The following is a 114,744-nucleotide window of genomic DNA, read 5'->3' as shown; positions in this document are numbered from 1 at the left end:
CGCCCGCACAGGAGCCAGCATGTCCAGCATCGACATCCGCCACGACCACGCCATGTCCCCCGCGCAGGCCCGCAAGGCCATCGAAACCGCCGCCAGGAAACTGGCCGAGCGCTTCGACCTGGAATCGCACTGGGACGGCGACGCCCTGCTGTTCTCGCGCTCGGGCGTGGACGGCCGCATCGAACTGCTGCCCAAGCAGGTGCATGTCACCGCCGAGCTGGGGTTCCTGCTGTCGGCGATGAAGGGCACGGTGGAGAGCGAGATCCGCCGCGTGCTGGCGGAAAAGCTGGGCTGATGCGCGATCGAGCCCCTCTCCCACCGGGAGAGGGGTTGGGGTGAGGGTACGGCGCCAAGCGCTGGTGGAACTGACTACACGAGGCGCGCCCGTCCCCTCATCCGCCCCTCCGGGGCACCTTCTCCCGAGGGGAGAAGGAACAGTTCAAGCCCCTCTCCCCCCGGGAGAGGGGTTGGGGTGAGGGTGCGGCGCGAAGCGCTGGTGGAACTGGCTAAACGAGGCTGCGCCCGTCCCCTCATCCGCCCCTGCAGGGCATCTTCTCCCGAGGGGAGAAGGAACGACCAAAGCCGCTCTCCCCCCGGGAGAGGGGTTGGGATGAGGGCGCGGCCCCCGACTCACTCCAACGCAAACGGATCCGGATCGCCCGCGAACAACCGCCGCGACACGGCGCGCTCGGTGGTCTCGATATCGCCGATGAAGCCTTCCGCGTCGCCCAGCTTGGAGAACGCGTCGAAGCCGCGCTCCAGGAAGCCCTGCAGTTCCGACAACCCGGCCGCCTTGGCCGGGCCGCGCGCGAAGCGCAGCAACATGCGCACGCCGGGCGTGTGCACCGCGTTGGCCAGGCCCAGGCCGACGCGGGCGATCAGATCGATCTGGCGCTGGCGCAGCCGCGGCAGTCCGGTCTGCCGATAGGCCTGGGCATACAGCGCCTCGTCCAGGCGCTTGCGCCGTGGCGCCAGGGCCTGCAGCGCCGCGGCCATGCGCAGGTCCAGGGCGTGGGTCAGCGCGCCCAGCTCGATGCCGTCGGCGACCGTGTCCAGCAACGCCGCCGGCATCAGCCGCTGCATCATCGGCAACACCTTGACGATGTCGGCGTCGCGGCGGCTGAAGTCGCGGTCGCCATAAACGTCGGTAAGGAAGAACATCGCCGCCGGGCGCCGCTGCGGATCCTCCAGGAAATGCTCGAAGCTGCGCTCCAGCCGCTGCGACTGCCAGCGCCGCAGTTCCTGCAGCCAGCGCAGCGCGTTGCGCGGTTCGCGCACGGGGTCGTGCAGCGCCTGGTGCCACGCCAGGCGGCGGCCGAGTCGTTCCAGGACGGGATTGCTGCGCGCCATGGCCGCCGATGATGGTCGCAGCCCGGCACGACCGCAAGCGTCGCCGCGCTCGGCTACACTCGCGCCACTGCCTCCTGCGGACCGCGCATGCTTTCCCTCCATAGCGCCTCGCCCCGTCCCCATTCCAACGGCCGCATCGGTCTGGCCATCGCCGGCGGCGGCCCGATCGGCGGCATGTACGGCCTCGGCGCGCTGCGTGCCCTGGACGAGGCGCTGGACGGACTGGACCTGACCCGCCTGGATTGCTATGTCGGGGTCAGCTCCGGGGCCTTCCTCACCGCCGGCCTGGCCAACCGGGTCAGCAGCGCCGAGATCTGCCGGATCTTCGTCACCGGCAACAGCGACGATGCGCACTTCCGCCCGGAAGACTTCCTGCGGCCCAACGTCTACGAGTACCTGCGCCGCGCCGCGACGCTGCCGCGGCTGGCCTACGGCTGGTGGCACGACCTGCTCACCGAGCCGCGCAAGACCCGCTGGTCCGACCTGATCACCCGCTTCGGCGGGCTGGTGCCCAGCGGCCTGTTCGACAACGCCGGGGTCGAGCGCTTCCTGCAGGACGTGTTCAGCCGCCGCGGCCGCAGCAACGATTTCCGCGACCTGGATACCAGCCTGTTCGTGGTCGCGGTGGACCTGGACAGCGGCCGCACGGTGCGCTTCGGCGAGCCGGGCATGGACCACGTGCCGATCTCGCTGGCGATCCAGGCCAGCGCCGCGCTGCCGGGACTGTACCCGCCGGTGCAGATCGACGGGCACCATTACGTGGACGGCGCGCTGCGCCGCACCATGCACGCCTCCACCCTGCTGGAGCGCGGTATCGACCTGATGATCGGAATCAACCCGCTGGTGCCCTACGACGCCACCCATGCGCCGCGCCGCAATGGCCACATCGACCGCGCGCGGCTGCTCGCCGGCGGCCTGCCGGCGGTGCTGTCGCAGACCTTCCGCACCCTGCTGCAATCGCGCATGCAGGTGGGGCTGGAGAAATACGCGCAGCAGTACCCGCAGGTGGACCAACTGGTGTTCGAGCCCAACGCCAACAACAGCGAACTGTTCTTCACCAATCTCTTCAGCTACGCCGCGCGCCACCGCGTGTGCCAGCTCGCCTACCGCAACACCCTGGCCGACCTGCGCCGCAACGCGCAGACACTGGAGCCGCTGCTGGCCGCGCACGGCATCGCGCTGCGCCACGCGATCCTGAACGACCGCCACCGCACCTTCCTCGATGGCGTGGACGTGCAACCGCGGCGCATGACCGAGACCACCGCGCGGCTGCGCCGTGCGCTGGACGACGTCGACCAGGTCATCGCCAACCGCCGCGCCAGGCGCCGCACCCACCGTTCGCCGGAGGCGTAGCGCCGACGTCGCCCGCGTACGCCGCTTGCCCGCTGCGCACGCTGGTGTGATTACTCTAGTCACAGTCCCGAGTCTCAAACTCCGCCACTCATCCGCCGAAGGAACCGCACCGTCATGGCCACTCTGAAGAAATCCGCGCGCAAGAAGCGCAGCACCGCCACTGCCGCCGACGACACCCTGCAGGCGCAGGCGGAGAAGCTGTCCAAGCGCCTGGGCGAATCGGCGCAGCAGGTCTGGCTGGCCGGGGTCGGCGCCTTCGGCCGCGCCCAGGCCGAAGGCGGCAAGCTGTTCGAGACCCTGGTGAAGGAAGGCCTGAGCCTGGAGCAGAGCACGCGCAAGCTGGCCGGCGGCGGCGTCGACGCGGTGCGCGATGCGGTGGAGAACCGGGTCGGCCAGGCCCGCGAGCGCGCTGCCGACACCTGGGACCGCCTGGAAAAGGTGTTCGAGGACCGCGTGCAGCGCGCTCTGCGTCGCCTGGAAGTGCCCAGCCGCGAGGACCTGGGCGCGCTGATCGAACGCGTGGACGCGCTCAATGGCGAACTGCGGCATCTGCGCGGCGGCCGTGCGTCGCAGGCCTCGGGCAAGGCGCCGGCAACGAAGAAGGCCACCAAGAAGACCGCCGCATCGCACGCCGGCACCGCCAAGCGCGCGGCACCGGCGCGCCGACGCGCCGGCCCGGTGGTCGCCAAGGTCGCGCCAGCCAGGAACGCAACCGCGCCCAAGCGCCGCAGCCGCACGCAAAGCGCGACGCCGACCCCGGCCGAGTAACCGGATTGTTGCAAAGCAACACGTTTTTCCAGACAATCGAAGCGGACCCGCCAGTCCATCAGAAGACCGTTTGCTCCCCTCCCCTCTCGGCTTCGGACTGGCGGGTCTTCTCTTGTCCGCCTTCCACCGCCGTCGCCTTGCCGGCGCCGTGACACGCTGGCGATACACTGACTTCTTTCGGCGCGTGTGCGGGTGCGAGCATGTTTTCCTGGATAGCGGCCGCGATCTTGGCGATCGCGGCATGGCTGGCGGCCAGTCTCTACCTGTGGCTGGTGCGGCGCCGCGAGAATGAGACCACCGCCGGACTGCATGCGCTGGCCGGCCTGCACTGGCGCGATTTCTCCTACATGGTGCGGCGTGCGATGCGCGAACAGCGCGACCTGCACGATGCGGCCGTGGACGACGCCGCGTCCAAGGAACCGCAGAGCGACTTCGTGATGACCCGCGGCGATGCGCGCTGGCTGCTGTCGTGCAAGCACGGCCGCGCGTACCGCATCGGCTCGGCCGCGGTCAACGAACTGGGCGCGGCGGCGCGGCTGATGGGCGCGCAGGGCGGCATCCTGATCACCGAGGGCAAGGTGCAGCGCGACGGCATCGCCGCGGCCGAGAAGCAGGCGGTGGAAATCCTCGACGGCCGGCGCATCTGGCCGATGCTCAAGCGCTACCTGCCCAGCGAGCTGGAAGACGGCGTGATCGGCGCCAGCCGCCGCCGCGCGCAGCGCCACATCGCCATCGCCGGCCTGGCCTCGCTCGCGTTGGGCGTGGTGACCGGGGTCGGTGCGTTGGCGCTGCAGCAACCCGAAGCGACACCCGCATCCGTGGCCGCGCCCGCGCCTGCGCCCGCCGCTGCTGCGGCCCACACGCAGGCGCCAGCCACGTCGACGACTGCCAGCGAGGCTGCGCCCCAGCAGGCGCTCGATGCCGGCGGCGATCTGGCCGAGCCCGACCCCGCCACCGAACAGCGCAATCGCCAGAACCTGTCCAAGGCCCTGGCCACCACGCCGGGCGTGATCCGTGGCATCTGGCAGACGCAGATGACCCTGGTGGTCGACCGCAGCGGCGACGATGCCCAGGTGTGGCCGCGCATCTGCCGCGAAGTGGAACGCTACCCGACCCTGCGCACGGTCCGCATCCAGCTCAATCCCCGCCCCGGCCGTGCGGAACCGGTGCGTTGGCGGCAATGTAGGACGTTTTGAGCCGGGATTGGGGAATCGGGAATGGGGAATCGGTAGAGCGGGCTATCGGCATGCCGTGCACATGCGCGCGCACCTGTCTGACAAGACAGCAGTGGCACCGCGTGCAGCCAGCGCTTTTGCGATTCCCGATTCTCCATTCCCGATTCCCCGCCCCGCTACCAATGCACGCCCCGCATCAACGCAGCAAACGCGATCTGCTCCTGGCTCGGTTTGGCCTCGCGTAGCGCCTTGCGGTCGCCCTTGGCCGCGGCCGAATCGGGGAACAGTTCGAAGGCGGTGTTCATCACCACCTCGTAGGCTTTCGGCGCCACCGCGTTGACCAGGGCGGCGAAGATGCCCAGGCGCGTGGCCACGCGGCTGGGGCGTTCGATGATCGCCTTGACCATCAGGTCGGCGGCTTCGTCCACGCTCAGCGTCGGCACGCTGTCGTACATCTTGGTCGGGGCGATCATCGGCGTCTTCACCAGCGGCATGTTGACCGTGGTGAAGCTGATGCCCTTGCCCGACAGCTCGCCCTGCGCGCAGCGGCTCCAGGCGTCCAGCGCCGCCTTGGAGGCGACGTAGGCGGAGAAGCGCGGCGAGTTGGCCAGCACGCCGATCGAGCTGACGTTGATGATATGGCCCTTGCGCCGCGCGGTCATGCCCGGCAGCACGCCCATGATCAGGCGCAGGCTGCCGAAGTAGTTCAACTGCATGGTCCGCTCGAAATCGTGGAAGCGGTCGTAGCTCAGTTCGATCGAGCGGCGGATCGAGCGGCCGGCGTTGTTGATCAGCACATCGACATGGCCGTGCGCCTCCAGCACGGTCTTGAGCAGGCGGTCGCAGTCGGCCAGGTCCGACAGGTCGGCGGTGTAGGCGAACACCTTGCCGCCCTTGGCGTTCATCGCGTCGCGTGCGGCATGCAGTTCCTGCTCGCCGCGCGCCACGATGATGGTGATGGCGCCGGCCTCGGCGACGCGCTGCGCGGTGGCCAGGCCGATGCCCGAGGAACCGCCGGTGATCAGCACCACCTTGCCGCGGACCTTGCCCTTGAGCGAGCGGTCGACGAACAGGTCCGGATCCAGGTGCCGCTCCCAGTGATCCCACAGGCGCCAGGCATAGTCCTCCAGCCGCGGCACGGCGATGCCGCTGCCCTTGAGCGCGCGCTCGGTCTCGCGGCTGTCGAAGCGCGTGGGATAGGTGATGAACTTCAGCACCTCGCGCGGGATGCGGAAGTCGCGCAGCAGCATGCCGGTGAAGCGGCGGATCGGCGGCAGGCTGCCGACCGCGGCGCGAATGCTGGAGGGCACGAACGCGAACATGCGCGCGTCCACCCGCAAGGTCATTTCCGGGGCGTGGCCGGCACGGCAGAACACGTTGAGCACCTCGCCCACCCGCAGCGGCTCGGGGTCGGTGAGGTGGAAGGTGTGGCCGTCGAGCTTGGGCTTGTGCGCGATGTGGTCCATCGCATCGGCGACGAAATCCACCGGCACCAGGTTGATCCGGCCGCCCTCGATGCCGAGCATCGGCGCCCACGGCGGCAGCAGCTGGCGCAGCTTCTTGATCAACGGGAAGAAGTAGTACGGGCCGTCGATCTTGTCGATGGCGCCGGTGCGCGAATCGCCGACCACCATCGCCGGGCGGTAGATGCACCACTTGATCCGGGTCTCGGCGCGCACCAGCGCCTCGGCGTCGTGCTTGGTGCGCAGATAGGGATCGTCCAGCCCTTCGGCTTCCTCGAACATGTCCTCGCGGAAGATGCCCGGGTACAGCCCGGCCACCGCGATCGAACTGGTGTGGTGGAAGATGCCGGCGCCGAGGTGCGCGGCCAGTTCCAGCGCGTTGCGGGTGCCGTCGAGGTTGGCGACGCGCTGTTCCTCGGCCTTGGCGGTGAGGTCGTACAGCGCGGCCAGATGGAAGAAATGCTTGACCTTGCCGTGCAGCGCCTTGCGCTGCGCCGCAGACAGCCCGCAATACTCGGCGCCGACGTCGCCATGCAGCACCACCAGGCGCTTGGGATCCCAGCCCTGCTCGCGCACCAGCGCATCGAACTTGCGCTGCGACTCCTTGCGCAGCAGGACATGCACGACGCCCTTGCGCCGCATCAGCCTGGCCATCAGATAGCGGCCGATGAAGCCGGTGGCGCCTGTCACGAAATACGTCATGCCGAACCATCCCTCGTTCCGCGGCCACGGCCCCTCGCCCAGCCTCGGCGCTAACTTGCCAGAGTGCGGCAGGCAGGACAAACGCACGCCGGCGTATGGCGCGCATGCGGCGCCGCAGCATCGTGCACCGCCGAGGCGACTGCGGGCACCTCGCCCTCCAGTTTCGCCACCATCCAGCCGATGTAGTTCGCCCTTTGCGAGCGGCGCTTGCTCCCCGCTTGTGGGATCGGCCGAGACGCACGCGTTTTTGGTAACGCCCGTCGGGCACATCCACTCCCCCCCGGGCAGGTACGCGTAGAAGCGGCTGTTGCCCCCTTTTCGGGACCAGCCGCGATGCAGCGTTCCGTGGCATGCCGTCGCGGCTGGAGCCGCCGCTGCGCGATGCGGTGATGCAGGCGAAAGCAGGCGTTCAGCGCTGCAAGTCAGGCACTCCCGGACGATGCGTGCATCGTATGAGCGCCGCCGCGCGCCGGACTCAGCGCGCGCCGGGCGAGAACCGCGCGACCAGGTCGTAGGTGTCGCCGAGGAACACCTGGCGCACAAAGGTCACCGCCTGCTCGCCGCGCCAGGTGCGGCGGTCGATCAGCAGGCAGGCGGTGCCGGCCGGTACCTGCAGCCGTGCCGCCTGCGCGGCACTGGCGCCGACCGCGCTGATGCGGTGTTCGGCGCGGGTCCACGGCACATGCTGCAACAGCCAGCTGCCGGGCACGGTGACCGCGAAGTCCATCTGCAAGGCCTCCGGCACCGCCACCGGATTGATCACCCGCTCCTCCAGCGCGAACGGGCGGCCGTCGGCGTAGTGCAGGCACTGCAACGCCAGCAGGCTGCCGCCCGCGGCGACCTCGGCCTCCTGCGGCAACGCCGCGCGCGGCGCGCGCTGCCGGCGTTCCAGCAGTTCGAAGCGATAGGCATGGCCACGCGCGGCGACCTCGACCGGGATGTCCGGGATCTCCAGCGCGACCTGCTCCATGTGCGGATGCGGGCGCGCCACGAACGAGCCGGCGCGGCGCCGGCGTTCGATCATGCCGGCGTCGGCGAGCAGCGCCAGCACCTTGTTGACGGTCATGCGCGAGCAGCCGTACTGCGCCATCAATTCGTGCTCGAACGGGATGCGATGGCCGGGCGGCCATTCGCCGCTGCGGATGCGCGCCTCGATGTCGCGGCGGATGCGCTGGTTGAGCGGCAGCGCCGGTGTGGCCGGCGTCATCGGCGGCCCGCGCCACGGCGCGTAGACCATCTCGTATACGTTGCGCGCCTCATGCGTCCAGCAACCGGGCCAGCGCACGCGCGTAGCGGGCGGCGACCGCCTCGCGCTGCAGGTGGCGGCCCTCGCGGACCAGCTCGCGGCCGTGGCGCCACACCGAACGCACCGCACCGCCGCGCGCGGCGAACACCCAGCTATCCAGCCAGGCGTCGCCATGGCGCGCCTGCATTGCCGGATGCGCGGCGTCCAGTTCGACCAGGTCGGCCGGCGCGCCCTCGCGCAGGCCCTGGGCGACGCCGAGCGCCTGCGCCGCGCCCTGCGCGGCGGACTGGAACAGGAAACGGCCGCTGGACAACGCGGTGTCGCCGGTGAGCACGTTGCGCCCGCGCAGGCCCAGGCGCTGGCCGTATTCGAGCAGGCGCAGCTCTTCGGCCGCGTCGATCAGCACGTTGGAGTCCGAGCCCACGCCGAAACGGCCGCCGGCGCGCAGGAACGCCGGCATCGGGAACAGGCCGTCGCCGAGATTGGCCTCGGTGATCGGGCACAGCCCGACCACCGCGCCGCTGGCGGCGATGCCCTGCACTTCGGCGGCATCGACATGGGTGGCGTGCACCAGGCACCAGCGCGCATCCACCGGCGCGTGCGCCAGCAGCCACTGCACCGGCCGCTGCCCGCTCCAGGCCAGGCAGGCGTCGACTTCGCGGGTCTGCTCGGCGATGTGGATGTGCACCGGGCCGTCGCACAGCGGCAGCAGCGCCGCCAGTTCGTCCGGGGTGACCGCGCGCAGGCTGTGCGGGGCCAGGCCCAGCACCGCGTCGTCCAACCCCTGCAGGGCGCGGCGGCTGCCGTCCAGCAGCGCGGCGAAGCCGTCCACGTCATGCAGCAAACGCTGCTGCGCCGGGTTCGGCGCGGCGCCGCCGAAATCGGCGTGCGCGTAGAACACCGGCAGCAGGGTCAGGCCGATGCCGCTGGTGTGCGCCGCGGCGGCCAGGCGCTGCGCCATCTCGGCACGGTCGGCGTAGGGCCGGCCGTCGGCGGCGTGATGCACGTAGTGGAACTCGCCGACCCGGGTAAAGCCGGCCTCGAGCATTTCCACGTAGGCCTGCTCGGCGATGGCCTGCAGATCGTCGGGGTCCAGCCGCTGCAGGAAGCGGTACATCAGCTCGCGCCAGCTCCAGAAGCTGTCGCCGCTGCGGCCGCCGATCTCGGTCAGCCCGGCCATGCCGCGCTGGAAGGCGTGGCTGTGCAGGTTGCCCAGCCCCGGCACCACGATGCCCAACTGGCGATCGCCCAGGACGGCAGCCACGCCGCTGTCCACCGTAACGATGCGGCCGCCGCGCACGCCGATGCGCACGTCGCGCGCCCAGCCCTGCGGCAGCAACGCGTGCGCGCACCAGAATTCGCCCGATCCCGCGTTGCCGCTGGCCTGCTGCTGCACCTGGGTCTGCACTGGACACCCTCCATCGACCGCAATATTGTATATACAAAATAACCGACGAGCCCGCCCGTGACCATGCCCTGCGACACGCTCTGGCACAACGCGCACCTGATGACGCTGGACGCCGAGGATGGCGGACTGGGCCTGGTCCGCGACGGCGTGGTGGCCTGCCGCGACGGCCGCATCGTCTATGCCGGCGCGGCCGCGCAGTTGCCCGGCCCGCTGTCGGCGCAGCGCAGCGTCGACTGCGGCGGGCGCTGGATCGGCCCCGGCCTGATCGACTGCCACACCCACCTGGTCTATGCCGGCAACCGCGCCGGCGAGTTCGAGCAGCGCCTGCTCGGCGCCAGCTATGCCGACATCGCCCGTGCCGGCGGCGGCATCGTCTCCACCGTGCGCGCCACCCGCGCCGCCGACGAGGACGCCCTGCTCGCCGCCAGCCTGCCGCGGCTGGACGCGCTGCTGGCCGAAGGCGTGACCACGGTGGAGATCAAGTCCGGCTACGGCCTGACCCTGGAGGACGAACTGCGCCTGCTGCGCGTGGCGCGGCGCCTGGGCGAACTGCGCCCGGTGGCGGTGTCGCCGACCTTCCTCGGCGCGCACGCGGTGCCGCCCGGCGCCGAGGCGCAGGCCTACATCGACGAGGTCTGCGAGCGCATGATCCCGGCGGTCGCCGCGCAGGGCCTGGCCGAGGCGGTGGACGTGTTCTGCGAGCACCTGGCGTTCACCCCGGCGCAGACCGAGCAGGTGTTCCAGGCCGCGCAACGGCATGGCCTGGCGCTGAAGATCCACGCCGAACAGCTGTCCAACCAGGGCGGCGCGGCGCTGGCCGCGCGCTACGGCGCGCGCTCGGCCGACCATGTCGAATACCTGGACGACGCCGGCGTCGCCGCGATGGCCGCCGCCGGCACCGTGGCGGTGCTGCTGCCGGGCGCGTTCTATTTCACCCGCGATACCCAGCTGCCGCCGATCGCCGCGCTGCGCGCCGCCGGCGTGCCGCGCGCGCTGGCCACCGACTGCAACCCCGGCACCTCGCCGCTGACCAGCCCGCTGCTGGCGATGAATCTGGCGGCGACGCTGTTCCGGCTGACCGTGGCCGAGTGCATCGCCGGCTTCACCCGCGAGGCGGCCCGCGCGCTCGGGCGCCAGGATCAGGTCGGCCGGCTGCGCGCCGGGCTGGCCTGCGACCTGGCGATCTGGGACATCGCCGAACCGGCCGAATTGGTCTATCGCATGGGCTTCAACCCACTGCATGCGCGTATCTGGAGAGGACAATGAGCGACGACGAGATCCTGCTGCGCCCCGGCGCGGTCAGCCTGGCGCAGTGGCGCGCCGTGTACCGCGGCGCCGGCGTGCGCCTGGACCCGGCCTGCACCGACGCGGTGCTGCGCAGCGCGCAGGCGGTGGAGGCGATCGTCGCCACCGGCGCGCCGGTGTACGGCATCAACACCGGCTTCGGCAAGCTGGCCAGCGTGCGCATCGAACGCGACGACCTGGAAGCCCTGCAGCGCAACATCGTGCTGTCGCACGCGGCCGGGGTCGGCGCGCCGATGCCGGTGCCGGTGGTGCGGCTGATGATGGCGCTGAAGCTGGCCAGCCTGGCCCAGGGCGCCTCCGGCGTGCGGCCGCAGACGCTGGCGCTGCTGGAAGCGCTGCTGCGCCATGAGGTGATCCCGGTGGTGCCGTGCCAGGGCTCGGTCGGCGCCTCCGGCGACCTGGCGCCGCTGGCGCACCTGGCCACGGTGATGCTGGGTGTCGGCGAGGCCTTCGTCGGCGACGCGCGCCTGCCGGCGGCGCAGGCGCTGGCGCGGGCCGGGCTGCAGCCGCTGACGCTGGGCGCCAAGGAAGGCCTGGCGCTGCTCAACGGCACCCAGTACTCCACCGCGTATGCGCTGGCCGGCTTGTTCGAGATCGAGCGCGTGTTCCAGGCCGCGCTGGTCGCCGGCGCGCTGTCCACCGAAGCCGCCAAAGGCTCGGACACCCCGTTCGATCCGCGCATCCACGCGCTGCGCGGCCAGCCCGGGCAGATCGCCACCGCCGCCGCGCTGCGCGCCCTCATGCACGACTCGGCGATCCGCGATTCGCACCGCGACAACGACGTGCGCGTGCAGGACCCGTACTGTCTGCGCTGCCAGCCGCAGGTGATGGGCGCGGCGCTGGACGTGATGCGCCAGGCCGCCACCACCCTGGCCACCGAGGCCAACGGCGTGTCGGACAACCCGCTGGTGTTCAGCGACACCGGCGAGGCGCTGTCCGGCGGCAACTTCCATGCCGAGCCGGTGGCCTTCGCCGCCGACATGCTGGCGCTGGCGGTGTGCGAGATCGGCTCGATCAGCGAGCGCCGCGTCGCCATGCTGGTGGATCCGGCGCTGTCCGGGCTGCCGGCGTTCCTGACGCCCAAGCCCGGCCTCAACTCCGGTTTCATGATCCCGCAGGTCACCGCCGCAGCGCTGGTCTCGGAGAACAAGCAGCGCGCCTATCCGGCCAGCGTCGATTCGATCCCGACCTCGGCCAACCAGGAAGACCACGTGTCGATGGCCGCGCACGGCGCGCGGCGCCTGCTGGCGATGGCCGAGAACGCGGCCAACGTGGTCGGCATCGAGTTGCTGGCGGCCGCGCAGGGCTGCGACTTCCACGCGCCGTTGCGCTCCAGCGCCGCGCTGGAGGCGGCGCGCGCGCTGCTGCGCGCCCGCGTGCCGGCACTGCAGGACGACCGCTACTTCCACCCGGACATGCTGGCCGCCACCGCGCTGGTGCGCGACGGCACGCTGGCAGCCGCTGTGGAGATGGCGTTGCCTGAAGTCATGTCCTGATCCAAAGAACCCGTCGTAGGAGCGGCTTCAGCCGCGACAGGGCTTTACCGGGTAATGCCCCGTCGCGGCTGAAGCCGCTCCTACAGAACAGCACAACGCGCGAGGCCGTATGACATCCCTGCCCGACTGGCTCAGTGTGCACCGCGGCGATGCGCCGCTGATCCTCAGCTTCCCGCATACCGGCACCGCGCTGCCGGAACCGCTGGCCGACGGCTTCGTCTCGCCGTGGCTGGCGCAACGCGATGCCGACTGGTGGGTGCACCTGCTGTACGACTTCGCCACGGCAATGGGCGCGACCACCGTGCGCACGGCGATCTCGCGCTCGGTGATCGACGTCAACCGCGACCCGGCCGGGGTGTCGCTGTATCCCGGGCAGAACACCACCGGGCTGTGTCCGCTGACCACCTTCGACGCGCAACCGCTGTACCGGCCCGGCGCCGAGCCGGATGCGGCCGAGATCGACGCGCGCCGCACGCGCTGGTTCGTGCCCTACCACGCCGCCCTGGACGCGGAGATCGCGCGCCTGCGCGCGCTGCACCCGGCGATCGTGGTGTACGACGCGCATTCGATCCGTTCGCGCATCCCGCACCTGTTCGACGGCGAGCTGCCGCAGTTCAACATCGGCAGCGCCGGCGCCACCGGCGCGGTGGATACCAGTTGCGCGGCGGCGCTGACCGATGCGGTCGAACGCGTCTGCGCCGGCAGCGGCTTCAGCCACGTGCGCAACGGCCGCTTCAAGGGCGGCTGGAGCACCCGCCACCACGGCGCGCCGGCCGACGGCGTGCACGCGATCCAGATGGAGCTGGCCTGCCGCGGCTACATGCACGAGCCGGACACGGTCGACCCCGCCAGCTGGCCTTCGCCCTGGCAACCCGACGCCGCCGCGCCGCTGCGCGCGGTACTGCAGCAGGTGCTGCAGGCATGCCTGGACTTCGCTCGCCACCCCACCGCGTCCGGTCGCGCTGCCGACTGACGCGCGCACCGCGTTCCGCCTTCCGCGCATCCACCTGAGGATTCCCGCATGACCCGCCTCGACGCCACCCGCCGCATCCACGCCCCCACCGGCAGCACCCTCACCGCCAAGAGCTGGCTGACCGAAGCGCCGCTGCGCATGCTGATGAACAACCTGCACCCGGACGTGGCCGAGCGCCCGCAGGAACTGGTGGTGTACGGCGGCATCGGCCGCGCCGCGCGCGACTGGGAGAGCTTCGACGCCATCGTCGAAACCCTCATCCGCCTGGACGACGACCAGACCCTGCTGGTGCAGTCGGGCAAGCCGGTCGGCGTGTTCCGCACCCATGCCGACGCGCCGCGGGTGCTGATCGCCAACTCCAACCTGGTGCCGCGCTGGGCCAACTGGGACCACTTCAACGAGCTGGATCAAAAGGGCCTGGCCATGTACGGCCAGATGACCGCCGGCAGCTGGATCTACATCGGCGCCCAGGGCATCGTGCAAGGCACCTACGAGACCTTCGTGGAAATGGGCCGGCAGCACTACGGCGGCGACCTGTCCGGCAAGTGGCTGTTCACCGGCGGCCTCGGCGGCATGGGCGGCGCGCAGCCGCTGGCCGCAGTGATGGCCGGCGCCTCGTGCCTGGCGGTGGAATGCCGCAAGAGCAGCATCGACATGCGCCTGCGCACCGGCTACCTGGACACCTGGACCGATTCGCTGGACGAGGCGCTGCGCCTGATCGCCGAAGCCTGCGCGGCGAAGACGCCGCGCTCGGTCGGCCTGCTCGGCAACGTCGCCGACGTGCTCGCCGAGCTGCTGGCGCGCGGCGTCAGGCCGGACCTGCTGACCGACCAGACCTCCGCGCACGACCCGGTCAACGGCTACCTGCCGCAGGGCTGGACCGTCGCGCAATGGGACGAAAAGCGCGTCTCCGCGCCGAAGGAAGTCGAACAGGCCGCGCGTGCCTCGATGGCCAACCACATCCGCGCCATGCTCGGCTTCCATGCCCTCGGCGTGCCCACCGTGGACTATGGCAACAACCTGCGGCAGATGGCGCTGGAAGAAGGCGTGGCCAACGCCTTCGACTTCCCCGGCTTCGTCCCCGCCTACATCCGGCCGCTGTTCTGCCGCGGCATCGGCCCGTTCCGCTGGGCCGCGCTGAGCGGCGACCCGGAGGACATCGCCAGGACCGACGCCAAGGTCAAGGAACTGATTCCCGACAACCCGCACCTGCACCGCTGGCTGGACATGGCCGCCGAGAAGATCCAGTTCCAGGGCCTGCCGGCGCGGATCTGCTGGGTCGGCCTGGGCGATCGCGACCGCCTGGGGCTGGCGTTCAACGAGATGGTCGCCAAGGGCGAACTGAAGGCGCCGGTGGTGATCGGCCGCGACCACCTGGACAGCGGCAGCGTCGCCTCGCCGAACCGCGAGACCGAGGCCATGGCCGACGGCTCGGACGCGGTGTCCGACTGGCCGTTGCTCAACGCCCTGCTCAACACCGCCAGCGGCGCCACCTGGGTGTCCTTGCACCACGGCGGCGGCGTCGGCATGGGCTTCTCGCAGCACGCCGGCATGGTCATCGTCTGCGACGGCACCGAGGCGGCGGCCAAGCGCATCGCCCGGGTGCTGTGGAACGACCCGGCCACCGGGGTGATGCGGCATGCCGACGCCGGCTATCCCATCGCCCTGGAGTGCGCCCGCGACAAGCACCTGGACCTGCCCGGCATCCTGCGCTGAGGCCGGCGCGGCGTCCGTCGCCTGGCGGCGGCGGACGGCCGGCGCGGCGCGGCGCCAAACCGGAACTGCGTCACCGCTTGGACGATACGCCCTCAAGATCGGCCGCAACACGCCGACAAGGGATGCAACGTTTCAAGGAGCCTGCATGGGCATCCTGATCTATCTCACTCCTGCCGTGGCGCTGTGGGCTGCCGTTGCCACAGCGTTCGCGCATGGCTTGTTCCAGCGTCTGGGGCATGCCTATCAGCGCGACGCGACTGCGAAGGAGACGATCGCGCGGTATCAGGCGGCGCTGAGCCAGCTGAAGGCGCAGGCCGCCGCCAGCGCGCAGGAACTGGAAACGCTGCGCCAGGACCACGAGCGCCTGCGTGCGACCTACGAGTACGAGTCGGCACCCGCGGCGGCCGCGGCCGCGCCTGCAGGCGCGCCTGCCACGGCACCACCGAAGGCGGCGCCGGTGTCGCCCCCTGCAGCGCCGCCGTCGACCATCGCCCTGGCGCAGATCGACATCGCCGACGAGGTCGGCACCCTGCTCGCGCACGTCGCGCGGGTGGCGCGCAGCATCCGCCGCTACAGCGCGTTCAGCCGCGGCCACAACGGGCCGGAGCCGGCCAGCGCGCGCTACGACCTGCACTGGCTCTCGGACTGCCTGCACAACCTCGACCAGGTCGGCCACGCGCTGGCCCGCAACAACATGGAAACCCTGACCGCGGCCTGCACCGAACTGCTGACCATGTACGAGCAGTACCTGCGCGACGGCTCCGGCTACAACAGCCGCGACACCTTCCAGCGGCTCGGCAGCCAGGTGCCGCTGGCCGAAGTGACCGATGCGATTCGTTCCATCGCCGCCAAGGCCTCGCTGGCACGGCAGGCACAGGCCGCGCAGGAACAGGCCGCGCATGCGCACGAACGCATCGCCGACAGCCGCCAGACCGACGCCTTGCCGATGCTGTAACGGCGGCAGCCGTGCCGGCGACCGCGGCCGCCACCGGCCGCGGCCCGCGTTGACCGGGCCGGTCGCCCGTGCTGTGATGCCTGCCGGTCAGGGCGGAGCGGGATCATGGCGGACAGCAAGGCGGCCTTCGAGAAAGCGGTCCAGGACATCAAGCAGCGCGCGGAGCGTCCCGACAACGACACCCTGCTGCGGCTGTACGCGCTGTACAAGCAAGGCTCGGAGGGCGACGTGAGCGGCACCAAGCCCGGCTTCTTCGACTTCGTCGGCACCGCCAAGTACGAGGCCTGGGCCAAGCTCAAGGGCATGCCCCAGGCCGAAGCGCAGAAGAAGTACGTGGACCTGGTGAAGAAGCTGCTGGCCTGATGGCCCGCGACACCCGACGGCGCATCCTCGAGACCGCCCTGGCGATGTTCAACGCGCAGGGCGAGCCGCACGTCACCACCAACCACATCGCCGACGAGCTGGAGATCAGCCCCGGCAACCTGTACTACCACTTCCGCAACAAGGACGACATCATCGAGCACCTGTTCGCGCGCTACGAGGAGCGCATGGACGCGGCGCTGGCGCTGCCGAGCGCGCGGCTGCCGGGGCTGGAGGACATCTGGCTGCAGTTGCACCTGGTGTTCGAGTGCATCTGGGACTACCGCTTCCTGTACCGCGACCTGGTCGAGATCCTCAGCCGCAGCCGGCGCCTGCGCCTGCGCTTCGCACGCATCCTGCGCCGCGCCGACGCCAGCGTGCAGGCGGTGTTCGAGGGGTTGGCGCAGACCGGGGCGATGCGCGCCAGCGTCCAGGAAAGAAGCGGCGTGGCCACCAATGCGCTGGTGGTGGCCACGTTCTGGCTCAACTACGCGGCCGCGCGCGGCGAAAAGGACGAGCAAGTGGCGATCCGCCACGGCATCGTGCAGGTGATGCAGCTGATCGCACCGTTCCTGCGCGAGGCCGAGCGCGCGCACCTGGCCACGCTGATGGAAGCCTATCTGGATTGAGGCGCCCTGCCCCGCGCGCCATCGCGCGCGGCATCGCGCCGCTCAGCCGGCAGCGGCTGGGCCGTCGAGCCGGTAGACCTTGCAGACCAGACCCGGCGGCGTGCGATAGGTACGAAAGCCGATGGCCTCGTAGTACGCCTGCCCGAGCGCATTGTCGGCGGCGATGCTAGCGTCGATCTGCGTCAGCCCGGCGCTGCGCGCCGCCGCACAGGTGGCCCGGAACAGCGCACTGCCGACCCCGCGCCGCGCCGCACGCGGATCGACATGGGTACCGATGATGCCCCAGCCCTCGGCGACATCGTAGGCATTGCCGACGCGCGCGATGCGCAGCGACTGGAAGCCGAGGACGCCTCCGTCGGCGCCCTCGGCCAGCACGCACTGGAGGCGGTCGGCATGCTGCAGGTAGGTCGCGCGCACCGTCGCCGGATCGGTCGGCGCCTTGCGCCGCCCGGCGGCGAAGATGGCGTTCTGCACGGCGGCCATCGCCTCGGCATCCTCAAGTGTCGCAGGCCGGATCCGCATGGTCTCGCCGTCTCGGGTCGGGTGGGGACGGCGAGTATGCCCGAGCGCGGCCGGCCACCGCGCGTGCGCGGCGCCGGGTCAGGCGCCAGCAGTTCGCCTGCGGGTGGCGCGCTTGGCCGGGCTGCGCTTGGCCGCAGCCGGCTTGGCGCCGCGCTTGCTGACGCTGTGTTTGCTCGTCGCGGCGCGCTTGCGCGGCTGCGGACGCGCCTGCAATCCCAGCTTCACCAACACCGGCTGCAGGCGCGCCTCGACCTCGGCGCTCAACGGCTGCACCTGCTCGCGCAGCGCCGCAGCGCCTTCGCGCACGCTGGTCTCGGCGTCGCCGGCCAGTTGCGTGGCCAGCGCCTTCAGCGTCGCCGCGCCCTGCGCGGCATCGGCCGCGGCGGCGAGCGCACGCTTGCGGGTCAGCGCGACCACGCCCAGCCCGGCCAGCCACAGGTGCCGTGGGTTCAGCCGATCCGAGCGCAGCGCGGGGGTGGAACGCTTCTTGGTCGCCATCGCACGATCTCCAGACGGGCCGGCAGTGGCCCCGATGCGCGCCATGCTCGCGCCGGCGGCTTGAGCAAACACACTATCGGCCACCACCCTTGCCACGCGCCGGCGCCCGCGCCATGCTCGGCGCGGACGCCGTGGCCCGGCGCCGCACAGGGAGATCCGCATGGCAGCAACATCGGGCGCGTGGGCGCCGTTTCCATACGACGCCAAGGCCTACGCCTACGCCGGCGATGCGTTGAAGAAGGCCTGGCCCAAGCTGCACGCCGGCGACCGCGAACCCTATCCGGATCCGGCGCGCGCGCAGGCGCTGCTGGACGCCGCCGGCAAGGCCGGCAAGGGCCACGACGCGCAGACCCTGTCGGCGGCGCTGATCGAGGCCTGGCGGGCCTTCCACCACGGGCAGTTCCAGCAGGCCTACGCGGCCGGCAAGGCGCTGGGGGTGTTCGGCGCCTCGGTCGCGGTCAAGGCGATCGGCATCCACGCCGGCTACCTGGTCGAGGACGACAAGGAGCAGTTGCAGCGACTGCAGCAGGCCGCGGCGCTGGCCGAAGCGGCGATCGCCGCCCTGCCGGACGAGGCCAACAGCCACTACCGCCACGCGTTCGCGCTGGGCCGCTACAGCCAGGGCCTGAGCATCGTCAAGGCGCTCAAGCAGGGCATCGCCGGCAAGGTCCGCGCGTCGCTGGAAGCGGCGCTGGAGCTGGAGCCCAAGCATGCCGAGGCGCACATGGCGCTGGCCCTGTACCACGCCGAGATCATCGGCAAGGTCGGCGCGATGATCGGCGGCCTGACCTACGGGGCCAAGGCCGCCAGCGCCGAACAGCACATCCAGCAAGCGCTGAAGCTGGTCCCGGACGCGCCGATCGCCCACGTCGAGCACGCCAACGTGTTGCTGTTGCTGCACGGCGACAAGCGCGAGGACGCCGCCGCCGCGGCGTTCGAGAAGGCCGCCAAGCTCAAGCCGCGCGATGCGATGGAAGCACTGGACGCGGCGTTCGCGCGCGACCAGCTGGAATAAGCGCCGCGCTCCCTCTCGCGGCAGGCTTCGCCAAGCGGATCAGGGCGACGACAGGCGTCGAAGCGCACCGTTGTCGGCGCAAGCGCGCCGGTCGGCGAACCTTGCCGGCGGACGTCGCCACGCGCGTCGAGGAGCCAGCCGCCGCCCCTCGGCAATGCACGAGGCGTACGCGCTAGGCGATGCAATGCTCGGGCGCCGCACGCAGCAGACGCAGCCGGGCAGCGATCGGGAACAGCCACGGCGGCTGCGATCAACATGTTCGGGAATGCGCGCCTTGCCAGATGTCTACTGACCGATGCACACGGCCGACTAGGATGCCGGCATCGGCCGGAGCCGGCTGCCCCATTCGGGGAAATGCACGGAATCGCATTGGTATGGCGCTCACGCATTTCTTCGAATAGCACCCGCGGTGCGGGATGCTTCCCTCGACGAAGGAGTCGTTATGAGCAGCAAAAAGGATCTTCCATCGCGTCGTCATGCACTGGCCGTCGCCACCCTCGCCGCCTTGTCCCTCGGTATCGGCACCCCCGCCCTTGCAGGTCGCGTCGAACTCAGCGCGTTGTCCTCGGAGACCTCGTTCGATCAATTCATCGTCAAGTATCGCGACGACACGGCGACCGTTACCGGCAAGGCAGCCCTGAAATCCTCGCTCGACCAGGCCGCGCAAAGCCTGCCTGCGGTCGCTGGCCGCCCCCTGGTCATAACACCCTCGCGCCGCCTGGCCATCGGCGCCGAGGTGTTCAGGACCGATCGCAGGCTCGATCGCAAGGAAGCCGAACTGTTGATGCGCCGGCTGGCAGCGGATCCAAGCGTCGAATACGTCGAGATCGATGCCCGCATGCAGGCCTTCCTGAGTCCGGACGACCCCAATTTCGCTCAGCAATGGGGCTATACCGACGCGGATGCCGGGATCAAGGCGGACCAGGCCTGGGACCGGTCCAGCGGCCAAGGCGTCGTCGTCGCCGTCCTGGACACCGGCATCACCAACCACAGCGACCTCAACGCCAACCTTCTGCCGGGTTACGACTTCATCAGCAACGCCACCACGGCCCGGGACGGCAACGGCCGCGATTCCAACCCGAACGACGAGGGCGATTGGGCGACCGCCAACGGGTGCTACACCGGCTCGCCGGCGACCAATTCCAGCTGGCATGGCACCCATGTCGCCGGCACCGTCGCCGCCGTCACCAACAACGCAAAAGGCGTAGCCGGCACGGCCTTCAATGCCAAGGTCGTGCCGATACGCGTACTCGGCACCTGCGGCGGCACGCTGTCCGACATCGCCGACGCCATCGTCTGGGCATCGGGGGGCAGCGTCAGCGGAGTTCCTGCCAACCCGCATCCCGCCGAGGTCATCAACATGAGCCTTGGCGGCAGCGGCGCCTGCGGCAGCACCTACCAGAACGCGATCAACAGCGCGATCAGCCGCGGTACCACGGTGATCGTCGCCGCCGGCAACGGCAATATCGATGCAAGCAATGCGCGTCCCGCCAACTGCGGCAACGTGATCGCCGTCGCCGCGGTGGATCGGAACGGAGCGCGCTCGGTATGGAACGCAAGCCAGCAATCCAACTACGGCAGTACCGTCGACGTGGCCGCTCCCGGATCGGACATCCTCTCCACCCTCAACACCGGCACCACCACGCCCGGCAACGAAAGCTACGCCTACTACAACGGCACCTCGATGGCGACGCCGCACGTCGCAGGCGTGGTGGCGCTGATCCAGGCGGCGGCAGCGGCGCCCAAGTCGCCGGCCGACATAGAAGCCATCCTGAAGAACACCGCCAGTCCGTTCCCCGCCACGCCGGACCGTGCCATCGGCAGCGGCATCGTCAACGCCAAGGCCGCGGTCGACGCGGTCGCTCAGGCGACGCCCAATCTCTACGCCATTTCGCGACTGGGCGGCTCCGCCACCACCGAGGTGCATCGCCTCAATGGCAGCGATGGCTACCAGACATTCCTGTCGCAGCAAGCCACCGCGTTGGAGCAAACCGGAAACACTCCGTCTTGGGCATTCGCGGTCGCCGACGACAACGGCGACGGCAAGAACGACCTGTACGCGATCAAAAAACAGGCCGCGACGACCGAGATCCATGTGCTGAACGGCGCCAACGGCTACCAAAGTTTCATTGAACAGCAGACCAGCGCGCTGGAACCCACCGGAGCCGACGCCCGCTGGGTGTTCCTTGTTGGCGACTACAACCACGATGGTCGCCCGGACGTTTACGCGATCAAAAAACAGGCGACCGGCTCGGCAACGACCGAGGTGCACGTCCTCGACGGTGCCGACGGCTACAAGAGCTTCCTGCTGCAGTCGGCGACCGCCCTGGAGCAGACCGGGACAGATGAATCCTGGGCATTCGGCCTGGGCGACTACAACGGCGATGGGACCACCGACCTGTATGCCATCCGCAAGCAGGGTGGCGGCTCGGGCACGACCGAAGTCCACGTGCTCAACGGCGCCAATGGCTATCAGAGCTTCCTCGGTCATCATGCCACCGCGCTTGCGCAGGTCGGTTCCGATGCGAGTTGGGCCATAAACGTCGGCGACCACAACCACGACGGCAAGCCGGACATCTACGCGATCACCAAGCAGGGCGGCGGCAGCGGCAAGACCGAGGTCCATGTGCTGAACGGCGCCGACGGCTACCAGTCCTTCCTGACCCACCAGGCGACCGCACTGCATCAGACCGGCAGCGACCATGCGTGGGAGCTGCTCGTAGCCAATCCGTAGGCGATCCGTAGGCAATCGCGGAAAGGGCAGCGTATTGGCAATGCATGAACGACGACGCCGGCATTGCGCCGGCGTCGTCGTTCGCTCAGGAGCGGATCACTCCTCGGAAGCGGATCACTCCTGCGGCGGGGCCGCCTCGGTCGCGCCGTCGGCGACGCCCTCCTCGCCCGGCAGCACGTCTTCCTCGACCAGCGAGCCGTCCAGGCGTTCCACCGCCTGCAGCTTCTCGCCCTTGGACAGGCGGATCAGGGTGACGCCCTGGGTGTTGCGGCCGACGCGGGAGATTTCCGAGGCGCGGGTGCGCACCAGGGTGCCGCCATCGGAGATCAGCAGCACTTCGTCGCGGGTGCTCAGCAGCACCGCACCGACCAGCTTGCCGTTGCGCTCGCTGGTCTGGATGCCGATCACGCCCTGGGTGCCGCGGCCCTTGCGCGGATACTCGCCCAGCGGGGTGCGCTTGCCGTAGCCGTTCTCGGTCGCGGTGAGGATGTAGGCATCGGCCTCCTCGCCGTTGCGCGCCTCGGCATCGGTCTCGGCATCCGCCGCGGCGTCGACGTCGTCGGCGTCCTCGTCCTGGCCCACGGCCGGCTCGGCCACGATCAGGCTGACCACGTACTCGCTCTTGGCCAGGCGGATGCCGCGCACGCCGCGGCTGCTGCGCCCGGTCGGCTTGACCCCGCCACGGCTCTTGCGCCGTGCGCCGCGGGCCTCGTCGCCGTCCTCGCCGGCGGCCTCGTCGTCGGCCACCGCACCGTCGTCGGCAGCGGCCTCGTCGAGCACCGCATCGTCGGCTTCGTCGTCCTTGGGCCGCTCGGAGAAGCGCACGGTCTTGCCGTTGGAGGCGAACAGCAGCACGTCGCGCTCGCCGTCGGTGAGCGCCACGCCGATCAGCGCGTCGCCCTCGTCCAGGTTGATCGCGATCTTGCCGATCTTGCGCTGGAACGCGAACTCGCTCAGCGGGGTCTTCTTGACCATGCCGTTGCGGGTGGCGAAGAACACGTAGCGGCCCTCGGCGTACTCGCGCACCGGCAGCACCGCCTGCACGCGCTCGCCGTTCTCCAGCGGAATCCAGTTGACGATCGGGCGGCCGCGCGCGTTCGGCCCGGCCTCGGGCAACTGGTGCACCGGCAGCCAGAACACCTTGCCGCTGCTGGTGAAGGTCAGCAGCGTGTCGTGGGTGTTGACCAGCCATAGCTGGTCGATGAAATCCTCTTCCTTGGTCGCCGCCGCGCTGCGGCCGCGGCCGCCGCGGCGCTGCGCGCGGTAGGCACTGACCGGCTGGCGCTTGGCGTAGCCGGCATGCGACAGCGTCACCACCACGTCTTCCGGCGCGATCAGGTCGAGGATGTCCAGATCCTCCTCGCTGTGGCGGATCTCGGTACGGCGCGCATCGCCGTATTCCTCGCGGATGTTGACCAGCTCCTCGCGGATCACCTGCAGCAGCACGTCCGGGTTTTCCAGGATGCGGATCAGCCCGGCGATCGCGTCCAGCAGCTGCTTGTATTCCTCGGTCAGGCGCTCCTGCTCCAGGCCGGTCAGGCGGTGCAGGCGCATTTCCAGGATCTGCGTGGCCTGCACTTCGGTCAGCTGGTAGCCGCCGCCGACCAGGCCGACGCCGCTGGGCAGGTCTTCCGGGCGCGAAGCCTCGGCGCCGGCCGCGTTGAGCAGCGCGCCGACCAGGCCCGGTTGCCAGGTCTTGGCCAGCATGCGCTCGCGCGCTTCGTTCGGGTTCGCCGAAGTCTTGATCAGCTCGATCATCTCGTCGATGTTGGCGAGCGCGACGGTCAGGCCTTCGAGGATGTGCGCGCGGGCGCGCGCCTTGCGCAGTTCGAAGATGGTGCGGCGGGTGACCACTTCGCGACGGTGGCGGACGAACGCCTCCAGCATCTGCTTGAGGTTCAGCAGCTGCGGGCGGCCGTCGACCAGCGCCACCATGTTGATGCCGAACACCGACTCCATCTGGGTCTGCTGGTACAGGTTGTTCAGCACCACGTCGGCGGCTTCGCCGCGCTTGACCTCGATGTAGATGCGCATGCCGTCCTTGTCGGACTCGTCGCGCAACTCGCTGATGCCCTCTAGTTTCTTTTCCTTGACCAGCTCGGCGATCTTCTCGATCAGCCGCGCCTTGTTGACCTGGTACGGGATCTCGGTGACCACGATCGCTTCGCGGCCGTTGTCCTGGATCTCGATCTCGGCCTTGGCGCGCATGCGCACGCGGCCGCGGCCGGTGCGGTAGCCGGCGACGATGCCGGTGGTGCCGTTGATGATGCCGGCGGTCGGGAAATCCGGGCCGGGGATGTGCTCCATCAGCCCGTCGACGTCGATCTGCGGGTTGTCGATCAGTGCCAGGCAGGCGTTGATCGACTCGGTCAGGTTGTGCGGCGGGATGTTGGTGGCCATGCCCACCGCGATGCCGGCCGAGCCGTTGACCAGCAGGCTCGGGAAGCGCGTCGGCATCACCGACGGTTCCTGTTCCTTCTCGTCGTAGTTGGGCTGGAAATCGACGGTTTCCTTGTCGATGTCGGCCATCATCTCGTGCGCGAGCCGCGACATGCGCGCTTCGGTGTAACGCATCGCCGCCGCGGAATCGCCGTCGACCGAACCGAAGTTACCCTGCCCGTCCACCATCATGTAACGCAGCGAGAACGGCTGCGCCATGCGCACCAGGGTGTCGTACACCGACTGGTCGCCATGCGGGTGGTACTTACCGATGACGTCGCCGACGATACGCGCCGACTTGTAGTAGGGCTTGTTGCTGTGCGCGCCCAGCTCGTTCATCGCGAACAACACGCGGCGATGCACCGGCTTGAGGCCGTCGCGCGCATCCGGGAGGGCACGCCCCACGATCACGCTCATGGCGTAATCGAGGTAGCTCTTGCGCATCTCGTCTTCCAGGTTGACCTGGATGATTTCCTTGGCGGATTCTGCCATTCGGGTTCCGTAAGTCTGGTGGCGGATCGACCACGACGCCGGCCCGCGATGGGCGGGCCCGCCGCGGCTGGACGCCTACGGCGCACGGCGGTCGATCGAACCGCCGGATTCTATCATGACGGGCGCCCGATTGCCCGGTTTTGCCGGCGCGAACAAGCACTTGCGCGCCATCGGCGGCGCCCGGCGGGCGCCGTCGCGTTGCCCCGGCTCAGCCGCCGAAGGCGGCGCGCATGCGCGCCGGGTCCGGGCGCTCGATGACCCCGCGCTCGGTGACGATGGCGTCGATCAGGTCGGCCGGGGTCACGTCGAACACCGGGTTCCAGGCGGCGATGCCGTCGGCCACGGTGCGCGCGCCGCCGACGCCGAACAGTTCGCCCGGATCGCGCTGCTCGATCTCGATCTGCGCGCCGTCGGCGGTGTCCATGTCCACGGTGGACGACGGCGCCACCACCATGAACCGGACGCCATGGTGGCGCGCGGCGATCGCCAGCTGGTAGGTGCCGATCTTGTTGGCGGTGTCGCCATTGGCGCAGATGCGGTCGGCGCCGACGATCACCCACTGCACCGCCCCGGTCTTCATCAGGTGCGAGGCCGCCGAATCGGCGATCAGAGTGGCGTCGATGCCGTCCTGCTGCAGCTCCCACACGGTCAGCCGCGCGCCCTGCAGCCAGGGCCGGGTCTCGCCGGCGAACACCTTGGCGATGCGCTGCTGGGCGACGCCGGCGCGGATCACGCCCAGCGCGGTGCCGAAGCCGGCGGTGGCCAGCGAGCCGGTGTTGCAATGGGTCAGCACGCCGCTGCCCGGCGCGATCAGGCCGGCGCCGAGCGCGCCCATGTGCCGGTTGGCGGCCAGATCCTCTTCGGCGATCGCCTGCGCCTCGCGCTCCAGCACCGAGCGCCAGTCGCTGCCGGCCGTGCCCAGTGCGCTGCGCATGCGCGCCAGCGCCCAGGCCAGGTTGACCGCGGTCGGGCGCGCGGCGTTGAGCCGCTGCAAGGCCGGCTCCAGCTTGAGCAGCGCCTCGGCGCCGTGCTCGGCCTGCACCTCGCGCGCGGCCAGCACGGTGCCCCAGCCGGCGGCGATGCCGATCGCCGGCGCGCCACGCACGGCCAGGGCGTGGATCGCCGCGGCGACCTGGTCGCTGTCGGTGCAGCGCACGTGCTCCACCGCGAACGGCAGCTTGCGCTGGTCGAGCAGTTCCAGCGCGTCGCCGGTCCACAGGATCGGGCGGATATGGTCGTAGCGGGCGTAATCGATATCGAGGGCGGCGTTCATCGGGCCATTGTAAACGCCGCCGATTGCCGATTGCGGACGGGGTGCGGCGTTGCAGCGCCGCGCCGCGCGCTCAGTTGACGCCGAACTCGGCGCGGCAGCCCTTGTCGACCCAGATGCCGTCGCGGTCCCAGCCCCAGCTGTCGTCCTGCACGCAGGGCGCGCCGGACAACTGCCGGCGCAGTTCCACACGCTCCTGGACACTGACGCCGCAGCGGCGCCGCGCCTTGCCCTTGGATTCGCACAGCACCGGACGGGTTCCGGCGGGAAACCCAGACCCGTCGGCGGCGCCGATCTCGAATTCGCCGCGGCAGCCGCGCGCGACCCAGATCTCGTTGCGGCGCACGCCCCAACTGCGCTCCTCGCGGCACGGCACCGACGACAGCTGGCGCATCAGCCGCACCGGCGCCCCGCGCAGCATCACCGGGCAGCTCTCGAGGCGGCCATCGGACTCGCAGCGCAGCACGCGGCGCATCGCGCTGCGCGGCGTCTCCCCCGGATTGGGGCGGAATTCGGCGCGACAGCCCAGGGTCACCCACACGCCGGTGGCGTCCGAGCCCCACTCGCTGCCGCGGATGCAGTCGTTGTCGGACAGTTGCCGCACCAGTTGCACGCCCTGCGCGGTCGGCATCGGGCAATGCACCCAGGTCATGTCGCGCGACTCGCAGCGCACCACCGCGTTGTCGTACGCATCGGCGTCCTGCGCTGGCGACGGCGTCGGCCACAGGCTTGCCGCCAATCCCAGCCAACACCAGCCACCGAGCCCGTACGCCCACTTCATGCTTGGCTCTGCCCCTATGCCTAGAACCTGAACAACGAAGACCTGCCGGCCGCGGTGTGCGCATGCCGAGTCCGATCAAACCATCATCGATGTGGACAACGCAACAACGCGCCTCGGCGCTTCCTGACCGGCGGTTCAGGCATGCGCGAAATCGTAGGCGAGCACGTCGCCGATCTGCGTGGTGCCGCGCATCGCCATCAACAGCCGGTCCACGCCGACCGCCACGCCGGCGCAATCGGGTAGCGCCGGCAACGCCTGCAGCAGGCGTTCGTCCAACGGCGGCAGCACCGCGCCGCGCGCCTGGCGCAGCGCATGGTCGCGCAGGAAGCGCCGGCGCTGCTCGGCGGCATCGTTGAGCTCGTGGTAGCCGTTGGCCAGTTCGTAGCCGCCCAGGTACAGCTCGAAGCGCTCGGCCACCGGCGGGTCGCCGTCGCGGATCCGCGCCAGCGCGCACTGGCTGGCCGGCCAGTCGTGAACCACGGTGAGGCGATCGGCCGGGAACGCCGGCTGCAGGCGGTGGGTCATCAGCAGGTCCAGCCAGTCGTCGCGGCCGAGGCCGTCGGCGTCGATGCGGATATCGCGCAACGGCTGCTGCAGCGCGTCCAGCGGCGCGACGAACGGATCCAGCTCCAGCCCCTGCAGGAACAGCTCGCGGTAGCTGAGCACCTGCAACGTGGCGCTGCGTCCGACCAGGGCCAGCGCGGTGCGCACCAGCTCCACCGTCTCCTCGATCAGCTGCCGATGGTCCCAGCCGACGCGGTACCACTCGAGCATGGTGAACTCGGCATTGTGGCGGCCGCCGGCCTCGCCGTTGCGGAACACCCGCCCCAATTCGTAGCAGTCGCCGATGCCGGCGGCGAGCAGCCGCTTCAGCGGATACTCCGGCGAGGTGCGCAGCCAGCGCAGCGCCGGGCCGGCATCGACATGACCGCTGAAACGGGTCTGGAAGCTGTCGATGTTCGGCTCGGTGTTGCCGGCCGCCGACAGCATCGGCGTCTCCACTTCCAGCACGCCGCGCGCGGCGAAGAAGGCGCGGATGGCGGCATTGAGCCGCGCGCGCAGTTGCAGGGCGGACAGCAGGTCCATCACGGCGCCGTCTCGAGCCGGCGGCTCAGTTGGTCGCGCGCGTCGTCGCGGTAGCCCAGCCCCAGGTACAGGCGCTTGGCGGCGGCGTTGTGGTGGTTGACCTCCATTCGCAGCACGTCCGCGCCCAGCGCGCGGGCGCGCGCCTCGACCAGCGCCACCGCCTGCCGGCCCCAGCCACGGCCGCGCGCGGCCGGGCCCAGGTACAGCTCGTCGAGCAGCAGATAGCGCCCGCCGAGTTCGACGCTGAAGCAGGCGGTGATCAGCGCGTAGCCGACCACCGCGCCATCCGGCGCCAGCCACAGCAGCGCCTCGCCCAGCGCCGGCTGGGTCAGCAGCGCCTGCAGGCCGCGCGTCACCCGCGCCGCATCGAAGGCGATCCCGTCCTCGGCATAGAAGGCCTGCAGCATCGCCAGCAAGGCCGGCTGGTCGGACACGCCGGCGGTGCGCCAGCGCAGCGCCTCGGGCGTCGCGGCGAGCGCGCTCATCCGGCCTGCTCCTGCGCCTGCAGGAACGCCAGCAACTGCGCTTCGTCCCACACCGCCACGCCCAGTTCCTGCGCCTTGTCGAGCTTGGAGCCGGCGGCTTCGCCGGCGACCACGAACGCGGTCTTCTTCGACACGCTGCCGGCGACCTTGGCGCCCAGCGCCTCCAGTCGCGCCTTGGCCTCGTCGCGGGTCAGCGCCGACAGCGTGCCGGTCAGCACCACGGTCTGCCCGTCGAGCGGACCGGCGTGGCGCCGGGTCTGCGCCGGTGCGGCATCGAGCAGGCGCCGCATCGCCGCCTCGGCGTCGAGCAAGGCCTGCTTCTGCGCCGGATCGGCCAGGTACGCCGCCAGGTTGGCGGCACCGGCGGTGGACAGGCCCGCCCCGGTCCAGCCGCTTTCGTTGGCGCGCAGCAGCGCGTCCAGCGTGCCGTAGGTGGCCGCCAGGCGCTGCGCGCTCTTGCCGCCGAGCTTGTCCACCGGCAGCGTGCCGAGCAGATGCGCCAGGTCCAGCCGCTCGCGCAGTTCCGCCGGCGGCGCGCCCTCGTCGGCGAAGCGGATGCCGGCGGCGATCAGCGCATCGACCACCGCGGCGTTGCCGGGCTGCTCGAAGAACGTGGCGATCGAACGCGCCACCTCGCCGCCGATGTCCGGCAGCGCCTGCAGCAGCACCGCCGGGGTGCTGCGCACGAACGCCAGCGAGCCCAGCCAGTAGGCCAGCGCCTTGGCCGTGGTTTCGCCCAGGTGCGGGATGCCCAGCGCGAACAGGAAGCGCGGCAGGGTCGTGGCGCGGCTGGCGTCGATGCCGGCGACCAGGTTCTCGGCCCACTTGCTCGCCAGCTTGCCGCCCAGGTCCACCGCCAGGTGCGCGCGCAGGAACTCGGCGCGCCGCCACGGCGCGGCGTCGTCCTCCAGCGCGGCGCGGCCGGCCGCGTCCAGCACCAGCGCGCCCTTGCTGTCCTCCAGCGCCTGCAGCAGGTCGGCGGCGGTGGCCGCGTCCAGCGCGGTCTTCATCCGCACCAGGTCTTCCACGCTCAACGCGTACAGGTCGGCCAGCGACTGCACGAAGCCGAATTCGACCAGGGCGTCGGCCTGGCGTTCGCCCAGGCCTTCGATGTCCAGCGCGCGGCGCGAGGCGAAGTGGCGCAAGGCCTCCTTGCGCTGCGCGGCGCAGGCCAGGCCGCCGCTGCAGCGCCAGGCCACCGCGTCCTCTTCCTTGACCAGTTCCGAGCCGCACACCGGACAGGCCGCCGGCATCGTCCACGGCACGGTGCCGGGGGGGCGCCGTTCCTCGATCACCCGCACCACTTCCGGGATCACGTCGCCGGCGCGGCGCACGATCACCGTATCGCCCTCGCGCGCGTCCAGCCGCGCGATCTGGTCGGCGTTGTGCAAGGTGGCGTTGGTGACGGTAACGCCGGCGACCTGCACCGGCTCCAGCCGCGCCACCGGGGTGACCGCGCCGGTGCGGCCGATCTGCACCTCGATCGCGCGCAGCACGGTGGACTGTTCCTGCGCCGGGAACTTGTGCGCCAGCGCCCAGCGCGGCGCGCGCGAGACGAAGCCCATCGCCTGTTGCTGGTCGTAGTCGTCGAGCTTGTAGACCACGCCGTCGATGTCGTACGGCAGGCGGTCGCGCGCGGCGCCGATGCGGCGGAAATAGGCGATCAGGCCGTCGAAGCCGGTGGCGGTGTCGGCCTCGGGCGCGACCGGGAAGCCGTAGTCGCGCAGCAGTTGCAGCGTCTGCGAGTGGGTTTCGGGCAGTTCCAGGCCGCGCACCTCGCCCACCGAGTAGGCGAAGAACGCCAGCGGCCGGCGCCGCGTCACCGCCGGATCGAGCTGGCGCAGCGAGCCGGCGGCGCCGTTGCGCGGGTTGGCCAGCAGCTTCTCGTTGCGCTCCAGCGCCTGCGCATTCCAGGCGGCGAAGGCGGCGCGCGGCATGTAGATCTCGCCACGCACCTCCAGCACCGCCGGCGGCGCCGCGCCGAGATCGCGCAGCTTCAGCGGCACCGAGCGCACCTGGCGCAGATTGGCGGTGACGTCCTCGCCGGTGCTGCCGTCGCCGCGGGTGGCGCCCTGCACGAACACGCCGTCCTCGTAGCGCAGGCTGATCGCCAGGCCGTCCAGCTTCGGCTCGACCGAGAACACCGGCGCGGCCAGGTCGAGTTCGCGCTCGATGCGGCGCTCGAAATCGGCGACCTCGGCAAAGCGCGTGCGGTCGTCGGCCTCCTCGGCCACGCCCGGCGTTTCGAAGGCATTGGCCAGCGACAGCATCGGGATCGCGTGGCGCACTTCCGGGAAGCCACCATCCGGCCGCGCGCCGACCCGACGCGTCGGCGAGTCCGCACTGGCCAGTTCAGGATGCGTGGCTTCCAGCGCCTCCAGCTCGCGCATCAGCGCGTCGTACTCGGCATCGGGGATCGACGCATCGTCAAGCACGTAATAGCGGTGGTTGGCGTCGTCGATGCGCTGGCGCAGGTCGGCGGCGCGCTGCTGGGGATCGGGAGTTGCGGTCATGCGCAGCGGAAAAGCGGGTAACGGAGAGGGGGGCGATAGTAGCTGGAAGGCAGGGATTGGGGAGTCGGGATGGGGGATTGGCTTAACCGCCGGGATTGGGGATTGGGGATTGGGGATTCGCAAGAGCCGAAGCTCGGACTTCTGGCGTCGGCGGCGGTCGTACCCTCATCCGCCCCTGCGGGGCACCTTCTCCCGGTGGGAGAAGGGAGTGTGCGCTGCACCATCGGTGTCAGTGCACGCTTTTGCCATCCCCAATCCCCAATCCCCAATCCCCAATCCCAGCCCTCAAGCCATCCCAAATCCCACTGCTCGCCCCTCGCTCCCTTGCCCCGCCATTAACACCCCGTTAACGTTGCCTCCCCCGCCCGCTCTGGAGAGCCCCGTGCCGCTACCGGTCTCACGCCGTTCCTTCCTCTCCCTGGCCACCTCTGGCCTGGCACTCGGCGCCGTCGGCCTGGCGCCCGTCGCGGAGGCAGCGCGGCGCAAGGCGGCCGCCGCCACGGCCGCCACGCCCGGCGTGGCGCCGGCGGCCGGCACGGTGTACCTGAACTTCAACGAATGCCCGCTTGGTCCCTCGCCCGCGGCGCTGGCGGCGGCACAAGCGATCCTGCCGCGCAGCGGCCGCTATTTGTTCGAACTGTCGGACGCATTGATCGCCGCCTTCGTCGGCCAGCAGCACCTGCCGGCCGACCACGTGGCCGTCTATCCCGGCTCCAGCGAGCCGCTGGCCCGCGCGGCGCGCGCCTTCACCACGCCGCGCGCCGGCGTGGTGGTGGCCGATCCGACCTTCGAGGCGGTGGCCGATGTCGCCGCCGCCCATGGCGCGCCGGTGCGGCGGGTGCCGCTGCGCGCCGACGGCGCACACGACGTCAAGGCCATGGCCAGCGCCGACCCGAACGCCGGCCTGATCTACCTGTGCAATCCGAACAATCCCACCGGCTCGGTGACCAAGCGCGCCGACATCGAATGGCTGCTGGCCAACAAGCCCGCCTCCAGCGTGCTGCTTGTCGACGAGGCCTACCTGCACTACAGCGAGGAGCCGTCGGTGATCGACCTGATCGGCCAGCGCCAGGACCTGCTGGTGCTGCGCACCTTCTCCAAGCTGTACGGCATGGCCGGCCTGCGCCTGGGCCTGGCGGTGGCCGCGCCGGGGCTGCAGACCAAGCTCGCCGCGTTCGGCCAGAATCCGGTGTCGGTGCCCGCCCTCGCCGCCGGCATCGCCAGCCTGCAGGACCCGCAACTGGTGCCGACCCGCCGCGCCGAGAACGCGCGCATCCGCAACGACACCATCGCCTGGCTGCAGAGCAAAGGCTACAAGTGCCTGCCGTCGCAGGCCAACTGCTTCATGGTCGACGTCAAGCGCGACGGCGCCGCCTTCGCCGCGGCGATGGCCAAGCAAGGCGTCATCGTCGGCCGCAGCTGGCCGATCTGGCCGAAGCTGGTCCGCGTCACCGTCGGCAGCGAAGCGGAGATGCTGCGGTTTCGGGATGCGTTTGCTAAGGCGCGCAAGTAGCTTGGGGCCGGGAATTGGGAATGGAGAATCGGGAATCGTCGAAGCCGGTTGCCGTGCAGCTCAGGCGTGGCTGGGCTTGCCCTGGCCTTGTTGTTCCCGCCTCACGATTCGCCAGTGCTGGCGCCAGCGCGCCAGGAGTGGGAAGTCGGGATTCGGGGTTGGCTTAACGGCCGGGATTCGGGATTTGAGATTCGCCAGAGCAAAAACCAGGGGGTCTGACATCGGCGGCAGTCGTACCCTCATCCGCCCCCTCTTCGGGGGCGCCTCCCCCCGAAGAGGGGGCCATGGTGCCGGCGGGAGAAGGGAAAAGCACGCGTGGCATCAGCGACAGGGAATCGCTTCTACGATTCCCCATTCCCGTTTCCCCATTCCCAGCCCCACGCTACCAGCGTGGGGCTTTCGTCAACGGCGGCGCCTGGTGCTGCCGGTCGTAGGCGCGCAGGTCGTCGCGGATGTGGGCGATGCGCTGGCGGCCCAGGGCGTTGCGGCTGTCGTCCAGGACCACGCCGTCGAGCAGTTCGCCCATGCGCTGCACGGTCGGCAGCATCTTTTCCCAGGCGTCGAGCGCGGTCAGCGGCGCCGGCAGAGTCAGGAAGAAAGCGATCGCTGGGGTCTCCATCTCGCGGATGTGCGCCATGTCGAAGCTGCCCGGCTTCATGATGCTGGCCATGCTGAAGATCGGGCCGCGCTCGGGATGCCCCTCCACCAGGCGGTGGAACACGTTCATGTGACCGAAGGTCAGGCCGGTCTTCTCCGCGGCCACCACGATGTCCTCGCCGCGCAGCACCTGCCCGGCGCGGGCGGCGACGTACAGCGAGACGATCTTGTCGAAATCCTGGCTCGGCCGCTTGCCGAGGTCGGCACCGGGCGCCTCCGCGGCGGGCAGGCCCAGCTCGGGCTGGTGCGCCTCGCCATCCGCGCCGGGCGCGGCCAGCGCGTCATCGCCAGCGGCCGCCTCGCCCAGCGAGGGTTCGCGGCGCGGCGCGGCCGGATCGGCCGGCTCCACGCGCCGGCCCTGGCTCGGTTTCTTGGGGCGGCCGAACAGGAAGATCGCCGCAATCAACAGCAAGCCGGCGGCGAGGATGCCGATGCGTAGCATTGCCATGTCGGACATTCAGGGGTTACTCCGGCAAGGGTACACAGGGGGAAAATAGCGGCCTGGTGCGCACGAGGTTCGCCAACACGGGAACATCGCCGCCACGCATAGCACGTCCTTTAGCATGTCACGTCAGGCCGCGCCCGCCAAACGCGCGGCCTCCTCCAGGTCCACGCTGACCAGGCGGCTGACGCCCGGTTCGCGCATGGTGACGCCGCTGAGCTGGTGCGCCGCCTCCATCGTCGCCTTGTTGTGGCTGACGAACAGGAACTGCACTTTCTCGCTCATTTCCTTGACCATCGCCGCCAGGCGGCCGACGTTGGCCTCGTCCAGCGGCGCGTCGACCTCGTCGAGCAGGCAGAACGGCGCCGGGTTGAGCTGGAAGATCGCAAACACCAGCGCCACCGCGGTCATCGCCTTCTCGCCACCGGACAGCAGCGAGATGCTGGACACGCGCTTGCCCGGGGGCCGCGCCATGATCGCCACGCCGGTGTCCAGCAGGTCCTCGCCGGTCAGCTCCAGGTAGGCATGGCCGCCGCCGAACAGGCGCGGATACAGCGCCTGCACGCCGGAGTTGACCCGGTCGAAGGTGTCCTTGAAGCGGCCGCGGGTCTCGCGGTCGATCTTGCGGATGGCGTCTTCCAGGGTCTCCAGCGCGGTGTTCAGGTCGACGTCCTGCGCCTCCAGGTATTCGGCGCGCTGCGCGGCCTCGCCGTACTCGCTGATCGCCGCCAGGTTGACCGGCTCCAGCCGGCGCATGCGCGCGTCGATCTGCTGCACCGCCTGCTCCCACTCGGCCGGGTCGGCGTGTTCGGGCAGGCCGTTGATGACGTCCTCGAGCACGAAGCCGGCCTTGACCACCGCCGCCGACAACTGCTCGGCGCTGAGCACCAGCGCCTGCTGGTCGAGCCGGCGCTGGGCGATGCGCTCGCGCTGCGCCAGCGCCTGTTCGTCGCGCTGCTGGCGGGTCTGCTCCAGCGCGCGCAGTTCGTTGTCGATGCCGTCCAGCAGCGCGCGCGCCTCGCCGAGCACGCGGTCGGTGCGCACGCGCTCGCTGAGCGCGGCCTGGTGCTCGGCCTCCAGCGCCAGCACCGGCGAATCGCCCTCGTTCAACTGCGCGCTGAGTTCGCCCAGGCGCGCGTCCAACTGGCCGCGCTGGTTGCCCATGCGCTCCAGCGCCTGGCTCAGCGAGGCGATCTGGGTGCGCTGCGATTCCAGGGTCAGGGCCAGCGCATGCGCGGCCTCGCGTACCCGCCGCGCGGCGTCGCGGGCCAGGTCGCGCGCCTCGGTGAGCTGGCGGCGCTCGCTTTCCAGCGCGTGCCGGACCGATTCCAGGTCGCCCATGCTGGTGACCGCGTCCTCCAGCTTGGAGCGCGCCTCGCGCGCCTGCTCGCGGCTGCTGTCGAGGGTTTCCAGCAACTGCGCGACCTCCAGCTCGATGCGCTCGATGCGGGTGCGCGCGGCGTCGACCTTGCCCTGCTGGCTCTGCAACTGCCCGGCCAGTTCGGAGGCGCTGCGGTGCGCCTGGTACAACTGGCGTTGCGCGTCCTCGCGCTGCTGCTCGCCGGCCAGCAACTGCGCACGCAGCTCACCCAGACGGTGCTCGAGGTCGGCCTCGCGTTCCTGCAGCGTCTCGATCTGGCCGCGCAGGCTCTGGATCTCGCGCTCGCGCAGCAGCGCGCCCTGCTTGGCCGCGCCGGAGCGCGACACCCGCAGCCAGCCCTGGCCCAGGCGCGCACCGTCGCGGGTGACGATGGAATCGCCCTCGCCCAGCTGCGGCAGCAGGTCGCGCGCAGCGGCCAGGTCCTCGGCCGCGTGCAGCCGCGCCAGCAGCCGGCGGATCGCGATCGGCCCCTGCACCTTGGCCGCGAGCGAGGTCGGCGCGAAGCTCTCGGCCGCCTCGGCGCCGCTGACCAGGGCGATGCGGCCTTCGCCGAGTTCGCCCAGGGCGTCGACCAGGGTTTCCGGCGCCTCCACCAGCACGCCTTCGATCAACTGCCCGAGCGCGCCTTCGACCGCGTTCTCCCAGCCGCTCTCCACGCTGAGCCGCTCGCCGACGCGCGCTGCCGAATCCAGCCCGTGCGCCTGCAGCCAGGCCACCGCCGCACCCTGCTCCTGGCCGAGCGCGGCCTGCTGCAGGGTTTCCAGCGACGACAGCCGGCCACGCGCGGCCTGCGCCTGCTTGCGCACGTCGGCCAGTTCGGCCTGCGCGGCGCGCTGCTGGTCCTGCAACGCCGCCACCGCCTGCTTGCGCGCCTCGACCTGCTCGGTCAGGCCGTCCAGCGCGGCGCGCTGGGTCTCGTGCTGCAGTTCCAGTTGCGCGAAGGCCTCGGCCAGCGCGTCCAGGTCCAGCCCGGCGCGCTCGGCCAGCAGCGCCTCGCGGCGGCGCTCGGCCTCCAGCGACTGCCGGTCCAGGTAATCAACGCGGGTGCGCTCCACTTCGCCGGCGCGCGAGGCTTCGGCGGTGTTGCGCTGGTGCGATTCCCAGCGCTGCTGCCAGTCGGCCAGGCGCGCCTCGGCCTCGCGCAGCGCTTCCTGCTTGTATTCGTTGTCTTCCTGCAACTGCTCCAGCTGCGGGCCGGCCACGTCCACCGACTCGCGCAGCAGCGCCAGCTTGGCTTCGTCGGTGCCGATGTGCTGGCCGAGCTCGGCCAGCGCCAGTTGCGTCTCGTCGCGCGCCTTGTGCAGGCGCTGCGACAGGTCGCGCTGGTGCTGGATCTGCTGCTCGATCCGGGCCAGGGTGCTGCCGACCTTGTAGACCTCGGCCTGCGCGGTGCTCAGCGCTTCGGCGGCCTCCTCGCGGCGCACGCGGCCGGTCTCGATGCGCGCTTCGGCATCGCGCTGCTCGGCGATCAGCTGCTGCAGGCGGGTCTCTTCCTGGCCCAGGGCCTCGCGCAGGCCCTGCAGGCGCCCGTCCAGGCCGCGGTATTCCAGTGCCTTCCACTGCGCGTCCTTGATCCGCCGTTCTTCCTGCAGCGCCTGGTACTGCTCGGCCTGGCGCGCCTGGCGCTTGAGGTGCTCGAGCTGCTTGCCGATTTCCTCGCGCAGGTCGCCCAGGCGCTCCAGGTTCTCGCGGGTGTGGCGGATGCGGGTCTCGGTCTCCTTGCGCCGCTCCTTGTACTTGGAGATGCCGGCGGCCTCCTCCAGGTACACGCGCAGGTCCTCCGGGCGCGCCTCGATGATCTGGCTGATCATGCCCTGCTCGATGATCGAGTAGCTGCGCGGGCCCAGGCCGGTGCCCAGGAACAGGTCGGTGATGTCGCGGCGCCGGCACTTGGTGCCGTTGAGGTAGTAGCTGCTGCTGCCGTCGCGGCTGACCTGGCGCTTGACCGAGATCTCGTTGAAGGAGGCGTACTCGCCGGCGATGGTGTGGTCGGTGTTGTCGAAGATCAGCTCCACCGTGGCCTGCGACACCGGCTTGCGCGCCGAGGAACCGGAGAAGATCACGTCGGTCAGCGAATCGCCGCGCAGGCGGCTGGCCGAACTTTCGCCCATCACCCAGCGCACCGCGTCGATGATGTTCGACTTGCCGCAGCCGTTCGGACCGACGATGCCGGTCATGTTGGTCGGCAGGTGCAGCGTGGTCGGATCGACGAAGGACTTGAAGCCGGACAGCTTGATGGTCGACAGGCGCATGGTGCGGGCAATCCATGGCAGGCGCCGCCGGCATTCCGAGCTGCGCTGCCGCTAGTGAAGATCCAGGTGAGGTCCTGCTTCCAACCCATTGATGCGGCTACATCGCCGGGCCGAAATCGGACGCGAGTCGCTGAGTATAGCGGCCCCTGCGCGACGCTGGGGCGGCCCACGCCGGGCAGCGGCAATGCGACGGCGATCGCATATGCAGGCGAGCGGCCCCGGCCGGCCGTGCCGGTCCGGGCCGCACGGCCCGCCGATGGCGGCGCAGGCCGGCAAAAACGACACGGGCACCTTGCGGTGCCCGTGTCGGTACAGCGATGACGCCGCGATCAGGCGTCGGCTTCGACCACGACCTTGACCGTGGTTTCCACGTCGGCGTGCAGGCGCACCAGCACCTCGTACTCGCCGATGTTGCGGAACGCGCCTTCGCCCAGCACCACTTCGCCCTTCTCCAGCGGCAGGCCGGCGGCGGTGAAGGCCTCGGCGATGTCGCGCGGGCCGACCGAACCGTACAGCTTGCCTTCGGTGGAGGCGTTGGCCTTGACCGTCACGCTGGCGCCTTCCAGCTTGGCGGCGCGGCCTTCGGCGTCGTCGTGGATGGCCTTGGCCTTGGCTTCGTACTCGGCGCGCTTGGCTTCGAACTCGGCGATGTTGGCGGCGGTGGCCGGCACGGCCTTGCCCTGCGGCACCAGGTAGTTGCGGCCGTAGCCCGGCTTGACGTCGACCTTGTCGCCGAGGCCGCCCAGGTTGGTCACTTTCTGCAGAAGAATCAGTTGCATGGTCTTGCTCCGTTATTCGTTAGCGCACGCCCGAAGGCGCCCGCAACGCTTGCTGTCCGAATAGGAGAAGCCGGGATTCGGGATTCGGGAATCGGGATTTGCGCCCGATCGGCACCGCACTCTTCAATCGCCAGACTTCGGTTGAGTGCCCGCACCGGCAGGTGCGGGCCATGTCGCTCCGGGAGACCCGGATCAGACGTCGTGGTTGTCCGTGTACGGGATCAGCGCCAGGAAACGCGCGCGCTTGACCGCCGTGGCCAGCTGACGCTGGTACTTGGACTTGGTGCCGGTCACGCGGCTCGGCACGATCTTGCCGTTCTCGGTGAGGTACTGGCGCAGGGTGTTGAGATCCTTGTAGTCGATCTCCTTGACGCCCTCGGCGGTGAACTTGCAGAACTTGCGACGACGGAAGAACTTGGACATGAGCGTGCTCCTTAGGCGGCTTCGGCGGCGTCGCCGTCGGTTTCGGTGGCGGCGGCGGGCGCATCGCCCTCTTCGTCGTCGCGACGACGGCGCTCACCGCGCTCGGGCTTGTCGGCCTTCTCGTCCTTGCTCTTCATGATCAGCGACTGTTCGGTGTCGGCGCCGTCGCGCTTGATCACCAGGTGGCGCAGCACCGCGTCGTTGAAGCGGAAGCTCTCGACCAGCTCGCTCAGCACGGCCTGGTCCACTTCGATGTTCAGCATGACGTAGTGGGCCTTCACCAGGTTCTGGATCGGGTACGCCAGCTGGCGGCGGCCCCAGTCTTCCAGACGGTGGATGGTGCCCTTGCCGTTCTCGACCAGCGACTTGTAGCGCTCGATCATGGCCGGGACCTGCTCGCTCTGGTCCGGGTGGACCAGGAACACGATTTCGTAATGACGACTCATGGTGTTTACCTTTCGGATGTGGCCTTGCGGCCGGACAGCCCCCCGCGGTGCGACGGCGGTGGGGCAAGGACTCCTGCCGGGAAGGCAGGAAGCCGCACATTATGGCGCAGAAGGACCGCTGTGGACAAGCTGTCGGGTGGACGGCGCTGGATTGCTGTGACGCCGGGACCGGGGACCCGGGGCCCGGGACCCGGAAAAGCAAGACCGCCCGGCCTTTTTCATGGCGAGATGCCGGACCCACCGTTGCATTGGGGCAGATCGCACCGCGTTTCCCGGCCCCCCGATCCCGGGCCCCGAGTCCCGGCTTCTCACCCCATATCGACGTGCAGCCGATGCTGTCCGCACTGCAGGCAACGGAACAGGCAGCCGACCAACGTACCGTCACGGGAGATGCGGGCCAGCAGCCAGTCCGCATCGCGCGGGGTGACCTCGACGATATCGGGCATGACCTCCTCCAGGATCTGCGCGAGATCGTCGCGGCCGGCGTAGCCCAGGAAGGCGCAGGGCCGGTCGCAATGGCTCAGCCACACCGGCTGCTGCCACGCCGAATACCCCGGGGTGCGCGTGCAGATCTCCTGCAGCAGCGCAGCGTCGATGGCCGGCGGCGGGTCGTCCGGGTCGGGCGAGACGCCCTCGATCCCCGCCCAGTCGTTGAACTCGCCCTCGAAGCGCGCCGCGGCGCGGCCGTCGGCGATGCACCAGGGACACAGGTACTGCGGGCCGTCGCCGGCACAATAGAACGGCCCCCGGTAGCGCCATGCGCGGGCGTCGCCACAACAGTCGCACACGCCGGCTTCCTGCGCGAAGCACAGCGCATAGGCGTTGGGGTGATGCAGAAACTGAGGCAGCTGCATGCGAAAACCGCGCCGCCCTTGCCCTGCGCCCCCGGGAGGAGGCCGCCTGGCCGCCGCGGCGACGCTCAGGGCGCGGTGGCGTGCGTGGCGTCGGTGGTGAAGCTCTCGCCACAGCCGCACTCGGCGGTGGCGTTGGGATTGCGGAACACGAAGGTCTCGCCCAGGCCCTGCTTGGCGAAGTCGATCTCGGTGCCGTCCACCAGCGGCAGGCTGGTCGCGTCCACGTAGATGCGCACGCCGTCCTGCTCGAACACGGCGTCGTCCGGACGCGCCTCGCGCGCCAGGTCGGTGACGTGGCCCCAACCCGAACAGCCAGTGCGCTCGACGCCGAAGCGCAGTCCCAGCGCACCCGGCGTCTGCGCGACGAAGCGCTGCACGCGGGCATGGGCGACGGGGGTGAGGTGGACGGCCATGGGGGGAACTCCGGCGACTGCGAACGGACATTATAGGGAGGAAGGCGGCCGATCGCCGCCACGCCTCGCAAGCGCTGCGCTCGAGCCAGTACACTTGCCCCTTCCATATCGAGTCGCTGCGGCGAGGATTCAAGTCATGACGGTGGTGAGCGTTGCACATGCGCTGGCCGGGAAGATCCCGGAAGGCGGAGAAGTCACGGTACGGGGATGGGTGCGCACGCTGCGCGGATCTGCCGGACTGGCTTTCATCAACGTGACCGACGGCTCCTGCTTCGCCCCGATCCAGGTGGTGGCGACCGATGCGCTGCCCAATTTCGACGAGGTCAAGCGACTCACCGGCAGCTGCTCGCTGATCGCCAAGGGCGTGCTGGTGAAGTCGCAGGGCAAGGGCCAGTCGTACGAGATCCAGGCCAGCGCGATCGAGGTGGTCGGCTGGGTCGAGGATCCGCTGACCTACCCGATCCAGCCCAAGCCGATGTCGCCGGAGTTCCTGCGCGAGGTCGCGCACCTGCGCCCGCGCACCAACCTGTTCGGCGCGGTGACGCGCATCCGCAACTGCCTGGCGCAGGCGGTGCACCGCTATTTCCACCAGAACGGCTACAACTGGATCAGCACGCCGATCATCACCACCTCCGACGCCGAAGGCGCCGGGCAGATGTTCCGCGTCTCCACCCTGGACCTGGCCAACCTGCCGCGCGACGCGCAGGGCCAGGTCGACTTCGGCCGCGACTTCTTCGGCAAGGAAACCTTCCTGACCGTGTCCGGCCAGCTCAACGTCGAGGCCTACTGCCTGGCGCTGAGCAAGGTCTACACCTTCGGCCCGACCTTCCGCGCCGAGAACAGCCACACCACTCGCCACCTGGCCGAGTTCTGGATGATCGAGCCGGAGATCGCCTTCGCCGACCTGGCCGAGGACGCGCGGGTGGCCGAGGATTTCCTCAAATACCTGTTCCGCGCCGTGCTGGACGAGCGCGCCGACGACCTGGCGTTCATCGCCGAGCGCGTGGACAAGACCGCGATCAGCAAGCTGGAGACCTTCATCAACTCGCCGTTCGAGCGCATCGAGTACGGCGACGCGATCGGCCTGCTGCAGAAGTCCGGGCAGAAGTTCGAATTCCCGGTGGAATGGGGCCTGGACCTGCAGACCGAGCACGAGCGCTGGCTGACCGAGCAGCACGTCGGCCGCCCGGTGGTGGTGACCAACTACCCCGAGCACATCAAGGCCTTCTACATGCGCCTGAACGACGACGGCAAGACCGTCGCGGCGATGGACGTGCTGGCCCCCGGCATCGGCGAGATCATCGGCGGCAGCCAGCGCGAGGAGCGCCTGGACGTGCTCGACGCGCGCATGCTGCAGTTCGGCCTGGACCCGCAGCACTACGGCTGGTACCGCGATTTCCGCCGCTACGGCACAGTGCCGCACGCCGGCTTCGGCCTGGGCTTCGAGCGCCTGGTGGTCTACGTGTGCGGGCTGAGCAACATCCGCGACGCCATCCCCTACCCGCGCGCGCCGGGCAGCGCCGAGTTCTGAGGCGAACCGGGGAACGCCCGCCATGATCCTGTTCTTCGCGCTGTGCTTCGTCGGCGTGGCGATCGCCGGGGCCAGTGCGTTCCTGATCTTCTGGCCGCTGACCCTGGTGCACATCCGCGACCGCCATCCGCCGCTGGTGGCGGCGTTCGGGCCGGGCGCCTTCCTCAAGCCGGCGGCGCTGGGCTGGCTGCTGGCGCGGCGCTACCGCCCGCTCGGCGACCGCGGGCTGTCCGGGCTGGCGACGCCGGCCTGGCTGTCGCTGCTGACCATCTTCTTCGGCCTGGGCATGGCCGCCCTGCTCTGGCTGCTTTCCCTGGTGATCCCATGACTTCAGATTCTTCCACCCACGATCAGTGGTACCTGGCCAGCCTCGGCCGCCTGCTGGTGTGGGCGCGCCTGCGCGTGCGCGCCGCCGGCACCGCCGAGGTGCTGGACAGCGACGGCAACACGCTCAGCTACGACAGCGAGGACACCGCCCGCGCGGCGCTGTTCGACGCCGAGTTCGTCGCCTTCGACGGCCTGGACGAGGACGATGCGCGGGCGCGCGGCTTCTCGTTGGGCGAGGTGTCGCCGCCGCAGGCCGACGACGACGCCGGCCTGCGCGGGCGCATGACCCAGACCCTGGGTGCGCGCGCCTGAGCCGGCGATGCACGTTCCGCCCGCCTTCGCCGAAAGCGACCTGCACGCGCTCGATGCGCTGATCGCGGACAACCCGTTCGCCACCCTGGTCACCGTCGCCGACGGCCTGCCCTGCGCCACGCCGTTGCCGGTGCTGTACCGGCGCGACGGTGAGCGCATCCTGGTCGAAGGCCATTGGTCGCGGGCCAATCCGCAGGCGCGCCACGCCGGGCCGGCGCTGCTGCTCGTGCATGGCCCGCACGCCTACGTCTCGCCAAGCTGGTACCCGGACAAGGACGCGATGGCGCGGGTGCCGACCTGGAACTACGCCACCGCGCAGTTGCACGGGCAGTTGCATCCCAGCGACGACGAAGCGTTGCTGGCCGACGTGGTGGCGCGGTTGAGCGAACAGCACGAGCGCGCCATCGGCAGCGATTGGCGCTACGAGCCGGACAACGCGGCGCACCGGCGCCAGTTGCGCGGCATCGTCGGCTTCCGCTTCGAGGTCGAGCGGGTCGCGCTGAAGTTCAAGCTCAACCAGAACCACCCGCCGGCGAACCAGGCCGCGGTGCGCGAGGCGCTGCAGGCCCAGGCCGCGCCCGGTGCGCAGGCCGTCGCGGCGCTGATGCGCGCGCGACGCCCGGACTGAGCGGCGCGGCCGCGTTGCTCAGCCGCACCGGCTGTCGTGCTCGTGCTGGTCGCGATCGGCGCGGCGCGCGCTGTCCCGGCCCCCTTCCAGCGGCGACAAGCCCTCGCGGATCGCATAGCGGGTCAGTTGCGCGATGCTCTGCATGCCGAGCTTGAGCATGATGTGCTCGCGGTGGGTGCCGATGGTCTTGACGCTGATGTCGGGCCATCGCTTCGCACTCGGCGCGCAGTTGCGACAGGATGCCCGGCGCCGGCCAGCATCTTGATCCAGATGTTCATCGCATCACTCCTGGACGGACACGGCGGCCGGCGCTGCGCGCGGCGGATTACGGGTTGGTGGGCGCACGCTCCAGCAGCCCGCTGTCCCGACGCATCCCGGCGGGTTCGATGACCTGCAGTTCGATGCGTCCGTCCGGCCTTGCGTGCAAGGTGAGCTGCCCCCCGCTCAGGCGATCGCAATAGCCGCCATGGGCGATATTCAACGAATACACCGCCGTTCCTTCACGCAGGCCGACGTAATACGCCTGCACTCCGCACTCGCGTGGCGCGCCGTAGCGCAGTCGCACCGTGGGATTGCCGGGCGCCTGCGGCGTCGCGGCGACGCTCAGTTCCACGACGACGTCCCTATCGCCGCGCTCTGGGTGGACCATTCCGCGCCACGTACCCTGCAGCGGGCTGGGCTGGCCCGGGTCGGAATGCAGCACCACCGGCAGGTCCTTGCCGTCGACCGTCAGCCGCAGATCGTCGCCACTGCGCTGCACGCGCAATTGCTTGCCCATCTGCTTGTCGCAGTAGGCGCCACCGTTGATCGAGTCCAGCGCGAAGGCGCCATCCTGTTGTGGCTTGACCAGCAACGTGCAGTTCAACGGCGGGCCGAACACCAGCCTGGCCTTGCCGTCGCGCTGAACCAGGCGCACCGACGCCAGGCGCTGCGGGTCCAGCGTCAAGGTGCCGTTCCAATCGCCAGTCGGGAGCGCCTCGGCGCTGGCCGCTGCGGCAGACGTGGGCGCCTGCGGCGCGGCGCCGGCAGCGGACGGCAAGGCCAGGCACAGCGCCAGCCAGAGCGGGAAACGCGCAACACCACACGAACGGATACGCATGCGACTCTCCTGTTGGGATACGAAAGGGAAAACGAACGGCGCGGTCAGGACAGACCGAACCAGAGCAGCGCCGACACGGCCGCCACCAGGCACAGTAAGGCAAGCAACCATAGCGCCCGGCGCCGGCGCAACCGCTGCGTGCGGGCCAGCGAGCGCAGGTCGATGTGCAGTTCTCGGCACCACAGGTCGGTGTCGTGCCGCGACAGCAGCAAGCCGTGTCTACGCATGGGCCGTCTCATGGGCGGGATCGTGCGGGGCGACCGGTTCGGACAGGTGCCACAGCTTCAGCCGCTGCCCGTCGAACAGCACCTCGCCGACCGGGGTATGGGTGCCGCGGAACAGGATCTGCAGGCGCTGGCCGGGCCGGCGTGGCCGGCGCGGCGCCACCTGCAGCGCCAGACGCGGCGCCTCGTCCGGCAGCTCCACCACGTCCAGTTCCACGTCGAACGACAGGGCCAGTTCGCCGATCTGCGGCAGCTGCCAGGCGCGCAGTCCCCACAGCGGGATCTGCAACGCCGGCGGCTCGGCCTCCTCCGCCCCCCCCCCTGCACGGTTTCGGCCGCACCGAGACGTGGTACTTGGCCGAGTTGTCGGAGCTGCGCGTGTTCTCCTTGCTGGTGGCGACCGAGCCCTGGATATGCACCTTGGCCTTGAACAGGCCGAAGCCGTATTCCACGTCCGCCGACAGCGACGCCGAGGCATCGGTCTTTTCCTTCGCGGAGAAGGACGACATCACCTCCATGTCGAAGGTGATGTCCACGGTCTGGATGCTCAGGCTCGGCACGTTGACGATGGCCAGCAGCGGCACTTCCAGTTCGCCCGGTGTGGACCTCGAGGAAGTCTGCGCAGCGGCCCGCGTCGGCTGGATCGGCATAAAGTCCGATCCGGCACTGCCTGCGTCCCGAGACGCCGCGGGACCTCGCACGCCGGGCGGGCAGGCGGCAGCGAACCGGGCGCGGCAGCGAACCGGGCCGCGCGCCGGCCGCGGGCTTCTGGGATAATGCCCGGCTATGAGCAAGATCGAACAACTGCTGGACAACAACCGCTCCTGGTCCGAACGCATCAACCGCGAGGATCCCGAGTTCTTCAGCCGCCTGTCCAAGCAGCAGACCCCGGAGTACCTGTGGATCGGCTGCTCCGACTCGCGGGTGCCGGCGAACCAGATCATCGACATGGCGCCGGGCGAGGTGTTCGTCCACCGCAACATCGCCAACGTGGTCGTGCACACCGACCTGAATTGCCTGTCGGTGATCCAGTTCGCGGTCGAGGTGCTGAAGGTGCGGCACATCCTGGTGGTCGGCCACTACGGCTGCGGCGGCGTGCACGCGGGCCTGACCCGCGCGCGGCTGGGCCTGGTCGACAACTGGATCCGCCACGTCACCGACGTGGCCGAGAAGCACGAGCAGTGCCTGCAGCAGGCCGGCGACCTCAGCCTGCAGCACGCGCGCCTGTGCGAGCTCAACGTGCTGGAGCAGGTGGTCAACGTCAGCCGCACCTCGATCGTGCGCGACGCCTGGACGCGCGGCCAGGAACTGACCGTGCACGGATGGGTGTACAGCCTGCGCGACGGCCGCGTGCACGACCTGGGCATGGCGCTGGAGCGCATCGAGGACCTGGCGCCGCGCTACGATGCCGCCCTGGCGCGCATCCGCCAGGACCGCGAGGACCGCTGAGCGGCGCGCCGCTCGGCCATTTCCGCCCAAGGATCCGCATGCTCCCCGGCCCGCTCAACCTGCACGCCTGGATCGACGCCCACCGGCATCTGCTGAAGCCGCCGGTGGGCAACAAGTGCATCCACGCCGGCGACTTCATCGTGATGGTGGTCGGCGGGCCGAACGCGCGCAGCGACTACCACTACGACGAAGGCCCGGAGTGGTTCTACCAGCTCGAAGGCGAGATGGTGCTGAAGATCCAGGAGGACGGGGCGGTGCGCGAGATCCCGATCCGCGCCGGCGAGACCTTCCTGCTGCCGCCCAAGGTGCCGCATTCGCCGCAGCGCGGGCCCGACTCGGTGGGCCTGGTGATCGAGCGGCAGCGCCTGCCGCACGAGCAGGACGGCCTGCTGTGGTTCTGCGAGCGCTGCAACCAGCTGCTGTACGAAGCCTACTTCCCGCTGCAGGACATCGAGAGCGACTTCCCCCCGGTGTTCGCGCGGTTCTACGCGTCCGAATCGCTGCGCACCTGCGGCCGCTGCGGCCACGTGCATCCGCTGCCGGCGGCTGCCGCCGCGCCGTGACCGCCCTGCGCCCGCGCCGTTCCGGTTGGCGATGCTGCGCAGCCTGATCGCGCTCAAGCCGCGCGACGTGCCGGTGCGCGTGGCCCTGCGCAACACCGCCGCGGTGGTCGCGCCGCTGGCGCTGGGCGTGGCCGCCGGCCATGCCGAGCTGGGCCTGGCGGTGTCCACCGGCGCGCTCAACACCATGTTCTCCGACCAGCCCGGCCCGTACCGGGCGCGGATGCAGCGCATGCTGATGGCGGCGCTGGCGGCGGGCATGGCCGCGTTGCTGGGGATGCTGATCGGCGCGCACACGCTGGCGCTGGCGCTTTGCGCCCTGCTGCTCGGCCTGGGCGGCGGCCTGCTGGTGGCGCTGGGTCCGGTGGCGGCGCGGGTCGGGCTGACCAGCATGATCCTGCTGGTGGTCAGCGCCGACGTGCGCCTGCCGCCGTGGCAGAGCGTCGGCGTGGCCACGCTGATCTTCGCCGGCGGCGTGCTGCAGATGCTGATGGCGCTGGCGGCCTGGCCGCTGCAGCGCTACCGCCCCGAGCGCTTCGCCCTGGCCGACCTGATGCGGCAACTGGCCGGCATCGCCCGCCAGCGCCCCGGCGCGACCGCGGCGCCGCCGGCCACCGAGGCGGTGCTCGAGGCGATGGTGATGCTGCACGGCGAACACCGCTCGCGCGGACGTGCGGTGCAGGCGTTCCGGGTCATCGCCGAACTGTGCGAACGCGCGCGGCTGGAGCTGCTGACCCTGGCCGACCTGCACGGACGCCTGGAGGCGACATCGCCCGCGCGCTTGCCGATCGAACGCGTGCTCGAACGCAGCGCGGTGGTGCTGGACCAGCTCGCGCACGCGCTGGACAGCGCCGAGGATCCGGATGCGGCCACTGCGTCGATGACCGGGTTCGACGACCTGGTCGACGCGCTGGCGCAGGTGCAGGCGCAGACCGAGGACACCCGCGAACGGCGCCTGCTGCGCATCGCCGTGGCCCGCGCGCAAGGCCTGGGCGGCCAGTTGCGCGCGTTGGTGCGCAACAGCCGCTGGGCCAGCAGCCGCGGCGAGATCCAGGCCGAGCTGGCCGAGGCGCGGCTGCCGGCGGCGCTGCGCCCGTTGGCGCCGCTGCAGACCCTGCGGGCGAACCTGAACCTGTCCTCGGTGGCGTTCCGCCATGCGCTGCGCTGCGGCGTGTGCCTGGCCCTGGCGGTGCTGTTCGCCCGCTGGCAGGCGATTCCGCATGGCTACTGGATCCCGATGACCACCGCGATCGTGCTCAAGCCGGATTTCGGCGGCACCCTCAGCTTCGGCGCGCTGCGCGTGGCCGGCACCTTCGCCGGGCTGCTGCTGGCCACCATGCTGGCGCACTTCGTGATGGACGGGGCGGTGGTGCGGCTGCTGTTGCTGACCGTGTTCTGCCTGGGCTTCCGCCTGCTGACCCAGGTCAACTATGGGCTCGGCGTGGCCAGCCTGACCGGCATGCTGGTGCTGTTGCTGTCGTTCGAGGGCATGGCCCCGGGCGAGGCGATCGGCGAGCGCATCCAGGCCACCGTGCTCGGCAGCGCGCTGGCGCTGGCCGCCTACGCGCTGTGGCCGACCTGGGAACGTAAGCACATCCGCGCCATCCTGGCGCAGTTGCTGCTGGCCTATCGCGACCATCTCGACGCGGTGCTGGAGGGCCGCCTGCAGGCGCTGCCGGACACCCGCGCGGCCTCGCGCACCGCGCGCACCAACGCGCAGGCCTCGATCGAACGCCTGCGCGGCGAGCCGCGGCGCAGGCGCAACCTGCGCGAACTGACCCTGGCCGAATCGGTGCTGGCCAACGGCAACCGGCTGATCCGCGCCTCGCTGGCGCTGGAGGCGGTGCTGCGCGATGCGCCGCCGCTGCCACCGCTGCCGGAACTGCAGCAGTTCCGGCAGCAGGCGCATGCCGCGCTGACCGAGCTGGCCGAGGGCCTGCGCACCGGCACGCCGCCACCGCAGGCCAGCCTGCGCGCCGCCGAGCGGCGCCTCGCCGAGGCGCTGGCCGCGCAACCGCAGGACGGCAGCGATGGCGGCGCGCTGGCCGCGCTGGCCGACACCAGCGACCGCGTCGCCGACAGCATCGGCACCCTCACCCACCTGGTCCGCAGCGCACTGCTGCCGGCCGCGGCCGCCGCCAAGGAGCCGCCGCCGGCGACCGCGCACCGCAGCGGATGAACGCGCTGCCGCGGCGCGCCGGCCGCGCAGGCAGCGCCGGACAGGCCCGCGCGGCATGGCCCCGCGCCATGCCGCCGCGCACTCACCTCACGCCTTTCCATACGCTCTAGACTTTCGCCTTGCTTCCCGGAACCCAATGCCGATGAACGAGATCCTGTCCCGCCAGCACGCCATCGCCCTCGACGCCGCCGATCCGCTGCGGGCCCTGCGCCAGGAATTCCTGTTCCCGCAGCACCAGGGCGCCGACCAGGCCTACTTCGTCGGCAACTCGCTGGGCCTGCAGCCGCGCGGCGCGCGCGCCGCGGTGCAGGAGGTGCTGGACAAGTGGTCGTCGCTGGCGGTGGAAGGCCATTTCAACGGCGACACCCAGTGGATGACCTACCACGAGCTGCTGGCCGCGCCGCTGGCGCGCCTGGTCGGCGCGCACCCGCACGAAGTGGTGGCGATGAACACGCTGACGGTGAACCTGCACCTGCTGATGGTCAGCTTCTACCGGCCCACCCGCGAGCGGCCGGCGATCCTGATCGAGGCCGGCGCGTTCCCCTCCGACCAGCACGCGGTGGCCTCGCAGATCCGCTTCCACGGCTTCGACCCGGCCGCCGACCTGATCGAAGTGCAGCCCGACGGCGCCGACGGCACCGTGTCGCTGGCGGCGATCGAGCGCGCCATCGCCGAGCACGGCCCGCGCCTGGCGCTGGTGCTGTGGCCGGGCGTGCAGTACCGCACCGGCCAGGCCTTCGACCTGGCCGCGGTGGCGCGGCTGGCGCGCGCGGCCGGCGCCGCGGTCGGCTTCGACCTGGCCCACGCCATCGGCAACGTGCCGCTGCACCTGCACGACGCCGCCCCGGACTTCGCGGTGTGGTGCCACTACAAGTACCTCAACGCCGGCCCCGGCGCGGTCGCCGGCGCCTTCGTGCACGAGCGCCACGGCCACGGCGACACCCCGCGCTTCGCCGGCTGGTGGGGCCACGACAAGCGCACCCGCTTCCGCATGGCGCCCGAGTTCGTCGCCGCGCCCGGCGCCGACGGCTGGCAGCTGAGCAATCCGCCGATCCTGAGCATGGCGCCGCTGCGCGCCTCGCTGGACCTGTTCGAGCGCGCCGGGCTGGACGCGCTGCGGCAGAAGTCGCAGCGGCTCACCGGCTACCTGGAGACGCTGATCCGCGCCCGCCTGGCCGACACCCTGCAGATCATCACCCCGTCCGACCCGGCGCAACGCGGCTGCCAGCTGTCGCTGCGCGTGGCCGGCGGCCGCGCGCGCGGCCGGGCGCTGTTCGAGTACCTGCAATCGGTCGGCGTGCTCGGCGACTGGCGCGAGCCGGACGTGATCCGGATCAGCCCGGTGCCGCTGTACAACCGCTACCGCGACGTCTACCGCTTCGTCGAGGAAGTGGAAACCTGGGCCGGCGTCTGACCCGCCTCTCTCGCGCGGCCAGCGGCCGCGCTTTCCGGACACCCCATTGAACGCATCCCCCCGCAGCATCACCCTGATCGGCGCCGGCCTGGCCGGCTCCCTGCTCGCCATCCTGCTGTCGCGCCAGGGCTGGCAGGTCACCGTCTACGAACGCCGCGGCGATCCGCGCGTGCACGATTACGAGCGCGGCCGCTCGATCAACCTGGCCCTGGCCGAACGCGGCCTGCACGTGCTGCGCCAGGCCGGCGCCGATACCGCGGTGATGGCCAAGGCGGTGATGATGCGCGGACGCATGGTGCACTTCCCCGACGGCCAGCAGCAGCTGCAACGCTATGGCCGCGACGACAGCGAGGTGATCTGGTCGGTGCACCGCAACGACCTCAACATCACCCTGCTGCAACTGGCCGAGCAGGCCGGCGCGCGCATCCACTTCTACCGACGCCTGCACACGGTCGACTTCGACGCCGGCTATGCGCGTTTCATCGACGACCGCGACGACCAGCCGCACGACATCCGCTTCGACAGCATGATCGGTGCCGACGGCGCCGGCTCGGCGCTGCGCGCGGCGATGCAGCGCAAGGCGCCGATGGCCGAGCACATCGAGTTCCTCGACCACTCCTACAAGGAACTGGAGATCCCGCCGGGCGCCGACGGCGGCTTCCGCATCGAGCCCAACGCCCTGCACATCTGGCCGCGCGGGCACTACATGTGCATCGCCCTGCCCAACCACGAAGGCACCTTCACCGTCACCCTGTTCCTGCCCAACAACGGCGAGCCCAGCTTCGCCACCGTACGCAACGGCGAGGAAGCGCTGGCGCTGTTCGCGCGCGATTTCGCCGATGCGCTGCCGCTGATGCCGCAACTGGCCGAGCACTGGGAACAGCATCCGCCCGGCCTGCTCGGCACGCTGCGGCTGGAGCGCTGGCACCTGGACGGCCGCGCGGTGCTGCTGGGCGACGCCGCGCACGCGATGGTGCCGTTCCACGGGCAAGGCATGAACTGCGCGTTCGAGGATTGCGCGGCGCTGGCCGCGCACCTGCAGCGCGAGCCGGACCTTGCGCGCGCCTATGCCGCCTTCGAGGCCGAGCGCAAACCCAATGCGGGGGCGATCCAGCAGATGGCGCTGGAGAACTACGTGGAAATGCGCGACCGCGTCGGCGACGCCGGTTTCCTGCTGCAGCGCGAACTCGGCCAGGCGCTGCAGGCACGGCATCCGACCCGCTTCGTCCCGCACTACACCATGGTCACCTTCCTGCGCACGCCGTACGCGCAGGCACTGCAACGCAGCGAGGTGCAGCACGACATCCTGGTCGAGGCCACGCAGGGCCATAGCGACCTGTCGCGGATCGACTGGACCTCGCTGGAGCGGATCGTGCATGCGCGGCTGACGCCGCTGGAGGGGGCGCATTGATCCGGCGTACCCTATCGGGACGCTCCGTCTTCTGTAGGAGCGGCGCTACGTGGCCTCGGGCCATCAGCCGCGACGGACATTCCCGGTAATGCCCGTCGCGGCTGAAGCCGCTCCTACACAAGCACGCCACGTTCCGCGCCTCTCCGGCCTTGCCCGCACCATTCGACCCTGCATGCCCGACAGCTTCCTCTTCTACGACCTGGAAACCTTCGGCGCCGATCCGCGGCGCACGCGCATCGCGCAGTTCGCCGCGGTGCGCACCGACGCCGAACTGAACGTGATCGAGGAACCGATCAGTTTCTTCGTCAAGCCCGCCGACGACCTGCTGCCCTCGCCGGTCGCCACCCTGATCACCGGCATCGCCCCGCAGCAGGCATTGCGCGAAGGCGTCAGCGAAGCCGAGGCGTTCGCGCGCATCGCCGAGCAGATGGCGCGGCCGCAGACCTGCACGCTGGGCTACAACTCGCTGCGCTTCGACGACGAGTTCGTGCGCCACGGGCTGTTCCGCAATTTCCACGATCCCTACGAACGCGAATGGCGCAACGGCAACTCGCGCTGGGACCTGCTGGACATGCTGCGGCTGATGCACGCGCTGCGCCCGGAAGGCATCGTCTGGCCGCAGCGCGAGGACGGCGCCACCTCGTTCAAGCTGGAGCAGCTGGCATTGGCCAACGGCGTGCGCGACGGCGATGCGCACGAGGCGCTGTCCGACGTCTACGCCACCATCGGCATGGCCCGGCATTTCCGCCACAGCCAGCCGCGGCTGTGGGAGTACGCGCTGAAGCTGCGCGACAAGCGCTTCTGCGGCAACCTGCTCGACGCGGTGGCGATGCAGCCGGTGCTGCACGTGTCGATGCGCTATCCGGCCGCGCGCCTGTGCGCGGCGCCGGTGCTGCCGCTGGCACGGCACCCACGCATCGACAGCCGGGTGCTGGTGTTCGACCTGGAAGGCGACATCGAGCCGCTGCTGCGCTATACGCCGGAACAGATCGCCGACCGCCTGTACACCCCGCAGGCCGACCTACCCGAGGGCGAACAGCGCATCCCGCTCAAGGAGGTGCATCTGAACAAGGCACCGGCACTGGTCGCCTGGGCGCACCTGCGCGAGGCGGATTTCGCCCGGCTGCGGCTGGACCCGATGCAACTGCTGGCCAAGGCCGCGCGCCTGCGCGAGGCCGGCCCGGCGCTGGCGGAGAAGGTGCGGCGGGTGTTCGCCAGCGAGCGCGCCGCGGTGCCGGCCGATGTCGACGCCTCGCTGTACGACGGCTTTTTGGCCGATGGCGACAAGCGCGCGATGGCCCAGGTCCGCGCCACTCCACCGGCGCAGCTGGCCGCTCTGGAAGGACAGTTCCGCGATCGGCGCCTGCCCGAACTGCTGTTCCGCTACCGCGCGCGCAACTGGCCGCAGAGCCTGTCCATCGCCGAGCAGGCGCGCTGGGACGACTACCGGCGGCAGCGCCTGCAGCAGGACAGCGGCCTGTCCGAACTGAGCTTCGACGCCTTCCACGCGGAGCTGGCCGGTTTACGCCTGGCTCACCCGCAGGATGCTACCAAGCAAGCCCTGCTCGACCAGTTGGCCGCCTGGGGCCACGACCTGCAACGCAGCCTATGACCAGCTATTTCAGCGATGCCAGCTTCAAGTTCCTGCGTGCCCTGGCGCGGCACAACGACAAGGCCTGGTTCAACGCCAACCGGCACAAGTACGAAGAGCACGTGCGCCAGCCGTTCCTGCGCCTGATCACCGATCTGCAGCCGGACCTGGCGCAGGTCAGCGAACATTTCCGTGCCGACCCGCGCGGCGTCGGCGGCTCGCTGTTCCGCATCCACCGCGACGCGCGCTTCTCCCACGACAAGTCGCCGTACAAGACCTGGCAGGGCGCGCGCCTGTTCCACGAGCGGCGCAAGCAGGTGCCGGCGCCGTCGTTCTACATCCACCTGCAACCGGGCGAAAGCTTCGTCGGCGCCGGGCTGTGGCATCCGGAGCCGGACACGCAGCGCAAGGTGCGCCAGTTCATCTTCGACAATCCCGGCAGTTGGAAGGCCGCCGCGCACGCGCCGGCGCTGCGCCGCCGCTTCGACTTCGAGGAAAGCGAGATGCTGGTGCGGCCGCCGCGCGGCTTCCCGGCCGACTTCGAATGCATCGACGACCTCAAGCACAAGAACTGGGTATTCTGGCGCCAGCTCGACGATGCGACGATGACCGGCCCGCGGCTGCGCACGCAGATCGCCGCCGACCTGCAGACGCTGGGCCCGTTCGTGGACTACCTGTGCGCGGCACTGGACCTGGAATTCTAGAACGGCAGCGTTTTTCCGTAGGAGCGGCTTCAGCCACGACAGGCATTCCCGTCAACGCCCGTCGCGGCTGAAGCCGCTCCTACGCGAGCTGAGGACATCCCATGAAGAAATGGCTGGCATTGCTGTCCCTCGCCCTTGTCGCCCTCGGCGGCTACGTCGTCGCCGGGCCGTACCTGGCCATCCGCGGCATCGACCAGGCGCTGCGCGAGCGCGATGCCGCGGCGCTGGAGCACTACGTCGACTTCCCGACCCTGCGGGTCAACCTCAAGGCCCAGGTGGACGATGCGCTGGTGCGCCGCGCCGGTCCCGACCTGCAGTCCAGCCTGTTCGGCGGCGCGCTGCTGTCGCTGGCCGGCGGCCTCGGTGGGATGAGCGTGGACGCGCTGGTCACCCCGACCGGCATCGGCGCGCTGATGCAGGGCGACGTGTTGTGGAAACGCGCCAACGGCGACACCGTCGGCGGCGATACCTACGCCGCGCCGCGCCCGCCGCAACCGTTGCACCAGGCCGAACATCGCTTCGAATCGACCACGCGCTTCGTGGCGACCGTGCACACCGCCGACGGCACCGCGGTGCCCTTCGTCTTCACCCGCGAGGGCTTGCGCTGGAAGCTCAGCAACATCCTGTTGCCGCTGTAGGCGATGGCGGGCGGCACAAGGCATCTCGGCTGAACGCCCGAGGTGACGTCAGAGCGCGAGCACGCGACGCCCTCCTGTGGCGATGACGTTCAGAGCACCTGCAACAATCCGTTTTTGCCAAGCATCCGCCTGTCTCGTAGGAGCGGCTTCAGCCGCGACCGGGCTTTCCCTGCAAGGCGGTCGCGGCTGAAGCCGCTCCTACGCGGGTGCCCTGGCGTGATCGGGGCTCCGTTCCGTCGCGACGATCGAAGGGCCGATGTTTCCCCAGGCAGCATGCAGTCGGGACTGAAGTCCCTCCCACAGGAGGCACAGGCCATCGGCCGCGATACGCCGTCCTGCCCAGATGGGTCAACCGGTCACTGGACGCATAGTTGCGCATCGTGCCGCTCTGCGTGCCGCAGGCGCCACGTCGATCGGCGGGTGAGCAAGCCGGTGGCGGCGATGGCAACCGAAACGGCACGAGGGAGTGCACGCGCACAACGCAGCGCACCGGCACGCCGGCCCTCGGGGACACCATGACCCGATGTCGCCAGCCAGGCCCCGCCTAGCGCGGCGCGTCCCGCCCGGGTCTGGCGGCCATCGCCTGTTGCAGGCGCAGGAACGGCGTGCGCAGTTGCCAGCGCGCCGACCACGGCAGGCGCGCCAGGGCTGCGTGCGCGTCCAGCGCCGGCAGCGCGCCGGTCCAGGCGAACACCACGTGGTTGTCCATCTGCGGCTCGTCCAGGCGCAGAACACGGCCGCCGAACAGCGCGCGCAGATGCGCCAGGTGGCGGCGCGTGTCGGTGTCGTACAGGTTCACCGCCAGCACCCCGCCCGGCGCCAGCGCCGCATGGCAGTCCTCGTAGAAACCGCGGCTGAGCAGCGCCGCCGGGATGCCGTCGGCGTCGTAGGCGTCGAGCAACAGCAAGTCGTAGCGATCGCGCCGTTGCGGCAGCAGCCGCGCGCCGTCGCCGTGCACGGCCTCGAAGCGCGCGTCGTCGTCCGGGATGCGAAAGGCCGCGCGCAGGGCCAGCACGTCGGTATCGGCCTCGATCGCCTCGATCCGCGCCTGCGGCAGGTGCCGATAGCAGAACTTGGCCTGCGAACCGCCGCCGAGGCCGACGATGCCGATCCGCCGCGGGTCCGGGCGCAACAGCAGCGCGCCGAGCATGCTGCGGGTGTAGCCCACCTGCAGCACGTCCGGCCACCACGTGTACATGCGGCTCTGGGTCACCTCGCCCTTGAACTGCAGGCTGGTGTAGCGCCAACCGTGGCGCACGTAGGGCCGCCCCGGACGCAGCGCGGCGGGTGCGTCCGAACCTTGCCGCAACAGGCGGCGCAGCACGGTCCAGCGACCGCCGCCGGGCGTGTCGCTCACGGCGTGGCGATGTCGTTGGCGACCCCGTGCGGCACATGTCCGGCGGCGACGCGCTCGCGGGCGGCGCTGTCGATGTTGTGCTGCGAATCGTCGAAGAAGATGTCCGCGCCGAACGCCTGCAGGAACGGGCCCTTGTGGCGGCCGCCGAGGAACAGCGCCTCGTCCAGGCGCACGCCCCATTCGCGCAGGGTGCGGATCACCCGTTCGTGCGCCGGCGCCGAACGCGCGGTGACCAGCGCGGTACGGATCGGCGAGGCCTCGCCGGCCGGGAACGCGGACTGCAGCGCGTGCAGCGCCGACAGGAAGTTGCGGAACGGCCCGCCGGTCAGCGGCTCGCGCGCGTTCTCGCGTTCGTAGCGGCCGAACGCCTCCACGCCCTGCTCGCGCGAGAAGCGCTCGCCCTCGTCGCCGAAGATCACCGCATCGCCATCGAAGGCGATGCGCAACTGGGTGGACAGGCGCCCGGCATCGATCGCCCCGGCGGCCGCGGCCGCTTCCTGCGCATGCTCGCCGGGCGGCTTGGGCAGGATGGTCGCCGCGGCGATGCCGTGGCTGAGCGCGCGGCGCACCGACTCCGGGTTCGCCGACAGGAACAGGTCGGTGCCGAACGGCTTGACGTAGGGCCAGGTCGCCTCGCCGGAGGTGAAGGTGGCGCGGACGATGCCCAGGCCGTAGTGCTGGATCGAATTGAAGATGCGCAGCCCGGTGTCGGCGGAATTGCGCGACAGCAGGATCACCTCCACCGGCGGCGTCTCCGGCGGCGTGCCCTGGTTCAGCGCCAGTAGCTTGCGCACCACCGGAAACGCCACCCCGGGCGCCAGCACATCGTCCTCGCGCTCGCGCTGGTACGCGCTGTACGCCTCCACCCCTTCGCGCTCGAACAGGGCATGGCCCTCTTCCAGATCGAACAGGGCGCGCGAGGTGACCGCGACGGTGAGCAGACGGGGGGAGTTGTCGGACATTGTTGGCGGGGAGTGGGGAATCGGGAATGGGGAATAGGTAAAAGCGGTTTGCAGGCGATGAATTTATCCAGGGAAAGGGTGTTATCAGGAAACCGCTCTTGCGATTCCCCATTCCCGATTCCCCACTCCCCGCCCCTACACCATAAATTGCTCGCTCAAGATCCGCTCCTCCAGGTTGTGCTCCGGATCGAACAGCAGGGTGACCAGGCGGTCGCGGGATTCGCGGATGGTGACTTCGACCACGTCGCGGGTCTCGTGCGAGTCGGCGGTGACGCTGACCGGGCGCTTGTACGGGTCGAGCACGCGGAAGCGCACCTCGATGTCGGCCTTGAGGATCGCCCCGCGCCAGCGCCGCGGCCGGTAAGGCGCGATCGGGGTCAGCGCCAGGGTATGCGAGCCCAGCGGCAGGATCGGCCCGTGCGCGGAGGAGTTGTAGGCGGTGCTGCCGGCCGGGGTGGACACCAGCACGCCGTCGCAGATCAGTTCGTCGACCCGGGTCTGGCCGTTGAGGTCGATGCTCACGTGCGCGGCCTGGCGGGTCTGCCGCAGCAGCGAGACCTCGTTGTAGGCCAGCGAGCCGGTGGTGGCGCCGGATTCGGTCTGCGCGCGCATCTCCAGCGGCCGCAGCTTGGCCGGCTCGGCCTGGGCCAGGCGCGCGACCAGGTCATCGTCGCGGAACTGGTTCATCAGGAAGCCGACCGTGCCCAGCTTCATGCCGAACACCGGCTTGCCCAGGCTGCCGTGGCGATGCAGGGTCTGCAGCATGAACCCGTCGCCGCCGAGCGCGCACAGCACATCGGCCTCGGCCGGCTCGCAATCGCCGTAGCGCGCGACCAACTGTTCGCGCGCCCGCTGCGACTCGGTGGTGACGCTGGCGAGGAAACAGATGCGGGGCGAGGACGGCATGGGCGCATTCATGGCCATGATCATACCTGCCTGGGGGGAAAGCCGGGATTCGGGAGTCGGGATTCGGGATTGGCAGAAGCGGGCTATCGCGTCGGAGACGGGACAGCCAAGCGCGCGAAACTGCGCAGCCCGAAAGGCTGCGATTCGGGAGTGGGGATTCGGGATTGGCAAAAGCGGGCAACGGGATCGGAAGGCACACCGAGAAATCGAGAAAGCGCTGCGCCGTTGCGAATCCCCACTCCCGACTCCCCAATCCCCCCACCACGACAGCCCCCTCGCCCATCCCACATTCCTCCCTGGAGGAAAGCCCCCCTTCTGTTAAGGGGGGCGCGGCGAAGCCGCGGGGGATAGGCAAGGCCGCCGTGCGGTGCCAACCGTTTGCGCCGCAAACGGTTGGGTCAGGCCCGCACGGGTCTGACCACGGGGCTACACCCCGTGCGCCGTCACCCCGTGCGCCGCCAGCTGGCCCAGCCGCTGCACCGCCACCGACACGGTCGGGTAGTCCAGCGTCTTCTGCGCGGCCAGTTCCTGCAGCATGTTCAACGTGAAGCGCAGGCTGCTGTCGTCGCGCTGCAGCCAGTGCTGCACCTTGGCCTCGGCGGTGCCGCCCGGCAGGCTCAGCGCCTGGCCGGCCAGCGCGCTGTGGTGCTTGGCCAGTTCGTCGCGCAGCACGCCGCGGGCCACCGCATGCCAGCGGCCGTTCACCTCCAGCGCGTCGATCTGCTCGAACAGCCACGGCAGCTGCAGCGCCTCGCCGAGGCGGAAGTGCACCTTCGACACCTCCACCGGCTTGAGCTTGCGGGTGCGCGCCATCTCGATGATGTCGAACGCCGGCTCCAGGAAGCGCAGTTCCGACAATTGCTGCGCCAGCGCCGGCGGCAGGCCCTTGTCCTGCCACTCCTGCACCAGCGCCTCGTAGCGCGGCCGCTGCGAATCGGGCAGCACGCCGGAGGCGACGCGGATGTCGTTGAACGGCTCGTAGTAGCGCTCCACCGCCGCGGTGATGCCCGGCATCGGGCCCGGACGGAACAGCAGCCAGCGCACGAAGGCGCGCTGCAGCGTCCAGATCACCTCCAGCGCGTCGATCTGCACCGACTCGGGCACCTTGCCGTCCAGCGCGTCGATCTGCGTCCACAGCGCGCGCGCATCCAGCGTCTCGCGGCTGATGGTGTAGGCCTTGGCGACCTCGGCGATGCTGCGGCCGGTGTCTTCCTGCATGCGCATCAGGAAGGTGGCGCCCATGCGGTTGATGGTGGTGTTGGTCACCGCGGTGGCGATGATCTCGCGCTTGAGGCGGTGCCGCTCCATCGCATCGGCGTACTTCTTCTGCAGCGGCTTGGGGAAGTAGCGCTGCAGTTCCTTGGACAGGTACGGGTCCTCGGGGATGTCCGACTCCAGCAACTGCTGGAACGCCACCAGCTTGGAGTAGGACAGCAGCACCGCCAGCTCCGGCCGGGTCAGGCCCTGGCCGCGTGCCTTGCGCGCGGAGATCTCCGCGTCCGAGGGCAGGTATTCGATCTGCCGGTCGAGCAGGCCCTGCGCTTCCAGGGTGCGGATGAAGTGCTGCTTGGAGCCCAGGCGCTTGACGCTCATCCGCTCCATCAGGCTCAGCGCCTGGTTCTGGCGGATGTTGTCCCACAGCACCAGCTCGGCGACCTCGTCGGTCATCGACGCCAGCAGCTTGTTGCGCGCGTCCAGGGTCAGCTTCTTGGCCTGCACCACGTCGTTGAGCAGGATCTTGATGTTGACCTCGTGGTCGGAGGTGTCCACGCCGGCCGAGTTGTCGATGAAGTCGGTGTTGAGCAGCACGCCGGCCTGCGCGGCCTCGATGCGGCCGAGCTGGGTCAGGCCGAGGTTGCCGCCCTCGCCGACCACCTTGCAGCGCAGTTCGCCGCCGTTGACGCGCAGGCCGTTGTTGGCGCGGTCGCCGACGTCACCGTGGGTCTCGCTGGCGGCCTTGACGTAGGTGCCGATGCCGCCGTTCCAGAACAGGTCCACCGGCGCCTTGAGGATGGCGTGCATCAGGTCGTTCGGCGAAAGCTGCTTGACGCCCGGCTCCAGGCCCAGCGCCTCGCGCACCGGCGCGCTGATCTCGATCGACTTGAGCGTGCGCGGGTAGATGCCGCCGCCGGCGCTGATCAGCTTGGCGTCGTAGTCGGCCCAGCTGGAGCGCGGCAGCTTGAACAGGCGCTCGCGCTCGGCGAAGGACGCCGCCGCGTCCGGGTTCGGGTCGAGGAAGATATGACGGTGGTCGAACGCGGCCAGCAGGCGGATGTGGCGCGACAGCAGCATGCCGTTGCCGAACACGTCGCCGGACATGTCGCCGATGCCCACGCAGCTGAAGTCCTCGTTCTGGCAGTCGCGGCCCAGCGCGCGGAAGTGGCGCTTGACCGACTCCCAGGCGCCGCGCGCGGTGATGCCCATGCCCTTGTGGTCGTAGCCGACCGAGCCGCCGGAGGCGAATGCGTCGCCGAGCCAGAAGCCATGGGCCAGCGCCAGGCCGTTGGCGATGTCGGAGAACGTGGCGGTGCCCTTGTCGGCGGCGACCACCAGGTACGGGTCGTCCTGGTCATGGCGCACCACCTGCGGCGGCGGCACGATCTTGCCGCCGACGATGTTGTCGGTGATGTCCAGCAGGCCCTGGATGAACAGCTTGTAGCAGGCGATGCCCTCGGCCAGCACCGCGTCGCGGTCGCCGCCGACCGGCGGGCGCTTGCAGAAGAAGCCGCCCTTGGCGCCGACCGGCACGATCACCGTGTTCTTGACCATCTGCGCCTTGACCAGGCCCAGCACCTCGGTGCGGAAGTCCTCGCGCCGGTCGGACCAGCGCAGGCCGCCGCGCGCCACCGCGCCGAAGCGCAGGTGCACGCCTTCCACGCGCGGGCCGTACACGAAGATCTCGCGGTACGGGCGCGGCTTGGGCAGGTCCGGCACCTTGGCCGAATCCAGCTTGAAGCTGATGCAGTGGCCCAGCCCGCCATCGGCGGTGCGCTGGTAGTGGCTGGTGCGCAGGGTCGCCTCGATCACGCCCTTGAAGCTGCGCAGGATCCGGTCCTCGTCGAGGCTGGCGACCTGGTCGAACAGCTTCAGCAGCGCGGCCGAGACCGCCTCCAGCTGCGCCTCGCGGCTGCCGCTGCGCGCGTCGATCACCGGCTGCAGCACCTTCAACGCGGCGTCGTCGCCGTTGGCCAGCAGGCGCAGCTGCGCCGCCAGCGCGGCCTGGCCCTCGGCGATCTGCGCCTTGCTCTCGCTGCCGGTGGCCGGATCGAAGCGCGCCTCGAACAGTTCCACCAGCAGCCGCGCCAGCAGCGGATAGCGGTTGCAGGTCTCTTCGACGTAGGCCTGCGAGAACGGCACGCCGGTCTGCAGCAGGTATTTGCAGTAGCCGCGCAGCACCGCGACCTGGCGCCAGCTCAGGCTGGCGCCGACGATCAGGCGGTTGAAGCCGTCGTTCTCGGCGTCGCCGCGCCAGATCCGCACGAATGCCTCGCACAGCGGCGCGTCGGCGGCGGCCACGTCGATGCTGCCGGCCAGCGGCTCGACCTCGAAGTCCTGGATCGACAGCGGCGTGCCGTCCACCACCAGCCGGTACGGACGCTCGGAGATCACCCGCAGGCCCAGGTTCTCCATCATCGGCAGCACGTCCGACAGCGGCAGGTCGTCGTGCTGGCGGTACAGCTTCAGGCGCAGGCTGTCGGCGCCGTCGCGGCGCAGCGCCTGCAGGCTCAGGTGCAGGTCTTCCGGGCCGCGCAACGCGGCCAGGCGCTCGACGTCGCGCGCGGCGATCTGCGCGCTGGACTCCTCGATGTAGCCGGCCGGCAGCGCGCGGCCGTAGCTGGCGGCCAGGCGCAGGCCGTCGCGCTCGCCGCGGCTGGCCACCAGCGCCTCGCGCAGGTCGTCGTGCCAGTTGCGCAGCAGGTGCGCCAGGCGCGACTCCAGCTCGCTGGTATCGAACTCCAAGGCTTCGCCCGGCTTCGGCCGCACGATCAGGTGCAGCTGCGCCAGCGGCGACTCGCCCAGCACCACGCTGGAATCGATGTACTCGCCGTGCAGCGCGTCCTTCAGCAACGCCTCGATGCGCAGGCGCACGTCGGTGTTGAAGCGCTCGCGCGGGATGTACACCAGCGCGGAAATGAAACGGCCGTACTTGTCGCGGCGCAGGAACAGGCGGCTGCGCACCCGCTCCTGCAGGCCGAGGATGCCCATCGCGGTGCGGTACAGCTCCTCCTCGTTGGACTGGAACAGCTCCTCGCGCGGCAGCGTCTCCAGGATGTGGCGCAGCGCCTTGCCGCTGTGGCTGCTCGGGGTCAGCTCGGACTTGCGCATGACCGAGTCGAAGCGCTCGCGCACCAGCGGGATCTCCCACGGGCGGCGGTTGTAGGCGCTGGAGGTGAACAGGCCGAGGAAGCGCTGCTCGGCGACGATGCGGCCCTTGGCGTCGAACTCCAGCACGCCGATGTAGTCCATGTAGCCGCTGCGGTGCACCCGCGAGCGCGCATTGGTCTTGGTCAGGATCAGCGCTTCCTTGTTGCCCGACTCGCTGAGGCCGTGCGCGGCCAGCGTGCGCACCGGCCGCGCCGGCGACTTGTCCTGCCCGCGCAGCAGGCCCAGGCCGCTGTCCTCCAGCGGCGCCAGCACGTCTTCGCCGCCCTGCTTCTCCACCCGGTACTCGCGGTAGCCGAAGAAGGTGAAATGGTCGGCCGCGGCCCAGCGCAGGAATTCCTGCGCCTCGCGCCGGCCCTTGTCGTCCACCGGCAGGCGCCGCGTGGTCAGGTCGTCGGCCAGCGCCAGCATCTTCTCGCGCATGCTGCCCCAGTCGCGCACGATGTTGCGCACCTCGCCGAGGATGCGCCGGATCGCCGCTTCCACCTGCGCCATGTCCTCCGGCGGCTGGCGGTCGATCTCCAGCGCCATCAGCGATTCCGGTTTGCCCTCGCCCACGTTCTCCAGCACGCCGCCCTTGTCGCGCTGCATGCGCAGCACCGGATGGCCGAGCACGTGCACGCCGATGCCCAGCTCCGCCAGCGCCATGCTCACCGAGTCGACCAGGAACGGCATGTCGTCGTTGACGATCTGCAGCACCGTGTGCGACGACTCCCAGCCGTCGTCCTTCAGGCTCGGGTTGAACACCCGCACGTTGACCGTGCCCGGCTTGCGCTTGCGCGCGAATTCCAGCATCGACGCGGCCAGCGCCGCCCACTCCTGCGCGCTGTGGTGGGGGAACTCGTCCTCCTCCATGCGCTTGTAGAACTCCTCGGCGAACGCCTGCGCCTCGTCCTGGCGACCGCCCGGATAGCGCTTGCGCAGCGCCGCGAACACCGGCGCCAGGCTGAAACCGCTGGCGGCCGGCGCCGCATCGATCACCTTGGCGGTGGCCGGGACGGCCGCGGCCGGCTTGGCCACCACCGCCGCCTTGCGCGGAGCGGCGGGCTTGGCCGCCGCCTTGCGCTTGGCAGGCGTCTTGGCCGACGACGTGGCCGACTTGGGGGCGGAAGGGGTCGCGGAGCTGCGGGCGGCGGCCGTGGATTTGGAACGGGAAGCGGCGTGTTTGAGTTTCATGACGGAGAGCAGCAACGATGCTCGATGGGAAAGCGCGAATTGTACCGGTGCGCCGTTCAACTACCTTGCTGCATCGCAAACCGACGACATGCCGGAGACGACGCGCCAGATCGCGCAAAGTGTCTACAACATCGCCTTCACGCCGCGGTCACCATGCTTTCCCGGCACCGGCCGTTGTCAACAAGAACGCCCCGGTGTCAAGGCTGTTCTAATTCTAAACTGGACGGTATAGTCCACAATCAATGAGCACCCCCCTCGCCTCTGTCGCGCAGCGCCAGGCGCGCGACCAGCGCGTGTACGCCGCCGTGCGCGACCTGCTGGCCGAAGAAGGCATGGGCCTGAGCATGGAGGCGGTGGCGGCACGCGCCGGCTGCTCCAAGCAGACCCTGTACAGCCGCTACCGCAGCAAGCAGGACCTGCTGCAGCGGGCGCTGCAGGACCACCTGGACCTGGCCACCGCGCACCTGGAGCCGGCGCAGGACGACCTGCGCGCGAGCCTGCTGCGGTTCGCCTGCGAGTACCTGGAGCAGTTGTCCGAGCCACGCGTGGTGCAGAGCACCCAGCTGATCGCCGCCGAGTCCCGGCATTTTCCCGAGTTGTCGCGGGCCATGTTCCGCGACAGCGTGGAACGCCTGCTGCACTGCCTCAGCGACTGCCTGCGCGGCGCCACCGCCCGCGGCCAGCTGCGGCATGACGATCCGCACTTCATGGCCGAGCTGCTGTTGAGCATGATCGTGGGCATGGATTTCGAGCGTCAGCGCTTCCACAGCGCGCATCGCGGCGACCGTGCCGCGCAGCGCGCCTGGGCCGAGTTCGCCGTGGACGGCTTCCTGCGCGCGTTCGCCGCGCCTTCTCTTTCTTCTACAAAACCAGACCGGAGTACCACCCGATGACCTCCCCGTTGCGTTCTCTCGCCCTGGCCTGCGCCGTCGTGGTGGTGTTGGCGTCCTGCAAGAAACAGGATCAGCAGCAGGCCATGCCGCCGCCGGAAGTGGGCGTGCTGCAGGCACAGCCGCAGACCGTGCCGCTGCAGCGCGAACTGGTCGGCCGCCTGTCCGCGTTCCGCAGCGCCGACGTCCGAGCCCGCGTGGCCGGCGTGCTGGAAAAGCGCCTGTACACCGAAGGCACCGACGTCAAGGAAGGCCAGCCGCTGTTCCAGATCGACCCGGCGCCGCTGCGGGCGACGCTGGCCTCGGCGCAGGGCCAGCTGGCCGCGGCCGAAGCCACCTACGTCAACGCCAAGGCCGCCGCCGCCCGTGCGCGCAGCCTGGCGCCGCAGGCCTACGTGTCCAAGTCCGACCTGGACAGCGCCGAAGCCACCGAGCGCAGTTCCGCCGCCGCCGTGCAGCAGGCCCGCGCGGCGGTCGAAACCGCGCGCATCAACCTCGGCTACGCCACCGTCACCGCGCCGATCGCCGGCCGCGCCGGCAAGCAGCAGGTCACCGAGGGCGCCTTGGTCGGCCAGGGCGACGCCACGCTGCTGACCACGATCGACCAGATGGACCCGCTCTACGTGAACTTCTCGATGAGCGCCGACGAACTGGCGCAGTTGCGCCAGGCGCAGACCGAAGGCAACGTCGCCCTCAACCCCGAGGACAAGTCCACCGTGCAGATCAAGCTCGGCGACGGCAGCACCTACGCGCATGCCGGCACCCTGGACTTCTCCGGCGCCACGGTCGACCCGAGCACCGGCTCGGTGACGCTGCGCGCGCTGCTGCCGAACCCGGACCGGGTGCTGCTGCCCGGCGCCTTCGTCAGCTTCGCGGCCAACCTGGGCGAGCGCAAGGGGGTCTACCTGATCCCGCAGGCCGCGGTGCTGCGTGACGCCAAGGGCGCCTACGCCATGGTCGTCGGCAAGGACGGCAAGGTGCTGCGCAAGGACCTGACCACGGTCGGCCAGCAGGGCGACAAGTGGATCGTCAGCGGCGGCCTGCAGAGCGGCGACCAGATCGTGGTCAGCGGCCTGCCCAAGGTCAAGGAAGGCGCACCGGCAGTGGCCAAGCCGTGGGATCCCAATGCCGCCGCGCAGGGCCAGGGCCCCGGCGCGGCTCCCGGCCAGGGCGCCCAAGGCGCCGCGGCGCCGGCCAAGGGCGCCGCCCCGGCGCAGGGCGCAGCGCACGGCGACGCGCCGGACGCCGCCTCGCATTCCGACCAGCCGAAGCAGTAACGGACTCCCCCCATGCCTAAGTTCTTCATCGAACACCCGGTCTTTGCCTGGGTGGTGGCGATCCTGATCTCGCTCAGCGGCGTGATCGCCATCCTCAATCTCGGCGTCGAGTCCTACCCCTCGATCGCCCCGCCCCAGGTCACCGTCACCGCCACCTATCCCGGCGCCAGCGCCAGCACCACCGAACGCTCGGTCACCCAGGTGATCGAGCAGCAGCTCACCGGCATCGACCACCTGCTGTACTTCAGCTCGTCGTCGTCCTCCAGCGGCAGCGCCACCATCACCCTGACCTTCGAAACCGGTACCGATCCGGACATCGCCCAGGTGCAGGTGCAGAACAAGGTGTCGCTGGCGACCCCGCGCCTGCCGTCGGAAGTGACCGCGCAGGGCGTGGTGGTGGCCAAGGCCAACGCCGGCTTCCTCAGCGTGATCGCGCTGCGCTCGGACAACCCGTCGATCGACCGCGACGCGCTCAACGACATCGTCGGCTCGCGCGTGCTGGAGCAGATCTCGCGCGTGCCCGGCGTCGGCAGCACCCAGCAGTTCGGCGCCGAGTACGCCATGGACATCTGGCTCAACCCGCAGAAGCTGCAGGGTTACCACATGTCCGCCAGCCAGGTGTACAGCGCGATCGGCGCGCAGAACGTGCAGTTCGCCGCCGGCTCGCTCGGCTCGGACCCGGCGCCGCAGGGCCAGTCGTTCACCGCCACGGTCAGCGCCGAGGGCCGCTTCACCTCGCCCGAGCAGTTCGAGAACATCATCCTGCGCGCCGACAGCAACGGCACCGTGGTGCGGCTAAAGGACGTGGCCCGGGTCGCGTTCGGCCCGACCAACTTCGGTTTCGACACCCAGTACAACGGCAAGCCGACCGGCGCCTTCGCGATCCAGCTGCTGCCCGGCGCCAATGCGCTGAGCGTGTCCGAGGCGGTCAAGGCCAAGATGGACGAGCTGCAGCCGAGCTTCCCGCAGGGCGTCACCTGGTTCACCCCGTACGAGAGCACCACCTTCGTCAAGATCTCGATCGAGGAAGTGGTCAAGACCCTGGCCGAGGCGATCGTGCTGGTGTTCCTGGTGATGCTGGTGTTCCTGCAGAACTTCCGCGCCACCATCATCCCCACCCTGGTGATCCCGGTGGCGCTGCTGGGCACCTTCCTGGGCATGTGGGCCATCGGCTTCACCATCAACCAGCTGACCCTGTTCGCGATGGTGCTGGCGATCGGCATCGTGGTCGACGACGCGATCGTGGTGATCGAGAACGTCGAACGCATCATGTCCGAGGAGCACCTGGCGCCGAAGGCGGCCACGCACAAGGCGATGACCCAGATCACCGGCGCGGTGGTGGCCATCACCGTGGTGCTGGCGGCGGTGTTCATCCCCTCGGCGATGCAGCCCGGCGCCGCCGGCGCGATCTACAAGCAGTTCGCGATCACCATCGCCATGTCGATGGGGTTCTCGGCGTTCCTGGCGCTGAGCTTCACCCCGGCGCTGTGCGCGGCGTTCCTCAAGCCGACCCACAACGACAACCCGAACTGGGTCTACCGCACCTTCAACAAGTACTACGACAAGCTGGCGCACCGTTACGTCGGCGCGGTCGGCAATACCATCCGCCGCGCGCCGCGCTGGATGGCGGTGTTCGCCCTGCTGTTGGTGCTGTGCGGGTTCCTGTTCACGCGCATGCCGGGCAGCTTCCTGCCGGAAGAGGACCAGGGCTTCGCGCTGGCGATCGTGCAGCTGCCGCCGGGTGCGACCAAGACCCGCACCAACGAGGTGTTCGCGCAGATGCGCGGCGTGCTGCAGCAGCAGAAGGCGGTTGAAGGCATGCTGCAGGTGGCCGGCTTCAGCTTCCTGGGCCGCGGCGAGAACGTGGGCATGGGCTTCATCCGGCTCAAGCCCTGGGAAGAGCGCGACATCGCCGCCGGCGACCTGATCCAGCAGTTAAACGGGATGTTCTACGGGATCAAGGACGCGCAGATCTTCGTGGTCAACCTGCCGACCGTGCAGGGCCTGGGCCAGTTCGGCGGCTTCGACATGTGGCTGCAGGACCGCACCGGCCAGGGCGAGGAAGCCCTGCTGCAGGCGCGCAACATCGTGCTCGGCAAGGCCGCCCAGCGCCAGGACGCCCTCGCCGGGGTGCGCCCGAACGGCCTGGAGAACTCGCCGCAGCTGCAGCTGAAGGTGGACCGCGTGCAGGCGCAGTCGATGGGCCTGTCGGTCAACGACATCTACCAGTCGATCCAGCTGATGCTGGCGCCGGTGTACGTCAACGACTTCTTCTACGAAGGCCGCATCAAGCGCGTCAACATGCAGGCCGACGCACCGTTCCGCACAGGTCCGGAGTCGCTGCGCAACTTCTACGTGCCCAGCAGCACCGCCACCGACAGCAGCGGGCTGCCGCAGATGATCCCGCTGAGCACGGTGGTGAGTTCGGACTGGATCTACAGCTCGCCGTCGCTGAGCCGCTACAACGGCTACTCGGCGGTCAACATCGTCGGCAACCCGGCCCCGGGCGGCAGCTCCGGCCAGGCGATGAGCGCGATGGAGAACATCGTCAACAACGACCTGCCGCCGGGCTTCGGCTTCGACTGGAGCGGCATGTCGTACCAGGAGATCATCGCCGGCAACACCGCCACGCTGCTGCTGGTGCTGTCGATCGTGGTGGTGTTCCTGTGCCTGGCGGCGCTGTACGAGAGCTGGTCGATCCCGGTGTCGGTGCTGCTGGTGGTACCGATCGGCGTGCTCGGCGCGGTGGCGTTCTCGCTGCTGCGCGGCCTGCCCAACGACATCTACTTCAAGATCGGCCTGATCACGGTGATCGGCCTGGCCGCCAAGAACGCGATTCTGATCGTCGAGTTCGCGGTGGAACAGCGGGCGATGGGCAAGACCCTGCGCGAGGCCGCGGCCGAGGCGGCGCACCTGCGCTTCCGCCCGATCCTGATGACCTCGTTCGCGTTCATCCTCGGCGTGCTGCCGATGGCGATCTCCACCGGCGCCGGCGCCAACGCCCGCCACGCCATCGGTACCGGCGTAATCGGCGGCATGCTGTTCGCCACCGTGCTGGGCGTGCTGTTCATCCCGCTGTTCTTCGTGATGGTGCGGCGCATGCTCGGCGACAAGCTGGACGAACCGTCGAAGGAGTTCACGCAGATGCAGGAAGCCGGCCTGGCGCGGCATCAGCCGGATCGGTGAGGGGCCGGGAGTGGGGATTCGGGAGTGGGGATGCGTGAACGGATCCCTCCCGGTCCTGATCCTTCCGCCCTGTAGAGGCAAAACAAGAAGCGGCCGCAAGGCCGCTTTTTGTTGTCCGGGAATCTAGTCGGGAAGCGCGGTCCAAAACCCGGCGCAAGACGGAGCGCTCTTTGAAGGCCGAGCGCTCCTTGTGGGAGGGACTTCAGTCCCGACGCATTGCAGCCCGAATGCCGCTCACCCCTTTTTCCACAAAAAGAAAAAGCGGCCTTGCGGCCGCTTCTTCGTGATTCCTCAGCCGATTCAGGAACCGGCTAATCCCCGATCCCGACTCCCGGCCTCACCGCAATCCCGTCTCGTTACGGGCGATCACCAGGCGCTGGATCTCCGAGGTGCCCTCGTAGATCTCGGTGATCTTGGCATCGCGGAAATAACGCTCCAGCGGCATCTCCTTGGAGTAGCCCATGCCGCCGTGGATCTGCACCGCCTGGTGGGTGATCCACATCGCCGCCTCGGAGGCGGTCAGCTTGGCGACCGAGGCCTCGGTGGTGAAGCGCTGGCCCTGCCCCTTCAGCCAGGCCGCGCGCAAGGTCAGCAGCAGCGCCGCATCCAGCTTGCACTTCATGTCGGCGATCTTGGCCTGGGTCATCTGGAACGCGCCGATCGGCGCGCCGAACGCCTTGCGCTCCTTCACGTAGGCCAGGGTGGCCTCGTAGGCGGCGCGGGCCAGGCCGATCGCCTGCGAGGCGATGCCGATGCGGCCGGCGTCGAGCACGCTCATCGCGATCTTGAAGCCCTCGCCCGGGGTGCCCAGCACCTCGTCGGCGCTGGCCACGTAGTCCTGGAACTCGATCTCGCAGGTGGCCGAGGCGCGGATGCCCAGCTTGGGCTCGGTCTTGCCGCGGTGGAAGCCCGGCTTGTCGGTGTCGATCACGAAGGCGGTGATGCCGCGCGCGCCCTTGTCCGGCTCGCTCATCGCGAACAGCACGATGTACTTGGCGACCGGGCCGGAGGTGATCCAGCTCTTCTTGCCGTTGATGACGAAGCTGCCGTCGTCCTGACGCACCGCGCGGCACCGCATCGCGGTGGCGTCGGAACCGGACTGCGGCTCGGTCAGGGCGAAGGCGCCGATCTCGCGGCCCTCGGCGATGGCGCGCACGTACTGTTGCTTCTGCGCCTCGTTGCCGTTCTTGAGGATGCCGACGCAAAACAGCGAGTTGTTGACCGACATGATGGTCGAATGCGCCGCATCGCCGGCGGCGATCTCGACCATCGCCAGCACGTAGGCGATCGGGTCCATGCCGGCGCCGCCGTACTCCTCGGGCACCTCGATGCCCATCAGCCCGTTCTCGCCCAGCAGGCGGATGTTCTCCAGCGGGAACTCGCCGGTACGGTCGTGCTGCTCGGCGCTGGGAGCGATCCGCTCCTGGGCGATGCGCCGCGCCACGTCCTGGATCATCAATTGCTCTTCGGTAAAGCTGAAATCCACGTCGAACCCCTCCCGGGCTTGTTGGTGCGGCCATTGTAGCCGCGCCAACCATACGCCGGCGTGTGCAACTTGACCGGGACCGCCGCGCGGACCAAAATATCTCTATATCGCGATAGGAAGATATTTATGGATCTGGAGGACTGGTCGTCCCGGCTGAAGGTCTTCGCCGACGCCACCCGCGTGCGCCTGCTGGCGCTGCTGGAGCAGGAAGAACTGACCGTGGCCGAGCTGTCGGCGATCACCCGCCTGGCGCAGCCGCGCGTCTCGACCCACCTGGCCAAGCTCAAGGAGGCCGGGCTGGTGCGCGACCGCCGTGCCGGCGTGTCCGCCTATTATCGCTTCGACGAGGCCCTGCTGGACCCGGCCCAGCGCGCATTGTGGCTGGCGCTGAGCACCGGCAGCGACGATCCGCTGCTGCGCCAGGACGCCGAGCGCGTGGCCGCGGTGCTGGCCAACCGCGCCGCCGACCAGAACTGGGCCGACTCGGTGGCCGGCGACATGGAACGCCACTATTCCCCGGGCCGCACCTGGGAAGCGCTGGCGCGCACCGCCCTGCCGCTGCTGGAGACCGGCGACGTGCTCGACATCGCCTCCGGCGACGGCGTGCTGGCCGAACTGGTGGCGCCGCACGCGCGCCGCTACGTCTGCATCGACACCAGCGCGCGGGTGGTGGCCGCGGCCAGCGAACGCCTGCGCCGGCTCGGCAACGTGGAAGTGCGCGAGGGCGACATGCACGCCCTGCCCTTCGCCGACGCCAGCTTCGACCTGGTGGTGATGATGCACGCCCTGACCTACGCCACCAAGCCGGCGCAGGCGGTGTGCGAATCGGCACGGGTGCTGCGCCCGGGCGGGCGCCTGCTGCTGTGCAGCCTGGCGCGCCACGAGCACAAGGCCGCGGTGCAGGCCTACGGCCACGTCAACCTGGGGTTCTCGGCCAAGGAACTGCGCAAGTTCGTGGGCAAGGCCGGGCTGGAGGTGTCCAGCCTGGAGACCGTGACCCGCGAGAAGCGCCCGCCGCATTTCGAGGTGATTTCGTTGATTGCGGGGAAGCCGGGAATCGGGAATGGGGAGTCGGGAATCGAAAAAGCAACCGCCAAGGCCAAGGCGGCCGCAGGAGATGTCGCATGAGCACCATCGCTCCTCCCCCATTCCCCATTCCCCATTCCCCACTCCCGGCCTCCCAATGGCTCCACCCTCAGCGCGCCGAATCGCTGCTGCAGGCCCTGTCCGAGCGCATCCTGATCATCGACGGGGCGATGGGCACGATGATCCAGCGCCATGGGCTGCAGGAGGACGACTACCGCGGCGCGCGTTTCGCCAACGGTTACGACAGCGCGCAGGAGGCCGGCCACGTGCACGGCCCCGGCTGCGACCACGCGCCGCAGGGCCACGACCTGAAGGGCAACAACGACCTGTTGCTGCTGACCCGGCCGGAGGTGATCGCCGAGATCCATCGCGCCTACCTCGACGCCGGTGCCGACCTGCTCGAGACCAACACCTTCAACGCCACGGCGATCAGCCAGGCCGACTACCACCTGGAACACCTGGTCTACGAGCTCAACAAGGCCGGCGCGCAGGTCGCGCGCGCCTGCTGCGACGCGGTCGAGGCACTGACGCCGGACCAGCCTCGGTTCGTGATCGGCGTGCTCGGCCCGACCAGCCGCACCGCCTCGATCAGCCCGGACGTCAACGACCCCGGCTTCCGCAACACCAGCTTCGACGAACTGCGCGCCACCTACCGCGAGGCCATCGACGGCCTGATCGACGGCGGCGCCGACACGCTGATGGTGGAGACCATCTTCGACACGCTCAACGCCAAGGCCGCGCTGTACGCGATCGAGGAGGTGTTCGACGCGCGCGGCGGGCGCCTGCCGGTGATGATCTCCGGCACCATCACCGACGCCTCCGGCCGCACCCTGTCCGGGCAGACCGCCGAGGCGTTCTACGCCTCGGTCGCGCACGGGCGGCCGCTGTCGGTCGGGCTGAACTGCGCGCTCGGCGCCAAGGACCTGCGGCCGCACGTGGAGACCCTGGCACGGATCGCCGACGGCTACGTCAGCGCGCACCCCAATGCCGGCCTGCCCAACGCCTTCGGCGAGTACGACGAAACCCCCGAGGAAATGGCCGCGACGCTGCGCGAGTTCGCCGCATCCGGGCTGCTGAACCTGGTCGGCGGCTGCTGCGGCACCACCCCGGCGCATATCCGCGCCATCGCCGAGGCGGTGCGCGGACTGCCGCCGCGCGTGCCGCTGGCGGCGTCGGCGCAGGCCGCCTGAGATGGCCGTACCGCGTACGCCCGCCCCCGCCGCCTGTACCACCGTGCGCATCGCCGTCTGCGTGCCTGCCTGCACGTCCCCGTTTTCGGAACGCTGATCATGTCCTCCGCCCGCTACACCCGCCTGTCCGGCCTGGAGCCGTTGCTGCTGACCCCGGACCTGCTGTTCGTCAACGTCGGCGAGCGCACCAACGTCACCGGCAGCGCGCAGTTCCGCAAGCTGATCAAGGAAGAGCGCTACGAGGAAGCGGTGGAGGTGGCGCGCCAACAGGTCGCCAACGGCGCGCAGATCCTTGACGTCAACATGGACGAGGGCCTGATCGACTCGGAGAAGGCGATGGTGCGCTTTCTCAACCTGATCATGTCCGAGCCGGACATCGCGCGCATTCCGATCATGGTCGACTCCTCCAAGTGGAGCGTGATCGAGGCCGGCCTGAAGTGCCTGCAGGGCAAGAGCGTGGTCAACTCGATCTCGCTCAAGGAAGGCGAGGCGCCGTTCGTCGAACAGGCGCGCAAGGTACTGCGCTACGGCGCCGCGGCGGTGGTGATGGCCTTCGACGAGGTCGGCCAGGCCGATACCTGCGCGCGCAAGGTGGAGATCTGCACCCGCGCCTACCGCATCCTCACCGAGCAGGTCGGGTTCCCGCCGGAAGACATCATCTTCGACCCGAACATCTTCGCGGTGGCCACCGGCATCGAGGAGCACGACAACTACGCGGTCGACTTCATCGAGGCCACCCGCGAGATCAAGCGCAGCCTGCCGCACTGCCACGTCTCCGGCGGTGTGTCCAACGTGTCGTTCTCGTTCCGCGGCAACGAGACCGTGCGCCAGGCGATCCATTCGGTGTTCCTGTACCACGCCATCGCCGCAGGCATGGACATGGGCATCGTCAACGCCGGCGGCATGCCGATCTACGACGAGCTGGATGCGGAACTGCGCGAGCGCGTGGAGGACGTGATCCTCAACCGCCGCCGCGACGCCACCGAACGCCTGCTGGAGATCGCCGAGCGCTACAAAAAAGCGGGTAATCGGGAATCGGGAATCGGGAATCGGGAAAAGCTGGCATGGCGCGAGAAGACGGTGCGCGAGCGGTTGAGCCATGCGTTGGTGCATGGCATCGACGAGTTCGTCGAGACCGACACCGAGGAGGCGCGGCAGCAGGCCACGCGGCCGCTGGACGTGATCGAAGGCCCGTTGATGGACGGCATGAACGTGGTCGGCGACCTGTTCGGCGCCGGCAAGATGTTCCTGCCGCAGGTGGTGAAGTCGGCGCGGGTGATGAAGAAGGCGGTGGCCTACCTGCTGCCCTACATCGAGGCGGAGAAGCTGCGCAGCGGCGACACCGGCAAGTCCAACGGCAAGATCATCATGGCCACGGTCAAGGGCGACGTGCACGACATCGGCAAGAACATCGTCGGCGTGGTCCTGGCCTGCAACAACTTCGACGTGATCGACCTGGGGGTGATGGTGCCGACCCAGACCATCCTCGACCGCGCCCGCGCCGAGAACGCCGACATCATCGGCCTGTCCGGGCTGATCACCCCGTCGCTGGAAGAAATGACCCACGTCGCCCGCGAGATGCAGCGGCAGGGCTTCTCGATGCCGCTGCTGATCGGCGGCGCCACCACCTCGCGCGCGCACACCGCGCTGAAGATCGACCCGCATTACGCGGCGCCGACGGTCTGGGTCAAGGACGCCTCGCGCGCGGTCGGCGTAGCGCAGTCGCTGATCTCGCGCGAACTGCGCGCGGCCTTCGTCGCCGCCAACGACGCCGACTACGCCGAGATCCGCCAGCGCCACAAGAACCGCGGCGACGCCAAGCGCCTGGTGTCGCTGGCGCACGCCCGCGGGCAGCGCTTCGACGGCGGCTGGGACGCCTACACCCCGCCGGCGCCCAAGCAGCCCGGCCTGCACGTGTTCGACGACTACCCGCTGGACGACCTGGTCCCACTGATCGACTGGACCCCGTTCTTCCAGGCCTGGGAACTGGCCGGCAAGTTCCCGGCGATCCTCACCGACGAGATCGTCGGCCAGCAGGCCAGCGAGCTGTACCAGGACGCGCGGGCGATGCTGCAGCGGATCGTCGAGGAGAAATGGCTGACCGCCAAGGCCGTGTTCGGGCTGTGGCCGGCGCAGTCGGTGGGCGATGACGTTGTGGTCCTGACGGACCGGGAATCGGGAGACGGGAATGGGGAATCGTCAGGCGGGACTGCGCCGCTCGACCATTCCCGATTCTCCATTCCCCATTCCCTGCATTTCCTGCGACAACAGGTCGACAAACCCGCAGAGCGCCCGGACTTCTGCCTGGCCGACTTCATCGCCCCGCGCGACAGCGGCAAGCAGGACTGGATCGGCGCGTTCGCGGTCACCGCCGGCATCGGCATCGAGCCGCACGTGGCGCGCTTCGAGGCGGCGCACGACGACTACAACGCGATCCTGCTCAAGGCCCTGGCCGACCGCCTGGCCGAGGCGCTGGCCGAGCGCCTGCACCAGCGCGTGCGCACCGAGTTCTGGGGCTACGTTGGCGACGAGGCGCTGGACAACGAGGCGCTGATCGCCGAGCGCTACCGTGGCATCCGCCCGGCCCCTGGCTATCCGGCCTGCCCCGACCACAGCGAGAAGCAGACCCTGTTCGCCCTGCTCGACGCCGGACGCAACGCCGGCATGTCGCTGACCGAGAGCTTCGCGATGCTGCCGACCGCAGCGGTGTCCGGCTACTACTTCAGCCACCCGCAGAGCCAGTACTTCGTGGTCGGCCGGCTGGGCAAGGACCAGCTCGCCGACTACGCGCGGCGCAAGGGCGTGTCGCTGCAACAGGCCGAGCGCTGGCTGGCCTCGAACCTGGACTACGATCCGGAGTGAGCCGGGACCGGCCGCCGGTGCGCGCAGCATCGTCTATATCGCCCCCACCCGCCTTCGAGCCATCGCCAATGCCCATGCCCATCGCGTCGCCGCTGAAGATCGTCGTCACCGGCAGTGCCGGCCGGGTCGGCCGCGCGATCCATATCCGGCTCGCGCGCGAGCACCGCGTCAGCGGCTTCGACCGGACGCCCTGCTCCACCGCCGACTGGGTCGGCGACCTCGACGATGCCGCGCTGCTGGCGCGGGCGCTGCAGGGCGCCGACGCGGTGATCCACACCGCCGCGCTGCATGCGCCGCATGTCGCGCACGTGCCGGCGGCGCGCTTCCGCCAGGTCAACGTCGACGGCACTCGCCGCGTGCTGGATGCCGCCGCGGCGGCCGGCGTGCGCCGCCTCGTCTTCACCAGCACCACCGCGCTGTATGGCAGCGCGGCCACGCCCGACGGCACCGCCGCCTGGGTCGACGAGACACTGACGCCACAGCCGCAGACCATCTACCACCACACCAAGCTGGAGGCCGAGGCGCTGCTGTGCGAGGCCGCCGGACAGGGCGGACCGAGCGTGCGCATCCTGCGCATGTCGCGCTGCTTCCCGGAGCCGGTCAACGTGATGGCCGCATTCCGCCTGCATCGCGGCATCGACGCGCGCGACGTCGCCGAGGCCCACGTCGCGGCGTTGCGGCATGCCGGGCCGGCGAGCGCGACGTTCGTGATTTCCGGCACCACGCCGTTCCAGCGCGAGGATTGCGCCGAACTGCACCGCGCGGCACCGGCGGTCCTGCAACGTCGCGCCCCGGCGCTGGTGGCGGCATTCGCGCAACGCGGCTGGGCGCTGCCGGAACGGATCGACCGCGTCTATTCGCCGCAGCGGGCGCTGGACGCGCTGGGCTGGCAACCGCGCCATGGGTTCGCGGAAGTGCTGCACCAGTACGACACGCACGTGCCCGAGGTGCTGCCGCCGAACGACGGGCGCGCCGCCAGCGAGTGAGCGCGTCGGCTCAGCGCAGCAACACCGAAATACCGAAGCCGCCCTGCCAGTCCGGGGTCTGCGCCGACAGGCCGCGCAGCACCGACAGGTCCAGTTGCACGCGCTCGGCGAACAGCCAGGTGACGCCGCTGCCGAGCGCGCGCATCTCGTCCTCGCCGCCGCCGATCCCGGCCTCGACGTAGGCGCTCAGCGTATCGCCGGCATAGAAGGTGTAGCTCGGCGAGACGCTCCAGCCGAAGCCATCCTCGCTGTCGCTGAGGTTGCCGTACAGCGCCAGGCTGCGCCCCTCGGGCAGGTCCCAGCCGGCACTCATGCCCAGGTCGTAGCGGTGGCCGGCATCGCCGTACGGCGCGCGCCCGACCGGCCGGCTGGCGCTGCCGAGCAGCGCCCAGGTGAAGCCGTCGCTGGCGCTCGGCAGCGCCTGCTTCAGGCCGAGGCTGGCGTCGCCGCCGCTGTGCCCGCGCCGGTCCTGCCCGCCGCCGCGCACGCGTTGCCACACCTGGCTGTCAATCGCCATTTGCAATTCGGTGCGCGCGCTCAGGCCGATCCGCAGCCGGCTGTTGGCGACGTACTCGGTGCTGCGCACCTCGCCCGCGCGGTCGTAGCTGCCATCGAAGAACGCCTGCTCCCAGGCCACCTGGCCGCGCTCCAGAGTGCTTGAGGCGAAACCGATGCCGGGCCGGTCGAACGCCGGCGCGTCCTCGGCGCAGGCCACCCCACTGGTGCCGGCCTGGACGGCCAGCAGCAGCGCGCCGCGCATCAGGACGGCCGCCCCGCGTCGGCAACGACCGGTGACGACGGAGGCCTCCATTGGCCGCAATGGATGCGACGGACGCGGCGCGGTAGAACACGGAACAAGCATGCGCGAACTCCTTGCGCTGCGGGAAATGAAGGGCTGCGCCTCAAGGCGCGGGCGGCGAGTGTGCCTGGGTCGCCGCGAAGTGCGATGTGAAGCCCGGCAGCAGCACGCGGTTGCCATAGCCGCTGAGGTGATCGGCATCGAAGAACAGCGGGCGTCCGTCGCGGCGGCCGGTGCATTGCTGCGCATCGCACAGCAGCGGCAACGGGTCCCACACCGAGGCATGCGGCAGGCGCGCGGCGATGCGCTGCAGGCTCTGCAACACCGGCGCGCGGTAGCGCTCCATCGTCGCGCGCGGGATCGAAATGCCGTGCGCGCAGATCGGATTGCCGCGGTTGAACCAGTCCGAACACCGATACGGCGGCGCGCGCAGCACCGGCTTGGGCGCCTCGAAAACGATCCGTACGCCGCGTTGCGCCAACGGCTGCAGCAGCGCCACCGCCGCGTCCTCGCCCGCCGCGCGCGCGGCCTGCGCCGCGGTGCCCTCCTGCTCGGCCATCACCGCGTTCTCGTCGAACACGCGGTCCTGCTCGGCCAGGCGCAGCACCCGCAGGGCGGGCAGGAACAGCACATCGCCGTCGCGCGCGTGCGCGGTGACGTCGGCCAGGGTGCTGCGCTCGTAGGCCTGGCAGCCGGGATTGCTCGCCTGCCAGGCCTGCAGCCCGACGATCGGGCAACCGCCGACGCCGTACAGGCGCACCGGCACCCCGCTCTGCAGCGCGAAGCGCCGCAGCAGTTCGTTGTAGGCCAGCGCATGCGAGTCGCCGGCAACGAACAACTGGCCGCCGTCGCGGTTGTGCAGCGTGCAGGCCCCGCGCGCGAACAGCTTGGCGCTGCCCACCTGCACCGGCACCTGGCTGGTCTGCAGCGCGCACTGGGGGAACTCCCGGCGCAGGCCCTTGGCGTAGGCGTACCAATCCAGCGGATGCCGGCTGACCGTGCTCAGCCCGTAGTAGCGCTGGGCGTTCTGCAGCAGCGCATGGGTACCGGCGGCGAGCAGCACCAGCCCCAGCCCGGCCGCGATGGTGCGCGCCGGCGTCCGCGCGCGGCCGATGCGGCCGTGCCGCCACGGCAGCTCCACCCAGCGGTACGAGGCCAGCGCCAGCCCGACCACCAGCAGCAGCGCGGCGACCCTGGCCGGCGCCGATTCCAGGCCGACGGTCCAGCGGAACAGCACGAACACCGGCCAATGCCACAGGTACAGCGAGTACGACACGCGGCCGATCGCCACCGGCACGCGGTGCGCCAGCGCGCGGCGGGTCCAGCCGGCCGGTGCGCCATGCAGCAGCGCCAGCAGGCCGAGCGTGCCCAGCACCGGCCACACGCCGTCCGGCCACGGCGAGTGGCCCGGACGCGCGCGCCACAGGCCGACCGCGACCGAGCCCAGCGCCAGCGCCAGCAGCGGCGAGCGCCAGGTCCAGGCGCCCGGCGGCGGCGCCTGGGTACCGGCGTCAAAGTGTCCGCGCAGCGCCAGCACCTGGTACAGCAGCACGCCGCTGCCGAGTTGCCAGAACCGCGCGGTGGTCAGATAGAACGCCGCCGCGGCCTCGCCGGCATCGCGGCTGCGCAGCCAGGCGAACGCCAGCGAGGCGGCCGAGGCCAGCGCCACCAGCAGCGTCGACCACAACCGGCCGCGGCCGCCGCGGTTCCAGGCCAGGAACAGCAGCGGGAACAGCAGATAGAACTGCTCTTCCACGCCCAGCGACCAGGTGTGGGTGTACGGATTGAACTCGGCCTTGGGCGAGAAGTAATCGTTGCCGGTCGCGGCCAGCACCCAGTTGCTGAGGCCGACGAAGGCCATGCGCCCGGTCTTGGCGCTGGTTTCGCTGAGCCAGGACTCGGGAATGAACAGCCCGCTGGCCAGCCCGGTGAGCAGCAGGCACACCACCAGCGCCGGCGCGATGCGGCGCAGGCGCCGCGCGTAGAACTGCACGAACACGCCCAACTGCCCGGCCGCCGGCAGGCGTTGCAGCGAGGCGCTGACCACGAAGCCGGAGATCACGAAGAACATGTCCACGCCGGTGAAGCCACCCGGCAGCCACGCCGGATCGAGGTGGTAGGCGATCACCGCCAGCACCGCGATCGCGCGCAGCCCGTCCACGTACGGCAGGTAGCCGCCGCCGGCTTGCGGCGGCGTGCGCAGGCGCCCGGCGTCCTGCATACCCGTCCCTGGGAGTGCCACGCTTACCAGACCAGGTCGTCGGGGATCTGGTACTTGGGATCGGCGTAGGGATCTTCCTCGGCCGGCGCGTTCGGATCCACCCGCAGCGCCACCGCCGCCGGGAAGATCGCCTCGGCCTGGTCCAGCAGCGCCTTGGTCACCAACAGGTAGCGGCCGTTCTGCTGCAGCACGCCCAGTTCGCCGGCGTTGAGCGCCTTGAGCTGGTCGGCAGTGACGTAGATGCGCTTGATCTTGCCGCCATAGGGGAAGTGGCGGGCAATGTCGGCCTCGGCCTGGTTCAGCGCCTGGCCCTTGAGCAATTCGTCGAGCTTGGCCCGCGCCTCGCGGCGCAGGCGCGCTTCTTCCTGCTTCTGCCGCTCCGCCTCGATGCGCTCGTCCTTCTCGCGCTGGGCGCGGATCGCGTAGGCCTTGGCCAGGTCGATGTCCTCGCGGCTGCGCGGCGGCCGCGCCGACTGGCCGCCCGCGCCCTGCGGCTTGCCGTTGCCGTGCGGCTTGCCGTTGCCCTGCGGGCGGCCACGCCCGCCGCCCGGCTTGCCGGGCGTGGGCGCGCCAGCGGGAGCGCGCTCGCCGCGCGCCCCGGCCGGTGCCGGGCGCTGGCCCGGCCGTCCCTGCGGCCGCGGCGCGGCAGGCGGGGCTTTGCGTTCGGGTTTCGGCGCAGGCTTGAAGCCCAGGCCCAGCAACTGCTCGCGGAGGGTATCGCTCATCGGGACGGCATCGGTCGGTTCGGGGAATCAGTAATGCGGCGGCGGCGGTTCGTCGGCCGGATCGGCGTAGAGCGTACTGCGCACCTTGCCCAGATCCTCGAGCAGGTGGCGCAGCAGTTCGGCGTTGCGCTGGCTTTCGATACGCGCCTCGGCCAGGGCATCGCTCATTTCCGCCAGCGCCTGCTCCTGGAAGGAGAGGCGCGTTTCCAGCTCGATCAGGCGGTTCTCCAGCAACCGGTCCTGGGTGGAAAAATCATGCTGCATGGATCGAACGTCCGCGACCGATGCCGTAATACGCCAGGCCGAAGCTCTCGATTTCCTGCGGATCGTAGAGATTGCGGCCGTCGAACACCACCGCATCGCCGATCAGTTCCTTCATGCGGGTGAAGTCCGGGCTGCGGAACTGCTTCCATTCGGTGACCACCGCCAGCGCGTCGGCGCCTTCCAGCGCGTCGAAGGCATCGCTGCAGAAGTGCAGGTCGGCGCGCTCGCCGAAGATGCGCTTGGCTTCGTCGGTCGCCTCCGGATCGTAGGCGCGGACCGTCGCGCCCGCTTCCCACAGTTGCGCCAGCAGGCGGCGGCTGGAGGCGGCACGCATGTCGTCGGTGTTGGGCTTGAACGCCAGGCCCCACACCGCGAAGGTCTTGCCCTTGAGCGACTGCGCCGCACCGTAGTGGCGCTGGATCAGTTCGTACAGATGGCCCTTCTGCGCCTCGTTGACCGCTTCCACCGCATCCAGCAGCCTGGGCGCATGGCCGTACTGCTGCGCGGTGCGCGCCAGCGCCTGCACGTCCTTGGGGAAGCACGAGCCGCCGTAACCGGCGCCCGGGTAGATGAAGTGCCAGCCGATGCGCGGATCCGAGCCGATGCCCTGGCGCACCTTTTCCACGTCGGCGCCGACCCGCTCGGCGATGTTGGCGATCTCGTTCATGAAACTGATCTTGGTCGCCAGCATCGCGTTGGCCGCGTACTTGGTCAGTTCGGCCGAGCGCACGTCCATTTCCACGATGCGGTCGTGGTTGCGGTTGAACGGCGCGTACAGGCGGCGCAGGCGCGCGGCCGAGCCGGGCTTGCTGCTGCCGATGACGATGCGATCCGGGCGCATGCAGTCGGCGACCGCGTCGCCTTCCTTCAGGAACTCCGGGTTGGAGACCACGTCGAACTCGATCGCCTCGCCGCGCGCCTCCAGCTCGGCGGCGATCGCCGCGCGCACCTTGTCGGCGGTGCCGACCGGGACCGTGGACTTGTTGACCACGACGGTCGGCCCCTGGATGTGCTGGCCGATGGTGCGGGCCACCGCCAGCACGTACTGCAGATCTGCGCTACCGTCCTCGTCCGGCGGCGTGCCGACGGCGATGAACACGATATCCCCATGCGCGATGGCGCTGGCCGCATCGGTGGTGAAGAACAGCCTCCGTGCGGCGTGATTGGCCTTGACCATCGGCGAGAGGCCAGGCTCGTAAATCGGGACCACGCCCTTGTTGAGCCCATCCACTTTGGCTTGGTCGATGTCCACGCACACCACATGGTGGCCGACTTCGGCCAGACAGGTTCCGGTGACGAGCCCGACATAGCCGGTGCCGAATATCGCTACGCGCATGTAATCTCCTTTCGGTTATTGAAGGATGCCCAACAGTTCCACGTCGAAGGTCAACATCGCATCCGGGCCGATCGGGCCGCCCGGCGTGCCCTGCGGGCCGTAGCCCAGGTTGGAAGGAATCCAGAAACGGTACTTGGAGCCCACCGGCATCAGCGCCACGCCTTCGCTCCAGCCCGGCACGACCTGATTCAGAGAGAACTCGGCCGGCTGGCCGTTCTTGTAGGAGCTGTCGAAGACGGTGCCGTCGAGCAGCTTGCCTTCGTAGTTCACCCGCACCTTGCTGGTGGGCGTCGGCCGCTGGCCGCTGCCCTCGCGCAGCACCATGTACTGCAGGCCGGACGGCGTGGTGATCACGCCCTTCTGGTTCTTGTTCTGCGCCAGGAAGGCGTTGCCCTTCTGCTTGTTCTCGGTCGCCACGGCGGCCTGCTTGGCGGCGCCGAACGCCTGCAGCGTGGCCATCGCCTGCTCCTGGGTCATCGCGGTCTGGCCCTTGGCGAACACGGTGCGCACCGCGCCCATCAGCGTCGGCAGGTCGATGTCGTTCTGGATCCGCGCCAGCGACGGACCGACCGCACGGTCGCCCAGCATCAGGCCCACGTTCTCCTTGGACACCGGCGGCGGCTGCGTGCCCGGCGCCATGCCCGGCACCGGCTGGCCGTTGCGCGCCGCCAGCTGCGTACGCAGCGCGGCGTCGGTGGCCTGGGTCTGTTCGTCGGACAGCAGCGGCTTGCCCTGCTTGAAGGCGTTCTCGATCGCGCGCTGCAGCGCGTCGACGTCGATGTCCTGGGCGATGGGCTCGAACGAACGCGCCACATCCATGCCGATCGCGTAGCTGACCTTCTGCTTTTCCGTGCTCAGCGTCGTCGCCGTGCTGCCGGCCGCCGGCGCCTGCGCCGACGCATGACCGGCGACCATCGCCATCCCCACCACCAGCGACGCCACGGCGCCGCGCATTCCCATCTTCATTCGCTACTTTCCCTGGAAGTGAACTGTGTACTGGATGCGCCGGGGTGGCGCGGAGGCCGCATTGTCGCACGCGCGGCCGAGATGTTGACCCGCTTTCAGTGCGACGCCGGCTGCGCTTTCAGTTCGCGTTCGATGGCGCTGCGCAAGGCCGGATCGTCGGGCGCGACCTTGCTCGGAAATTGCGCGACCACGCGCCCGTCGCGGGCGATCAGATACTTGTGGAAGTTCCAGCCCGGCGCCACGCCGGTGGCCTGGGTCAGTTGCTTGTACAGCGGCGTCGCGTCGTCGCCGATCACATGCACCTTCTCGAACATCGGGAACTTGACCCCGTAGGTGAGCGTGCAGAACTCCTGGATCTGCTTCTCCGAGCCCGGCTCTTGGCCCTTGAAGTCGTTGGACGGGAAGCCGAGCACGCTGAAGCCCTGCGCCGCGTACTGCTGCTGCAGCTTCTCCAGGCCGTCGTACTGCGGGGTGTAGCCGCACTTGCTGGCGGTGTTGACCACCAGCAGCACCTTGCCGCCGTAGGTCTTGTTCAGGTTCACCTTGTCCTTGCCGGCCAGCGGCCGGTAGTCCTGGTTCAGCAAGGACCCCGCCCAGGCACTGCCGACGGTGCCGGCAGCGGCCAGGATCGCGAGGAAAAACAGACGCTTGGAAACTTTCATGGGGCACCGTCGGAGAGAAAGGGAAGTCGCGCACGACCAGGTCGGAAGTTGGGGATCCCGCGTGTTGACATGCCGTGTAACGGTGTTATAGTTAAATACAACACCACTCATCCAGAGCAGGTCCCACGATGAATCGCAAACGCCTCCAGCGCAGTCTTCCGGCCCTGGTCATCGTCGGCACCCTGCTCTGCGCGAGCTGGATCGGTACTCAACGCCACCAGGGACGGTCGCTGGATTATGGCGCCAGCACGCCGCACGACGACAGCGCCACCGGCGCCGCACCCGCCACCGTCCCGACGGTGCGGCGCCTGCGGGCCTCGCTGTCCGTGCCTTATTTCTCCTTCGCGCGCACCTTGCGCCCACGGAGCTGACCATGAGCGATATCCAATGGAGCGACGGCGCTCCGATCTACCGCCAGCTGAAGGAGCGCGTCATCGCGATGATGCTCGACGGCATCCTCAAGCCCGGCGACGCCCTGCCCTCGGTGCGCCAGGTGGCCGCCGAATACCAGCTCAATCCGATCACCGTCTCGCGCGCCTACCAGGAACTGGCCGACGAGGCCCTGGTCGAGAAGCGCCGCGGGCTGGGCATGTTCATGACCGAGGAAGCGGCGCAGAAGCTGCGCGGCAGCGAGCGCCAGCGCTTCCTCAACGACGAGTGGCCTCTGGTGCTGGAACGCATCCAGCGCCTGGGCCTGACACTGCAAGACTTGTTGCCACCGGGGAAAACGCCATGACTGCCGCTGTCGCATCCGAATCCGTCGTCTACGCGCAGGGGTTGCGCAAGACCTACAACCACAAGCCGGCGCTGGCCGACGCGTCCTTCGCCATCGCGCCCGGCCGCATCGTCGGCCTGATCGGCCCCAACGGCGCCGGCAAGACCACCGCATTGAAGGCGGTGCTGGGCCTGACCGCGGTGGAAGGCGAACTGCGCGTGCTGGGCATGGACCCGCGCAAGCAGCGCGACGCGCTGATGAACGAGGTGTGCTTCATCGCCGACGTGGCGGTGCTGCCGCGCTGGATGCGGGTGCGCGAGGCGATCGACTTCGTCGCCGGCGTGCATCCGCGCTTCGATCGCGCCAAGTGCGAGCGCTTCCTGGCCAACACCAAGCTTTCGCCCAAGCTGCGGGTGCGCGAGATGTCCAAGGGCATGATCGTGCAGTTGCACCTGGCCCTGGTGATGGCGATCGACGCGCGCCTGCTGGTGCTGGACGAGCCGACCCTGGGCCTGGACATCCTGTACCGCAAGGAGTTCTACCAGCGCCTGCTGGAAGACTACTTCGACGAGCAGAAGACCATCGTCATCACCACCCACCAGGTGGAGGAGATCGAGCACATCCTCACCGACGTGCTGTTCATCCGCGACGGCCGCATCGTACTCAGCGCCGACATGGAGCACATGGCCACCCGCTACACCGAACTGCTGGTGCCGGCCGAGCGCATCGAGGCGGCGCGCGCGCTGCAGCCGATCGACGAACGCGGCCTGCCGTTCGGCAAGTCGGTGTTCCTGTACGACGGCGTGCCGCAGGCGCAGCTGGCCGCGCTCGGCGAAACCCGCACCCCCGGCCTGGCCGACCTGTTCGTCGCCATCATGAAGGGCACCTACGCATGAACGCTCCCGCCAAATCGATCTCTCCCGTGTCCACCTTCCAGTGGCTGCTCAAGCGCGAGTTCTGGGAACACCGCGGCGGTTTCCTGTGGGCGCCGGTCATCACCGGCGGCATCGTCGCCACGCTGTACGCGGTGCTGTCGATCATCGGCAGCATCGCCGGCCACAACAACGGCGGCGGCGCGCGCGCGAACGACCTGGAGTTGGACGCACATGCCCAGAACATCCACCAGATCATCGGCGCGGTCGGCGACGGCACCATGCTCGCCGGCGTACTCCTGGCCTGCATCGTGGTCGGCTTCGTGGTGTTCTTCTACGCGCTGGGCGCGCTGTACGACGACCGCCGCGACCGCAGCGTGCTGTTCTGGAAGTCGCTGCCGCTGTCGGACACCGGCACCGTGCTGTCCAAGGCCGCCTGGGCGCTGCTGCTGGCGCCGCTGCTGGCGATCGGCGTCGGCCTGCTGATCGGCCTGGCGCTGTGGGTGGTCACCGCCCTGACCCTGTCGGTCAACGGCATCCCGCAGAGCACCGCGGTGTTCACCGAATCGCACCCGCTGCGCATCATCGGGATGGTGCTGGCCGCACTGCCGGTGCAGGTGCTGTGGTCGCTGCCGGCGATCGGCTGGCTGATGCTGTGCTCGGCCTGGGCGCGCAGCAAGCCGTTCCTGTGGGCGGTGCTGATCCCGATCCTGGGCTGCGTGACCGCCAGCATGATGGGCATCCTGCCGATGCTCAATGTCAACCACAAGCTGATCTGGTACACCGTGGTCTACCGCGGCCTGCTCAGCGTGCTGCCGGGCAGCTGGGGTCCGGTGCTGAACGAGCAGGTGGCCGAGACCCACATCAGCGGTCCGCAGGACCTGGTCAATGCGATCCATCTCGGCGACAGCTGGGTGCTGTTCCGCGACCCCGACATCTGGATCGGCGCCGCCGTCGGCGTGGCCTTCATCGTCGCCGCGATCTACGTGCGCCGCTGGCGCGACGAAGCCTGATCGCACACCCGTCTCCCTTCCCTTTTCCGTAAGGAGTGTTCCGATGCGCAAGACCCTCATCCTGTGTGCGCTGCTGTCGCTGCCGGCCGTCGCCATGGCCGACGACTGCAAGTATTCCGAACCGCGCGAACTCAAGCTGGACCTGGCCGGCGTCAAGTCGGTGCTGCTGGACGTGCAGCAGAACGACCTCAAGCTCAGCGGCGCCAGCGGCGGCGACTACGCCCTGCGCGGCCGCGCCTGCGCCTCCGACGCGGACATGCTCAAGGAGCTGACCCTGCGCCAGCGCCGCGACGGCGACACCCTGGTGGTGACGCTGAAGCACGAGGGCAAGATCCACGGCATCAGCGTCGGCAATCGCTACGCCTACCTCAACGTGGCCGGCAGCATCCCGGCCAACCTGCCGGTGCAGCTGCAACTGGGCTCCGGCGACGCCGAGATCAGCGGCGTGGCCTCGCTCGACGCCAAGATCGGCTCCGGCGACCTGCATGCGCAGGGCATCCGCGGCGCGGTCAGCGCCACGGTCGGCTCCGGCGACATCGAACTGCGCAATGTCGGCAGCGTGGCCCTGCCGACGCTGGGCTCGGGCGACGTCAAGGCCGACCAGGTCGGCGGCGACGTCAAGGTCGGCACGGTCGGCTCCGGCGACTTGACCGTGCACGGCGTGCGCGGCGGCGTGCAGGTCGACAACGTCGGCTCCGGCGACGTGCAACTGCGCGACGTCAGCGGCAGCGTCGCGGTGCAGACCGTCGGCTCCGGCGACCTGGACGTGGGCAACGTCGGCGGCAACCTGAGCGTGCAGAAGGTCGGCAGCGGCGACGTCACCCACCACGGCGTGCGCGGCAGCGTCAACCTGCCCAAACCGCGCTGATCCTCCCCAGCGCCTTTCCCTTCCGCACGAGGACACGCCCATGCAGTACCGTTCCCTGCCCCTGGCCGGCGTCGCCCTGGCCGCGCTGCTCTCCCTCGGCGCCTGCCAGCGCTCGGCGACGTCGAACGACCGTGTCGTCGTCGATCACGGCGGCGCGCAACACCTGACCTTCCTCAACGGCGACCTCACCCTCAAGGCCGATGGCCAGCCGCCGGCCACCATCACCCGCGACGGCAAGCTGTTGATCGACGGCAAGCCGGTCGCGCTGGACGCCGAGCAACAGCGCCTGCTGCTGGCCTACCGCAGCCAGATCGACGCGGTGGGCAAGCAGGGCCTGGAGGTCGGCAAGGCCGGCGCGGCGCTGGGGGTGAAGGCGGCCGGCGATGCGATCAGCGGCGTGCTCAGCGGCGACACCGAGCACATCGGCGAGCAGGTCGAGGCGCAGGCCGACAAGATCAAGCAGGCGGCGCTGAAGATCTGCGACCAGGTCGCCGCGCTGCGCGCCGCGCAGGACGCGCTGATGCAGAAGGTGCCGGCATTCCGCCCCTACTCCACCCTCGACGACAGCGACGTCAGCGACTGCAGGCACTCGGCCGCGTGATCGGCGGCAGCCTCGCTGCCGGGATCACCGCCCACAACGCCCGCTGTGACCGGCAGCCGCGCAAGCGCCTGCCGGTCGGGGTGCGGTCTCAGCGGGCGTACTGTTTCGCGCCGGCCACGCAGACCACCGCCACCAGGGTCACCGCCAGCATCGTCCAGCTCACCGTTTCGTGGAGCAGCAGCGCGGCCAGGCCCAGGCCGATGAAGGGCTGGAACAACTGCAACTGCCCGACCGCGGCGATGCCGCCCTGCGCCAGGCCGCGGTACCAGAACACGAAGCCGATCAACATGCTGAACAGCGAAACATAGCCCAGGCCGAGCCATGCCGGCATCCGCACATCGCCGAACGATGCCGGCCGCGTCAGCAGGGCCAGCGATAGCATCACCGGTAGCGACAGCACCAGCGCCCAGCAGATGACCTGCCATCCGCCCAGCGTGCGCGACAGCCGCGCGCCCTCCGCATAGCCCAGCCCGCAGAGCACCACCGCGGCCAGCATCAGCAGATCGCCCTGCAACGAGGCATCGAGACCGCCCAGCGCCGCATAGCCGACGACGCTGCAGGCGCCGGCCAACGAGAAGCCCCAGAACGGCGGACGCGGGCGTTCGCCGGCGCGCACCACGGCAAAGACCGCCGTGCACAACGGCAGCATGCCCACGAACACGATGGAATGCGCCGAGGTGACATGCCGCAGCGCCAGGGCGGTCAGCAGCGGAAACCCGACCACGACCCCCAGCGCGGTCACCGCCAGGGCGGGAAGCTCGATGCGGCGCGGCCGCGGTTGCCGGAACGCCAGCAGCAGCGCCAGCCCGAGCAAGGCGGCGATACTGGCGCGGGCACAGGTCAGGAATACGGGGGAAAAATCGGCGACCGCGACGCGGGTCGCGGGCAACGAACCCGCAAAGATCGCCACGGCGATACACCCGTTGATCCAGCCGGCGGTCGTTTTTTGCATGCGCGTCTCCTGTTGTATCGCCGTTCCAGTAGACGCCGCGGAAGGCGGATCCGACCAGATACGATCCACTACGATTTGGCTGTACTGTTATGCCTCACGCTCCAGTACAGCCGACCACGTTGGACACACCCGCCCCCCACGGCACGCGCATCGACGCGGTGATGGCCGATATCCGCGCCCGGATCGCCGCCCGCACCTGCCTGCCGGGCGCGCGCCTGCCCTCCGTGCGCACGCAGGCGCGCGCGCTGCGCGTGTCGGTGTCGACGGTGGTGGAGGCCTACGAGCGGCTGGTGGCCGAAGGCGCGATCGTGGCGCGACCGGGGTCGGGCTTCTACGTGGCCGGGCCGGTGGCGCCGCTGGCGCTGGCGCACCTCGGCCCGAAGCTCGACAGGCAGATCGACCCGCTGTGGGTATCGCGGCAATCGCTGGAAGCGGATGCGCGCGTGCTCAGGCCCGGCTGCGGCTGGCTGCCGCCGGCGTGGCTGTACGCCGCGGGGATGCGCCGCGCGCTGCGCACGCTGGCGCGCGCCGACACCCTGGAACTGACCGAGTACGCCACGCCCCTGGGGCATCCGGGCCTGCGCCAGTTCCTGTCGCGACGGCTGGCGGGCAACGGCGTACAGGCGCCGCCGGAGCAGATCCTGCTCGCCGAATCGGGAACGCATGCGATCGACCTGATCTGCCGGTTCCTGCTCTCGCCGGGCGACACCGTCCTGGTCGACGACCCGTGCTACTTCAATTTCCACGCCTTGCTCAAGGCGCATCGCGTGCAGGTCGTGGGCGTGCCGTATACGCCGAACGGACCGGACGTGGCGCGCTTCGAGGCCGCCCTGCAGGCGCACGCGCCGCGGCTGTACATCACCAATTCCGGGCTCCACAACCCCACCGGCGCGACCCTGTCGGCGGCGACGGCGCACCGGCTGCTGATGGCGGCCGAGGGCTCGGACCTGGTGATCGTCGAGGACGACATCTTCGCCGACTTCGAGATCAGCCCGGCGCCCAGGCTGGCGGCCTTCGACGGCCTGGCGCGGGTCATCCAGCTCGGCAGCTTTTCCAAGACGGTCTCGGCGTCGCTGCGGTGCGGCTACATCGCGGCGCGGGGCGACTGGATCGACGGCCTCGCCGACCTGAAGATCGCCACGAGCTTCGGCAGCGGCCGGCTGGCGGCCGAAGCCGTGCTGATCGCGCTCACCGACAGCGGCTACCGCAGGCATCTGGAGACCCTGCGGCGCCGGCTGGCGGAGCAGATGGCCAAGACCGTGGCACGGCTCCAGGGCCTGGGCATCCGGCCCTGGCTGCTGCCCCAGGCCGGCCTGTTCCTCTGGTGCCGGCTGCCCGCGGGCATGGAGGCCGCGGCGATCGCGCGCGCCTGCCTGCAGGAGGGCGTCGTCCTGGCGCCCGGCAATGCCTTCAGCCAGTCGCTGAGCGCCGGCGATTTCCTGCGCTTCAACGTCGCGCAATGCGCCGACGAGCGAATATTCACGGTGCTCGCGCGCGCCATGCAGTCCGTGCCGCGGCAGCGCCGCTAGCGCGCGGCAGGCGCATGCCGCCGCGACCGGGGCCGCCGCACGTTCTAGAATGCCGTCACTCCCCTACCGCACCGCCCCCATGAAGAAGACGCTGTTCGCCTGGTTCTCGCTGCTGTCGCTATGCCTGCTGCTCGCCGCCTGCGGCGGACGCGGCGGCGAGACCGCCTCCTCGCGCGCCGAGCGCAGCAAGCCGCGGGTGGCGGTGGACAGCATGACCGTGATGCTGCGGCGTGCGCCGGCCGCCAACGCCACCATCGGACCGGACGGCAGCCTGCGCATCGACGACATCGAACTGCCGTTGCCCGCCGCCCAGCGCAGCGAGCTGCAGCAGTTGTTCATGCACCTGCAGATGCAGCGCCAGCAAACCCTGGAGACCGCGCCGCCGGACCCGAACATGCGCTCGGTCGGCTTCGCGCCGACTCCGGAAATCACCGCAGCGCAGGCGGCGGTATTGCGCGACATTCCCTCGCTGCAGCCGTACCGCGACAGCTTCGGCAACCTGCAGGCCGAGCGCCGCTGAAGCGGCGACCGCGCTGCGCTCGCGCGTCTCCGCCCTCCGTCCTCCGTCGATCGGCCGATGACCGTCGCGGTGACCGCGCGAGCGATCCGACCCGACATCGGCGTGGTCGGCCGTCTCACGGCAGGGCAGACCGCCCTCCCGTCCCGATGTAACGACACGTTCCAGGAAGACCCGGATGCGGATCGCGGCCATCCAATGCGCGGCCATCGACGACGACCTGGACGGCGCCTGCCAGGTCATCGTGCAGCGCCTGCGCTGGGCCGCCGCGCAGGCGATCGACCTATTGGTATTCCCCGAAGCGTTCCTGCTCGGGCATTCCTACGATGCGCAGACGATCCGCCGCCGCGCCCGCCAGGCATCGGAGGCGGCGCTGGACGCGCTATGCCGACACGTGGCGGGCTTCGAGACGACCCTTGTCATCGGCGCATTCGAACTGCGGCCTCCGCACGTCTTCAATAGCGCGCTGGTGGTCGAGCACGGCCGGATCGCCGGACGCTACGCCAAGGCCCATCCCAACGAACCGGTGGTGAGCGCGGGTCGCGACTTCCCCACCTTTGTCAGGTCGGGCCTGCGCTATGGCATCAATGTCTGCAACGACGCCAACCATGCCGACGCCGCCGCGCGGATCGCTGCGCAGGGCGCCGCCCTGATCGTGTACCCGCTCAACAACATGCCGCCGCAGACCGCGGCGCGCTGGCGCGCGAGGAGTCTGCAGAACCTGGTGGATCGCGCGCGGCAGACCCATTGCTGGATCGCCTCGGCCGACGTGACCGGCATGGCGAATGGATATGTGAGTCACGGCTGCACCGCGATCGTCGCGCCCGATGGCCGGATCGTGGCGCGTGTCCCCGAGTCGAGCGAAGGCGCGGCGGTGTACGACGTGCCGAAACCGCCGCCTGCGGCAACGCGCGGTTGAAAGGAACCTCCAACAAGCTGCGTTCGCCACGCATTTCGCTGCCCGGTAGGAGCGGCTTCAGCCGCGACAAGCGCGCCCGGCCTGGTCGCGGCGGATCCGACAAAAGGGGCGCAAGAACCGTCTCTGCGCATGCCTGTTATCGGTATGAGGCTCCCTGAAGCGGTGCACCGCCCACCCGCGCACCGCGCCGGCGTCCGCGACGGGGCGCGGCGGCGCGGTCACGGGCCAAACTCAGCCGCCGCCGCCCGCGCCGGCGTGGATGCCGCCTTCGGTCAGCGCGGCGGGGTCCAGCAGCCGGCGCAGTTCGTCCTCGCCGAGGCCGCTGTCCTCCTTCGCCACCTCCAGCACCGGCCGGTTCTCCTTGTAGGCGCGCTTGGCGATCGCCGCGGCCTTTTCGTAGCCGATGATCGGATTCAGCGCGGTGACCAGGATCGGGTTGCGGTCCAGCGCCTCGCGCACCCGCTCCTCGCGCACCTTGAGCCCGGCGATCGCCGAGTCGGCCAGCAGCAGCGACACGTTGCTCAGCAACTGGATCGACTCCAGCAGGTTGGCCGCAATCAGCGGCAGGGTCACGTTCAACTGGAAGTTGCCGGTCTGCCCGGCCACGGTGATCGCGGTGTGGTGGCCGATGACCTGCGCGCAGGCCATCACCGTGGCCTCGGGAATCACCGGGTTGACCTTGCCCGGCATGATCGAGCTGCCCGGCTGCAGCGCCGGCAGTTCGATCTCGCCGAGGCCGGCCAGCGGCCCGGCGTTCATCCAGCGCAGGTCGTTGGCGATCTTGATCAGCGCCACCGCCAGCGCATTGAGCTGGCCGGACAGTTCCACCGCGTCGTCCTGCGCGGCCAGGCCCTCGAACTTGTTCTCGGCGCTCTCGAAGCTGTGGTCGGTCAGCGCCGACAACGCCTTGGCGACCTTGCCGCCGAAGCGCGGATCGGCATTGATGCCGGTGCCGATGGCGGTACCACCGAGCGGCAACCGGCGCAGGCGCTTGAGGCTGTCGTCGATGCGCGCCTGCGCCGACAGCAGTTGCGCCGACCAGGCGCCGAACTCCTGGCCGAAGGTCAGCGGCATCGCGTCCATCAGATGGGTGCGCCCGGTCTTGACCACGCCCTGCAGTTGCTTGGCGCGCTTGTCGATCACCTTGCGCAGATGCTTGAGCGACGGCAGCAAATGCTCGCGCGCGGCCAGCAGCGCGGCGACGCGGATCGCGGTCGGCACCACGTCGTTGGAACTCTGGCCGAGGTTGACGTGATCGTTGGGATGCACTGCCGGCAGCGCCTTGCCGCCGTGCTTGCCGGCGCCCTTGGCATGACGGTTGGCCAGCGTAGCGATGACCTCGTTGGCGTTCATGTTCGACGAGGTGCCCGATCCGGTCTGGTAGATGTCGATCGGGAAATGCGCGTCGTGGCGGCCGTCGGCCACCTCCAGCGCCGCGGCCTGGATCGCCTTGGCGACGGCCTTGGGCAACAGCTCCAGATCGGCGTTGACCCCGGCCGCGGCGGCCTTGATCAGGCCAAGCGCGCGGATGAAGCCGCGCGGCATCGGTCGCCCGGACACCGGAAAGTTCTGCACCGCACGTTGGGTCTGCGCACCCCACAAGGCGTCCGCAGGCACCTGCAGTTCGCCCATGCTGTCGTGTTCGACCCTGTATGTGTCACTCATCGCGCAATCTCCGCATCTGCATGAAAGGAATCCATCGGCGCCGTCGTCGGACGTCCGGGGAGGCAGGCTGGCGGGCGTGCGGCTGGCGCGCGCATTATCCGCGGCGCAGCGCCCCGCGTCAGCCAGTGTGCGCCGGCGGATGTTAGGAATGCCTGGAGGCGTGTGCGCCCGGCCGGGGCCTGCCACGCGCGGCAGGCGCAGGCCGGGACACGGATGGCCTGCGCGCCGGAGCGTTGCGCGCGTGCTGCGCGAATACTGGCGGCTAGGCGTGGGCGCCGCATCGTCACCGGAGAAGCAGCCATAAGATGCCACGCCGATGCCGTTGCCGCGCGCGGCGACGACACCGGCGGGACCGGCGGCCTTGCGCCGCCGGCCCGGAGGCTCAGCGCTGGCGGTTGCTCTGGAACACCAGGTCGTTGTAGCGCTTCATCAAGCGTGCCGGCGAGCCTTCCGGCGCGACGATCGGATTGTCCAGCGAGCGCCGCTCGAATTCGCTGTACGGAACCTTGTCCGCCACCCGCTTGATCCGCGCCTTGGCTTCCTTGCGGAAATCCTCCGCGGCGCTCTCGAAACCGCTCCAGTCGGACTTGCCCGGCTCCTGGTTGGCGACCTTGGCGTGCGCTTCGTCGGACAGGCTGTTGAAACCGGCCACCAGCGCCGTGGCCTTGGCGGTGTCGAAGTCGTCGTCCTGCATCAAGCCGACGATGTCCTTGGCCTCGAGCATCATCGACAGCCGGTAGAAGTCGCGGGTGCGGCCCTCGGCCTTCTCCATCGCCTTCAACTGCTCGCGCTGCGCGGCATCGTTCTGCGCGTCCAGCTCATGGCTGAACGCCTCGCTGGCCTCGTGGAATTCGGACAGCGCGGCCATCAGCGGCGCATGCAACTGCTTACCCTTGGCGAACTGGTCGTCCTGGTAGTCCTCGCGGTCGTAGTAGTCGCGGGCCTGGTTGGCCAGCGGCTGCAGCGTCTTCAACGCGGCCTGATAGCGCTTCGCCGCCGTATCCAGCGCCGGCAACGCCGGCTTGGCCGCGATCGCCTGGGTCATCGGCGCGTCGCACAGCTTCATCGCGTATTCGTCGATCGGGGCGGGCCCGTACACGCTGGTTTCCTTGCCGGTGGGACCGGCCTTAGGGTCGGCCATCCAGCGGATGTACTGTTGCGCGCCTTCGTGGATGCGCCCATCGACCTTGTTGAAGCATTCGATGTAGGCATTGAGCTTGCTGGTCAGCGCCTGGTCCGCGGCGCTGGCGGCAGCATCGGCGGATGCATGGCTGGCATCGGCACTGGCATCGGAATCGGTCGGCGTGGCGGACGGCTTGCCACCGCATGCGCTCAGGAAAACGGACACAGCGACGGCCAGCGCCGCCACACGCAAAGAGGATTTCATATAGGAAAGGACGATATTGAAAACGGTTACAGAAAGTCTAGCAAACCAAAAGATCGTCGCAGCGTGATGGCGGGAGGGCCGGGATTGGGGCGTCGGAATCGGGGATTCGCAAGCGCGGTTGCGCGCTCGTCCAGGTGATTCGTTGGCGACGCTCGCCTGTGACGGACTGCGCGAGACGGCGCGTGCCGGCGGCGGCCACGCAGCGCATCGGCTAGACTGCGGCGACGTATCACCGATGGAACTCTCACGCCGCCATGGGCGACGCATCAGACTGTAGATGCCGGCGCACGCTGCGCCGGGCCACGCACCCCGCCGTTTCCAGCCCGCCCACCCCGCGCCATGACGCGCCAGCGGCGCGCGCCGGGGAACGCAGATGATCGGCAACCTCCTGCTGCTGGCACTGGCGATGCTGCTGGTGCTGCTCAACGGCTTCTTCGTCGCCGCCGAGTTCGCCCTGGTCAAGCTGCGCCACACCCAGGCCGTGGGCCTGGCTGAGCATCACGGCTGGCGCGGCCGCCTGCTGCTCAACGTGCACGGTCACCTCGACGCCTACCTGTCGGCCTGCCAGCTCGGCATCACCCTGTCCTCGCTGGGCCTGGGCTGGGTCGGCGAGCCGGCCTTCGCGCACCTGCTGCAGCCGCTGTTCGACCTGCTGGGGCTGAGCGAGGAGGCGGCGCGCCTGAGCGCCTTCATCATCGCCTTCAGCGTCATCTCGTTCCTGCACATCGTGCTCGGCGAACTCGCGCCCAAGTCGATGGCGATCCGCCGCCCGGAGCGCATGTCGCTGTGGACCGCCGCGCCGCTGTACCTGTTCTACTGGGCGATGTACCCGGCGATCTGGCTGCTCAACACCAGCGCCAACACGCTGTTGAAGGCCATGGGCTGGGGCGACATCGAACATGCCTCGCACCGCTACTCGCGCGAGGAACTCAAGCTGATCGTCGGCCGCCAGCAGCCCGCCGGCGATGCGCGCGACCACGAACTGACCCTGATGAGCCATGCGCTGGAGTTGCCGGAGCTGGTGGCCGGCGACCTGATGCGCGCGCGCGACCACCTGCGCGCGTTCCGCGACGGCATGCCGCTGGAGGCGGTGCTAGCCGAGTTCGCCGACAGCCGCTACAGCCGCTACCCGTGGTTCGACCGCGACGGCGAGCAGGTGCTGGGCATTCTGCACATGAAGGACCTGCTGGTGGAGATCGCACGCGGCCGCCGCAGCGACGACCTGCGCCCGCTGCTGCGCCCGGCCAACCTGATCGCGCTGGAGACGCCGGTGCCGCTGGTGCTGGAGCGCTTCCGCAGCGGCGCCACGCACATGGCGCTGTGCGTGGACGAGCACGGCCGCATCCTCGGCTACTTCACCCTGGAAGACCTGCTGGAAGTGGTCGTCGGCGACATCGAGGACGAGCACCCCCACGTGGTCAAGGACGCGCCGACCCGCGGCGCCGACGGCAGCGTGCTGGTCGCCGGCTCGACCTCGATCTTCCGCCTCGAGCGCCTGCTCGGCCGCGACCTGCGCGCGCCCGAGCACCTCAATTCGGTCGGTGGGCTGATCGTGCACCGGTTGCAGCGCCTGCCCGAGGAGGGCGAGCGCCTGGAGCTGGACGGGCACCTGTTCACGGTCAAGCGCATGGCCGGGCACCGCATCCAGGCGGTGAGCGTGCGTCTGGCGCCGGCCGAGGCCGCGCCGACGTAGAATGGCGCCCCCGCCCGACACCACCGCCCGCCCCGCCATGTCCGATTCCGCCCTGCTCGCCCTGTCCCCGCTCGATGGCCGCTACGCCGGCAAGGTCGACGCCCTGCGGCCGATCTTCTCCGAATACGGCCTGATCAAGGCGCGGGTGAAGGTGGAGATCGAATGGCTGCTGGCGCTGGGCGCCGAGCCGGGCATCGGCGAGCTGGCCGCGTTCTCGCCGGCGGCGGCGCAGCGTCTGCGCGCGTTGGCCGACGGCTTCGGCGTGGAGCACGCGGCGCGGGTCAAGCAGATCGAGCGCACCACCAACCACGACGTCAAGGCGGTGGAGTACTTCATCAAGGAACAGCTCAAGGACGACGCCGAACTCGGCCCGGCCCTGGAGTTCGTGCATTTCGCCTGCACCAGCGAGGACATCAACAACCTCAGCTACGGACTGATGCTGGAGCAGGCCCGGCGCGAGGTGCTGCTGCCGACGCTGGACGCGGTGATCGCCACGCTGCGCGCCCTCGCCCATGCGCAGGCCGCGCAGCCGATGCTCTCGCGCACCCACGGCCAGACCGCCTCGCCGACCACCCTGGGCAAGGAAGTGGCCAACGTGGTCGCGCGCCTGCAGCGGCAACGCCAGCAGATCGCCGCGGTCGAGCTGACCGGCAAGATCAACGGCGCGGTCGGCAACTACAACGCCCACGTCGCCAGCTACCCCGACGTCGACTGGCCGGGCTTCGCGCAGCGCTTCGTGGAAAGCCTGGGCCTGGTGTTCAACCCCTACACCACCCAGATCGAGCCGCACGACAACGTCGCCGAACTGGGCGACGCCACCCGCCGCGCCAATACCGTGCTGATCGACCTGGCCCGCGACATCTGGGGCTACATCTCGCTGGGCTACTTCAAGCAGAAGCTCAAGGAAGGCGAAGTCGGTTCCTCGACCATGCCGCACAAGGTCAACCCGATCGACTTCGAGAACGCCGAAGGCAACTTCGGCATCGCCAACGCCCTGTTCGAGCACTTCTCGGCCAAGCTGCCGATCAGCCGCTGGCAGCGCGACCTCACCGACTCCACCGTGCTGCGCGCGCTCGGCACCGCCTTCGGCCACACCCAGGTGGCGCTGGACTCGCTGGCCAAGGGCCTGGGCAAGCTCACCGTGAATCCCGAGCGCCTGGACGCCGACCTGGACGCGGCCTGGGAAGTGCTGGCCGAAGCGGTGCAGACGGTGATGCGCCGCCACGGCCTGCCCAATCCCTACGAACAGCTCAAGGCGCTGACCCGCGGCCAGGGCATCACCGCCGCGTCGATGCGCGCCTTCGTCGAGAGCCTGGAGCTGCCGGAGGACGCCAAGCAGCGCCTGCGTGCGCTGACCCCGGGCGGCTACGTCGGCCTGGCCGAGCGGCTGGCGCGCGGCATCTGAGCCGCGGCCCGTCCATCCTGGGTTAATCCGCCGCGGGCATGCTGAGGGTTCACAGCAGAGCCCCGTGATGAAACGCACCCCGTTGTTTGTGCTGCCGCTACTGGTCCTGGCCGGCTGCGCACAGGCGCCCCGCCCGCCGGCCGGCGATGGCGCCCACGCCGCTGCCGGCCGCACCCTGGTTATGCTCGCGGCGGCACCGTCCGCCGGCGATATCGCCGATGGCGACGAAGGCGACGCCGAGGCACCGATCCGCATGGCCGCCTCGGCCAGCGGCGACATCGACTGCGACGGCCGCGACCTCAACATCGTCGGCCGCGACGCCACCTTAGTGCTGCACGGGCACTGCGCCACCGTCAGCCTGTTCGGCCGCAATGGCAACCTGCAGATCGAGCGGGCCGACACCCTGCGCGTGCTCGGCGACGACGCCCAGGTGGCGATGCGTGGCGACGCCGGGCAGGTCGCGCTGTTCGGCCGCAACGGTCGGCTGCAGATGGCGCGCATCGCCACGCTGGAGGTGTCCGGCGACCAGAACCAGCTGCAGGCCAGCGAGATCGGCACCATCGCCCTGCACGGCAACGACAACGCCATCGTCCAGCGCAGCGGTCGCGCGCGGGTCGATGACGGCGGCCGCGACAACCGCATCCTCGGCCAGTAACGCCACAGCGCCCGCCCGCGACGCGGTTGCGGCGCGCCGCCGCCGTCCCGACGCGGCCGGCGGGCCGCAGGGCCCCTGCCGCCGGATCGCCGCGGCCGACGCCGATCCGGCAACTCCCACGATGGCTCCACGCGCCAAACCGGCGGACAATGGCCGGGTTCGGCCGGCGCCGCTGCGCGCCCGCCCTTTCCTTCCGCGTTGCAAGGACCCACCGCACATGGCTGCCCGCAAGACCGTCGCTCCCGCCTTCGAACTCCACGCCCGCCCCGGACAACCGCTGGGCATGCCCGCGGCGACCTTCCTGCGCGACTACTGGCACAAGCGCCCGCTGCTGATCCGCAACGCCTTCCCCGGCTTCGTCTCGCCGATCGAGCCGGGCGACCTGGCCGGCCTGGCCTGCGAGGAGGCGGCACTGTCGCGACTGATCGAGCACGACCGCGCCAACGACCGCTGGCGCGTGCGCAGCGGCCCGTTCCAGGAGCACGAGTTTCCCGGCATGCCCGACCACGACTGGACCCTGCTGGTACAGGACGTGGACAAGTGGGATCCGGACATCCGCGCCCTGCTCGCGCAGTTCCGCTTCCTGCCGCGCTGGCGGGTGGACGACGTGATGGTCAGCTTCGCCGCGCGCGGCGGCTCGGTCGGCGCGCACGTGGACCACTACGACGTGTTCCTGCTGCAGGCCCACGGCCACCGCCGCTGGCAGATCGACGCCAGCGCCGCGCTGGGCCGCCCGGCGCCGCCGACCGACTTCCGCGACGACGTGGAGCTGAAGCTGCTGCGCCAGTTCGAGCCGACCCACGACTGGGTGCTGGGGCCGGGCGACATGCTGTACCTGCCGCCGCTGGTGCCGCACCACGGCGTCGCCGAAGACGCCTGCCTGACCTTCTCGGTGGGCATGCGTGCGCCGTCCTCGGCCGAACTGATCGCCGATTACCTGGACACCCTGATCGACGGCGCCGACGAGACGCTGCGCTACCACGACGAGGACCTGCAGGCGCCGGCCGACCCGTACGAGATCGACGCGGCGGCGATGGGCCGCGTGGTCGAGGCGCTGAACGCGCTGCGCATGAACGACCCGGACCGGCTCGGCGCCTGGTTCGGCCGCTTCATCACCACCTACCGCGCCGCCGGCGAGATCCTGCCGCCGGCCGGGCTGCCGCCGGCGGCGGAGATCGCCGCGGCGCTGGAACAGGGCCTGGTCCTGCAGCGGCATCCGTGGGCGCGGCCGGCCTGGCGGCGTGCCAGCCGCGGCGCGATGCTGTTCTGCAGCGGCCTGGAGTTCGCGCTGCCGGTCAAGGACGCCAAGCGCCTGGCCGCGGCCGAACACATCGACGGCACGGACTACGCGGCGCTGTCGGCGGCCGGCAAGCAGACCCTGCTGGCGCTGATCGAAGGCGGCTTCTACCAGCCGCTGGATGCGCAGGACGACGCCGACGACGCCGACGAGCACGCCGAGGCGACCTGATCCGACCATGCCCGGCCCAGGTTTCCGCATCGCTGCGCTCGACCCCGTCCGCGACGGCGCCGAACTGCGCGCGCTGCGTGCCGCGGCCGGCACCGTCGCGGACCCGGCCGACGCCGCCGCGGCCCAGGATGCGCTGGGAGAGCACCTGGTGGCGCGCAGCGACGACGGCCAGGCGGTCGGTGCGGCCCGGCTCGGCGCGGACCGGCGGATCGCCGCGTTGACGGTGCTGCCGGACTGGCGCGGGCGCGGCGTCGGCAGCGCACTGCTGCGCGACCTGATCGCGCAGGCACAGCGCCGGCACTGGCCGCAACTGGAGCTGCACGCCCCGGCGGCGGCCGTGGCGTTCTGCGCCCGCCACGGCTTCCTGCCGCCGCCGGGCGGCGCGGCCGCCGACGCAGCGGCGGTGCCGCTGCGCCGCCGCTTCGACGGTGCCGCGGCAATAGAGGACGCGGCGATGGCGATCGCCGCCAGCATCGCGGTGCTGGCCCAGGCCCGCCGCCAGGTACTGATCCACAGCCGCGCGCTGGATCCGGGCCTGCTCGACGATGCCCGGGTGCTGGAGCAGTTGCGCCGCTTCGCGGTCGCCGCGCACGCCAAGCAGGTCTGGGTGCTGCTGCACGACGCGGCGGCGCCACAGCGCGCCGGCGCACCCTTGCTGGCGCTGGCGCAGCGCTTGCCCAGCGTGTTCCAGTTCCGCGAAGTCAGCGATCCGGTCGACCGCAGCGACGCCACCGCCTACCTGGTCAACGAGGGCGGCGGCTACTACTTCCGTGGACTCGGTCACCGTTACGACGGCGAAACCGACCTGCTCGGCGGCGGCCGCGCGCGCCAGCTGCGCACGTCCTTCGCCCGGGTCTGGGAGCGTGCGCGCCCCTGCAGCGAGCTACGCGCGCTGGGCTGGTGACGCGGCCGCGACCACGCCGCCGCATGCGCCATGGATGAACCGGGATCGGCCCGACCACGCCGAATGCACACCCCGGCAGGTTCATGGGGGTATAATTTTTTCGCTTGATTACGCCCGCGCGGCCCCCGCGTCCGCCGGTCCCTACCGCAAGCCAACCCAACAAAGCGACCCGACCCCACCATCGTGGACAATCTACTCAAGCAGTTTGCGCAGTCATCGCAACTCGCCGGCGGCAATGCCGCCTATATCGAAGACCTGTACGAACAATATCTGGTCTCTCCCGACAGCATCGATCCCAAGTGGAAAACCTACTTCGACGGCTTCCAGGGCCGCGATGCCGGTGACGTCCCCCACTCTGCGGTCATCGCCCACATCGCCAGCGCCGCGCGCCAGGCCGCCAACAGCGGCACCGGCCCGAGCGGCGACGAGCGCGAGCGCCATGTCGGCCGCCTGATCACCGCCTACCGATCGCGCGGCCACCTCGGCGCGCGCCTGGACCCGCTGGGCCTGACCCCGCCGGTGAACCCGCCGGACCTGGGCCTGCCGTTCCACAGCCTGTCGGAAAGCGATTTGGGCAGCGAGTTCAGCACCGGCGGCCTGGGCGGCCAGCCGCGGATGAAACTGCGCGACCTGCTGGCGCGGCTGAAGGCGACCTACACCGGGTCGATCGGCAGCGAGTTCATGCACATTTCCGAGTTCGAACAGCGCCAGTGGATCTACCAGCGCCTGGAGAACGCGGGCGGCAACATCGCCGGCGACGCCGCCAGCCGCCGCCGCACCCTGGAGCGGATCACCGCCGCCGAGGGCCTGGAGCGCTACCTGCACACCAAGTACGTCGGCCAGAAGCGCTTCTCGCTGGAAGGCGGCGACTCGCTGATCCCGATGATGGACGTGCTGGTGCGGCGCGCCGGCAACGACGCGGTCAAGGACATCGTGATCGGCATGGCCCACCGCGGCCGCCTCAACGTGCTGGTCAACACCCTGGGCAAGAACCCGCGCAAGCTGTTCGACGAATTCGAAGGCAAATTCGAGCACGCCCACGACGACCGCGCCCACACCGGCGACGTGAAGTACCACATGGGCTTCTCCGCCGACGTGGCGGTGGCCGACGGCAAGTCGGTGCACTTGGCGCTGGCGTTCAACCCCTCGCACCTGGAGATCGTCGATCCGGTGGTGGTCGGCAGCGTGCGTTCGCGCCAGGAGCGCTACGGCGACGCCGCGCGCAAGTCGGTGCTGCCGGTGATCATCCACGGCGACGCCGCGTTCGCCGGCCAGGGCGTGGTCATGGAGCTGTTCCAGATGTCGCAGGCGCGCGGCTTCGCGGTCGGCGGCACCGTGCACATCGTGGTCAACAACCAGATCGGCTTCACCACCAGCGCCCGCGACGACGCCCGTTCCACGCTGTACTGCACCGACGTGGCCAAGATGATCGGCGCGCCGGTGTTCCATGTGAACGGCGACGATCCGGACGCGGTGGCGTTCGTGGCCAACCTGGCCTACGACTTCCGCCAGCAGTTCAACAAGGACGTGGTCATCGACCTGGTCTGCTACCGCCGCTGGGGCCACAACGAGGCCGACGAGCCGGCGGCGACCCAGCCGGTGATGTACCAGACCATCCGCAAGCACAAGACCACCCGCGAGCTGTACGCCGCGCAGCTGGAAAGCGAAGGCGTGCTGCAGGCCGGCGAGGCGCAGGCGCTGGTCGACGGCTACCGCAACAAGCTCGACTCGGGCGAGTACACCACCGAGCTGGCGACCCGCAAGCCCGACGAATTCGCCATCGACTGGTCCAAGTACCTGTCCGGCAAGCTGACGGACAAGGTCGACACCACGGTCAAGCGCAAGACCCTGGACCAGCTGGCCAAGATCATCACCACCATCCCGAGCGGCGTGGAACTGCACCCGCGCGTGGCCAAGATCTACGAGGATCGGGTGAAGATGGCCGCCGGCGAACTGCCGGGCGACTGGGGCTTCGCCGAGAACCTGGCCTACGCCACCCTGCTCGGCGAAGGCCACAAGCTGCGCCTGGTCGGCCAGGACGCGGGCCGCGGCACGTTCTTCCACCGCCACGCGATCCTGCACGACCAGAAGACCGACAGCTACTACCTGCCGCTGCGGCAGCTGGTGGAGAACCCGGAAGACGCCACCGTGATCGACTCGCTGCTCAGCGAGGAGGCGGTGATGGGCTTCGAGTACGGCTACTCCACCACCGATCCCAATGCGCTGTGCATCTGGGAAGCGCAGTTCGGCGACTTCGCCAACGGCGCGCAGGTGGTGATCGACCAGTTCATCGCCGCCGGCGAAGCCAAGTGGGGCCGTATCTCCGGCCTGGCGCTGTTCCTGCCGCACGGCTACGAAGGCCAGGGTCCGGAGCACAGCTCCGCGCGCCTGGAGCGCTTCCTGCAGCTGTGCGCGCTGGAGAACATGCTGGTCTGCGTGCCGACCACCCCGGCGCAGGCCTTCCACATGATCCGCCGGCAGATGCGCATGTCCACGCGCAAGCCGCTGGTGGTGATGACGCCCAAGTCGCTGCTGCGCCACAAGCTGGCGGTGTCGACGCTGGAGGAGCTGGCCGACGGCGAGTTCCAGCACCTGATCCCGGACGCCAAGGCCGACCCGAAGAAGGTCAAGCGCGTGGTCGCCTGCTCGGGCAAGGTCTACTACGACCTGCTCGAGGACCAGACCAAGCGTGGCCAGGACGACGTCGCGATCCTGCGCGTGGAGCAGCTGTATCCGTTCCCGCGCGCGCTGCTGGCCGCCGAACTCAAGCGCTACGGCAATGCCACCGACCTGGTCTGGTGCCAGGAAGAGCCGCAGAACCAGGGCGCCTGGTACCAGATCAAGCACCACCTGCAGGCCTGCCTGGCCGACGGACAGAGCCTGCACTACGCCGGCCGCGCCCGTTCGCCGTCTCCCGCCGCCGGCCATTTCGCCGAGCACGTGGAAGAACAGCTGAAGCTGGTCGCCGATGCGCTGCTGAATCCGTTCAACGACCAAGTCGCTGAATAAATCCCTTTTCACATTCCAAAAAAGACACCACTAGGACGCCCCCTGCAATGGCCACCGAAGTCAAAGTTCCGGTACTGCCCGAATCCGTATCCGATGCCACCATCGCCAGCTGGCACAAGAAGGCCGGCGACGCGGTCAAGCGCGACGAGAACCTGGTGGACCTGGAGACCGACAAGGTCGTGCTGGAAGTGCCCTCGCCCGTCGACGGCGTGCTGAAGGAGATCAAGTTCGAGACCGGCGCCACCGTGACCAGCTCGCAGATCCTGGCGATCATCGAGGAAGGCGCGGTCGCCGCCGCGGCGCCGGCAGAGGCCAAGGCCGCCGAGGCACCGAAGGCCGAGGCGCCCAAGGCCGCCGCCGCCGAAGCGCCGAAGGCCGCCAAGGCCGAGGCGCCGAAGGCTGCCGGCGATGTCTCCAGCCTGCCGCCGGGCGCGCGCTTCAGCGCCATCACCGAAGGCGTGGATCCGTCGCAGGTCGAAGGCACCGGCCGCCGCGGCGCGGTGACCAAGGAAGACATCCTCAACTACGCCAAGAACGGCGGCGCCGGCAAGGCCAGCGGTGCGCGTCCGGAAGAGCGCGTGCCGATGACCCGCGTGCGCAAGCGCATCGCCGAGCGCCTGATGCAGTCGAAGAACTCGACCGCGATGCTGACCACCTTCAACGAGGTCAACCTGGCCAAGGTCTCGGCCGCGCGCAAGGAACTGCAGGACGAGTTCCAGAAGGCCCACGGCATCAAGCTCGGCTTCATGAGCTTCTTCGTCAAGGCCGCGGCCAACGCCCTGCAGCGCTTCCCGCTGGTCAACGCCTCGATCGACGGCGACGACATCATCTACCACGGCTACAGCGACATCTCCATCGCCGTGTCCACCGACAAGGGCCTGGTCACGCCGGTGCTGCGCAACGTCGAGCGGCAGTCCTTCGCCGACATCGAGCAGGGCATCGCCGACTACGCCAAGAAGGCGCGCGACGGCAAGCTGAGCCTGGAAGAACTGCAGGGCGGCACCTTCACCGTGACCAACGGCGGCACCTTCGGTTCGCTGCTGTCGACCCCGATCATCAACCCGCCGCAGAGCGCGATCCTGGGCATGCATGCGATCAAGGAGCGTCCGATCGCCGAGAACGGCCAGGTCGTGATCGCGCCGATGATGTACCTGGCGCTGTCCTACGACCACCGCATCATCGACGGCAAGGACTCGGTGCAGTTCCTGGTCGACATCAAGAACCAGCTGGAAAACCCGGGCCGGATGCTGTTCGGCCTGTAAGAGCCGGGAATCGGGAATGGAGAGAGGGGAATGGGACAAGCGCCCATTTCCCTGCCCTGTTCCCGCCTGGACCTGGATGGGAGGCGGCAGGCGCATGCGCTTTTGCGACTCCCCATTCCCTATTCCCCATTCCCGTGTGAGCGAATGAAATGAGCGAACAATACGACGTCGTCGTCATCGGTGCCGGTCCTGCCGGCTATCACGCGGCCATCCGCGCCGCCCAGTTGGGCCTGAAGACCGCGTGCATCGACGCGGCGCTCGGCAAGGACGGCAAGCCGGCGCTGGGCGGCACCTGCCTGCGCGTGGGCTGCATCCCGTCCAAGGCGCTGCTGGATTCCTCGCGCCAGTTCTGGAACATGGGCCACCTGTTCGGCGAGCACGGCATCAGCTTCAAGGACGCCAAGATCGACGTCGCGGCGATGGTCGGGCGCAAGGACAAGATCGTCAAGCAGTTCACCGGCGGCATCGCGATGCTGTTCAAGGCGAACAAGATCACCCCGTACTACGGCTTCGGCGAGCTGCAGCCGGGCAACGTGGTCAAGGTCAAGCAGCACGACGGCAGCGAAGTCGAGCTCAAGGGCACCAACGTGATCCTGGCCGCCGGTTCGGATTCGATCGAACTGCCGTTCGCCAAGTTCGACGGCGAGACCATCGTCGACAACGTCGGCGCGCTGGACTTCACCGAAGTGCCCAAGCGCCTGGCGGTGATCGGCGCCGGCGTGATCGGCCTGGAACTGGGCAGCGTGTGGAAGCGCCTGGGCGCCGAGGTCACCATCCTCGAAGCGCTGCCGGACTTCCTGGCCCTGGCCGATGCCGAAGTGGCCAAGACCGCGCTGAAGGAATTCAAGAAGCAGGGCCTGGACATCAAGCTCGGCGCCAAGGTCTCCAAGACCGAGGTCACCGGCAAGGGCAAGAAGCAGGAAGTCGTCGTCACCTATAGCGATGGCGAAGGCGAGAAGAGCCTCACCGTGGACAAGCTGCTGGTGGCCGTCGGCCGCCGCGCCGCCACCAAGGGCCTGCTGGCCGAAGGCACCGGGGTCAAGGTCAACGAGCGCGGCCAGATCGAGGTCGATGCGCACTGCCACACCGGCGTCGACGGCGTGTGGGCAATCGGCGACTGCGTGCGCGGGCCGATGCTGGCGCACAAGGGCTTCGAGGAAGGCATCGCGGTCGCCGAGCTGATCGCCGGCCTGCCCGGCCACGTCAACTTCGACACCATTCCGTGGGTGATCTACACCGAGCCGGAAATCGCCTGGGTCGGCAAGACCGAGCAGCAGCTCAAGGCCGAAGGCGTGCCGTACAAGGCCGGCAGCTTCCCGTTCGCGGCGATCGGCCGTGCGGTGGCGATGGGCGAGCCGGCGGGCTTCGTCAAGGTCATCGCCCACGCCGAGACCGACCGCGTGCTGGGCATGCACCTGGTCGGCGTCGGCGTCTCCGAACTGGTCCACGAAGGCGTGCTGACCATGGAGTTCAACGGCTCGGCCGACGACCTGGCGCGCATCTGCCACGCCCACCCGACCCTGTCCGAAGCGATCCACGACGCGGCCATGGCGGTGAGCAAGCGGGCGATTCACAAGGCCAATTAAGGCCGGGAAACGGGAGTGGAGAATCGGGAATGGCAAGCGCATTCCCGGCACTCCACTCCCACCGCATGACGCCGGACTCAGGTCCGGCGTCATGCGTTTCGGCTTTTGGTTTTCCCATTCCCTATTCCCGACTCCCCATTCCCGATGAAAAGCATCTGCGTCTACTGCGGCTCCAATGCCGGCAACAAGCCCGCCTATGTCGAACGTGCCACCGCGCTGGGCACGCGCATCGCCGAGGAAGGGCTGCGACTGGTCTACGGCGGCGGCAATGTCGGCCTGATGGGCACCGTCGCCAATGCGGTGCTCGCCGCCGGCGGCGCGGTCACCGGCGTGATTCCCAAGCAACTGGCCGATTGGGAGGTCGCGCACCGCGGCCTCACCGAGCTGGAAATCGTCGGCTCGATGCACGAACGCAAGTCGCGCATGTTCGACCTCTCCGACGCCTTCGTCGCCCTGCCCGGCGGCTTCGGCACCATGGAAGAGATCTTCGAGATGCTCACCTGGCGCCAGCTCGGCATCGGCAACAAGCCCTGCGCCTTCCTCGACGTGGAAGGCTTCTACGCCCCGCTGATCGGCATGATCGACCGCATGGTCGAGGAACGCTTCCTGCACCCGGACCAGCGCGCCGACCTGTGGTACGGCAGCGACATCGACACGATGCTGGGCTGGATGCGGGACTACACGCCGGCGCAGGCATCGAAGTGGATCGACGAAAAGCGGCGCAACGCGTTGCGCTAAGAGGTGCCTGACGCGCGGCGAGTTCGTGGCGCGTGGCGACGCGCTACAGAGTCCGGCGCTCCACGGCTCCTGCGGTGCGGATCGACGAAAGCGGCGCAACGCGCTGCGCTGAGAGGTGCCTGACGGGCGGCGAGTTCGTGCCGCGTGGCGACCGCTTAGGTCACCGCATACAACGACAGGACGTGTCGTGTAGGAGCGGCTTCAGCCGCGACGGGCGTTCCCGGTAAAGCGCCGTCGCGGCTGAAGCCGCTCCTACACGATAAGCTGCCATGGCGAAACCTTCAGTCGCTCCAGCGTCGGAGGATGACGGAGGCGCGAATCGAACAAACGCGCCGCAACGCATCGCGCTGCCGCCAACGGGAACGTGCCGACAGCAAGCGCCACGCGCACCGCGACCCGCGCCACGTTCGATCGCCTCAGAGCTGTTGCGGCGCGGCGGCCGGGCGCCCCAGCAGATAGCCCTGTCCGTAATCGCAGCCCAGTTCGCGCAGGGTCGCCAGTTGCTGCTCGGTCTCGATGCCTTCGCCCACCGTCTCGATGCCCAGGGTGCTGGCCAGGGCCAGGATGCCGCGTACCAGCGCATGGCTGCCGGCGCCGCCGTCGCCATCGCCCTGCAGGCCGGCGACGAAGCTCTGGTCGATCTTCAGCACCGAGATCGGGAAGCGGTGCAGGTACGACAGCGCCGAGAAGCCGGTACCGAAATCGTCCAGTTGCGCCAGCACGCCACGCTCGCGCAGCGCCTGCAGGATGGTCAGGGTGCGCGGGGCGTCGTCGAGCAGCGCCACCTCGGTGATCTCCACGCGCAGGCGGCGCGGATCGGCGCCGGCGGTGTCGATCAGCCCGAACAGCCGCTCGGTGAAATCCGGCGAGCGGAAATGCCGCGGCGAGACGTTGACCGAGACGTAGCCGCCCTCGCTCTGCGCCAGGCGCCGGATCACCTGCGCGTACAGCAGCCAGTCCACCTGCTCGATCAGGCCGCTCTCCTCGCCCAGGTCGATGAACTGGCTCGGCACCAGCAGCCCGCGGCTTTCGTGGCGCCAACGCAACAGGGCTTCGTGGCCGATCACCTCGCCGTCGCGCAGGCGCACGATCGGCTGATAGAACGGCTCGAAGTCGCGGTTGTTGATCGCGCGGCGCAGGTCGGCCTCGAGATCCAGGCTGCGCAGCGCCGCCTCGCGCATGGCCTCGTCGAACACCACGCAGCGGTCCTGGGTCTGCGCCTTGGCCCGGTACATGGCCGCGTCCGCGTCGCGCAGCATCTCCTCGCCGTTGTGGTAGCGCGGATGCCAGGCGGCGATCCCCAGGCTGCCGGACGGGAACAGTTCGCGGCCGGCCACCCACATCGGCTGGCCGAGCACGTGCAGCAGGCGCCGCGCCAGTTCGCGCGCGCCGTCCAGGCCGTGCTCGCTCGGCGTCAGCACCGCGAATTCGTCGCCGCCCAGGCGCGCCACCACGTCCTGGCCGCGGATCGTGGAAACGATGCGCTTGGCCACCTGCACCAGCATCTCGTCGCCGGCGGCGTGGCCGATGCTGTCGTTGACCAGCTTGAAGCGGTCCAGATCCAGGAACAGCACGGAGAAGGTCTTGCCGCCACCACGCGCGCGGGCGATCGCCTCGCTGAGCCGGTCCAGCAGATGCGAGCGGTTCGGCAGCCCGGTCAGCGCATCGTGCAACGCCTGGTGGGTCAGGCGCTGCTCGGCGCGCCAGCGTTCGGCGATCTGCGCCAACAGTTGCTGGTTGACCTCGGCCAGTTCGCGGGTGCGCTCGTCCACGCGCTGTTCCAGCTCCGCGTGCGCCTGCCGCAGCCGCTCCTGCGCGCGCTGCCGCGCCAGGCCGTTGCCGACGTTGTGCGCGACGAAGGTCAGCAGGCGCTGGTCGTGCTCGGTGAACCGCACCTTGGCGATGTAGCTCTGCACCACGATCGCGCCGACCACCTCGCCTTCGTCGAACAGCGGCACGCCCAGCCAGCTGTACGAACGCCTGCCGTAGCCCTGTACCTCACCCCGCGCCACCAGCTCGTCGATCGAAGCGACGTCGAGCAACTTCGGATGCCCCATGCGCATCACGTATTCGGTCAGGCCGCGACCACGGCCCCGTTGCGGCCGGTACGGCGTGTACTCGTCCACCGAATAGACGAACTCCAGGTGCTTGGCGTCGTCGGACAGCAGGGCGATGTACAGGTTGCGCGCATCGATCAGCCCGCCGACGATGGCATGCACCTCGGCATAGAACTGCTGCAGGCTCTCCGAACGGATCGCCAGCTCGGCAATGCGGAACAGCGCCAACTGCAGCGTCTCGGCGCGCTTGCGCTCCTGGATCTCCTCCTGCAGGTCGTGGTTGGCGCGCTGCAGTTCCTGGGTGCGCAGATGCACGCGCCGCTCCAACTGCACCTGCGCGTGGCGCCGGTCCATCGCGGTCTGCACGTGCTGCGCCACATAGGCCAGCAGCGCACGGTCGGCATCGGTGTAGCGCAGCGCGTGGTCGTAGTCCTGCACCACGATGGCGCCGCACACACGGCCCTCGCGCAGCATCGGCACACCCAGCCAATCCTGGCTCTCCGGGCCATGCTCGGTGTTGTCGCCGACCCTCAGGCGTTCGCGCACCTGCTCCGACGGTCCGCGCACTGCGCGGCCGTGGCGCAGCAGGCCGACGGTGAGGCTTTGCGGCATGTCGCGCAGGAAGTGGGTCTGCTGCGGATCGGCGACGAAATCGTCGTGGCGATCGCAGAAGTAAAGAAAACGCATGCTTTGCTGGTCTTCGTCGTACTCGACGATGTAGCAGTTCTCCGCGTACATCAACGATCCCAGCACCGCATGCACGCGCTGCAGCATCTGGCGCATTTCCAGATCGGCGCCGGCCAGGTCGGCGATCTCGTACAGCGCCTGCTGCAACTGCTTGGATTTTTCCAGGCCCTCGATGCGCGCGCGCATACGCTCGGTGTCGAGCAGGTTCAGGCCGAACGCGACCGCGGCATCGCACCAGGCCGCGCGTTGCGCCGCGTCCAGGGGCTGCGCCAGCTGCGCGCCGATGGCCACGCAGGCGCCCTCGGCGCTGCGGTGCACGTGCAGCACGTGCAGCACCGCCGGCGTCGTCGGCAGCGGCCCGGCGTCGGCCAGCGCCTGCGCGACCAGCGCCTGCAGCCACTCCGGCGCCTCCGCGCTGGCGCCGTACAGGCGCCCGACCACGCCGTCGCCGCAGCCGATCGCCACCGCGCTGCCGGGCGGCAGCAGGCCGCACAAGGCCTGCGCCGTGCGCATGGGCGCATGGCCGCCGGACGAGTCTTCGCGGACGGTGGCGGACGAATTGAACGGCATCGACAACGACTCTCCTGCAGGGCCCCCCGGAACGGCTCCACGCTCGCCCTACGCCATCAGCATACCCGTTGCATGAACCGATCGACGCCCGATCGACCCCGAAGCGGCGAGATGGACGTTTGTCTCCCCATGTTGTCCGAACTGCCCCCCTTGGCTCCCACTCCCCGGCCCGCGCCTCCCGACTATCCGCCGGCCCGGCGAACGCTTAGGCTTGCCGCCGTGGACGCCCCGGTCGAAGCGAGCGACGAAGCCCTGATGCTGGCCTACGCGGCCGGCGATGCGCGCGCGTTCGAGACGCTGTATCTGCGCCACCGCGGCCGTCTGTACCAGTACCTGCTGCGACAGCTGCGCGATCGCGCGCTGGCCGAAGAACTGTTCCAGGACGTGTGGCAGCGGGTGATCGCCGCCCGCCTGGACTGGCAGCCGCAGGCCGCGTTCAGCACCTGGCTGCTGCGCATTGCCCACAATCGCTTGGGCGACCATTGGCGCGCGGCCAAGCATCGCCCGCCGGCGCCAGCCGACGCCGACCTGCGCACCGCCCGCGTGCAGGACCCCGACACCCCGGAGCGGCAACTGTCCGCCTTCGAACAACGGCGCCAGCTGCAACTGGCGCTGGATGCGCTTCCCGAGGAGCAACGCGACGTGCTGCTGCTGCGCCTGGAGCAGGAATTGAGCCTGGACGAGATCGGGCAGATCACCGGCGTCGGCCGCGAGACGGTCAAGTCGCGGCTGCGCTATGCGATGGACAAACTGCGCGCGAGGCTGGGCGGATGAGCGCCGACGAACCGCTGACCCCGGAAGAGCGCGCGCTCGCCGAACGTCTGCGCCTGGGCCGGCAGGCGCTGCCACCGCCGTCGCTGGATGCGGCGATCCTGGCTGCCGCGCGCGCGGCGGTCGCGCCGGGTGCCACCGAGATCGCGGAATATCCCAGCAGCGCCGCCGAACGGGCGCGGGCGCAGGCCACCGCAGCACCAGCCGCACCGATGGCGGCAACGCCCGCCAATTCCACCTCGGCCTCGGCAGTGGCTGCACCGACGTCCCCCGCCACGGCACGTTCGCGCTCGCGCTCGCGCTCGCGCTGGCCAACCTGGCTCGGCCTGGCCGCCTCGCTGGTGCTGGTGGCCGGCATCGCCTGGCGCGGGCGCCCGCCGGCGCCTTCCGCGCCGGCACCGGCGGCGCTGCCCGCCCCGGCCGTCGCGCCCGCGCCAACGCCTGGCGCAGCGCCGCCACCGCCTTCTGTGGAAGCGGCGCCGCCTGCCGCCGCGCCGGCGGCAGCCACGACCGCAGCACCGGCCGCGACGGCCTCCGCGCGCATGGCAGCGGAGGCGCCAGCCACGCCGCCGCCGCAGCGCGCGCCGCAGGCGCAGGCAGGCGAGCCGGCACCCGCGGAGCGCATGGCGCCGGCTCCCGCGCCACCGGCCATGGTGGCGCCCTCCACACCGCCCGCCCCGGCCGCCACGGCCGCCCCGGCCGCCACGCCGGCGCCGGCGCCGGCAGTCGCAGCGGAGCACGACGCGCCTTCCGCCGAACCCGACACCGCGCGACAGGCCGCACCGGCCACGATGGCCCTGCGCGCGCCGGCGCGCGCGGCGACGGCGCAGGACACTTTGATGCGCAGTGCGCAAACCGACAGCACCATGCAGGCCAAGCGGGCTGCGTCTGGTGCGCACACCCAGGCCACGACGGCCGCGGCATCGGACGCGCATGCGCCGCCCCCGTCGACGTCGACCGCCACTCCCACCGCCGCCGCGCCGACGCCCCCCTCCGCCGCAGCCCTGGCGGCCGCGACGGAGGCCGATGCGCGCCTGCCGCCGCGCCGCTGGCTGCAGCGGATCCGCGAGCGCCGCGACCAGGGAGACCTGGAGGCGGCGCGCGCCAGCCTGCTGCGCTTCCAGCGCGCGCATCCGCACCGGTCGGTACCGGAGGATCTGCGCGCGCTGTTGCCGGACTGAGCCGCACCGCGCCGACGCGAGCCCCGCGACGGGCCGGCGGCGCGTGTCGTCTACAATGCCGCCGATGCCCGATACGCTCCCGCACCCCGTCAGCCACAGCGTGGAGATCAAGCACAGCCGCTTCGTGGCCCACGCCGCGCCGATCGCCGACGCCGGCGCGGCCCTGGCGTTCGTGCAGCAGGTCTCGGTGGCCGACGCCACCCACAATTGCTGGGCCTACCGTCATGGCGACGAGTACCGCTCCAGCGACGACGGCGAGCCCGCCGGCACCGCCGGCCGGCCGATCCTGGCGGCGATCGACGGCCAAGGCTTCGACCGCGTGGTGGTGGTGGTGACGCGCTGGTACGGCGGCATCAAGCTCGGTGCCGGCGGCCTGGTCCGCGCCTACGGCGGCACCGCCGCCGAATGCCTGCGCCTGGCGCCACGGCAACCGCTGCTGGCGCTGAGCCTGCTGACCCTGCACTGCGGCTTCGACGACCTGGGCGCGGTGCATGCGGCGCTGGGCGCCTGCGCCGCGGAAAAACTCGACGAACGCTTCGATGCCGGCGGCGCCGAACTGCGCCTGCGCCTGCCCAGCGATCGGGTGGACGCCTTGAAAACCCGCCTGCGCGACGCCACTCGCAATCGGGTCCGCTGTTCGGAACCCGCTCCCGCATGAACACCCCGTCGGCCGACCAGGCCAAGTCGCTGCGCAGGCTCGGCAGCCTGCGCACCCTGTGGCCATTCGTGCGACGCCGGCGCGGCCTGTTGATCGCCTGGCTGGTGGCGCTGGCGATCTCTTCCAGTGCCACGCTGAGCCTGCCGGTGGCGGTGCGGCAGATGATCGACCACGGCTTCAGCGACAGCAGCCGCATCAACCAGTCCTTCGCCCTGCTGTTCGCGGTCGCCCTGGTGCTGGCGGTAGCCACCGCCACGCGCTTCTACTTCGTGTCGCTGCTCGGCGAGAAGGTCGTCGCCGACCTGCGCGAGCGCCTGTACGCGCACCTGATCGGCCTGCATGCCGGCTTCCACGACCGCAACCGCAGCGGCGAACTGGTCTCGCGCCTGTCGGCCGACAGCGAACTGCTGCGCGGGGTCATCGGCAGCACCATGTCGGTGGCGCTGCGCAGCACGGTCACCGCGATCGGCAGCGTGGTGATGCTGTGCGTGACCAGCCCGCATCTGGCCGCCTACACCCTGCTGGGCATCCCGCTGGCGGTGCTGCCGATCGTGCTCGGCGCGCGCCGCCTGCAGAAGATCTCGCGCGCCAGCCAGGACCGCGTCGCCGACGCCAACACCCTGGCCGCCGAGACCCTGGGCGCGGTGCGCACGGTGCAGGCGTACGCGCGCGAAGGCTACGAACGCGGCCGCTTCGGCGAGGCGCTGGCGCAGACCGTGGCGGTGGCGCGGCGCCGGGTCGGCGCGCAGGCGATGATCACCGCCGCGGCCATCGTGCTGATCTTCGGCGCCATCGTGCTGGTGCTGTGGTCGGGCGCGCACGAGGTCGCCGCCGGCGAACTGAGCGCCGGCGCACTCGGCCAGTTCGTGCTGTACGCGATGTTCGGCGGCGGCTCGGTGGCCTCGCTGGCCGAGGTCTGGAACGACCTGCAGCGCGCCGCCGGCGGCATGGGCCGCATCGCCGAGCTGTTCCAGGAGCGCCCCGAAGTGGTGGCGCCGGCGCAGCCGCGCGCGTTGCCGCAGCCGCTGCGCGGCGAGGTGCGCTTCGACAACGTCAGCTTCCGCTATCCGCAGCGCCCCGATCACCCGGCGCTGGACGGCTTCGACCTGCACGTGCGACCCGGCGAGAGCGTGGCCCTGGTCGGCCCGTCCGGCGCCGGCAAGAGCACGGTGCTGGCGCTGCTGATGCGCTTCCACGATCCGCAATCGGGCAGCGTGCAGGTGGACGGCCTGGACCTGCGCACGCTGGACCCGTCGCAGCTGCGCGCGGCGATCGGGCTGGTGCCGCAGCACCCGACCCTGTTCGCCGCCAGCGCCGCCGACAACATCCGCTACGGCCGGCTCGAGGCCAGCGAGGCCGAGGTCGAGGCCGCCGCGCGCGCGGCCGAAGCCGATACGTTCCTGCAGCAACTGCCCGACGGCTACGCCAGCGAACTGGGCGAACGCGGCGCACGCCTGTCCGGCGGCCAGCAGCAGCGCATCGCCATCGCCCGCGCCCTGCTCAAGGACGCGCCGATCCTGCTGCTGGACGAGGCCACCAGCGCGCTGGACGCGCAGAGCGAACATGCCGTGCAGCATGCGCTGGAGCGGCTGATGGCCGGGCGCACCACCCTGGTGATCGCGCATCGCCTGGCCACCGTGCTCAAGGCCGACCGCATCGTGGTGATGGACCACGGCCGCATCATCGCCCAGGGCACGCATGCGCAGCTGCTGGCGCAGGGCGGGCTGTACGCGGAGCTTGCTCGCCTGCAGTTCATCGACTGAGCACGCCGCCCTAACGACCGCGGGACTACGGTCGGACCGCGTCTGCGCTGCGGCCGCACGCACCGCGGCCGCCGCTCCGGCGCCCCGCATTCGATGCAGCGTTCGACAGGAGGCTCCAGATGTCCTTTCGCCAATTGCCCGCCCTCGGCCCCGACGGCGAGGCCTATCTGATCACCGAGTTCCAGGACGACGCGCCGCGCCAGCAGCAGGCGCAGCACGACGCGCACCACGACAGCGGACTGCGCTACGAACTGGCCGACGGCCGCAAACTGATCCGCCGCGGCCAGCAGTTCGTTACCACCGGCGGCGAGTTGACTCTGACTGCGGTCTAGCGCCACGGCCCTGGATCATTGCTGTGCCCTGTCATCGCCACTGGCGTTCGGGGCACTGGCGGCGAACTGGTGAATTTTTCGCCACACCTCTTGACAGGCTTGCCCCGCAAGGCGCGCCGACAGTTATCCACATGTTTGCGCAGTGGCCATCCACATGCGCTGTGGATGAATCTGGAGGTGGGGACGTCGTGCGTCCATGTAATCGGGGTCGCGGCTGAAGCCGCTCCTACGGTGGCCTTGCGTGCTTTTGTAGGAGCGGCTTCAGCCGCGACGAGGGAAGCCGTGC

General features: G+C 70.0%; 95 protein-coding genes and 2 pseudogenes. 57 read left to right on the top strand and 40 right to left on the bottom strand.

From position 1 onward, the window contains the following. Positions 1–19: 19 nt before the first annotated feature. Positions 20–295, top strand: a complete 276-nt coding sequence (locus tag AC1PME_RS09480; RefSeq protein WP_254457822.1) for a polyhydroxyalkanoic acid system family protein — start codon at positions 20–22, stop codon at positions 293–295. Positions 296–630: 335 nt separating this feature from the next. Here AC1PME_RS09480 and AC1PME_RS09475 read toward each other — a convergent pair whose 3' ends face one another. After that, positions 631–1,350, bottom strand: a complete 720-nt coding sequence (locus tag AC1PME_RS09475) for a DUF8198 family protein (protein WP_254457821.1) — start codon at positions 1,348–1,350, stop codon at positions 631–633. Between the two features lie 87 nt (positions 1,351–1,437). Between AC1PME_RS09475 and AC1PME_RS09470 the strand changes: the two genes are divergently transcribed. The 3 genes from AC1PME_RS09470 to AC1PME_RS09460 all read left to right on the top strand — a co-directional run bounded on the left by AC1PME_RS09470 (position 1,438) and on the right by AC1PME_RS09460 (position 4,667). Then, a complete protein-coding gene (locus AC1PME_RS09470) occupies positions 1,438–2,703 on the top strand; it encodes a patatin-like phospholipase family protein (protein ID WP_254457820.1) in 1,266 nt (421 codons plus the stop codon). A 114-nt stretch (positions 2,704–2,817) separates the two neighbouring features. Further along, positions 2,818–3,471: a phasin family protein gene (locus AC1PME_RS09465; RefSeq protein ID WP_254457819.1), complete on the top strand. Its 654-nt coding sequence runs from the start codon at positions 2,818–2,820 to the stop codon at positions 3,469–3,471. A gap of 200 nt (positions 3,472–3,671) precedes the next feature. Then, positions 3,672–4,667, top strand: a complete 996-nt coding sequence (locus AC1PME_RS09460; RefSeq protein WP_481097949.1) for a restriction endonuclease — start codon at positions 3,672–3,674, stop codon at positions 4,665–4,667. A 155-nt stretch (positions 4,668–4,822) separates the two neighbouring features. Here AC1PME_RS09460 and AC1PME_RS09455 read toward each other — a convergent pair whose 3' ends face one another. The 3 genes from AC1PME_RS09455 to AC1PME_RS09445 all read right to left on the bottom strand — a co-directional run bounded on the left by AC1PME_RS09455 (position 4,823) and on the right by AC1PME_RS09445 (position 9,465). Further along, positions 4,823–6,811 (bottom strand): SDR family oxidoreductase, encoded by a 1,989-nt coding sequence (locus AC1PME_RS09455; RefSeq protein WP_481097948.1) that lies wholly within the window; start codon positions 6,809–6,811, stop codon positions 4,823–4,825. Positions 6,812–7,286: 475 nt separating this feature from the next. Continuing rightward, positions 7,287–8,018, bottom strand: a complete 732-nt coding sequence (hutC, locus tag AC1PME_RS09450; protein ID WP_307552938.1) for a histidine utilization repressor — start codon at positions 8,016–8,018, stop codon at positions 7,287–7,289. Between the two features lie 49 nt (positions 8,019–8,067). After that, positions 8,068–9,465, bottom strand: coding sequence for a formimidoylglutamate deiminase (locus AC1PME_RS09445; RefSeq protein WP_481097947.1), 1,398 nt, complete (start codon positions 9,463–9,465; stop codon positions 8,068–8,070). 63 nt (positions 9,466–9,528) lie between these two features. Between AC1PME_RS09445 and hutI the strand changes: the two genes are divergently transcribed. The 7 genes from hutI (at position 9,529) to AC1PME_RS09410 (ending at position 16,899) form a co-directional block, all read left to right on the top strand. Next, the gene (hutI, locus tag AC1PME_RS09440; RefSeq protein WP_254461398.1) at positions 9,529–10,731 is read left to right on the top strand and encodes an imidazolonepropionase; all 1,203 of its coding nucleotides are present in this window, start codon (positions 9,529–9,531) and stop codon (positions 10,729–10,731) included. Continuing rightward, positions 10,728–12,266 carry a histidine ammonia-lyase gene (gene hutH / locus AC1PME_RS09435; protein ID WP_481097946.1) on the top strand — a complete coding sequence of 513 codons (1,539 nt, stop codon included), beginning with the start codon at positions 10,728–10,730 and terminating at the stop codon, positions 12,264–12,266. Before hutI ends, hutH begins: the two co-directional genes overlap by 4 nt. A gap of 109 nt (positions 12,267–12,375) precedes the next feature. Further along, a complete protein-coding gene (gene hutG, locus AC1PME_RS09430) occupies positions 12,376–13,239 on the top strand; it encodes an N-formylglutamate deformylase (protein WP_481097945.1) in 864 nt (287 codons plus the stop codon). A 48-nt stretch (positions 13,240–13,287) separates the two neighbouring features. Further along, positions 13,288–14,955: a urocanate hydratase gene (hutU, locus tag AC1PME_RS09425; RefSeq protein WP_481097944.1), complete on the top strand. Its 1,668-nt coding sequence runs from the start codon at positions 13,288–13,290 to the stop codon at positions 14,953–14,955. 145 nt (positions 14,956–15,100) lie between these two features. Continuing rightward, positions 15,101–15,910 carry a hypothetical protein gene (locus AC1PME_RS09420; protein WP_481097943.1) on the top strand — a complete coding sequence of 270 codons (810 nt, stop codon included), beginning with the start codon at positions 15,101–15,103 and terminating at the stop codon, positions 15,908–15,910. A gap of 105 nt (positions 15,911–16,015) precedes the next feature. Continuing rightward, complete coding sequence (locus AC1PME_RS09415; RefSeq protein WP_254457810.1) at positions 16,016–16,273, top strand: acyl-CoA-binding protein; 258 nt, start codon at positions 16,016–16,018, stop codon at positions 16,271–16,273. Next, on the top strand, positions 16,273–16,899 hold the full coding sequence (locus tag AC1PME_RS09410; protein ID WP_254457809.1) for a TetR/AcrR family transcriptional regulator: 627 nt from the start codon (positions 16,273–16,275) through the stop codon (positions 16,897–16,899). The genes AC1PME_RS09415 and AC1PME_RS09410 overlap by 1 nt, the downstream gene beginning before the upstream one ends. A 42-nt stretch (positions 16,900–16,941) precedes the next feature. On the opposite strand, the gene AC1PME_RS09405 is transcribed toward AC1PME_RS09410, so the two are convergent. Further along, positions 16,942–17,421 (bottom strand): GNAT family N-acetyltransferase, encoded by a 480-nt coding sequence (locus AC1PME_RS09405; RefSeq protein WP_254457808.1) that lies wholly within the window; start codon positions 17,419–17,421, stop codon positions 16,942–16,944. 78 nt (positions 17,422–17,499) lie between these two features. After that, complete coding sequence (locus tag AC1PME_RS09400; RefSeq protein WP_481097942.1) at positions 17,500–17,919, bottom strand: hypothetical protein; 420 nt, start codon at positions 17,917–17,919, stop codon at positions 17,500–17,502. Between the two features lie 160 nt (positions 17,920–18,079). Between AC1PME_RS09400 and AC1PME_RS09395 the strand changes: the two genes are divergently transcribed. Then, entirely contained in the window at positions 18,080–18,934 is an 855-nt protein-coding gene (locus tag AC1PME_RS09395; RefSeq protein WP_307550114.1) for a tetratricopeptide repeat protein, read from the top strand. 442 nt (positions 18,935–19,376) lie between these two features. Beyond that, positions 19,377–21,668, top strand: coding sequence for a S8 family serine peptidase (locus AC1PME_RS09390; protein WP_481097941.1), 2,292 nt, complete (start codon positions 19,377–19,379; stop codon positions 21,666–21,668). A gap of 114 nt (positions 21,669–21,782) precedes the next feature. Here AC1PME_RS09390 and gyrA read toward each other — a convergent pair whose 3' ends face one another. The 6 genes from gyrA to ligA form a co-directional block, all read right to left on the bottom strand. After that, the gene (gene gyrA / locus AC1PME_RS09385) at positions 21,783–24,599 is read right to left on the bottom strand and encodes a DNA gyrase subunit A (protein ID WP_481097940.1); all 2,817 of its coding nucleotides are present in this window, start codon (positions 24,597–24,599) and stop codon (positions 21,783–21,785) included. A gap of 208 nt (positions 24,600–24,807) precedes the next feature. Then, positions 24,808–25,872: an S-methyl-5-thioribose-1-phosphate isomerase gene (mtnA, locus tag AC1PME_RS09380; protein WP_254457803.1), complete on the bottom strand. Its 1,065-nt coding sequence runs from the start codon at positions 25,870–25,872 to the stop codon at positions 24,808–24,810. A gap of 70 nt (positions 25,873–25,942) precedes the next feature. Beyond that, positions 25,943–26,650, bottom strand: a complete 708-nt coding sequence (locus AC1PME_RS09375) for a DUF3011 domain-containing protein (protein ID WP_254457802.1) — start codon at positions 26,648–26,650, stop codon at positions 25,943–25,945. 135 nt (positions 26,651–26,785) lie between these two features. Then, positions 26,786–27,736, bottom strand: a complete 951-nt coding sequence (gene epmA / locus AC1PME_RS09370) for an EF-P lysine aminoacylase EpmA (protein ID WP_481097939.1) — start codon at positions 27,734–27,736, stop codon at positions 26,786–26,788. Then, on the bottom strand, positions 27,736–28,221 hold the full coding sequence (locus AC1PME_RS09365; RefSeq protein WP_307550106.1) for a GNAT family N-acetyltransferase: 486 nt from the start codon (positions 28,219–28,221) through the stop codon (positions 27,736–27,738). Before AC1PME_RS09365 ends, epmA begins: the two co-directional genes overlap by 1 nt. After that, positions 28,218–30,734 carry an NAD-dependent DNA ligase LigA gene (gene ligA / locus AC1PME_RS09360; protein WP_254457799.1) on the bottom strand — a complete coding sequence of 839 codons (2,517 nt, stop codon included), beginning with the start codon at positions 30,732–30,734 and terminating at the stop codon, positions 28,218–28,220. Before ligA ends, AC1PME_RS09365 begins: the two co-directional genes overlap by 4 nt. 382 nt (positions 30,735–31,116) lie before the next feature. Between ligA and AC1PME_RS09355 the strand changes: the two genes are divergently transcribed. Then, positions 31,117–32,247: a pyridoxal phosphate-dependent aminotransferase gene (locus tag AC1PME_RS09355; protein ID WP_307550104.1), complete on the top strand. Its 1,131-nt coding sequence runs from the start codon at positions 31,117–31,119 to the stop codon at positions 32,245–32,247. A gap of 382 nt (positions 32,248–32,629) precedes the next feature. Here the strand turns inward: AC1PME_RS09355 and zipA are convergent, their stop codons facing one another. The 7 genes from zipA to AC1PME_RS09320 form a co-directional block, all read right to left on the bottom strand. After that, a complete protein-coding gene (gene zipA / locus AC1PME_RS09350) occupies positions 32,630–33,361 on the bottom strand; it encodes a cell division protein ZipA (RefSeq protein WP_254457797.1) in 732 nt (243 codons plus the stop codon). Between the two features lie 114 nt (positions 33,362–33,475). Next, complete coding sequence (smc, locus tag AC1PME_RS09345) at positions 33,476–36,979, bottom strand: chromosome segregation protein SMC (protein ID WP_481097938.1); 3,504 nt, start codon at positions 36,977–36,979, stop codon at positions 33,476–33,478. A gap of 329 nt (positions 36,980–37,308) precedes the next feature. Then, a complete protein-coding gene (gene rplI / locus AC1PME_RS09340) occupies positions 37,309–37,758 on the bottom strand; it encodes a 50S ribosomal protein L9 (RefSeq protein ID WP_254457795.1) in 450 nt (149 codons plus the stop codon). Between the two features lie 192 nt (positions 37,759–37,950). Beyond that, positions 37,951–38,181, bottom strand: a complete 231-nt coding sequence (rpsR, locus tag AC1PME_RS09335; protein ID WP_002804494.1) for a 30S ribosomal protein S18 — start codon at positions 38,179–38,181, stop codon at positions 37,951–37,953. A gap of 11 nt (positions 38,182–38,192) precedes the next feature. Beyond that, complete coding sequence (rpsF, locus tag AC1PME_RS09330) at positions 38,193–38,627, bottom strand: 30S ribosomal protein S6 (protein ID WP_010342529.1); 435 nt, start codon at positions 38,625–38,627, stop codon at positions 38,193–38,195. A gap of 308 nt (positions 38,628–38,935) precedes the next feature. After that, positions 38,936–39,481: a CbrC family protein gene (locus AC1PME_RS09325; RefSeq protein ID WP_307550098.1), complete on the bottom strand. Its 546-nt coding sequence runs from the start codon at positions 39,479–39,481 to the stop codon at positions 38,936–38,938. 65 nt (positions 39,482–39,546) lie between these two features. Continuing rightward, positions 39,547–39,894, bottom strand: coding sequence for a HesB/IscA family protein (locus tag AC1PME_RS09320; RefSeq protein WP_307550096.1), 348 nt, complete (start codon positions 39,892–39,894; stop codon positions 39,547–39,549). Positions 39,895–40,030: 136 nt separating this feature from the next. On the opposite strand from AC1PME_RS09320, the gene asnS reads away from it, so the two are divergent. The 4 genes from asnS to AC1PME_RS09300 are packed head-to-tail and all read left to right on the top strand — an operon-like array spanning position 40,031 to position 42,692. After that, on the top strand, positions 40,031–41,425 hold the full coding sequence (asnS, locus tag AC1PME_RS09315) for an asparagine--tRNA ligase (protein ID WP_254457792.1): 1,395 nt from the start codon (positions 40,031–40,033) through the stop codon (positions 41,423–41,425). A 22-nt stretch (positions 41,426–41,447) separates the two neighbouring features. Further along, on the top strand, positions 41,448–41,753 hold the full coding sequence (locus AC1PME_RS09310; protein WP_160948275.1) for a hypothetical protein: 306 nt from the start codon (positions 41,448–41,450) through the stop codon (positions 41,751–41,753). Next, the gene (locus AC1PME_RS09305; protein WP_254457791.1) at positions 41,750–42,064 is read left to right on the top strand and encodes a hypothetical protein; all 315 of its coding nucleotides are present in this window, start codon (positions 41,750–41,752) and stop codon (positions 42,062–42,064) included. Before AC1PME_RS09310 ends, AC1PME_RS09305 begins: the two co-directional genes overlap by 4 nt. A gap of 7 nt (positions 42,065–42,071) precedes the next feature. Beyond that, positions 42,072–42,692 carry an FMN-binding negative transcriptional regulator gene (locus AC1PME_RS09300; protein ID WP_481097937.1) on the top strand — a complete coding sequence of 207 codons (621 nt, stop codon included), beginning with the start codon at positions 42,072–42,074 and terminating at the stop codon, positions 42,690–42,692. A gap of 18 nt (positions 42,693–42,710) precedes the next feature. Here AC1PME_RS09300 and AC1PME_RS09295 read toward each other — a convergent pair. The 5 genes and pseudogenes from AC1PME_RS09295 to AC1PME_RS09275 all read right to left on the bottom strand — a co-directional run. Then, positions 42,711–42,890, bottom strand: a pseudogene (locus tag AC1PME_RS09295) (LuxR C-terminal-related transcriptional regulator); the annotation flags it as partial. Between the two features lie 127 nt (positions 42,891–43,017). Next, the gene (locus tag AC1PME_RS09290) at positions 43,018–43,791 is read right to left on the bottom strand and encodes a hypothetical protein (RefSeq protein ID WP_481097936.1); all 774 of its coding nucleotides are present in this window, start codon (positions 43,789–43,791) and stop codon (positions 43,018–43,020) included. A gap of 44 nt (positions 43,792–43,835) precedes the next feature. Beyond that, positions 43,836–44,018 (bottom strand): hypothetical protein, encoded by a 183-nt coding sequence (locus AC1PME_RS09285; protein WP_481097935.1) that lies wholly within the window; start codon positions 44,016–44,018, stop codon positions 43,836–43,838. Beyond that, positions 44,011–44,304 carry a hypothetical protein gene (locus AC1PME_RS09280; protein ID WP_481098173.1) on the bottom strand — a complete coding sequence of 98 codons (294 nt, stop codon included), beginning with the start codon at positions 44,302–44,304 and terminating at the stop codon, positions 44,011–44,013. The genes AC1PME_RS09285 and AC1PME_RS09280 overlap by 8 nt, the downstream gene beginning before the upstream one ends. Positions 44,305–44,355: 51 nt before the next feature. Further along, a pseudogene (locus AC1PME_RS09275) lies at positions 44,356–44,608 on the bottom strand (DUF2589 domain-containing protein); the annotation flags it as partial. Between the two features lie 193 nt (positions 44,609–44,801). Between AC1PME_RS09275 and can the strand changes: the two are divergent. From can to AC1PME_RS09235, 8 genes are all read left to right on the top strand, one after another. Then, the gene (gene can, locus AC1PME_RS09270; RefSeq protein WP_254461291.1) at positions 44,802–45,464 is read left to right on the top strand and encodes a carbonate dehydratase; all 663 of its coding nucleotides are present in this window, start codon (positions 44,802–44,804) and stop codon (positions 45,462–45,464) included. Positions 45,465–45,502: 38 nt separating this feature from the next. Then, positions 45,503–46,027 (top strand): 3-hydroxyanthranilate 3,4-dioxygenase, encoded by a 525-nt coding sequence (locus AC1PME_RS09265; RefSeq protein WP_481097934.1) that lies wholly within the window; start codon positions 45,503–45,505, stop codon positions 46,025–46,027. 31 nt (positions 46,028–46,058) lie between these two features. Beyond that, complete coding sequence (locus AC1PME_RS09260; protein WP_254461289.1) at positions 46,059–48,203, top strand: FUSC family protein; 2,145 nt, start codon at positions 46,059–46,061, stop codon at positions 48,201–48,203. A gap of 142 nt (positions 48,204–48,345) precedes the next feature. Continuing rightward, positions 48,346–49,617 (top strand): kynureninase, encoded by a 1,272-nt coding sequence (kynU, locus tag AC1PME_RS09255; RefSeq protein WP_481097933.1) that lies wholly within the window; start codon positions 48,346–48,348, stop codon positions 49,615–49,617. A 46-nt stretch (positions 49,618–49,663) separates the two neighbouring features. After that, on the top strand, positions 49,664–51,028 hold the full coding sequence (locus AC1PME_RS09250) for an FAD-dependent oxidoreductase (RefSeq protein WP_481097932.1): 1,365 nt from the start codon (positions 49,664–49,666) through the stop codon (positions 51,026–51,028). A 172-nt stretch (positions 51,029–51,200) separates the two neighbouring features. Further along, entirely contained in the window at positions 51,201–52,640 is a 1,440-nt protein-coding gene (gene sbcB, locus AC1PME_RS09245; protein WP_481097931.1) for an exodeoxyribonuclease I, read from the top strand. Continuing rightward, positions 52,637–53,323: a DUF2461 domain-containing protein gene (locus AC1PME_RS09240; protein WP_254461285.1), complete on the top strand. Its 687-nt coding sequence runs from the start codon at positions 52,637–52,639 to the stop codon at positions 53,321–53,323. Before sbcB ends, AC1PME_RS09240 begins: the two co-directional genes overlap by 4 nt. A gap of 101 nt (positions 53,324–53,424) precedes the next feature. Further along, complete coding sequence (locus tag AC1PME_RS09235; protein ID WP_481097930.1) at positions 53,425–53,961, top strand: DUF2939 domain-containing protein; 537 nt, start codon at positions 53,425–53,427, stop codon at positions 53,959–53,961. A 544-nt stretch (positions 53,962–54,505) separates the two neighbouring features. Here AC1PME_RS09235 and AC1PME_RS09230 read toward each other — a convergent pair. The 4 genes from AC1PME_RS09230 to AC1PME_RS09215 form a co-directional block, all read right to left on the bottom strand. Continuing rightward, entirely contained in the window at positions 54,506–55,318 is an 813-nt protein-coding gene (locus AC1PME_RS09230; protein ID WP_481097929.1) for a fused MFS/spermidine synthase, read from the bottom strand. After that, positions 55,315–56,280, bottom strand: coding sequence for a 5'-nucleotidase (locus AC1PME_RS09225; protein ID WP_481097928.1), 966 nt, complete (start codon positions 56,278–56,280; stop codon positions 55,315–55,317). Before AC1PME_RS09225 ends, AC1PME_RS09230 begins: the two co-directional genes overlap by 4 nt. A gap of 135 nt (positions 56,281–56,415) precedes the next feature. Next, positions 56,416–57,186 (bottom strand): NAD kinase, encoded by a 771-nt coding sequence (locus tag AC1PME_RS09220; RefSeq protein ID WP_481097927.1) that lies wholly within the window; start codon positions 57,184–57,186, stop codon positions 56,416–56,418. Positions 57,187–57,612: 426 nt separating this feature from the next. Beyond that, a complete protein-coding gene (locus tag AC1PME_RS09215; protein ID WP_481098094.1) occupies positions 57,613–62,505 on the bottom strand; it encodes an NAD-glutamate dehydrogenase in 4,893 nt (1,630 codons plus the stop codon). 76 nt (positions 62,506–62,581) lie between these two features. Between AC1PME_RS09215 and AC1PME_RS09210 the strand changes: the two genes are divergently transcribed. From AC1PME_RS09210 to AC1PME_RS09195, 4 genes are read left to right on the top strand one after another with little or no spacing between them, the layout of a single operon-like run. Beyond that, positions 62,582–62,977 (top strand): hypothetical protein, encoded by a 396-nt coding sequence (locus tag AC1PME_RS09210; protein ID WP_481097926.1) that lies wholly within the window; start codon positions 62,582–62,584, stop codon positions 62,975–62,977. 10 nt (positions 62,978–62,987) lie between these two features. Beyond that, complete coding sequence (locus tag AC1PME_RS09205; RefSeq protein ID WP_307550067.1) at positions 62,988–63,638, top strand: TetR/AcrR family transcriptional regulator; 651 nt, start codon at positions 62,988–62,990, stop codon at positions 63,636–63,638. Continuing rightward, complete coding sequence (locus tag AC1PME_RS09200; RefSeq protein WP_254461277.1) at positions 63,635–64,912, top strand: efflux RND transporter periplasmic adaptor subunit; 1,278 nt, start codon at positions 63,635–63,637, stop codon at positions 64,910–64,912. Before AC1PME_RS09205 ends, AC1PME_RS09200 begins: the two co-directional genes overlap by 4 nt. Positions 64,913–64,924: 12 nt before the next feature. Further along, positions 64,925–68,098, top strand: a complete 3,174-nt coding sequence (locus tag AC1PME_RS09195; protein WP_254461276.1) for a multidrug efflux RND transporter permease subunit — start codon at positions 64,925–64,927, stop codon at positions 68,096–68,098. A 337-nt stretch (positions 68,099–68,435) separates the two neighbouring features. On the opposite strand, the gene AC1PME_RS09190 is transcribed toward AC1PME_RS09195, so the two are convergent. Next, positions 68,436–69,584: an acyl-CoA dehydrogenase family protein gene (locus tag AC1PME_RS09190; protein WP_254461275.1), complete on the bottom strand. Its 1,149-nt coding sequence runs from the start codon at positions 69,582–69,584 to the stop codon at positions 68,436–68,438. Positions 69,585–69,710: 126 nt separating this feature from the next. Between AC1PME_RS09190 and AC1PME_RS09185 the strand changes: the two genes are divergently transcribed. The 4 genes from AC1PME_RS09185 (at position 69,711) to AC1PME_RS09170 (ending at position 75,708) form a co-directional block, all read left to right on the top strand. Continuing rightward, entirely contained in the window at positions 69,711–70,712 is a 1,002-nt protein-coding gene (locus AC1PME_RS09185; protein WP_481097925.1) for an ArsR/SmtB family transcription factor, read from the top strand. Then, the gene (locus tag AC1PME_RS09180) at positions 70,709–71,860 is read left to right on the top strand and encodes a homocysteine S-methyltransferase family protein (RefSeq protein WP_254461273.1); all 1,152 of its coding nucleotides are present in this window, start codon (positions 70,709–70,711) and stop codon (positions 71,858–71,860) included. The genes AC1PME_RS09185 and AC1PME_RS09180 overlap by 4 nt, the downstream gene beginning before the upstream one ends. 99 nt (positions 71,861–71,959) lie before the next feature. Continuing rightward, complete coding sequence (metH, locus tag AC1PME_RS09175) at positions 71,960–74,722, top strand: methionine synthase (RefSeq protein ID WP_481097924.1); 2,763 nt, start codon at positions 71,960–71,962, stop codon at positions 74,720–74,722. 68 nt (positions 74,723–74,790) lie between these two features. Then, positions 74,791–75,708 (top strand): NAD-dependent epimerase/dehydratase family protein, encoded by a 918-nt coding sequence (locus tag AC1PME_RS09170; protein WP_481097923.1) that lies wholly within the window; start codon positions 74,791–74,793, stop codon positions 75,706–75,708. 10 nt (positions 75,709–75,718) lie between these two features. Here the strand turns inward: AC1PME_RS09170 and AC1PME_RS09165 are convergent, their stop codons facing one another. The 7 genes from AC1PME_RS09165 to AC1PME_RS09135 form a co-directional block, all read right to left on the bottom strand. Continuing rightward, positions 75,719–76,519 (bottom strand): transporter, encoded by an 801-nt coding sequence (locus AC1PME_RS09165; protein ID WP_307550058.1) that lies wholly within the window; start codon positions 76,517–76,519, stop codon positions 75,719–75,721. Between the two features lie 91 nt (positions 76,520–76,610). After that, positions 76,611–78,728, bottom strand: a complete 2,118-nt coding sequence (locus tag AC1PME_RS09160; RefSeq protein WP_481097922.1) for an acyltransferase family protein — start codon at positions 78,726–78,728, stop codon at positions 76,611–76,613. Positions 78,729–78,751: 23 nt separating this feature from the next. Next, positions 78,752–79,453 carry a DUF2058 domain-containing protein gene (locus AC1PME_RS09155; RefSeq protein WP_481097921.1) on the bottom strand — a complete coding sequence of 234 codons (702 nt, stop codon included), beginning with the start codon at positions 79,451–79,453 and terminating at the stop codon, positions 78,752–78,754. 27 nt (positions 79,454–79,480) lie between these two features. Further along, positions 79,481–79,717, bottom strand: a complete 237-nt coding sequence (locus AC1PME_RS09150; RefSeq protein ID WP_010344225.1) for a SlyX family protein — start codon at positions 79,715–79,717, stop codon at positions 79,481–79,483. Then, positions 79,707–81,053: a UDP-glucose dehydrogenase family protein gene (locus AC1PME_RS09145; RefSeq protein ID WP_307550051.1), complete on the bottom strand. Its 1,347-nt coding sequence runs from the start codon at positions 81,051–81,053 to the stop codon at positions 79,707–79,709. Before AC1PME_RS09145 ends, AC1PME_RS09150 begins: the two co-directional genes overlap by 11 nt. Positions 81,054–81,068: 15 nt before the next feature. Beyond that, positions 81,069–82,019: an FKBP-type peptidyl-prolyl cis-trans isomerase N-terminal domain-containing protein gene (locus tag AC1PME_RS09140; RefSeq protein WP_307550049.1), complete on the bottom strand. Its 951-nt coding sequence runs from the start codon at positions 82,017–82,019 to the stop codon at positions 81,069–81,071. Positions 82,020–82,114: 95 nt separating this feature from the next. Then, a complete protein-coding gene (locus AC1PME_RS09135) occupies positions 82,115–82,681 on the bottom strand; it encodes a glutathione peroxidase (protein WP_307550047.1) in 567 nt (188 codons plus the stop codon). Between the two features lie 128 nt (positions 82,682–82,809). On the opposite strand from AC1PME_RS09135, the gene AC1PME_RS09130 reads away from it, so the two are divergent. The 6 genes from AC1PME_RS09130 to AC1PME_RS09105 are packed head-to-tail and all read left to right on the top strand — an operon-like array spanning position 82,810 to position 86,750. Continuing rightward, positions 82,810–83,052 carry a hypothetical protein gene (locus tag AC1PME_RS09130; protein ID WP_254461264.1) on the top strand — a complete coding sequence of 81 codons (243 nt, stop codon included), beginning with the start codon at positions 82,810–82,812 and terminating at the stop codon, positions 83,050–83,052. Positions 83,053–83,054: 2 nt separating this feature from the next. Next, on the top strand, positions 83,055–83,417 hold the full coding sequence (locus AC1PME_RS09125; protein ID WP_307550045.1) for a GntR family transcriptional regulator: 363 nt from the start codon (positions 83,055–83,057) through the stop codon (positions 83,415–83,417). Further along, positions 83,414–84,292 (top strand): ABC transporter ATP-binding protein, encoded by an 879-nt coding sequence (locus AC1PME_RS09120; RefSeq protein WP_254461262.1) that lies wholly within the window; start codon positions 83,414–83,416, stop codon positions 84,290–84,292. Before AC1PME_RS09125 ends, AC1PME_RS09120 begins: the two co-directional genes overlap by 4 nt. Then, on the top strand, positions 84,289–85,281 hold the full coding sequence (locus tag AC1PME_RS09115) for an ABC transporter permease (RefSeq protein WP_481097920.1): 993 nt from the start codon (positions 84,289–84,291) through the stop codon (positions 85,279–85,281). Before AC1PME_RS09120 ends, AC1PME_RS09115 begins: the two co-directional genes overlap by 4 nt. 43 nt (positions 85,282–85,324) lie before the next feature. Continuing rightward, entirely contained in the window at positions 85,325–86,149 is an 825-nt protein-coding gene (locus tag AC1PME_RS09110; RefSeq protein ID WP_481097919.1) for a DUF4097 family beta strand repeat-containing protein, read from the top strand. Between the two features lie 40 nt (positions 86,150–86,189). Then, a complete protein-coding gene (locus AC1PME_RS09105) occupies positions 86,190–86,750 on the top strand; it encodes a DUF2884 family protein (protein ID WP_307550039.1) in 561 nt (186 codons plus the stop codon). An 88-nt stretch (positions 86,751–86,838) separates the two neighbouring features. On the opposite strand, the gene AC1PME_RS09100 is transcribed toward AC1PME_RS09105, so the two are convergent. Next, on the bottom strand, positions 86,839–87,702 hold the full coding sequence (locus tag AC1PME_RS09100) for a DMT family transporter (RefSeq protein ID WP_254461258.1): 864 nt from the start codon (positions 87,700–87,702) through the stop codon (positions 86,839–86,841). Between the two features lie 161 nt (positions 87,703–87,863). Here AC1PME_RS09100 and AC1PME_RS09095 point away from each other — a divergent pair, with 161 nt between their 5' ends. From AC1PME_RS09095 to AC1PME_RS09085, 3 genes are all read left to right on the top strand, one after another. Beyond that, entirely contained in the window at positions 87,864–89,231 is a 1,368-nt protein-coding gene (locus tag AC1PME_RS09095; RefSeq protein ID WP_481098093.1) for an aminotransferase-like domain-containing protein, read from the top strand. Between the two features lie 79 nt (positions 89,232–89,310). Continuing rightward, on the top strand, positions 89,311–89,751 hold the full coding sequence (locus AC1PME_RS09090) for a hypothetical protein (RefSeq protein WP_254461396.1): 441 nt from the start codon (positions 89,311–89,313) through the stop codon (positions 89,749–89,751). A gap of 175 nt (positions 89,752–89,926) precedes the next feature. Then, positions 89,927–90,667, top strand: coding sequence for a carbon-nitrogen hydrolase family protein (locus tag AC1PME_RS09085; protein ID WP_307550035.1), 741 nt, complete (start codon positions 89,927–89,929; stop codon positions 90,665–90,667). A 231-nt stretch (positions 90,668–90,898) separates the two neighbouring features. Here AC1PME_RS09085 and AC1PME_RS09080 read toward each other — a convergent pair whose 3' ends face one another. Next, entirely contained in the window at positions 90,899–92,332 is a 1,434-nt protein-coding gene (locus AC1PME_RS09080; RefSeq protein WP_307550033.1) for a class II fumarate hydratase, read from the bottom strand. 382 nt (positions 92,333–92,714) lie between these two features. Beyond that, positions 92,715–93,719, bottom strand: a complete 1,005-nt coding sequence (locus AC1PME_RS09075; RefSeq protein WP_481097918.1) for a YiiG family protein — start codon at positions 93,717–93,719, stop codon at positions 92,715–92,717. A gap of 373 nt (positions 93,720–94,092) precedes the next feature. On the opposite strand from AC1PME_RS09075, the gene AC1PME_RS09070 reads away from it, so the two are divergent. The 9 genes from AC1PME_RS09070 (at position 94,093) to AC1PME_RS09030 (ending at position 106,439) form a co-directional block, all read left to right on the top strand. Beyond that, positions 94,093–95,412 (top strand): hemolysin family protein, encoded by a 1,320-nt coding sequence (locus tag AC1PME_RS09070; RefSeq protein WP_481097917.1) that lies wholly within the window; start codon positions 94,093–94,095, stop codon positions 95,410–95,412. A 37-nt stretch (positions 95,413–95,449) separates the two neighbouring features. Further along, the gene (gene purB / locus AC1PME_RS09065; RefSeq protein WP_254461253.1) at positions 95,450–96,817 is read left to right on the top strand and encodes an adenylosuccinate lyase; all 1,368 of its coding nucleotides are present in this window, start codon (positions 95,450–95,452) and stop codon (positions 96,815–96,817) included. Between the two features lie 67 nt (positions 96,818–96,884). Further along, positions 96,885–97,472, top strand: coding sequence for a DUF3060 domain-containing protein (locus tag AC1PME_RS09060; protein WP_481097916.1), 588 nt, complete (start codon positions 96,885–96,887; stop codon positions 97,470–97,472). 217 nt (positions 97,473–97,689) lie between these two features. Beyond that, complete coding sequence (locus AC1PME_RS09055) at positions 97,690–98,940, top strand: ribosomal protein uL16 3-hydroxylase (protein WP_254461251.1); 1,251 nt, start codon at positions 97,690–97,692, stop codon at positions 98,938–98,940. Between the two features lie 7 nt (positions 98,941–98,947). Further along, positions 98,948–99,844 (top strand): GNAT family N-acetyltransferase, encoded by an 897-nt coding sequence (locus AC1PME_RS09050; RefSeq protein WP_481097915.1) that lies wholly within the window; start codon positions 98,948–98,950, stop codon positions 99,842–99,844. A 183-nt stretch (positions 99,845–100,027) separates the two neighbouring features. After that, positions 100,028–102,853: a 2-oxoglutarate dehydrogenase E1 component gene (locus tag AC1PME_RS09045; protein WP_307550025.1), complete on the top strand. Its 2,826-nt coding sequence runs from the start codon at positions 100,028–100,030 to the stop codon at positions 102,851–102,853. A 47-nt stretch (positions 102,854–102,900) separates the two neighbouring features. Continuing rightward, a complete protein-coding gene (gene sucB, locus AC1PME_RS09040; protein ID WP_481097914.1) occupies positions 102,901–104,115 on the top strand; it encodes a dihydrolipoyllysine-residue succinyltransferase in 1,215 nt (404 codons plus the stop codon). A 149-nt stretch (positions 104,116–104,264) separates the two neighbouring features. Beyond that, entirely contained in the window at positions 104,265–105,701 is a 1,437-nt protein-coding gene (lpdA, locus tag AC1PME_RS09035) for a dihydrolipoyl dehydrogenase (protein ID WP_254461247.1), read from the top strand. Positions 105,702–105,845: 144 nt separating this feature from the next. Then, on the top strand, positions 105,846–106,439 hold the full coding sequence (locus AC1PME_RS09030) for an LOG family protein (protein ID WP_307550021.1): 594 nt from the start codon (positions 105,846–105,848) through the stop codon (positions 106,437–106,439). Between the two features lie 416 nt (positions 106,440–106,855). On the opposite strand, the gene AC1PME_RS09025 is transcribed toward AC1PME_RS09030, so the two are convergent. Then, complete coding sequence (locus AC1PME_RS09025) at positions 106,856–109,753, bottom strand: EAL domain-containing protein (RefSeq protein WP_481097913.1); 2,898 nt, start codon at positions 109,751–109,753, stop codon at positions 106,856–106,858. 219 nt (positions 109,754–109,972) lie between these two features. On the opposite strand from AC1PME_RS09025, the gene AC1PME_RS09020 reads away from it, so the two are divergent. The 5 genes from AC1PME_RS09020 (at position 109,973) to AC1PME_RS09000 (ending at position 114,458) form a co-directional block, all read left to right on the top strand. Then, positions 109,973–110,527 carry an RNA polymerase sigma factor gene (locus tag AC1PME_RS09020; RefSeq protein ID WP_254461244.1) on the top strand — a complete coding sequence of 185 codons (555 nt, stop codon included), beginning with the start codon at positions 109,973–109,975 and terminating at the stop codon, positions 110,525–110,527. Beyond that, positions 110,524–111,705, top strand: coding sequence for a hypothetical protein (locus AC1PME_RS09015; protein ID WP_307550016.1), 1,182 nt, complete (start codon positions 110,524–110,526; stop codon positions 111,703–111,705). Before AC1PME_RS09020 ends, AC1PME_RS09015 begins: the two co-directional genes overlap by 4 nt. A gap of 64 nt (positions 111,706–111,769) precedes the next feature. Then, positions 111,770–112,363: an IMPACT family protein gene (locus tag AC1PME_RS09010; protein WP_254461242.1), complete on the top strand. Its 594-nt coding sequence runs from the start codon at positions 111,770–111,772 to the stop codon at positions 112,361–112,363. Continuing rightward, on the top strand, positions 112,360–114,126 hold the full coding sequence (locus AC1PME_RS09005; protein WP_307550012.1) for an ABC transporter transmembrane domain-containing protein: 1,767 nt from the start codon (positions 112,360–112,362) through the stop codon (positions 114,124–114,126). The genes AC1PME_RS09010 and AC1PME_RS09005 overlap by 4 nt, the downstream gene beginning before the upstream one ends. Positions 114,127–114,245: 119 nt before the next feature. Continuing rightward, complete coding sequence (locus AC1PME_RS09000; protein WP_254461240.1) at positions 114,246–114,458, top strand: hypothetical protein; 213 nt, start codon at positions 114,246–114,248, stop codon at positions 114,456–114,458. The last annotated feature ends 286 nt before the right edge of the window (positions 114,459–114,744 follow it).

It is taken from the genome of Xanthomonas sp. NCPPB 901, assembly GCF_056725085.1.
This window is presented reverse-complemented; position numbering and strand designations above follow the sequence as displayed.

Bases quoted from the DNA above. Each gene is read 5' to 3' on its own strand.
- AC1PME_RS09480 (WP_254457822.1), top strand. From the start codon at position 20: ATGTCCAGCATCGACATCCGCCACGACCACGCCATGTCCCCCGCGCAG.
- AC1PME_RS09475 (WP_254457821.1), bottom strand. From the start codon at position 1,350: ATGGCGCGCAGCAATCCCGTCCTGGAACGACTCGGCCGCCGCCTGGCG.
- AC1PME_RS09470 (WP_254457820.1), top strand. From the start codon at position 1,438: ATGCTTTCCCTCCATAGCGCCTCGCCCCGTCCCCATTCCAACGGCCGC.
- AC1PME_RS09465 (WP_254457819.1), top strand. From the start codon at position 2,818: ATGGCCACTCTGAAGAAATCCGCGCGCAAGAAGCGCAGCACCGCCACT.
- AC1PME_RS09460 (WP_481097949.1), top strand. From the start codon at position 3,672: ATGTTTTCCTGGATAGCGGCCGCGATCTTGGCGATCGCGGCATGGCTG.
- AC1PME_RS09455 (WP_481097948.1), bottom strand. From the start codon at position 6,811: ATGACGTATTTCGTGACAGGCGCCACCGGCTTCATCGGCCGCTATCTG.
- hutC (WP_307552938.1), bottom strand. From the start codon at position 8,018: ATGACGCCGGCCACACCGGCGCTGCCGCTCAACCAGCGCATCCGCCGC.
- hutI (WP_254461398.1), top strand. From the start codon at position 9,529: ATGCCCTGCGACACGCTCTGGCACAACGCGCACCTGATGACGCTGGAC.
- hutH (WP_481097946.1), top strand. From the start codon at position 10,728: ATGAGCGACGACGAGATCCTGCTGCGCCCCGGCGCGGTCAGCCTGGCG.
- hutG (WP_481097945.1), top strand. From the start codon at position 12,376: ATGACATCCCTGCCCGACTGGCTCAGTGTGCACCGCGGCGATGCGCCG.
- hutU (WP_481097944.1), top strand. From the start codon at position 13,288: ATGACCCGCCTCGACGCCACCCGCCGCATCCACGCCCCCACCGGCAGC.
- AC1PME_RS09420 (WP_481097943.1), top strand. From the start codon at position 15,101: ATGGGCATCCTGATCTATCTCACTCCTGCCGTGGCGCTGTGGGCTGCC.
- AC1PME_RS09415 (WP_254457810.1), top strand. From the start codon at position 16,016: ATGGCGGACAGCAAGGCGGCCTTCGAGAAAGCGGTCCAGGACATCAAG.
- AC1PME_RS09410 (WP_254457809.1), top strand. From the start codon at position 16,273: ATGGCCCGCGACACCCGACGGCGCATCCTCGAGACCGCCCTGGCGATG.
- AC1PME_RS09405 (WP_254457808.1), bottom strand. From the start codon at position 17,421: ATGCGGATCCGGCCTGCGACACTTGAGGATGCCGAGGCGATGGCCGCC.
- AC1PME_RS09400 (WP_481097942.1), bottom strand. From the start codon at position 17,919: ATGGCGACCAAGAAGCGTTCCACCCCCGCGCTGCGCTCGGATCGGCTG.
- AC1PME_RS09395 (WP_307550114.1), top strand. From the start codon at position 18,080: ATGGCAGCAACATCGGGCGCGTGGGCGCCGTTTCCATACGACGCCAAG.
- AC1PME_RS09390 (WP_481097941.1), top strand. From the start codon at position 19,377: ATGAGCAGCAAAAAGGATCTTCCATCGCGTCGTCATGCACTGGCCGTC.
- gyrA (WP_481097940.1), bottom strand. From the start codon at position 24,599: ATGGCAGAATCCGCCAAGGAAATCATCCAGGTCAACCTGGAAGACGAG.
- mtnA (WP_254457803.1), bottom strand. From the start codon at position 25,872: ATGAACGCCGCCCTCGATATCGATTACGCCCGCTACGACCATATCCGC.
- AC1PME_RS09375 (WP_254457802.1), bottom strand. From the start codon at position 26,650: ATGAAGTGGGCGTACGGGCTCGGTGGCTGGTGTTGGCTGGGATTGGCG.
- epmA (WP_481097939.1), bottom strand. From the start codon at position 27,736: ATGGACCTGCTGTCCGCCCTGCAACTGCGCGCGCGGCTCAATGCCGCC.
- AC1PME_RS09365 (WP_307550106.1), bottom strand. From the start codon at position 28,221: ATGAGCGCGCTCGCCGCGACGCCCGAGGCGCTGCGCTGGCGCACCGCC.
- ligA (WP_254457799.1), bottom strand. From the start codon at position 30,734: ATGACCGCAACTCCCGATCCCCAGCAGCGCGCCGCCGACCTGCGCCAG.
- zipA (WP_254457797.1), bottom strand. From the start codon at position 33,361: ATGTCCGACATGGCAATGCTACGCATCGGCATCCTCGCCGCCGGCTTG.
- smc (WP_481097938.1), bottom strand. From the start codon at position 36,979: ATGCGCCTGTCGACCATCAAGCTGTCCGGCTTCAAGTCCTTCGTCGAT.
- rplI (WP_254457795.1), bottom strand. From the start codon at position 37,758: ATGCAACTGATTCTTCTGCAGAAAGTGACCAACCTGGGCGGCCTCGGC.
- rpsR (WP_002804494.1), bottom strand. From the start codon at position 38,181: ATGTCCAAGTTCTTCCGTCGTCGCAAGTTCTGCAAGTTCACCGCCGAG.
- rpsF (WP_010342529.1), bottom strand. From the start codon at position 38,627: ATGAGTCGTCATTACGAAATCGTGTTCCTGGTCCACCCGGACCAGAGC.
- AC1PME_RS09325 (WP_307550098.1), bottom strand. From the start codon at position 39,481: ATGCAGCTGCCTCAGTTTCTGCATCACCCCAACGCCTATGCGCTGTGC.
- AC1PME_RS09320 (WP_307550096.1), bottom strand. From the start codon at position 39,894: ATGGCCGTCCACCTCACCCCCGTCGCCCATGCCCGCGTGCAGCGCTTC.
- asnS (WP_254457792.1), top strand. From the start codon at position 40,031: ATGACGGTGGTGAGCGTTGCACATGCGCTGGCCGGGAAGATCCCGGAA.
- AC1PME_RS09310 (WP_160948275.1), top strand. From the start codon at position 41,448: ATGATCCTGTTCTTCGCGCTGTGCTTCGTCGGCGTGGCGATCGCCGGG.
- AC1PME_RS09305 (WP_254457791.1), top strand. From the start codon at position 41,750: ATGACTTCAGATTCTTCCACCCACGATCAGTGGTACCTGGCCAGCCTC.
- AC1PME_RS09300 (WP_481097937.1), top strand. From the start codon at position 42,072: ATGCACGTTCCGCCCGCCTTCGCCGAAAGCGACCTGCACGCGCTCGAT.
- AC1PME_RS09290 (WP_481097936.1), bottom strand. From the start codon at position 43,791: ATGCGTATCCGTTCGTGTGGTGTTGCGCGTTTCCCGCTCTGGCTGGCG.
- AC1PME_RS09285 (WP_481097935.1), bottom strand. From the start codon at position 44,018: ATGCGTAGACACGGCTTGCTGCTGTCGCGGCACGACACCGACCTGTGG.
- can (WP_254461291.1), top strand. From the start codon at position 44,802: ATGAGCAAGATCGAACAACTGCTGGACAACAACCGCTCCTGGTCCGAA.
- AC1PME_RS09265 (WP_481097934.1), top strand. From the start codon at position 45,503: ATGCTCCCCGGCCCGCTCAACCTGCACGCCTGGATCGACGCCCACCGG.
- AC1PME_RS09260 (WP_254461289.1), top strand. From the start codon at position 46,059: ATGCTGCGCAGCCTGATCGCGCTCAAGCCGCGCGACGTGCCGGTGCGC.
- kynU (WP_481097933.1), top strand. From the start codon at position 48,346: ATGAACGAGATCCTGTCCCGCCAGCACGCCATCGCCCTCGACGCCGCC.
- sbcB (WP_481097931.1), top strand. From the start codon at position 51,201: ATGCCCGACAGCTTCCTCTTCTACGACCTGGAAACCTTCGGCGCCGAT.
- AC1PME_RS09240 (WP_254461285.1), top strand. From the start codon at position 52,637: ATGACCAGCTATTTCAGCGATGCCAGCTTCAAGTTCCTGCGTGCCCTG.
- AC1PME_RS09235 (WP_481097930.1), top strand. From the start codon at position 53,425: ATGAAGAAATGGCTGGCATTGCTGTCCCTCGCCCTTGTCGCCCTCGGC.
- AC1PME_RS09225 (WP_481097928.1), bottom strand. From the start codon at position 56,280: ATGTCCGACAACTCCCCCCGTCTGCTCACCGTCGCGGTCACCTCGCGC.
- AC1PME_RS09220 (WP_481097927.1), bottom strand. From the start codon at position 57,186: ATGCCGTCCTCGCCCCGCATCTGTTTCCTCGCCAGCGTCACCACCGAG.
- AC1PME_RS09205 (WP_307550067.1), top strand. From the start codon at position 62,988: ATGAGCACCCCCCTCGCCTCTGTCGCGCAGCGCCAGGCGCGCGACCAG.
- AC1PME_RS09200 (WP_254461277.1), top strand. From the start codon at position 63,635: ATGACCTCCCCGTTGCGTTCTCTCGCCCTGGCCTGCGCCGTCGTGGTG.
- AC1PME_RS09195 (WP_254461276.1), top strand. From the start codon at position 64,925: ATGCCTAAGTTCTTCATCGAACACCCGGTCTTTGCCTGGGTGGTGGCG.
- AC1PME_RS09185 (WP_481097925.1), top strand. From the start codon at position 69,711: ATGGATCTGGAGGACTGGTCGTCCCGGCTGAAGGTCTTCGCCGACGCC.
- AC1PME_RS09180 (WP_254461273.1), top strand. From the start codon at position 70,709: ATGAGCACCATCGCTCCTCCCCCATTCCCCATTCCCCATTCCCCACTC.
- metH (WP_481097924.1), top strand. From the start codon at position 71,960: ATGTCCTCCGCCCGCTACACCCGCCTGTCCGGCCTGGAGCCGTTGCTG.
- AC1PME_RS09170 (WP_481097923.1), top strand. From the start codon at position 74,791: ATGCCCATGCCCATCGCGTCGCCGCTGAAGATCGTCGTCACCGGCAGT.
- AC1PME_RS09165 (WP_307550058.1), bottom strand. From the start codon at position 76,519: ATGGAGGCCTCCGTCGTCACCGGTCGTTGCCGACGCGGGGCGGCCGTC.
- AC1PME_RS09160 (WP_481097922.1), bottom strand. From the start codon at position 78,728: ATGCAGGACGCCGGGCGCCTGCGCACGCCGCCGCAAGCCGGCGGCGGC.
- AC1PME_RS09155 (WP_481097921.1), bottom strand. From the start codon at position 79,453: ATGAGCGATACCCTCCGCGAGCAGTTGCTGGGCCTGGGCTTCAAGCCT.
- AC1PME_RS09150 (WP_010344225.1), bottom strand. From the start codon at position 79,717: ATGCAGCATGATTTTTCCACCCAGGACCGGTTGCTGGAGAACCGCCTG.
- AC1PME_RS09145 (WP_307550051.1), bottom strand. From the start codon at position 81,053: ATGCGCGTAGCGATATTCGGCACCGGCTATGTCGGGCTCGTCACCGGA.
- AC1PME_RS09140 (WP_307550049.1), bottom strand. From the start codon at position 82,019: ATGAAGATGGGAATGCGCGGCGCCGTGGCGTCGCTGGTGGTGGGGATG.
- AC1PME_RS09135 (WP_307550047.1), bottom strand. From the start codon at position 82,681: ATGAAAGTTTCCAAGCGTCTGTTTTTCCTCGCGATCCTGGCCGCTGCC.
- AC1PME_RS09130 (WP_254461264.1), top strand. From the start codon at position 82,810: ATGAATCGCAAACGCCTCCAGCGCAGTCTTCCGGCCCTGGTCATCGTC.
- AC1PME_RS09125 (WP_307550045.1), top strand. From the start codon at position 83,055: ATGAGCGATATCCAATGGAGCGACGGCGCTCCGATCTACCGCCAGCTG.
- AC1PME_RS09120 (WP_254461262.1), top strand. From the start codon at position 83,414: ATGACTGCCGCTGTCGCATCCGAATCCGTCGTCTACGCGCAGGGGTTG.
- AC1PME_RS09115 (WP_481097920.1), top strand. From the start codon at position 84,289: ATGAACGCTCCCGCCAAATCGATCTCTCCCGTGTCCACCTTCCAGTGG.
- AC1PME_RS09110 (WP_481097919.1), top strand. From the start codon at position 85,325: ATGCGCAAGACCCTCATCCTGTGTGCGCTGCTGTCGCTGCCGGCCGTC.
- AC1PME_RS09105 (WP_307550039.1), top strand. From the start codon at position 86,190: ATGCAGTACCGTTCCCTGCCCCTGGCCGGCGTCGCCCTGGCCGCGCTG.
- AC1PME_RS09100 (WP_254461258.1), bottom strand. From the start codon at position 87,702: ATGCAAAAAACGACCGCCGGCTGGATCAACGGGTGTATCGCCGTGGCG.
- AC1PME_RS09095 (WP_481098093.1), top strand. From the start codon at position 87,864: ATGGCCGATATCCGCGCCCGGATCGCCGCCCGCACCTGCCTGCCGGGC.
- AC1PME_RS09090 (WP_254461396.1), top strand. From the start codon at position 89,311: ATGAAGAAGACGCTGTTCGCCTGGTTCTCGCTGCTGTCGCTATGCCTG.
- AC1PME_RS09085 (WP_307550035.1), top strand. From the start codon at position 89,927: ATGCGGATCGCGGCCATCCAATGCGCGGCCATCGACGACGACCTGGAC.
- AC1PME_RS09080 (WP_307550033.1), bottom strand. From the start codon at position 92,332: ATGAGTGACACATACAGGGTCGAACACGACAGCATGGGCGAACTGCAG.
- AC1PME_RS09075 (WP_481097918.1), bottom strand. From the start codon at position 93,719: ATGAAATCCTCTTTGCGTGTGGCGGCGCTGGCCGTCGCTGTGTCCGTT.
- AC1PME_RS09070 (WP_481097917.1), top strand. From the start codon at position 94,093: ATGATCGGCAACCTCCTGCTGCTGGCACTGGCGATGCTGCTGGTGCTG.
- purB (WP_254461253.1), top strand. From the start codon at position 95,450: ATGTCCGATTCCGCCCTGCTCGCCCTGTCCCCGCTCGATGGCCGCTAC.
- AC1PME_RS09060 (WP_481097916.1), top strand. From the start codon at position 96,885: ATGAAACGCACCCCGTTGTTTGTGCTGCCGCTACTGGTCCTGGCCGGC.
- AC1PME_RS09055 (WP_254461251.1), top strand. From the start codon at position 97,690: ATGGCTGCCCGCAAGACCGTCGCTCCCGCCTTCGAACTCCACGCCCGC.
- AC1PME_RS09050 (WP_481097915.1), top strand. From the start codon at position 98,948: ATGCCCGGCCCAGGTTTCCGCATCGCTGCGCTCGACCCCGTCCGCGAC.
- sucB (WP_481097914.1), top strand. From the start codon at position 102,901: ATGGCCACCGAAGTCAAAGTTCCGGTACTGCCCGAATCCGTATCCGAT.
- lpdA (WP_254461247.1), top strand. From the start codon at position 104,265: ATGAGCGAACAATACGACGTCGTCGTCATCGGTGCCGGTCCTGCCGGC.
- AC1PME_RS09030 (WP_307550021.1), top strand. From the start codon at position 105,846: ATGAAAAGCATCTGCGTCTACTGCGGCTCCAATGCCGGCAACAAGCCC.
- AC1PME_RS09025 (WP_481097913.1), bottom strand. From the start codon at position 109,753: ATGCCGTTCAATTCGTCCGCCACCGTCCGCGAAGACTCGTCCGGCGGC.
- AC1PME_RS09015 (WP_307550016.1), top strand. From the start codon at position 110,524: ATGAGCGCCGACGAACCGCTGACCCCGGAAGAGCGCGCGCTCGCCGAA.
- AC1PME_RS09010 (WP_254461242.1), top strand. From the start codon at position 111,770: ATGCCCGATACGCTCCCGCACCCCGTCAGCCACAGCGTGGAGATCAAG.
- AC1PME_RS09005 (WP_307550012.1), top strand. From the start codon at position 112,360: ATGAACACCCCGTCGGCCGACCAGGCCAAGTCGCTGCGCAGGCTCGGC.
- AC1PME_RS09000 (WP_254461240.1), top strand. From the start codon at position 114,246: ATGTCCTTTCGCCAATTGCCCGCCCTCGGCCCCGACGGCGAGGCCTAT.